Genomic DNA, 110,177 nt, shown 5'->3' with positions numbered 1-110,177 from the left:
GCGCAGCCGCAGGTGCGACTCCAGATAGGTTCTCAGGGGGGCCAGGGTGTCGAACACGGCTATTCGGGGTGAAGGGTGGGTCCGGAATCGCGCAGATGGAAAAGCGCCTCGGAAGAAGTCGCCGCGGCGTCGGAGGCCCGCTTCTTCCTTCGCGCCGGGGAAAGGAGGACGTCCTTGTTCACCTCAAAGTGCATGTAATTCTCCGGCGTGACGCACTCGACCCGCTCCACGCGGGTCCGCACCACGGCGCTGCCCCGGTCCTCCCCGCCGCTGCGCAGGAAGTAGGCGTGCTTCTTGTCCCGCACGCGGTTCCACATCTCGCGGATCGATTTTTCGTCCTCCAGCACGTCGGCCCGGCCGATCAGGTTCACCACCATGCTCAGGTCCTGGTTGAAGAACATCCAGCTGACCTGGGGATTGGCGCGGAGCTGCGTCACCTTCCGGCTGGCGGGGGAGGTCAGGGTGTAGAGGTAGGGGAAATCCTCGCAGGAGAGGCTGGCCATCCAGCGCATGCGGGGAAACCCCTTTTCGTCGACGGTGGCCAGGATGCCCGGGTGGGCGCCGCTGACCAGCGTCCGCAGGACGCGGAAGAGGTCCTCGCTTTCCTCGATCTTGTAAGGGACCGGATTGAAGAAACCGCTCGATTTTTTGTTCATGGTTTTTGGCTCGTTCTCCTGGCCCTAACATCGCCCATTCGCGGGCTTTCGGCTTCCCCTCGATTGGCAAAAACATGACGTCTTTTGCGCCTTTTCCCCGGAGGGCCGTTGCGGCAGCTTGCCTTCCGAAGATGTATCGAGGCCGCATCGCCCCCACCCCCACCGGCCGCCTGCACCTGGGCCACGCCGCCACCTTCCACGCCGCCTGGCGGCGGGCCCGGGAGCGGCGGGGACAGGTGGTCCTGCGCATCGAGGACCTGGACCCGCAGCGGTGCCGGCCCGAGTTTTCCAAAGGGATGATCGAGGACCTCCGGTGGCTGGGCCTGGACTGGGACGAGGGTCCCGTCCACCAAAGCGCGCGCCGCCCCCTTTTCCTGGACGCCTGGCGCCGCCTGCGGGACGGAGGCTGGATCTACCCGTGCGCCCGCTCCCGCCGGGACGTGGCGGAGGCCGCCCTGGCCCCGCACGAGGAGGAGCCGATCTACCCGCCCGCCTGGCGCGCCGCGCCGGAGGAGGCCCTCTCCTGGGCGGAACCGCGCGGCGTCAACTGGCGCTTCCGCGTGCCGGACGGGGAAACCCTTTCCTTCCCGGACGGCGCCCGGGGCGAGGTGCGGCGGACGGCGGGCGCCGACTTCGGCGACTTCCTGGTGTGGAACCGGGACGACGTGCCCGCGTACGAGCTGGCCGTCGTCGTCGACGATCTGGCCATGGACATCACGGAAGTGGTGCGGGGCGAGGACCTGCTGACCTCCACCTGCCGCCAGCTCCTCCTCTACCGCGCCCTGGGCGGCGCGCCGCCCGCCTTCTACCACTGCCCGCTGGTGCGGGACGCCGAGGGGAGGCGCCTTTCCAAGCGCGGCGGCGCGCTGGAACTGCGCGCGCTGCGGGAGGCGGGAAAAACGGCGGAAGAGGTCCTGCGGGAAGCGGCCGCGGGACTCTATATCTCCAGCTCGGCGAACTCTTCCTTCTCGATCGCCTCTTCCTTGGGCGGCTCCAATTCGCGGAAGCGCTCGGCATTGTAGCCGCGCTCCGGGTGGGGCGGCTTGTTGGAAAGGGGATTGTGAAAGCCCATGAGGTAGATCGTCACCTCGATCTGGCCCTCGCGGGCCTGGTCGATCGTCGTGCGCGGGGACATCCCCATCACCACGTTGCGGACGACGTAGACATGCCCCTTCACCGGCCAATGAAGGTAAAACTGGCGCAGACCCAGGGTGTCGCTGTCGTCGACGCAGATGACTTTGGAACCGACTCGCATAGCTTCCGGCACTGTCGCAGCTTTAGCGCCGTTCTGCAATCGACTCTTGGGGGAGAACGCCTTCCGACTCTTTTGCCGCCCCGCCTCGACAGGGGATGCCCCTTTTTTTAAGCTGAAGAGGTCATGCGAGGCGAAGTCATCTACCTGTACGCGTTCGACGTCGCCAACGAGATCCTGACGCCGCGCGTGCAGGAGATCCTTTCGGAAAAGCCCTTCCCCTTCGAAATCCGGATGGACCGGACCCTGCCGAAGGACATGCCCCTCTACAAGCCGCTGGCGATCGAGCCCCACCTCGTCACGACCCATCTCTATGGCGCGCCGGTACGCCTCCTTATCCGCATTTACGACGTCGGCGTGGTCACGGTCATGATGCGCGTCGCCTTCGAGGCGGACACCCTGGGCGACCTGATGCGTTTCCACAACCCGCGCATGGAAAACGGCGGCACCCTGGACGGGCTGGCCGTCGAATTTTGCAAGAAGGTCTGCGACAGCCTGCGGGACTCGGTCGTCGGCCCCACGGGATTCGCCCTGCCGCCGGAAGCCTACACCGTTTTCTGCATCAACGACCTGGACGGCGGCAAGGACGCCAACGAATGGCTGACCGGCCAGCGGAGCGAGGTGGCCGGTCTCCTCACGGAGACCGCCACCGACAAGCTGAGCGAGGCGCAGATCAACGAGGTCCTCCGCGTCCAGCGCTCCTTCGAGAAGAGCGACCTGGCCGTCATCGACTGGGACGCCGCGCTGGTCGTCGACCTCTCCGGCTACATCGACGACGTCCTCTACGCCCTGGAGCTGGCCAACCTCCAGCTGGAAGAGTTCCGCATCATGGACCAGCGCCTGGACAAATACCTGGACCGCGCCTACGAGGACCTGGAGAAGCGGGGCTGGGCCATCTTCGGCACCGCCAACAAGACCCTGCGGCACCTGCGCAGCTTCCGCGTCGACGTGGCGAAGCTGACCGACCAGATCACCCACATCACCAAATTCTTCGGCGACTGGCACCTGGCCCGCATCTACCTGGGCGCGCGGGAGCGCTTCTACCTGGAACAGTGGCGCACCAGCGTGGAGCAGCGCCTGGCCCAGCTGGACAAGCTCTACAGCGTCGTCCACGCGGAGGTGAACGAGAAGCGGATGCTCTGGCTGGAAGTCATCATCGTCATCTTCTTCGCCCTCGACCTCCTCATCATGCTTTGGGGCAAGCGCTAGAAAATTAGCGCAGGATATCCAACCGCATCAGGCGACTTTGCTCAAAGCGAAACACTGGTATCCATATGCGTTTCGCTTCGGATCATTTCGCTCAAACTGCTTTCTCAATAGTGACTTAAAATTTGGGCTCTCGTTTTTTCACCGCCCTAAACAAAAACTGCCTTGAAATAAAATCCACCGCCTTCCGCCATTTCGTTCTAGGACTCCTCACTTGAGGCACCATCAAGCACTTAAGGATATCCTGAACATATATGTGGTGATATCCTCCAAAACCATCAACCAGAACAAAATATATCCATCGGCCAAAGTGATGGGACGGATTACCAGGATCCGTTTGGTTTTTTATTAAACCTTCAACGGTTAAGGGATAAAACTTAATAGTATTCCCAGCATTAAGGCATACTGGAAAAACATCCTTAGCCACCCCATAAGCAGCAGCAGTCGGATCCGTATCACCCATATGATACAATCCATTTTTCGCGATTGCTTTAAATGCGGTTAAGGTGATCGGTCGAAATCCAATATTACTTACTTTAACTTCTACTTGGTTGAATTCTTTTTCCCCATTTACCCGCTGAATTACTCTGCAAAATGTAAACCGCAACCGCGGCCTTTCTCTCCAGGATCTCCAGGCCGATCCAAAAAATGAAAAGATTGAAATAGCCGTTGCCGCCATCGAGAGCATTAATGATAAATTGGTTTTATTCACAACCCTTTTTCCTACGAAAAACGTGGTCCCGGGCGGAGTCGAACCGCCGGCCTAGGCTTTAGGAAAGCCCCGCTCTATCCATCTGAGCTACGGGACCGCAGAACCCCGCCACTCTCGCAAAAACGGACGGACGGTCGAGCCTTGAAAGAGGCCGCCGAAACGGCCATTCTTTCCCGCAGATGCCCTTCCCCGTCGATAAACCGGCGGCCGATCCCGAGGTGGAAGCCTTTCTCGACTTCCTGCGGACCCAAAAGAGCTATTCCCCCTACACGGAGCGGAACTACCGCCAGGCCCTGGCGGAGTTCTCCCGCGGCGCGGCCCTTTCCTCCTGGTGGGCGGCCCAGCCCGCCGACTTCCGCGCCTATCTCTACCGGCTGGCGCGCGACGGCAAGCACAAGCCCTCCAGCATCCGCCTGCGCTTCGCCGCCCTGCGGGCCTTTTACAACTGGGCCGTCCGCACCCGCCGCGGCGGCCTGACCGAAAGCCCGGTGAAGGCCGCCGCCCTCAAGCTGCCCCGGCTGCCCCGCCGCCTGCCCACCTTCCTGAGCGGGGAGCAGGTGGCCGCCCTTCTGGACGCACCCCGGCAAAAGTGGGAGGCGCGCGGCAAGGAGAAGAGCGCCGGCCGCCCCTGGCGGGAGTGGCACTACCGGCGGGACCGGGCCTGGCTGGAGACGCTCTACGGCGGCGGGCTGCGCATCGGCGAATTGACCGGGCTGGAACGCGCCGATTACGACCGGGCGCGCGGCATCGTCCGCGTGCTGGGCAAGGGGAGGAAGGAGCGCCTCTGCCCGATCGGCGACGCAGCCGCCGCGGCCATCGACAACTACCTGGAACTCTGCCCGCACGCGGGGCCGCGCCTCTTCGTCTCCGGGACGGGCGCCGCGCTCACCCCGCGCTTCGTCCAGCTGGCGCTCAAGGACTACCTCCTGCGCGCGAGCCTCGACCCGAAGCTGACTCCCCACAAGCTGCGCCACAGCTTCGCCACGCATCTCCTGGACGCCGGGGCCGACCTGCGCAGCGTGCAGGAGCTGCTGGGCCACGCGCAGGTCACCACCACGCAGATCTACACCGGCGTCTCCACGGAACGGCTGAAGAAGGTCTACCGGAAAGCTCATCCCCGGGCGTAATTTTTACTGACGCCTCTCCACCCAGCCGTTACGTTTCCCCTGCTTGGCCCCTTCCGCCGCCAATCCCCCCCGGCCCGACCTGCGCCTAGCTTGCCTAAGCGGCCGCGGCGCGTCTCTTCTTCCCTCCGGGCTGTTCGAGGTCCTGCGCGCCCTCAAGCGCCACTATCAGACGCGGGCCTTCCCGTTTTTTTTCGTTCCCTCCTCGCCGGACGACGCGGATGAAAACTTTCCCGACTGCGCTTTCCTCCATTATCAGCCCCAGCCGGAAGCGGACCTGGCGGCGCAGGCCACCCGCTGGCTGGAGGCGTACGGGCCGGAGATCGTCGTCGCCACCGACGCCTTTTCCCTGAAGGCCTCGCTGGCCGCCGCTCCCCGCCCCGCCGCCATTCTCTATTATCCCGCGGGCGGGGAGGAAACGGCCCCCTCCGGCGTGCTGCGCTGCCCGAAAAACCCCGCCGGCCTCGCAGAACTTTTCCCCCGCCTGCCGTCCCCGCCGCCCGCCCGGGAAAAACCCCAGCTCATCTACTGCGATCCCACCTTGTACGACGAGAAGGGCCACTATTGGAAATACGCCCGGAACGTCTTCAGCGGGCTGCGGGCCGCCGGCGCGTCCGTCACCGCGGTGACGAACCGCATGCTCTCCGTCCCCCTCGCCGAGGCGGACCTGATCCTGCCCCTCTTTTGGGTCGACGCCTGGTGCAACACGACCTCCCTTCCCGGCCACCCGGGCCATCCCCAGGCGATCGAGCTTTGCCAAGCCCACCTGGAACTGGCGCTGCAAGCCGCCCAGGCAGGCCCGGGAGACCACGTTTTCCTCCCCCCGCTGCAGGACAAGCTCTTCGTCGGCATGGCGACGAAGGTCCGGGAGCTGGCCGCCCGCTTCCCCGTCACCTGGCACTTCCTTCTTTGGGATCCCTTGACGGTGGAAAGTCTGGGCCGCCTGGGAGCGATCAAAGCCCTGCGCCTCTCCATCCCACAGGAGCGGCTGCGCTTCTACGCGGACACCGCCGAGTTCTGCCGCAGCCACGAGCAGCTCACGCGCACCCCCTTCGCCCTTCTGCCCGTTCCCATCGAGCCTTCCGCCGCGGACTTCAAGATTTCCCCCATCCGGGACGGCCGCCTGCGCGTGAGCTTCCTGGGCAATGCCCGGGACGAAAAGGGCTTCCTCCTTCTCCCCTCCCTCGTGGCGGCCTGCCGCGACTTGGTGGAGGCGGGCCTCCTGGAATTCCACATCCAGCTCTACCAGCTGAATTTCCACCCCATCATGGTGGAAGCCGCCCGGCAGCTGCGGGAGCTGGGCCGCCAGGGACTGGCCGTCCTGGTGGAGGGAACCCTCGACGCCAACGAATACGCCCGCATGGTCGACGAGGCCGACGTGCTCCTCTGCCTCTACAACCCGAATCAATACAAAGAGCGCAGCTCGATGATCTTCTTCGAGGGCACCTGCTCGGAAAAGGCGGTCCTCATCGCCCGCGGCTGCGCGGTGGCCAATCTCCTGCCCTCCGGCTGCCCGTGGGTTTGCGGCACCCTTGGCGAGGCCGTGGAGGCGCTGCGCACCCTCTGCCGCGACCATGAGGAGGGGGGCCGCCGCTGGGCCCGGCAAGTCGGCCCGGCCTTCCGCGCGGAGCACAATGGCCGCCGCTTCGCCGAAATCCTCCTTTCTCCCCGCCCGTGAACATCCACCTTTTCTCCTCCTGCCCCCGGGCCCTCTGGATCTTCCACTCCCTTACCTGGCCTGGGAAGGAAGCCTATGCGCGGAAATGGGGACACCAAGCCGCCTTCTACGTTCATCCGGAAAACATGGCCCAGACCTGGGACCGCCTGCGCGTCTGGCAGGAGGCCCTGGCGGCGATGCCGGAGGGGGACTGGCTCTGGCATCTCGGCCCAGGCTGCTTCATCGCCACGCCGGACGTCGACATCCGCTCCCTCGGCCCCTTCAGCGGGGACATGGTCGTCGGCGGCGACGGCGGCGGCTTCGGCCTCGATTCCTTCCTCCTACGCAACACGCCGGAAACCCGCCTGTTCCTGGAGCGGGCGGCCAAGCTCCGTTCCCTCCTGGGCTCGGAGGAGGAAGCCCTGGTCATCCTTTTGACCGCGGAGCTGATCCGGCTGGAGGTCAGGCCCCGGCGCCAATTCGCCTCCCTTTACGATCCCACATCCCCCGCCCCTCCGGAAACCGCCTACCAGCCGGGGGACCTGGTGGCGCAGATTCCCGGCTGGCACGCCAGCCACCTCCTGCTGCTGCAAAAACTCACCGCCCCCGCCCGGAAAGCCGCGCCGCCGCAGCAGGGCCCGGAACACTGCACCTATTGCGTCCAGGCCCTGGGGGACAACATGGCCCACGTCCACTTCCTGCGGAAACTGGCGCAGCGCCACCCGGAACGCCGCTTCGTCCACCAGGCCCAGGCCCATTACCTGCCCCAGCTCCAGGAAATGGCGGAGGATCTGCCGAACCTCTCGCTGGAACCGATGCGCCGCGTCGAGGCGGGCGCCGTGGACGGATGGAAGAACACGGAACGCCACTGGGAAACCCACCCCCTCCGGGACCAATACGCCGCCTTCTTCATCGACTTCTTCCGCCATCTGGCGGGCCGCATGGGGCTGGAAAGCCCCATCGAAAAGCCGGAAGACCTCCTCTTCGACTATCCCGCCCTGCAAAAACCGACGCCGCTCGACGCGCCCTTCGACTTCCTCGTCGTCAATTCGACCCCCTTGAGCGGCCAGCTTTCCGACGCCTCCGGGATGGACGCCCTCATCGCGGAGCTGGCGGCGCGGTATAAAGTCGTCGTCACGCAGCCCACCCCGGTCCCCGGCGTCGTCTGCACCCAGGACCACGGCCTTTCCGTCTCCGGCATCGGGCGGCTCTCCACCCTCTGCAAACACATCGTCATGATCAGCACCGGCTCCAGCTGGGGCACGTTTAATGTGTGGAATATCGACTCGATTGCGTTTAGAGTAATCCTGATCGATCGAGAACAGATCGGCTTATCCAAAAACACGGTGCAGGCCGCCACGATATCCGCCGCCAGGCTTCTCCTGCAGGAGAAAGGACTGTTATGACCTATCGGGAAGCCCTTACCCACTCCATGGAAGAGATGGCGCGCGATCCGGCCACCTGCTTCATCGGCTACGGCGTCAAATACGGGGGGAAGGCCGCCGGCACCCTCAAGAACGTCCCGGACAGCCAGCTCATCGAAACCCCCGTGGCGGAAAACCTCATGGTCGGCGCCGCCATCGGCATGGCCCTGAAGGGGCGCAAACCGGTCGTCTTCATCGAGCGCTTCGACTTCATCCTCAACGCCGCCGACGCCATCGTAAACCATCTGGACAAGATCCACGCCATCTCCCAGGGGGAATTCTCCCCCAACATCATCCTGCGCGTGGTCACCGGCAACCGGAGCAAGCCCCTCTTCACCGGAGAGACCCACGTGCAGGACTTTTCCGAGGCCTTCCGCAGCATGGTCGCCTTCCCCGTGCACGCCCTGCGCTCCGCCGAAGAGGTGAGCGGCCGGTATCAGACCGCATTTTCCGGCCTAAATAAGCACTCCAGCATGCTAATCGAATATAAGGACCTCATTTAGGCCTCTCCTCCTTCTCCGATGAGACAAAACAAATACAGCGACCTGAAGATCGTTCAGTTCCCGGAGAAGATCCAAAGCTTCCACGACGGCGTCATCACCGCGCCCATCTACGTCCGCATCAAGCCCATCAACCGGTGCAACCAGGACTGCCACTTCTGCTGCTACGCCCAGAGCTGGCGGAAAACCTCCTCCGAGACGGACGAGATCAACCACATCGTCTCGGACATGCACACGGACATGAACGAGTCCGACACCATGCCCACGGCCAAGGCCCTGGAGCTCATCGACGACCTCAAGGAAATGGGCGTGCGCGCCGTCACCTTCTCCGGCGGCGGGGAACCCCTGCTGCACAAGGACATCGTCACCATCATGGAGCGGGTGGTCGAATACGGGATCGACCTCTCCATCATCACCAACGGGCAGCTCCTGCGCGGCGACCGCGCCGCCGTCCTGGCCAAGGCCAAATGGGTCCGCGTCAGCATGGACTACACCAACGCCGAGCAGATGATCCTCTCCCGCCGCGTCGGGGAAAAGGCCTTCACCGACACGATGGAGAACCTCAAAACCTTCTCCGCCCTCAAAGGGGAGAGCTGCGACCTGGGCATCAACTACATCGTCCACAAGGCCAATTACGAGGGGCTGGTCCCCTTCGCCACCCTGCTGAAGGAGTCCGGCGTGGAAAACGTCCGCTTCTCCCCCATGTGGATCCCCAACTTCGTCGAATACCACACCCCCATCAAGGCCCGCGTGGAGGAGCAGCTCCGGGAAGCCCAGAGCCTGGTGGACGAGCGCTTCAGCATCAATTCCACCTACGAGCTGAATTCCTCCACCAAGAGCATCCACCGCAAGTACACCAAGTGCCTCTTCATGCAGACCGTCCCGGTGGTGGGGGCGGACCAGGTCGTCTACGCCTGCCACAACAAGGCCTACGACAAGACCGGCGCCATCGGCCACATCCGCGACAAGCGTTTCAAGGAGCTCTGGTTCAGCGACGAGGCCAAGCACGTCTTTGAGACCCTCAATCCGCAGAAAGTCTGCCGCCACGAGTGCGCCAACGACAACAAGAACCTGATCTTCCACAACCTGGCCTCCATGCACGCCGACAACTTCGTATGAACCACATGACGGCCGAAGAACTGATCGCCTTCGAGGCCCACATCCAGCAGCTGTGGGAAACGGGCGAGCTGCCCTTCCTGGTCCATCTCTGCGGCGGCAACGAAAAGGAGCTCATCTCCATCTTCAGCGAGGTGAAGGAGGGCGACTGGATCTTCTCCTCCCACCGCGCCCACTACCACTACCTGCTGGCCGGCGGCCCGCCGGAGCGGCTCGAAACCCTCATCCGCAACGGCCGCTCCATGTTCGTCTTCGACAAGAAGCGCCACTTCCTCTCCTCCTCCGTCCTGGGCGGCACCTGCGGCATCGCCGCCGGGGTGGCCTGGCAGCTGAAGGAGGAGGGCTCCTCCAACCGCGTCTGGTGCTTCCTGGGCGACGGCGCCGAGGAGGAAGGCCACTTCTACGAGTCGGTCCTCTTCGTGGAGGGGAACGAGCTGCCCTGCACCTTCGTCGTGGAAGACAACGACCGCAGCGTCGACACCGAAAAATCCAAGCGCCGCGGCAAAGCCCAGATCGCCTGGCCCTCCTGCGTCCGCCGCTACCACTACATCTCCACCTGGCCGCACGCCGGATCGGGCTGCAAGCACCAGATCGTCTTCAAGGAAGATATCGTCAAAAGGCTCCTGGAGCCGGTTGAGATCAGCGCGAAGTAAGCATGGCCAACCACTTCTTCGATGTCGGGGCCAACGTAGGCCAGACCTTCGACGACTTTCTTCTTAACCACCCGCAATTCGACGGCTGGGATATCTGGTGCTTCGAGCCGTCTCCCCGCCATGTGCCCGCTCTCATCGAGAAAGCGCGCGCTCTTACCTCCCGCTACCGGATCCATATCTGCCCCTTCGGGCTCCGGGGCCGGAGCGGCCCCCAGACCTTTTTCCAGAAGGACGACGAACGGGGGGATTCCTTCGAGTCCTATCTCGCCAGCGATCATGAGACGGTCAATCTCGACACAGGCTACCTTCTCCACTCCGCCGCGTATGAGGCGGGTCAATTTATCCTGCAACATACCGCCCCGGATGACAAAATCTGGCTCAAGCTCGATTGCGAGGGCTCCGAGTTCGACCTCCTCTCCACCTTGATCGGCAACACCGAGGCGCTAGCCCGCGTTGACCAGATTCTCGTCGAGTGGCACACCATCCAGTCGATCGCCCCCATCCGCAATATCCGGGAGCTTCACCTGATGTATCTTTCGATCGGCAAACGGTTGGAGCGGTGGGCATTCTAGAACGGGCCGCTCCTCCTCCCCGCGCGCACTTCTCTCTCGCCCACGGTCCTCTGCCTACCTAGAGTCGGCGTTTCCCCATGAACGTCCTTTGGCAGATCGGCTACAACGTCCTCTTCGTGGTGGGATTCCTCCTCTCCTGGCCCTATTTCACCTACCGGCTGCGGAAGCGGGGCCACCTTTGGCGGGACTTCGGCACCCGGCTGGGCCTTTTCGGCAAGAAGCTGCGGCGGAAGCTGGCCCCAGGCGTCGACCTTTGGATCCACGCCGTCAGCGTGGGGGAGGTCATGCTGGCCTCCGTCCTCCTGCGCCAGATGCGGGAGGAGAACCCCGGCCTGCGCGTCGTCATCTCCACCACCACCCAGACCGGCCAGCGCCTGGCCAAAAAGCTGGAGGACGAGCGCACCACCGTCATCTACAACCCGACCGACTTTTACTGGGGCGTCCGCCACGCCTTCCACGTCATCCGGCCGAAGGTCCTCGTCCTGGTCGAGGCGGAAATCTGGCCCAACTACATCTGGCAGGCCCGCCGCCGGAATATCCCCATCTGCATCCTCAACACCCGCCTCTCCCCCCGCACGGAAGCCCGCTACCGGAAGCTGCGCTGGTTCTGCCGTCCCGTCCTGAGGCTGGTGAATCTCGTCTTCGCCCAGCACCCCTCGGACATCGAGCGGCTCGTCGCCGCCGGATTCGCCCCGGAGGCGATCTTCCCCGTGGGCAGCCTCAAATATGAGGTGGCCGACCTGCCGGAAGGCGACGGCACCTCCGTCGACGCCTGGTGGAGCCGCCTGGGCTGGGGGCCTGAGAACCTCATCTTCCTGGGCGGCAGCACCCACAACGGAGAGGAAGAGATCCTGGCCCGCATCTACCGCGAGCTAAAGCCGGAGTTCCCCCACCTGCGCCTGGTCCTGGCCCCCCGCCACGCCGAGCGGGGCGGGCAGGTGGCGGACATCTGCCAGAGCCTGGGCCTGAACTGGGCCCGCCGCAGCGCCGTGGCGGAGGAAACCATGCCTGTCAATTCCCCGGACGTCCTCATCCTCGACTCGACGGGGGAGCTGCGCGCCGCCTACCGGAAGGCCGACATCGTCTTCATCGGCAAGAGCCTCCGCTCCAAGGGCGGGCAGAACTTCATCGAGGCGGCCCGCGTCGGCGTCCCCGTCCTGGTGGGGCCCAACATGCAGAACTTCGCCCATCTGACCGTCGAATTCCTCACCCGGGACGGCATCGTCCAGGTCCTCGACGAATTCGAGCTGGCCCAGCGCCTGCGCGAGCTGCTCTCCTCCGCCGCGCGGCGGCAGGAGCTGGGACGCCAGGCGCAGGAGATCTTTTCCAGCAACCTGGGGGCGGGCCGCACCTCCGCACGGATCATCGCGGGATGCCTGGCCCATAGCCGGGCGTAGGCCCAAGGCTTAAGGCTTGCGCCGCCCGGCCTCCGCGCCATCCTGGCGGGGACATGGAACCCTACCCCGATTCCCCCGTCTTCCTGGACGAGCCCTCCTCCCTCCGCACCCCCGTCCTCTGGGCCATCGCGGCCATTCTCTTCGTGGCGGTGATCACCGGCGCCGTCCTTCTTTGGCGCAACACGGCCACCGACCAGAAGACGGCCCAATTCCTGAACGCCGCCGCCGCCGCGCCGGACAACGCCGCCCGCCTGGCCCTGACGAAGTCCCACCTCTCCGTCCCCGCCTCCGCGCCGGAGCTGCTCGCCCTGGGCGGCAGCTTCCTGAAGGCGGGCAAGCTCGACCAGGCCGAGCAGGCCTTCACCCTCTTCATCCAAAACTTCCCGCGCCACCCCCTCATCGCCGGGGCGCAGCTGGGCCTGGCCCAGGTTCTGGCCGCGCAGGGAAAGGCGGACGACGCGATCCCGCTCCTGCAGACCATCGCCGCCTCCCATGAAACGGGCGCGGAGGGATTCCAGCCCGCCGCCCTGCTGGCTCTGGCCGAACTGCGGCAGGCGAAGAAAGATCTCCCCGGCAGCCGCCAGGCACTGGAGGAACTGATCGCCAAGTATCCGGGCAGCGCCTTCACCGCTCCGGCCCAGGCCCTGCTGGGATCCGTCGCCAACTAAGCCCAGCCGGCTTTGGCGCTTTAGCGCAACAAGCCGCCGGAGGCGGGCTCCGGGGAAAGGTATTCGCCCACCGGCGGGCGGAGGAAGGCCTGCACGGCGGGCTCGTCCAGCTTCTCGGACGTGATGGCCACGCCCAGGATCGTGTTCCGCATCAGGACCTGCTTGCCGGAAAGGCTGTCCGCCAAAACTTCCACGGCGCGGTTGCCGATCTCAAACGGCGTCTCCGCGACGATGCCCGCGATTTCCCCCTGCCGCAGGGCGTCGATGAAAGCGCGCCGCTGGCCGCAGACGACGAGCGGCACGCGCAGGCCCGCCTGCTGGAGCGCGTCGCGCGTCGCGTCATAGGCATCCGGATCGGTGACCAGGACGCCGGCCACCCGCGCGCCCTGGCGGCGCAGAATGCCCTCGACCGCCTTCGGCGCCACGACGGGCAGGGCCGCCCCGTAATCGCCGGAGAAGACCGGCTGTACGTTGGGATAGCTGAAGAGGCCCTGGATGAAGCCCTTCTCCAGCTGGGAAACGGAAAAGGAAGCTGCGGGATCGCCGACGATGAGGACGCCGCCCCGTTCCCGCATCAGCTTGCAGAGCAGGTTGGCGGCGGCCTGGCCCGCCTGGTAGTGGTTGGAGCCGACGTAGGCGGTGATAAGGGGGGAGGAAAGCGGCGTCTCGACGACGACGACGGGAATGCCCGACTGGGCTGTCCCCTCGATGGCGGCGCGGAGCTTCTCCGGATCGCGCGGGGAGACGATGAGGCCGTCCGGGCGCGGGGAGGCGGCGGCCGCCGCCTGCACCGCCGCCGCCTGGGCGGCGGCATCGGCCCCCGCCGGAGGGGCCCATTCCAGAACGATGTCGACCGGCGTCTTCGCCTGGCCGAGCGTCCGCACGGCCTTGAGCATGCCGGCGTGGAGCGCGTCGGCCTCCTCGCCGCCGGCCGCATCGGGCAGGACCAGGAAGTGGAGCGTCTTGGCCGTGGCGCCGCCCGCCGCGGCGGCCCAGCAGAGCGCAAGGCAAAGGAGACGGGAAAGGCGCATAAAAGAGGTCTATTCCCGGGTGACGGTGAAGGTGCCGAAGGTGGCCTGGAACTCACCCCGCCAGGGGATGCGGCGGGCGTCGTCCCCCAGCCAAACAGTGGCCCACTCTTCCTTGTTCTTCTTGGGATCGGGATCGATCGGGCGCATGTGGAGGACGTGGCAGGAGACGGGGGGCGCGTCGTCGTTCATGGGATTGTCGATCTTCTCCTTCCCCTTCCGCACCACCTCGATCTGCAGGACCTTCTTCCCGTAGTAAACCGGGATGAAGCGGCGCTCCGGACCCTGCGACCAATCGATCTGGCGCAGGTGGTAGAAAAGGGATTGCGCGTCGTCGAGCCCCTCGCCCTTGAAGGAGAAGGATTCGGCGCTCTTTTTCAGGAGATCCCGGTAGACGGCCTGATGGGCGGCGTAGTCGACGTCGGTCACCCGGTGGCGCAGGTGCCTCCCCTCGCTGCGATCTTCCTCATAGCGCACGGACCGCCAGGGGGCGGAAGGGGAGGCCTCCTCCGCGCGGGAGTCGACGTTGTCCCGGATCGGGTGGACCGCCTCGATCGGGCCTCGGGAGCGGAGGTCGAGGTGGAGGGCCCAGAGGGCCCCGTCTTTCCGGGCCGCGAACTCGGCGTGGGCGACGGGGAGCAAGCCCCAGCCGATGCGGTAGGAGAGCTTTTCCCCGTCCTGCCAGGGAATGCCGGCATGGGCGGCGAGGACCAGGATGGCCCACACGCACCAGACCGCGCCGAGCCTTTTTAGCCTCTTCAACTGGCCAGGGCCTTGGCCGCGCCGAGGTCGAAGGCGTCGTGGGCGGCCTGGGTGCCCCGGCCTCCCTCCGTCTCGTCGATGACCACGGAGATTTTGATTTCGCTGGTGGAGATCATCTGCACGTTGATCCCCGCGCCGGAAAGGGCCCGGAAGAGGGCGGCGGCGATGCCGCTGTGGGAGCGCATGCCGATGCCGACCACGGAAAGCTTGGCGATCCCCTCCTTCGACTTGAAGCTGCTGGCGCCGACTTCCCGCACCAGGGGCTCGACGACGCGCTGCGCCTTCGGCAGGTCGTCCTTGTTCAGGGTGAAGGTGATGTCCGTCGTGCCCTGGGCGGAGATGTTCTGCACGATCATGTCGATGTTGATCTGCGCCTCGGCCAGAGCGGTGAAGAGGCGGGCGGCGGCGCCGGGGCGGTCGGGCACGTCGGTGATGGTCACCTTCGCCTGGCTTTTCTCCAGGCTGACGCCGCGGACGACGACCTGCTCCATCGATTTGGTTTCTTCTTTCACGAGGGTTCCTGCGTTTTCATTGAAGCTGGAGCGCACCTCGAAGAGAACCTTAAATTTCTTCGCGAACTCGACGGAGCGCGCCTGCATCACCTTGGAGCCCAGGGCGGCCATCTCCAGCATCTCGTCGTAGGCGATCTCCTCGATCTTCACCGCGCCGGGAACGATGCGCGGATCGGCGGTGTAGACGCCGTCGACGTCGGTGTAGATCTGGCAAAGGTCGGCCTTCAGGGCGGCGGCCAGGGCGATGGCGGTGAGGTCGGACCCGCCGCGCCCCAGGGTGGTGATGTGCCCCTCCTGGTCCTGGCCCTGGAAGCCGGCGACGATGACGACCTTCCCCTGCGCGAGGAACTCGTGGACGCGCTTCGGCGTGATGTTGGCGATCTTCGCCTTCGTGTGGCGCCCGTCGGTGACGATGCCCGCCTGCGCGCCGGTCAGGGAGACGGCGGGAATGTCGAGGGCGTGGAGGGCCATGGCCGCCAGGGCGATGGTGGTCTGCTCCCCGGTGGCCAGGAGCATGTCCAGCTCCCGCTCGGCCGGTTCCTGGCAGACGTCGCGGGCCAGCTTGAGCAGGTTATCGGTGACGCCGGACATGGCGGAGACGACGACGACGATCTTGTGCCCCTGGCGGTGCCAGCGGGAGACGCGCTCCGCCACGGCCTTGATCCGCTCCGGGTTGGCGACGGAGGTACCGCCGTATTTTTGGACGATGAGGGACATGAATTAAGGGAAACGGACCGTCACCAGCTCGGCCTCCTCGGAGGCCTCGACCTGGTAAGCAGGATGGTCGGCGGTGACCAGCCAGCCCTGGCCGGCGCGGAAAGTCCGCCCTTCCTGGGTGACCGAACCGCGCGCGACGAAATGGTAATGGAAGCTCTCCCCGCCCGGCTGAAAGTCGCGAAACTCCCCCGGCCAGAGGAAGACGCGGCCCACCTTGAAGTAGGCGCAGGTGACGACGTTTTCCCCGTGCGGCTGGGCAAAGAAGGGTTCCGGATCGTCGATCCAGGCGGAGGCCAGGGCCTGCTCCTTGTGCAGTTCGCGCGGCTTGCCGGAGGCATCGACGCGGCCCCAGTCGTCCAGCCGGTAGGTGGTGTCCGAGTTCTGCTGGATCTCCAGGATGACGTTCCCCGCCCCGATGGCGTGGACCCGGCCGGAGGGGAGGAACATCGCCTCGCCCGGCGCCGTCGGGAGCTGGTGGAGGGACTCGGCCAGCTGGGGCGTGCCGACGGAGGCCCGCAGGCTTTCCGCCGTCACTCCTTTCCTGAACCCGGCGTAGATCTTCGCCTCCGGCTCCGTGTGGAGGAAATACCACATCTCCGTCTTCGGCTCGCCGCCCAGGGCGGCGGCCTTCTCGGCGGGCGGGTGGACCTGGACACTCAGGGTTTCCCGGCAGTCGAGCAGCTTGACGAGGATCGGAAAGCGCGGCGCGTCCGGCGCGCGGCGGCCGAAAGCCTCGACGCGGCGCTTCGCCCAGAGATCGTGCAGCGTCCCTTCTTCCCCTTCCAGGGGGCTCTCGATATTGGGCCGGTCGACCAGTTCCCAGCTTTCGCCGATCTGCTTTCCTTCCGGCAGCGCGCGGCCGTAGAGTTGGCCGAGGGCCTGCCCGCCCCAGATGCGCTCCTGGTAGAAAGGGCCGAAGGTATGGACGCTCACCCCGGCTTTTTACGCGCCCGGCGTGGGAGAGGCAATCGGAAGATTGCAGCCCCCTCCGGCCGCTGCTATGCCCGGGAGATGCACTTCCCCCGACTGGTCGTGGCGGCCTTTCTCCTGCTCCTCTCCGCCTGGCCCGCCCAGGCCAAGGTCCCCACCTGGAAATGCACCCTTTCCGGCGGGAATTACGAGGTGGCCCTTCCCTACATCACCTCCGTCAGCACCCAGCAATACATCGTCGACGGCGGCGGCCATATCACGGAGCTGACCATCGACACCCTGGGGAATACCCAGGCCCGCTTCTATTGCATGCAGACCGGCGCCCAGGCCGCGGCGGCCGCCGGCGCGGGCGGCGCGGCGCAAAGCCTCCTGGAGGAAGCCCAGCAACGGGTCCAGGACGCCACCGACCACGTCACCTCCGTGATGGGCGGGCCGCCCGCCGCGCAGACGGCGAATACCACGGTCATGAAAACGTATCCGACGACGACCCACGCCCACACCGTCGAATACCGGCTGGAAACCCCCGCCGAGGTCGACGCCCTCTTCCAGAGCGTGAAGAACGCGTGGGAAAACGGGACGACGACGACCTACACGCCGACCACGACCGGCGGCGCCGCCACCGGCCAATAAATCTAGTGTATTAAACGGCGGAAGAGATCGACCGCCGATTCGACACCCTGCTTGACCTTCTGCTCCACCGCCTGGCGGACCGCCGTGGTCAGGCGCGGGCTCAGGTCCTCAGTCGGCTGATCGAGCGTCCCGCCGACATGGACCGGCGCCCAGAAATAGAGGCCGCGCGATTCGGTGAAGACCTGGCTTTGCGCTCCGGGCAGCGCGGACAGGGTCGATGCGGGCAGCCCCAGCTGCACCTGCCCGTCCAGCGCGTTCCCGGCGGAAAAGCTGCAGGAAATGGCCCCCTCCGCCCGGGCCAGCCCTTCCGACTCGATTTCCAAGTCCTTGACGTCGGCCTGTCCCGGCACCAGCGCATAGTCGAAGGAAAAGGCGCGGAACTTGAGCGTCCGGTAGGCCGCCGTGCGGGTGAAGGCGGCGAATTGGTCGAGAATCGGCAATCCCTCCAGCCGCGCCTCCTCCAGATGGGCCTGTCCCTCCAACCGCCACGGCCCGTCGCCCAGCCGGGGCGAGGTGAAGCGCCAGAAGGAAAAGAGATTCCCATAAAAGCGGGCGCGCCAATCGGGCGGCAAAAACGGCGTCACCGGCACGCCGGAAACTTCCCCGCGCAGGTCGACGTCGGAGGCGTCGCCGATCCCCGCCTCACCGGAAAGGGACAGGGTCCCCTGCCCCGGGTTTTTCAGCGCCGCTTCCGTCAAGTAAAGCCGCCCGGGGCGGATGCGGAGGGAAACCTTCTGCACTTCCTGCACGGGCAGCGCGGCCAGGGCCAGGGTGCCCTTTTTCCCGTCGACACGCCATCCCTCCTCCTCGTGCCGCACCTCGACCGCCACGTCGGAGGCGGAGCCGCCCCCGGCCAGCTCGGCGGGCCACGCCACCGTCACGGAGTGGAATTGGAGGCGGTCGACCTGGAACTTGGAGGGAAGCAGCGAACGGCCCGCCGATTCCGGCAAAGGGACTTCCGCCGGCGTGACCGCTTTCCCCGCGTCGGCCTTTTTGAGGGAAAGGTGGAGGCGGCCCACCTCGATCTCGTCGACCTTCCAGACGCCGCGAAAGGCGGCGGCCAGGCTCAGGCCCGCGCGGATATCCTGGACCAGGAGCCGGTCCACGGCCGAGCCCGGCCCGCCCGCCGCCGAGAAGGAGGGGCTGTAGAGGGAAAAGCCCGACCAACGCAGCCCCTCGAACCGCCCCTCCACGCCCAGGGCGCGGGAGGCGGCCTGGGAGACGCGCTCGCGAAAATCGGAGCTGCCCAGATAGCGGTTGATCCAGACATAGCCAGCCGCCACGGCCAGCGCGGCCACGGCCATCACGGCCGCCAGGGAGAGGAAGACGAGGCGCGCGGTCTTGTTCATGAGGCGGCGGGCGGGGCCAGCACCGGCGCGTCGCTGGGCCGGAAGAGGCGGTCCCAGAAACTCAGCCACGGCGGGCGGAAGTAACCGCTGCGGTACTCGGCGTAGCGGGAAAGGATCGTGTCGACATAGCGGCGCGTCGCCTTGTAGGTGATGCGCGGCTCCATCGCGCCCGCGTCGAGCGGCTTGGCCGGATCGACCCAGCGCAGCACGTTGCTGCGGCCCGCGTTGTACTCCGCCAGGGCGAAGGCCTCCGGCCGGTCCGCTCCGTTCCAATGGTGGAGCATGCGGGCGAAGTACCAGGAGCCGATGGCGATGTTCACAGCCGGTTCATACAAGAGATCGGGATCGATGGGGGAGAGGCGGTGGATCTGCGCCCATTCCGCCGCCACCCCGGGGGTGACCTGCATGAGGCCGCGCTCCTCTTTCAGGCCCCGCGCGCGGGGGTCGAAGCGGCTCTCCCGCCAGATGATCGCCCGGACCAGGAGAGGGTCGACCCCCAGCCGCGCGGCGATGGGGACGATGATCGGGTCGTAACGGCGCTGCAGCGCCACGGCCTTCCGCTGCCAAAGCCAGGCCGCCGCCCCCAGGAGGAGGACCGCCGCCGCCAGGACGAGGAGGATCTGTTGCCGCCGCACGCGCATTGCCGAAAAAGGTACCCCCACGCCCGGGGGCTACGCAAGACTGAGGGGATCGACGTCGATCGACATCTGCACCTCGTCCGGCCAGGCGGGCTCGTCCAGCAGAGGGCGGAGGGCCCGGGCCGCCGCGGCGGCCTTCTCCACGAGCAAAAGGAGGTGGAAGCGGAAACGGTCGTCCACCCGGGCCACGGGCGCCGGGGCGATCTCCCCGCCCTCCAGCGGCGTGACGGCGGAGACCAGGGAGACGATCCGCTTGGCCACCTGCTCGGCGACGAAGCGGGTCTTCTCCTCGCTCCGGCCCCGCCAGCGGACCAGAATGGCGCGGCGGAAGGGGGGGAAATTGAGCTGGCGGCGGAAGTCGAGCTCCTGCTCGGCAAAGCCGTCATAGTCGTGGTGGCGGGCGTATTGGATCGCCGGGTGGAAGGGGGTGCGCGTCTGGATGAAGACCTCCCCCTTCCGGTCCCCGCGTCCGGCACGGCCCGCCACCTGCATGAGCTGGTGGAAGACCCGCTCCCCGGCGCGGAAGTCGGGGATCTGCAGCGCCCCGTCCACGCCGATGACGCCGACGCAGGTGACGCCGGGGAAGTCGAGCCCCTTGGCGATCATCTGCGTGCCGACGAGGATATCGATCTCCCGCCGCGCGAAGGCGGCCAGGGCCTGGTAGGGCGCCTCCTTCCCGCGCAGCGTGTCCGAATCGAGCCGCTGGAGCCGGGCGGCGGGGAAGGCCTGGGAGACGGCCTCCTCCACCTTCTGCGTCCCCTGCCCGCTGTAGCGGTAGCCGGGAGAGCGGCATTGCGGGCAGACGGAGGGAATCGGCGCGACCCCGTCGCACAGGTGGCAGCGGAGGCGCTGGTCGCTCCGGTGGTAGGTCATGGCCACGCTGCAGCGGGGGCAGTTTTCAACGTGGCCGCACTCGGGGCATTGCAGGGCGGTGGAGTGGCCGCGCCGGTTGAGATAGAGGAGGACCTGCTCCCCCTTTTCCAGCCGCGCGGTGACCGCCTCCCGCAGGCGGGGGGAAAGGAGCGGCGCCGCGGCGGGGGCTCCTTCCTGACGGCGGGCCTGCCGAAGGTCGACGACGTGGACGGTGGGCATCGGCCGATCCGCCGCGCGGGAGGCCAGCTTCACCAGCCGGTATTTGCCGGTCTGGGCGTTGTGGAATGACTCGAGGGAGGGCGTGGCCGAGCCGAGGATGACCGCCGCCCCTTCCAGGTGGCCGCGCAGAACGGCCAGGTCCCGCCCGTGGTAGTAGGGGGCCTCCTCCTGCTTGTAGGAGGGCTCGTGCTCCTCGTCGACGACGATGAGGCCGACATTCTCCAGCGGGGCGAAGACGGCGGAGCGAGCCCCGATGACGATCCGCGCCCGGCCGGAGCGGATCCGTTCCCACTGGTCCCGCCGCTCTCCCCGGGAGAGGCGGCTGTGCAGCGCGGCGACGCCGACGGGACGGCCGAAGAAACGGGCCCGGAAACGGTCGATCACCTGCGGGGTCAGCGCGATCTCCGGCACGATGAGCAGGGCGCTCTTCCCCGCGTCGAGGACGGAGGCGATGGCCCGCAGGTAGACCTCCGTCTTTCCGCTGCCGGTGACGCCGTGGAGGAGGATGGGCCGCCGCTTCTCCGGCGGATGGGCGCGCTCCTCCTCCACCGCGGCCAGGGCGGCCTGCTGCGCCGCGTTGAGGTCGTGCGGGGGGTGGGGCTGGATGGGCAGGTCGGCCAGGGGGTCGCGCTCCCGCGCGGCGGGGGCGATGACGGCCAGGGAGCGGTCGTGCAGGCCCTGCCAGACGGCGCGGCCAAAACCCGCCGCCATCAATTCCGCCAGCCAGCCGCCCTCCTGCTCCCGCAGGTAGCGCCAGGCTTCCAGCTGCCGCTTGGCCTTGCCCAGGACGCGGACGGCTTCCTCCTCCGTGACTCCCTCCCGGGGAGCGACCCAGAGACGCGTGAGGGCGGAAGTTTCCTTCCGCACCGGCTCCGGCAGGACGCAGCGGAGCGCCAGCGCCAAGGGGGCGCAATAATAGTCGGCCAGCCAGCGGGCCAGGGCGAAGAGGGAGGGCGGCACCACCGGCTCCTTCCCCACCAGGGAAATGATAGAGCGGAGCCGGTCGAAGCCGCTCTCCTTCATCGACTCGATGACGATGCCCGTCGTCTCCGACCGCCGCAAGGGGATGCGGACCTTCATGCCGGGGACGACGGCGGCGCGGAGCGTCTCCGGCACGGCGTAGTCGTAAGCCCGGTCGTATTCGTCCTCCGGGACGATGCGGGCGTAAGGGAATTCCATGGGCGTTCCCACGATAGAGGCGGCCGGGCCGCTTGAAAACCCCTTCCGGCGGTGGGTAGTCTGGCGGCCCGCCATGGACGCCCCCACGATCATCGCCCTAGCCACCCCGCCCGGCGCGGGAGCCCTGGCGCTCCTGCGCCTCTCCGGGCCGGAGGCGACCGCCCTGACCGACCGCCTCCTGCGCCGCCCCGTCTCCTGGGAGCCCCGGCGGCTCTGGCACCGGGAACTGCACGACGGGGAAATCCTCCTGGACGACGTGGTCCTTTCCTACTGGCGCGGCCCCCGCTCCTACACGGGAGAGGACGTCGTCGAAATATCCTGCCACGGCAACCCCTTCCTGGTCCGGCGCGTCCTGGACGCCTACCTGCGCCTGGGCGCCAAGCCCGCCGGGCCGGGGGAATTCACCCAGCGGGCCTTCCTCAACGGGAAGGTCGACCTGACCCAGGCGGAGGCCGTGGCCGACCTCATCGCCGCCGCGACCGACCGGGAGATCGCCGGGGCGCAGGCCCTCCAGGCCGGACGGCTGGGCGCGATGCTCCAGGAAGCCCGCGCCGCCCTCATCGACCTTTTGGCCAACCTGGAGGCCTACATCGACTTTCCCGACGAGGACATCTCCCCGGAAACCGGCTCGGCCTTCGCCGCCCGCGTCGAGGCGCTGCGCGCCGCCGTGGCCCGCCTTTTGGAAACCGCCCCCCTGGGCCGCATCCTGCGGGAAGGCATCGTCACCGCCATCGTGGGAAGGCCGAACGTCGGCAAATCGAGCCTCTTCAACGCCCTCCTGCGGGAGGACCGGGCCATCGTCTCCCCCCAGCCGGGCACGACCCGCGACGTCCTGGAAACGGAAACCCGCGTCGGCCCCTGGCGGCTGCGGCTCCTGGACACCGCGGGCCGCCGCGCGACCGACGACCCCATCGAGGCCGAGGGCGTCCGCCGCGCCGCCGCCGCCGCGGAACGGGCCGACCTGGTGATCCACCTCGTCGAGGCCTCTTCCCCCGCGCCGGAGGACTACGCCCCCGCGCCCGGCCAGCGGGTCCTCCGCATCGCGGCAAAGGCCGACCTGGGCGTCGCCCCGGAAAACGCCGCCCTGCCCCGCCTCTCCCTCCGCACCGGCGAAGGGCTCGACACCCTGCCCGGCTGGATCGAGGCGGCCCTCGTCGCCGACGGGCGGCCCCTTTCCTCCCTGGACGGGATCACCGTCAACGGACGCCAGGAAGCCGCCCTGCGCGCCGCCGAGGCGGCCCTCTCCCGCGCCCACGCGGGCCTCCTGGCCCACGACGCGCCGGAACTGACCAGCCTGGCCCTGCGCGAGGCGCTGCGCGCCGCCGGGGAAGTCGTCGGCGTGGCCACCGACGAGGAGATCCTCGACGCCCTTTTCCTCAAATTCTGCATCGGCAAATGAGCCTTTATAAAACCTGCCTCCGCCCCCTCCTCTTCCGCCTTCCGCCGGAAGCCGTCCACCACGCCGCCCTCCGCCTCCTCTCCAGCCCGGCCGCCCGCCTGCTGGGCGGGGGCGCCTACCCCGGCCCGGAGCGGAAACTCTGGGGCCTGACCTTCCCCAATCCCCTGGGCCTGGCCGCCGGTTTCGACAAGAACGGCGTGGCCCTGGACGGATGGGAGGCCCTCGGCTTCGGCTTCATGGAACTGGGCACCGTCACCCCCCTGCCCCAGCCAGGCAACCCGAAGCCCCGCATCTTCCGCCTCCCCGGCCACGGCGGCCTTATCAACCGGATGGGCTTCCCCAACGAAGGGGCCGCCGCCCTGGCCGACCGGCTCCGCGCGCGGAAAGAAACGGGCCGCTGGCCCTCCGTCCCCGTGGGCATCAACCTGGGCAAAGGAAAGGCGACGCCGCTGGAGGAAGCCCCCGCCGACTACCTGGCCTGCTTCCGCGCCCTGCGGGAGCTGGGGGACTACTTCGTCGTCAACGTCAGCTCCCCCAACACGCCCGACCTGCGCCGCCTCCAGGACGGCGCCGCCCTGGCCCGCATCCTCGACGCCCTCCAGGCGGAGAACGCCCAAGGAACGCCGAAGCCGATTCTGGTCAAAATCGCCCCCGACCTGACGGACGAGGCGCTGGCCGAGGCCGTCGCCGTCCTGCGCCAGCACGGCGGCGCGGGTATCGTGGCGACGAACACCACCCTGGACAAAAGCGCCGTGCCGCTGAAGGAAGCGGGCGGCCTGAGCGGCGCGCCGCTGCGCCGCCGCAGCACGGAGGTGATCCGCTTCCTGGCCCGGGAAACGGGCGGGGCGCTCCCCATCATCGGCGCGGGCGGCATCTTCACCGCGCAGGACGCCCGGGAAAAGCTGGAGGCGGGAGCCAGCCTGCTGCAGGCCTACACCGGCCTGATCTACGAGGGGCCCGGCTTCGTCCGCGCCGTCTGCGCGGGGCTCCGGGGCTAAGGCTGGGAAGGCTGGGCCACCGGGAAAAGGCCCAACAGGCTGGCGGGCTCGCCGCGCTCCTCCTGGAGCACCCCATTGTAATAGAGACGGAAGATGTAGCCGTAGTAATGCTGCGCCGAACTGCCGGCGGGACGGTCGTAGGCGGCCCGCAGGGTCTCGACGCGGCCGTGTTCCCAACTCGCCCGGGAGTTGGTGAAGGCCACCTGGAGGCGCGCGTTGGTCGGCACGACGATCCCTTCCCGCGTCTGGTCGTAGAAATAGAATTTGATGCTTACCTTGCCCGGGTCGATCGCCATCGCCCCGGAGAGGGGCGCGATGGGAAGGCTCAGAGAAAATCCGGTGCCGTCGATCGGCACCCGCTCCGTAGGCCCGACGCGGAACGTGATGCCCCCCGGCGCGGCGGGAACCGGAACCGCAGGAGGCACCGGAATAGCCGCCAGCCGGTCCTTCGCGATGACGCCCAGGGCTCCGGCCTCGTCGCCAAGGGAGATGAGCCCCTTCCAGGCGTTGGCCGCCTCCTGCCAATTCTTTTCAGCTTCCGCCAGCTCCGCCTTCGCGCGGAACGTTTCCGGGAAACGGGGGTTGAGGCTCTCCGCTTCCAGGAGGGCGGCGTGGGCCAGCTCGTAACGGCCCTGATCCATGTTGAGCCGGACCTGCCGCAGGTCGGCGGCGATCCGTTCCGCCGGATCGGCGGGCACGGGGATGCGGGCGGGCCCCAGCTTCGGCTGGAGGGCGGCGGGCGCGGGGGGCGCAGCCGGGGCCGGGGGAGGCACGGAGACGCCCACCTGGAGGGGCGTGGCCTGCGGCGCCAGGAGCTGCGGGGAATTCGTGTCGATATCGACCCGGTGGCGCAGCCAGAAGACGGAGACGACCGCCGCCAAGGGGATCAGGGCCGCCCCCAGGGAGAGATAGACGGCCAGGACGTAGGTCTTCGGCCGGACGCGGCGGCGCATGCGGCGGGAGGCGAGATCGGAGGTGTTTTCGGAAAATTCAGGAAGGGCCACGAACGGCTCCCATGGTCTCACAGCCGCCCCCGCCGGGCAAGCGGGGAGGTCTATTTGGCGGCGGCAGGAACGGGCGGGTTCTTAGCGCCTAAAAAGGGATTGGCCACCAGCTTCTTATAGTCGTCTTCGGAAAGGACGAAAGCATACGGCGCCCCCTCGATTTGCATGGCATAACCGCCCTCCACTTTGCCTCCGACCAACAACGTGAAGGGCGCGGCATCCTTAACCTCCGCCGCGGGCTGCACAATGGCCTTGGCCGGCTTTGACAAACCGTAGGAGGCCTGGGCCGGCCCCAGCCAGCGAACCGCATGCAGATGCCCCAGGAGCGCCCATTTTCCCGCGGCGGCGCCGGCATCAATAATCGCCCCGGGACGGTCGCAAGTGTAGAGCCCGTTCGTTCGTGCGATCCGCAGGACCGACCCATTAGCCCCCATAAGCGTGATGCTGCCGATCTGATCGGCGCTCAATGGGCTGACGTTTGTATCCAGCCACGTCCAGGGCTGGCCGGGCCATTTCTCCCGAAAGGAGGGATCGAGGCCGTAGATGAAGGGCAGCGCGGCGTTCTTGGCGTAGAGCACGGGCTTACCGTTCGGACCCTTGCCGATTTTGCCCAGGAGCAGGGTGACCGGGGCGGGAGCGGGCGCGGGTGCCTCCTTCTTGGCGTCCGGGGACGTTTTGGCCTTTTCTCCGGACTGATCGGGAGCTTCCGGCTTCGCCACGGCGAGGGTGACGGTCAGCGTGGCCGAGGGATGGTCGAGGCCGTAGGCCTTCAGATCGCTGGTAGTGTCGCTAACGAACTGGGCCGCCTCCAGCGCGGCGAGATCGTCAACCAGGCCCAAGAGCGCCGCCCGGTCGACCGGCAGATCCTTGCCGCCCGCGGCGGCGGGGGCGGCCAGCCACTTGTCCCCTTCCTTGCGGGCGGAGAAGGCGGCGGGCTTGGCCGGATCGAAGGACTGCTCCGCGCGGATCGCGGCGGCCTCGGCCGGATGGAAGGGGAGGACGCGGCGGTCGCGCGTGGCGGGCAGGTCCGCTGCCAGACGCTCCACATCCTGCCGGGCCAGGGTGAAGACCGTCTTTTCGTCGAGCCGCTTCGCGTAGACCTGCGGGGTATCGCTCTTCATCTGGCCGGGGACGGGCTGGCCGATAAGGAGAATGGAGGGATTCTTGGACGCCTCCTCCTTCACCCAGAATTGGGCGGCGGGGGTGTTCAGGCCGTAGGGGCTCAGATCGGCGGCGTCGTCGCTGATGAACTGCTGGACGCGCAGGCTGCCCAGGTCCCCCAGCCAATGGAGGACCCGCTGCGTGTCGGCGGCGGCGCTCAGGGGCTTTTCCAGCTTCCACGCGCCGTCCTGGCGGCCCAGGGCGTATTCCGGCGCGGCGCCCGCCTGGCGCAGGCCCAGCTGGCGGACCTGGGCGGGATCGAGCCGCAGGGCCTGGCGGCTGCGCAGGTCGGCCAGCTTGCGGTCGATACCGTCGCGGGCGGCGGAGGAGATGAGGATGACAGGAGAGTCGGCACTATTGGAGGCGCGGGCGTAGAGCATCTCGCTCACCGCCGTCTTGCGGCCGATCCGCAGCACCTTGGAGAAGCCGGGGCCGGAGAACTCGACGACGACGTTGCCCGGCACCAGCTCCCATCCTTCCAAGGTTTTGGTCCCGCCGGGGATCTTGGCCAGGGGAATGGTGCGGCGGGCGCCGAGGAACTGCAGCTCGTTGAGCACGCCCTCCACCGCGCCCGGATCGGCGGCGGTGACGATGGGGGCGGTGATCGTCCAGGCGCCGCCCTTCTTTTCGAGGGTCAGGAGCCCTTCCGGATCGGTGATCTTCACCGAATTGATCTGATCGGCCTTGGCGTCGTAGAAGACCTGGATGCGCGCCCGCTCCGCCTCCTCCGTGCCGCGATGGTGGCGGTCCAGGAAAAGATAGGCCGCCATCCCCAGGACGACGAGGGCCAGGACAAGGGTGGAACGAAAGTTCCTCATGGGCATTTTAAAGGTGGGCCTAACGGCGGCGGGAGAACCAGACGGCCGTCCCGGTGAGGAAGGCCAAACCGGGCGCCAACGCCAAAGCCAGGACGATGATGGTCGACTTCTGCAGCGGGCTGACGTTGAGGCCGAATTCCTGGGCCGCCTTCGGCGAGATGCCGATGGCCAGGTTCTTCTGCAGCTCCCAGTTGAGGAGGGAGAGGAAGAAATCGAGGCCGGTCATATCCAGCTTTCCGTTGGTGAGGAAGGTGGAGCCGCCGACAACCACCAAGCGGGAACCGACGAGCTTGGCGCCGTCCCCGGGGATCTCCCCGCCGTCGTAGGCCACGGCCAGAATGAGCGGGCCGGGGATGTCGGCGCCGGGATTGAACTGGGGATTGGGGTCTTCCAGATTGGTCTCCCCCCAAAAGCCCGCCGGAGTCTTCACCAAGGCGGTGGCCTTGGAGACGTTGGGGCTGGCGGGGTCTTTCAACAGGGCCAGGGAACGGGCGTTGTCCATCTTCAGGTTCATCCCCTTGAGGAGGCGGACGGCGGGATGGTCGGCGTATTCGGTGCCGATGGCGGTGTTGAGGAGGTAACGCTTGCCCGCCATGTTCAGCGCGCCCAGCACGCGGGTGTCCTGCAGGACGATGCCGTATTGCTGCGCCACCGGCTCCAGGCCGGTGACGGCCTGCGGGTCCTGAAAGAGGATGACCTTCCCCTTGTCCGCCAGGTAGGTAGCGATGGCCTGAACCTCGTTGGCCGTCAGCGGGCTGCGCGGACCGGCGATGACGAGGGCGTCGGCGTCCTTCGGGATCGCCCCCTCGTGCGCCAGGTTGAGCGGGGCGGCGGTGAGGTTGTCCCGCTCGATGTAGATCTTCAAGCCGCCGATGCCGACGGGGTTGGTCGTGTCGGCCAGGTCGCGCTCCCCGTGGCCGGTGAGGAAGTAGACCTTCGCCGTCTTCCCCTCCACCAAGGCCTGGATGGCGGCGGTGAATTGGGCTTCGCCCTTGAAGGCCTTCAACTCGCCCGCCTCGCCGGTGAAAGGATTGGGCTGGCTGTATTCGGCCAGGGAGGAGTCATTGATGACCTTGTGGCGGTCCTTGTACTCGATGACGATGACGTTTTCCTGCTTCGGATCGAGGTTGTACTTCCGGATCAGTTCCTCGGCCCGCGGGATGTCGACGCCCGCGTCGATGAACTCCAGCTTGATCTTGCTGCCGCCCTTGTAGCGGTATTCGCGCAGGAGATTCTCGATTTCCGAACGGAGGCCGGAATTGGCCATGAGGGTGGTGATTTCCACCTCGTCCGGGAGGTTCTTGAGGATTTTGACCGTCTTGTCCGAGAGCTTGTAGTAACTGCCCTTGGAGAAATCGTGCCGGACATAGTAGCGGAAGCCGACGTAGTTGGCCATGGCCAGCACGGCCAGCGCCAGGACGATGGTCAGGAGGCTGTTGAGGCCAAGCTGGGAGCGCTGGGCCTTGGCGAAGGTGGGATTGCTCATGGACGAAAAATCACGAACGGAGGCGGCGCGCCTCCAGGATCCGCTCGGTCAGGAAGAGGAAGAAGGCGGTGCCGCTCAGGTAAAGGACGACGGGCCGCGTGTCGAAGATGCCCCGGGAGAACGTGTCCATGTGGGAGAGGGAGGAGAGGTAGCTGACGACCTGCCGCGCCCCTTCGCTCAAGCCCAGGTAGGCCAGGAAGTTAATGCAGAAGATGGCGAAGATGAGCGCGAAGCCCAGGATGGCGGCGATAATCTGGTTCTTCGTCAGGGAGGAGGCGAAGAGACAGATGGAGATGAAGAAAACGCCCAGGAGGAAGACCATCAAGAAAGGCAGCACGACCATGCCCCAGGTCAGGTCGAACTTCTGGTCGCTGAAGGTATAGACGTAGGCCACGTTCAGCGCCACCGGGATCCAGAGCAGGACGAAGAAGGTGACCAGGGAGACGAACTTGGAGAGGACCACCTCCCACTCCCGCACGGGAGCGGTGAGGAGCATCTCGATGGTGCCCATCTTATATTCCTCCGAGAAGGAGCGCATGGAGATGAGCGGCGCCTCCACCATGATGGTGAACCAGAAAACGAAGGCGTTCAGGCAGGCGTAGAGGATCGAGTAACCCCGCATGTTCTGATAGATCATGAGGGCCAGGAAAACGGCGAAGCCCGCGCCCTGGATGAGGGCCGCGCCGGTCATCACCACGTAGGCGATGGGGGAGAGGAAGATGCTGCGCAGCTCCCGCTTGTAGAGGGTCCAGAAATTCATAAGCCTAGTCTTGGGTCAGTTCGACGAAGATTTCCTCCAGGCTCGCCTTGCTCCGGCGCATCTCGCGCAGGGACCAGCCGCGGTGGCGGATGACGTCGTAGAGCGCCTCCCGCACGTCGGCGCCCGCCTTGGGGAACGCCTTCACGGCCAGCCAGCCGCCTTCCTGCTCCTCGATCACCTCCACCTCCTCCACGTCGCGGGCCTGGGAGAAGTGCTGGAGGGCGTCCTCCCGCGAGGCGCGGACCTCCACCACCACCGCCGCGCCACCGCGCACCAGGCGGGTCAGGTTGGCGGGCGTGTCGGAGGCCTCGATCTTGCCGCGGTTGAGGATCAGGACGCGGCTGCAGGTCGCCTCCACCTCGCTGAGGATGTGGGTGGAAAGAAGGATGGTGTGGTGCTGGCCCAGCTCCCGGATCAGATCGCGCACGGAGCGGATCTGGTGGGGGTCGAGGCCGATGGTCGGCTCGTCCAGGATGAGAAGATCGGGATTGTGGACGATCGCGTCGGCCAGGCCGACGCGCTGGCGGAAGCCCTTGGAGAGGGTGCCGATGATCTTGTGCTGGGCGTCCTGCAGGTGGCAGAGGCGCTTCACGTGCTCCACCCGGTCCCGGACCTGGCGGCCCGGCACGCCCTTGAGGCGCGCGCGGAAACGGAGAAACTCGTCCACCCGCATGTCCGTGTAGAGCGGGACATTCTCCGGCATGTAGCCGACCCGGCGGCGCACCTCCAGAGACTCGGTCACCACGTCGTACCCGGCCACGCGGATGTGCCCGTCGGTGGGGGGGAGGTAGCCCGCCAGCACCTTCATGGTCGTGCTTTTCCCGGCGCCGTTCGGTCCGAGGAAACCGACGATTTCCCCTTTGTCGACCCGGAAGGAGATGTCCCGCACGGCTTTGAAGCCGGCATAGGTTTTGGAGAAATGTTCGACTTCGATCATACCTGGGTCAGGTATGAAAAAATCCTTTTGCGCCGATGTCAAGTTTATCGCACCCTCGTCCCCCCGCATGAAGATCTACGCCATCGCGAACCAGAAAGGCGGCGTCGGCAAGACGACGACCACGATCAGCCTGGCCGCCGCCTTGGCGGAGGCGGGCCATCGCACCCTTCTCATCGACCTGGACCCGCAGGCCAACGCGACCAGCGGCGTGGGCCTGGAGCCGAACGAGCGCGGGAGCCTCTACCCCGTCTTCCTGGGGGAACGCCGCCTTTCCGAGCAGATCGTGCCCACGGCCTACCCGAACCTGGACGTCGTGCCGTGCGAGATCGATCTGGCCGGCAGCGAGATCGAGATCTCCCGCCGGGAAAACCCCCTGACCGCCCTGCGCGAGGCCTTCCAGGCCTTCCGCGAGGAGCCCGGCGCGCCCGCCGCGCGCTACGAATTCGCCTTCATCGACTGCCCCCCTTCCCTGGGCATCCTCATGACGAACGCCCTGGCCGCCGCCGACGCGCTCCTCGTCCCCCTGCAGTGCGAATACTTCGCCCTGGAGGGCCTGAGCAAGATCCTCAACCTCGTGGAACAGATCGGCGCCATCCATCCCGCGCTCAAGCCGCAGGTCGCGGGCGTCATCATGACGATGTACGACGCGCGCACGCGCCTCTCCCAGCAGGTCGTCGACGACGTGCGGCAGAACGTCGCCGCCCTCGCCTTCCAGACGATCATTCCTCGCACCGTCCGGCTGGCCGAAGCCCCCAGCCACGGCCAGCCGATCCTGAAGTACGATTCCTCCAGCATCGGCGCGCAAAGCTACCGGCGGCTGGCCCAGGAATTCCTGGAGCGGCAGGGTTTGGCCTAGCCTGCGTGGACGCCCTCGGCGAATTCCTCCACCATCTTCTCGTTGAAGGCGGGCAGGTCCTTCGGTGAGCGGCTGGTGACCAGTCCCTGGTCGACCACCACCTCCTCGTCCACCCATTCCGCCCCGGCGTTTTCCAGGTCGGTCCGGATGGAGGGATAGGACGTCAGCCGGCGGTCCATCACCACATCGGCCTCAATGAGGAGCTGCGGCCCGTGGCAAATCGCGGCCACCGGCTTCCCCTCGTCAAAGAAGTCGCGGACAAAGGAGACGGCGTCCTCCTCCATGCGCAGCGTGTCGGGATTCATCACCCCGCCGGGCAGGAGCAGCCCGTCGAAATCGCCGCTCTGCGCCTGTTCCAGCGCCAAATCGACCGGCACACGGATACCCCACGCGTCGTGGTTCCAGGCCTTCACCTCTTCCCTGCAGGGGGAGACGATCTTAATCTCCGCGCCCGCTTCCTGGAGGGCCTCGACTGGCTTTTCGTATTCGCTCTGTTCAAAGCCGTCCGCGATGAGGACGGCGATGACCTTGCCTTGAAGGGAATTGGGCATGTTCATTCCTGATGAGGATCAGGGGCCATGCCATGCCCCCACAGATCGGACTTAAGTAATTGAATGCCAGATGGTTTTGAAAACGGACATCTTGGAAAATACCGCCCCTCTTCCCGCACTTTGCAGGATCGGCACGGCGGGGCTATTGCGGACTGCCCACCGGAAGCGCCCGCTGCACCGGCTCCGCCCGGGGAGCGACCGGCGTGGCGGCGCGGACCGGTTCCACGGGCTGCGCCGCCTCGACCGGCTCCGCGCCCCCGACAGGCTGGGCCCGCTCCACCGGCTCGGCGGGCTCGACGGCCGCGGCAGCCGCTTCCCCGGCGGAAGGCGGGGGCGCCACCAGCTGGGCGCGGGGCGGCGGAGTCGCCTCCGCGGCGGAGACGGAAATAGTCTCGTCGCCGCCCGTGGAGGGCGCGGCGGGGGCCGTAAAACGGTGATACTGGTCCCGGAGCCAGGTGAAGATGCGCGGCTCCGGCACGTCCGGTCCGGCGGCGACCGGCTGGGCCGGAACGGAAGTGGCCACCGCCCGAGCGCGCGCCGCCTTCTCCGCTCCGGGAGCCTCCTCCCCCACGGCGGTGGCGGGGAGGACCCGGTCGGCGGGCGCGCCGCCGATCGCCAGCAGCGGCCCCCCGGCGTCCCGCTGCTCGGCGCGGAGATATTCGGCCCGGCCGTTCGGCACCTGCTCCGAGCCGAAGAACGTGTCCCGCGTGGTGTAGGTCTGCACCAGGGCCACGCCCGGCGGCGGCTCAAACGTGCCGGGCGGGTAATAGGTCTGCGCCTGCGCCATGATCCGGCCCCAGAGCGGCACGGAAAGGCGGGAGGCGTAGCCGCCGGGCAGAATCTGCACCGGCGTGTCGAAGCCGATCCACAACCCCGCCGTCACCGCCGTCGTGTAGCCGACGAACCAGCTGTCCTTGTAATCGTTCGTGGTGCCGGTCTTGCCGCCCACCGCCCCCTGCACGCCCGCGGCGCGGACGCCGCGGCCCGTCCCCTCGTCCACGACGCCCTGGAGCAGGTCGTTCACCTGGAAGGCGACCTGCGGGGAAAGGACCCGCTGCTCGGAAGGGACATGCTCGTAAAGGACGCGCCCCTCCGGGTCAAGGATTCGCCGGATGAGGTAGGGCTTCTTCTTGATGCCGTAATTGGGAAAGATGGAGAACGCCGCCGCGACCTGGAGCGGCGTGACGGAACAGGCCCCCAGCGCGGAGGAGGGATACGGCGGGATCGTCACCCCCGTGGCGCGGCGGAAAAGGTCGGCGAAATTCTCCAAGCCCCCCGCCACCGCCGTACGAACGGAGGCAAAATTATCGCTCGTCTCCAGCGCCTGGCGGACCGGGATGAAGTCGGGCGGGTTGGCCGGGTCCGGATTGAGGCCCGCCGTGGCCCAGTCCGGACGCCGCAGGTCGAAGTGGCTGCGGTCGACCTGCGTCATGCCGCCGATGTTCAGCACGTTAAAGGCATTGGCGTAGACGAAGGGCTTCACCGTGGAGCCGATCTGCCGCCAGGCCGCCAGCGCGCGGTCGAAGTGGCTCTCGTCGTAATTGCGGCTCCCCACCAGGGCCAGGATGCCTCCGTCCCGGTTGTCGAGGGCGACGAAGGCGCCCTGGAGATACGGCGCCCCCTCCCGCCCCGCCTGGATCGCCCGCGCGCGGGTCAGGTGGCGGTAGTCGGACTCCGCCTCGATCTGCTCCAGCTGCCGCTCCACCTCCGCCTCCGCCTCCCGCTGGAAGCCGAGGTCAATCGTCGTCTCGATGCGCAAGCCGCCCCGGCTCAGGAGGCCCGGGCTCAGGAGGTCCTGCGCCTCCCGCCAGGCGGCGGCCCCGGCGTGGGAGCCGACGGAGGGCTCCAGCGGACGCAGGGCCAGCGGCTCCTCCTCCGCCGCGCGGCGCTCCGCCTCCGTGATGTAGCCGTGGTCCTCCATGCGGCGCAGCGCGCGGGCGCGGGCCGCCTTCGCCTTGGCCGGATTATGCCAGGGGGAGAAGGAATTGGGGCCGGAAATGATCCCGGCCAGCATCGCCGCCTCGGAAAGGGTGAGGTCCTTCGGCGCCTTCCCGAAGTAGGCTTCCGAGGCGGAGCCGACGCCGTAGAGCCGCCCGCCGAAGAAGATCCGGTTCATGTAGAACGTGAGGATCTGCTCCTTCGTGTAAACGCTCTCCAAACGCAGGGCCAGGAAGATCTCCTTCAGCTTCCGCCCATAGGTGCGCTGGGACATGTGGGCGGAATTGCGCGCCAGCTGCTGGGTGATGGTGCTGGCGCCGGAGGAGACGTGGCCGTGGAACAGGTTCCCCGCCGCCGCGCGGCCCATGGAGATGGGATCGACGCCGACGTGGCGGTAAAACCGCTGATCCTCCGTGGCGACGATCGCATCCTTGAGGTAATGGGAGACCTGGTCCCCGCTGACGATCACCCGGTTCTCCTGGAAAATCCGCTGCAGGGGATGGCCGTTCCGGTCGTAGATCACCGTGGTCAGCGGCATGTGGCTCACCTTCTTCAGGTTGAAGCAGAGCGCCCAGCCCGCCGAGTAGACCAGCCAAAGAAAGACCGCCCCCGCGACGAGCGAAAAGAGGATCCCCAGGGCGATCCAGAAGGAATGAAGCAGCGACGGTCTCAAAACGCGGTTACGGTACTCTACTTCTGGCCGGGCACAAAGAGGACTTTCCCTTTCTTCCCCTCCCGCGCCGCATGGGCCAGCGCCTCCCGGTATTGCGGAAAAGCGTAGCGCGCCTCCACCCGGGCGCGCAGGACCCCCCCGGCGAAAAGCCCCGCCAGCTCCCCCTCCATGGCGGCGACGCGGACCGGATCGGCCTTCGTCCGCCAGCGGCTGACCCAGAAGCCGTGAAAGGCGATGTTCTCGAAGATGAGGGCCCGGTTGGAAAGCTTCACCGGCTGGCGGCCCATCGCCCCGTAGGTGACGTGGGCGGCGTCGGGCGCCAGCACCTTGGCCAGGAGGGCCGCGCTCTCCCCGCCCACCGCGTTGAGCGCCAGCACCGGCCGCGCCCCGCCGGTTTCCCGCAGGAGGGACTCCGCATCGGCCGCCGCCGTCACCGCGTCCGCCCCGGCGGCTTTTAAGGGGGCGACGTCTCCCTCCCGCCGGACCAGGTTCAGCGTCCGCCAACCGTAGTGTCGGGCCAGGGCGATGACATGGGCCCCCACGTCGGAAGTCGCCGCGTTCTGGACCACCCAGTCCCCGGGCTGGAGCCGGGCAAATTCATGAAGGAGGCCCCAAGCCGTCGCCGGGTTCACCTGGAAAAGAGCCGCCTGCTCCGCCGTCAGGCCGGGCGGGAACGGGACAACCTCCTCCGCAGGCACCACGGCTTCCTCCCGCCAGTAGCCGCCCCCGCGCAGCCGGACCAGGTCCCCCGGCTTCACCGATTCGACGTCAGAGCCCGTCTCGACGACCCGGGCCGCCCCCTCCACGCCGCCCACGGCGGGCAGCGGCGGGCGGGTGCCGTACGTCCCCTCGATCCGGTTCAGGTCGGCCGGATTGATGGGGCTGGCCTCGATCCGGACGCGGACTTGGCCCGCCCCCAGCGGCCCGGAGGAGGTCTCCCTCCAGGAAAGGACTTCCGCAGGGGGGCCAAAGGCCTCAAAAGCGAGCGCGTGGGGCATCGGCCCCCCATTTTCCCGACCCGCCCGCGCCTTGTCGAGGGCCGAACGAGCCGCTACCCTTTGGGAATGTACCTCCTGGACCAGCTACCCTCCGAATGGGACCTGGGCGACGCGCCGTCCTACCGGCGCGACCAGGTGGCCCGCTGGGTCTTTGAGCGCCGCGCGACCGACTTTGCCGCCATGAGCGACCTGCCGGAGTCCCTTCGCGCCCAGCTGGCGGGCACGTACGACCTGCACCCCCTCTCCGAGGCGCGCCGACAAGGCTCCGGCGACACCACGCGGAAATTTCTCTGGAAACTGGCCAAGGGAGACTTCGTCGAAAGCGTCCTGATCCCCGCCAACGTCAACCTCTTCGGCGAGCGCTCCCACCGGCAGACCCTCTGCGTCTCCAGCCAGGTGGGCTGCGCCTACGGATGCAAATTCTGCGCCAGCGGCCTGGACGGCTGGAAGCGGAACCTCTCCCCGGCGGAGATCGTCGCCCAGGTCGTGGAGGCGGAGCGCGTGGCGGGCAGCCGCATCCAGAACCTCGTCTTCATGGGCATGGGGGAGCCTCTGGCCAATTACGACAACCTCCTGCGCGCGGTGGAGATCCTCAACTCCCCCTGGGGACTGAACATCGGAGCGCGCCACATCACCATCTCCACCAGCGGCCTGGTGCCGCAGATCCACAAGCTGGCGGAGCAGCCCCGCCAGCTCCGGCTGGCCATCTCCCTCCACGGCGCCACCGACGCCGTGCGCGGCCAAATCATGCCGGTGAACAAGAAATACCCCCTGGCGGAGCTCATCGACGCCTGCGCCGCCTACCAGCGGAAGAAGGGGCAGATCATCACCTTCGAATACATCCTCATCGAGGGGATCAACGACGCGCCGGAACAGGCGCGGGAACTGGCCCGCCTCTCCCGCCGCGTCCGGGCGAAGGTGAACCTCATCCCCTACAACACCGTGGAGGGGCTCCCCTGGAAACGCCCGTCGGACGCCGTCATCCGCGCCTTCGCCGACCAGCTCAAGGGGGCGGGCTGCACCGCCACCGTGCGGCACGAAAAGGGGCACGACATCGACGCCGCCTGCGGCCAGCTCCGCCTGCGGGAACTGAAGGCGTGACGCCCCTGCCCGCCCGGGCCCTCGCCGCCCTGCGCTGGATCGTCCCGCTCCTGCGGGAGGAGGCCGTCCCCTTCACCATCACCGGGGGGCTGGCCGCCCGCCTCCACGGGGCCACCCGCCCTCTGGCCGACATCGACCTGAACGTCCCCAACGAGGCCTTGGCCCGCCTGGCGCCGCGCCTCCGGGAATGGACCGTCAGCGGCCCCGCCCGGTACGCGGACGAAACCTGGGACCTGGATCTCCTCACCCTGCGCCGGGACGGCCAGGACATCGACCTGAGCGGCGCCGCCTACCGGCTCCTCGACCGCGCCACGGGCCGCTGGCTCGAGCTGGAGGCCGATTTGAACGACTGGGACGCCTTCCCTCTGGAAGGCCTGGAGCTGCCGGTGGAAAAGAAGGCCGCGCTCATCGCCTACAAGGAAAAGGCCGCGCGGGAGGTCGACTTGGCCGACCTGCGGGAGCTGCGCGCTACGGCTTGATCTGCGCTTCCAGCTGGGAGATCTGGTCGCGGAGGTTGGCCGCCTCCTCGTACTTCTCCTCGGAAATGGCGCGCTGGAGGTCCTTGCGCAAGTCGCGCATCCGCGTGGCGTAGATCTGCTGCTGCGCCAGCCGGGGCGGCACCTTCCCCTTGTGGACGGTGCCCTTGTGCATGTCCTTGAGGATGGAGGAAAGCCCCTCGCCGAAGGTCAGGTAGCAGACGGCGCAGCCGAGGCGGCCGGTCTTCTTGAAATCGGGCTGGGTGAAGCCGCACTGCGGGCAGACCAGCTCCGCCGGGCTGCCGCCCTTCATCTCCTCCGCCGCACCGAGGCCCAGGAGCATGTCGGCCAGGGAAAAGCCGGCCGGATCGGCCACGCCCTTCTCCTTGGCGCACTTCTCGCACAGGTCGATCTTCTGCATCTTTCCCCCCACGATCTGGGTCAGATGGACAGTGGCGGCGTTATTGCAGAATTGGCACTTCATGGGCGTAAACCCCCCTCATCCGGAGGGTTATGTCACTCCGAATATATTGGCACGCCCACGACTCGGGTCAACTCATGGAAGCGGCGCGTCAGGTCGGCCGTCACGGGGCCGGGGCGGCCCTCGCTGATGATCCGGCCGTCGATGTCGATGACGGGGACCACCTCCGCGGCGGTGCCGGTCAGGAACAGCTCGTCGGCGACGAAGAGGTCGTAACGGGTCAGCATCGTCTCCCGGACTTCCAAACCGGCCTCCTTGGCCAGGCGGATGACGGAGCCGCGGGTCAGGCCGCCCAGCGCCCCGGCGTGGATCGGCGGAGTGAAGACGACGCCCTTCTTCACGGCAAAGACGTTGTCTCCGGAACACTCGGCCACGTAACCCTCCCCGTTGAGGAGGATCGCCTCCTGGGCGCCGGCCTGCTGGCACTCCACCTTGGCCATGATGTTATTCAGGTAATTGAGGGACTTGATCGCCGGGCTGAGGGCGGCGGGGGAGACCCGCTGGCTGGGCACCGTGACGACCTTCAAGCCCTTCTCGTAGAACTCCTTCGGATAGAGCTGGATCGTGTCGGCGATGATGATGAGGGAGGCGACCGGACACTTGTCCGGGGAGAGGCCCAGGTTGCCAATGCCGCGGGTGACCACCAGGCGGATGTAGCCCTCCTTCAGGTTATTCTGGCGGCAGGTTTCCAGGGTGGCCTCCTTGATCTCGGCCAGGGACAGCGGGAGCTTCAGGAGAATCGCCTTCGCCGAATCGGCCAGGCGGTCGAGGTGCTCGTCCAAAAGGAAGACGCGGCCGTGGTAAATGCGAATGCCTTCAAAGACGCCGTCACCGTAAAGGAGGCCGTGGTCGAAAACCGAGATTTTCGCGTCCGCCTGATCGTAGAACTTGCCGTCGATGAAGACCTTCATAGGGGGTCCATTCCTACCGGCCCGCGCCGGAAAAGCTAGGCTGAATTAGGCTTTTTGGGCGTTCCCCTGGAAGACGCGGCGGATGATCTCCTCGATGGGAACTTCCTCGATCGTCACGTCGTCCGGGGAGAGCTGGGAAAGGAGCCGCTGGGTGACGGCGATCATCTCCCCGCGCGGCACGCGCAGGCGGATCGCGTCGTCCTCCCGCTCCAGGACCTCCCCCGCCTCCGCGAACGGGAACGCGGGCAGCCCTCGATCCCAGCGCAGAGTCAAAATCTTGTGAGAGGCAAACCGGTCGGTAATCGCCTCCAGCGGCCCGTCGAAGAAGAGCTTCCCGTGATCGATAATCACCACCCGCTCGCACAGCTCCTCGATGTCCCGCATGTAGTGGGAGGTCAGAAGCGTGGTGATCTTCCGCTTCCGGGCATATTCCCGGAGGAACTCCCGCACCTTCTTATGGGAAACAACATCGAGGCCGATCGTCGGCTCGTCCAGGAAAAGCACCTCCGGCCGGTGAAGGAGCGCCGCGATCAGCTCAAACTTCATCCGCTCCCCCAGGGAAAGCTCCCGGACCATGACGCGGAGCTTGTCCCGCACCTCCAGCCACTCCGTCAGCTCATCGAGCGTCCGCTGCGCCTCCGCCCGGTCGATGCCGTAGATGGCGCGGTTCAGCTCCAGCGATTCGGAGGCGGGCAGGTCCCACCACAGCTGGTTCTTCTGCCCCATCACCAGGGCAAAACGGCGGCGGAAGGCGTCCTTCCGCTCCCAGGGGCGGAAGCCCATCACCCGGGCGTCGCCGGAAGTCGGGTAAAGGAGGCCGGAAAGCATCTTCAGCGTCGTCGTCTTCCCCGCCCCATTGGGGCCCAGGAAGCCCACCAATTCCCCCGGCTGGACACGGAACGTGATGCCGGACGCGGCGGCCGTTTCCTCATATTTCCGCCGCCAGAGGCCCCGGAGGGCCCCCCGCATGCCCGGCTCTTTTACATAAGTCCTGTAAACCTTTGTCAGGCCTTGAACGTCAATGATCGGTTCCATGCGCCCAGTTATCCTAATGGCTAGCGTCCCGGTGGCAATTCCTGGCACATCTTATGCTGATTTCCTTTCATGCCGGCGCAGCCTGTCCCCTCCGCTCCTCCGCAGGCACAGCTCCCCTCCCTGAGTGAGCCCGCCCCGGCGGCCTCGTTGAAAGGCATCCCGCCGGTCGTCTTCTTGGGCGAAAACCACATGGAAAATCGCCGTGGAGACGAAACGCAGATTCTAAAAGCCTACAAGGAGAAATACGGCCGAAATGCCAGCCCGCTCCTGGCCGTGGAACTGCCCAACCAATTCCAGGCCTCCTTCAACACCTACGTCAAATCGGCGCGGACCCCGCAGGACGAGGAAAAGTTCTGGATGTCGGCCGTCGCCTCCGTCAATCCCGCCATCACCCCGGAAAAGGCCAAGGGCCTGGCGGACAACTACTATATGGCTCCCGGCCGGGGCGAGGAAACGCGCGGCCTGATCCAGGTGGCCACCCAGGCCGTCGACCAGGGGTACCGGGTGGCCTTGGTCGATCAATACATGCCGCGGGACATGGCCACCGGCCTGCACGGCCTGGAAACGCGGAATTCCATCATGAGCGGCCGCATCGCCCAGCTGGCGGGGCAATCCCCCACCGGCGGCGTGATCGTCATCGACGGGGCCGCCCACAACCAGGCCGACGTCGGCGTGGCCACCCTGCCCCAGCTCCTGGCCAAAAAGGGCTTCTCCAACCAGGTCTCCCTCAACCTGACCAATGAAGACATGGCCGGCGAAATCCCCGTCGCCAATCCCAAGGAGGCCATGGCCGCCATCGACAAGCAGGCCCTCGCCTCCGCTCCCTTCCAGCGCTCCAGCCAGACCGTGGCCCAGGGAGAACAAACCCAGCGCACCCTTGCCGCCCCCATCGTAAGCCGCTGATTTTTGCGCTTCGGGGAAGGTGTGTTAAATTCATTTATGGAAACAACCAACCAAGGCACCCACGTCGACAAAGAGAAGCTTTACCGCGACATCCAGGAGGTCATCCGGGACGCGGAAGCCCTCATCCATGAAACCGCCGGCGATCTGAGCGAAAAAGCCCGCGCCACCCGCGAACGCCTCACCGCCCGCATCACCGAAGCCCGCGCCCAACTGCGTGAATGGAACGGCGTCCTCAAGGAAAAGGCAATCGCCGGGGCCAAGCAGGCCGACCAGACGATCCGCGCCCATCCTTACGAATCGATCGCCATCTCCTTCGGCGTCGGCCTCCTCGCCGGCCTGCTGATCAGCCGCAAGTAAGGTCCGCGGCCTTCCCTTGTGAATACCCTTCAAGAGCCCCCCCTGGAGGAAGGGGACACCTCCGCCGCGCCCAAGTTCCTGGCCTCCATCCGGAAAATGGGACGCCTGGCGCTGCAGAGCGTCCACGTCCGCGTGGAGCTTTTCTCGCTCGAACTGCGGGAAGAGAGCCTGCGGGCGGTCAAGGCCGTCATCCTGGCTTCCGCCTCCATCCTTCTAGGCGCGGTCACCCTCCTATTGGCCACCTTCACCCTCATCTTCGCCGTCTGGGACGATCCGGCGGCGCGGCTGCGGATGCTGTGGGCCTTGAGCGGCTTCTATCTGGGCGTCACGGCCTTGGTCGGTTTCCTCACGTGGCGCTTCGTCCATTACGCCAAGCCGCCCTTCGCCGACACCCTGCGGGAGTTTGAAAAAGACCGCAGTTGGATCGAGGGAAAGAACGCCAACCCGCAGGAGCCGTCATGAAGAATTCCCGCAGCCTTCCGGAACGGAAACAGATCCTCATCGCGCAGAGCGCGGCGCTCCGCCAGGAATTCTCCCACACCGTCGACGAGATCGAGGACAGCGTGCGCGGCGCCCTCGGCTGGATCGAGCACGGCGTGGAAACCGGCCAGAAGCTGAAGAAAAGCGGCACCTGGCTGGCCGTGGCCGGCGGCCTCATCCTGGGCTGGCGCCTGCTGCGCGGGAAGAAGACCGCCTCCGTGGCCGCCACGGCGGTGAAGACCTCCCTTTTGGGCTCCCTCCTCGGCGGCGGTTTCCGCGCCGCGGGCTGGGTCGGCACCGCGGTGAAGCTCTGGAAAAACTGGAGCGCCGTGCGGGAGCATTTGCAACCGGACGAGGCGCACCGCCACGAGAGCGTGACGCCCCGCTTCAAGACCTAGCCGTCCCCCTCTTTCCTCCCGTACGATTCAAGGGGAGCCCCCGTAAGGAGGCTCCCCTTTTTGGCGTTCCAAAAAACAGGACGGGCTAGATCAGGCCCAGCTGCATGCGGCCCAGCTCGCTGATCATCCCCTGGCTCCAGGGCGGGCTCCAGACCAGCTCCACGTTGGCGTCGCCGACGCCGGGAACGCCCAGGATCTTCTCCCGCGCGTCTCCCGCGATGACGGGGCCCATGCCGCAGCCGGGGGCGGTCAGCGTCATCTTCACGTCGACGCGGTATTTGCCCTCCTGGCCTTCCAAGGCGGAAACCTTGCAGTCGTAGACAAGACCCAGATCGACGATGTTCACCGGGATTTCCGGGTCGAAGACCAGCTTGAGCTGGTCGAAAATCTTCGCCTCGTCCGGCGGCGCGCCGTCGCCGGAATCCTCCGGCTGGGCGGCGGCCTCCTTGCCCAGCGCGTCGGCGTCGCGGGAATCGACGCGGACCAGGTAGGCGTTGGCGTAGAGGACGGTGTAGGAGCCGCCCAGGGACTGGGTGATGGTGACCTGGGAGCCCTCCGGCATCTCGATCGGGTCGCCGCTGGGGATCTTCACGCCGCGGGCGGCGCGGCGCAGGGAGACGGTCTCTTCGCTGCTCATAAGAAGGCTAGGCGGTCGCGCGGGCGAATTTCTCCTCCAACAGGCGGTGCAGGGAGGCGGAGAGCTCCGGATCGTTCAGGCGCTCCAGCACCTCGTCAAAGAAACCGAGGACGAAGAGGTGGCGGGCCACCGGCGTGGGGATGCCGCGCTGCGCCATGTAAAAGAGCTCCTCCGGGCTGATCTGCCCGGCGGTGGCGCCGTGGGTACAGCGGACCTCGTTCGCCTCGATCTCCAAGCCGGGCAGGGAGCTGGCCTGCGCCGTGGGGGAAAGGAGGAGGTTGCGGTTGCTCTGGTAGGCGTCCGTCTGCTGCGCGCCGGGGTCGACGCGGATCATGCCCGCGAAGATGGTGTGCGCCGTATCGGCCAAGGCGTTCTTGTAGAGAAGGTCGCTCGTCGTATTCGGCGCGGCGTGCTCCTGGTAGGTGCGCTGGTCGAATTCCTGCGTCCCGTGGGCGGCCGTCAGGGAGAACATCTCGCTGCGCGCGCCGGAACCCATCATGCGGCTCCGGTTCTCCATGCGGGCGTAGTGGGAACCCAGGTTCAGGTGGAGGCTGGCGGCGTGCCCGTCCTTCTCCACCGTGGTGGAGCCAAGCTGGAGGGAAACGGCCTTCTCGTCCCAGTTCTGCACGGCGACGTGGCGGACGCGCGCCCCCGCCCCGGCATAGACGTCGCCCGCGACGCAGGCGAAGCCACCCCGCGCGCCGGTCGTGGAGGCGTAGGTGACCTCCAGGGAGACCTGGGCGTTGTCCTCCGCGATGATGAGGGTGTGCGGGAAGACGGCGGCCTCCGCGTCGGCCAGCCAGAAGGAGGCCTGGAGGGGCGCCTTCACCTCGACCCCGGCGGGGACGTAGAGGAGGATGCCGGCGCGGCAGAAGGCGCGGTGGAGCGCCTCGAAGCGGCGCGCCCCCAGGCCGGTTTCCCGGGCCATGAAATATTTCTTGAGGAGGGCGGACGCCTTGGCGTCGCGCAGGGCCTCGGCCAGCGGCAGGAAGACGACGCCCTGGGCGGCCAGCTCTTTGGAGATCGGCTCGTGGACCAAGAGGGTATCGTTGGCGTAGCAGACACGGCCCGCCGGGGCCTTCCCGTAGAGGGAGCCGCCGGCCTTCTCGATCTCGGCACGGGCCGCGGCGCTCACCGGGAGGGCGGCACGGAAACCTTCCGTGGCCACGCGGGCCAGGTCGGTGAAGCGCCAGCCCTCTTCCTTGCGGTGGGGGGCGGGGAGCTTTTCATAGCGGCCCCAGGCCTCTTCCTGGGCGGCGCGCCACCAAGCTGGCGCGGAGGCGGCGGCGTCGGCCTGGGGAAGGCGGTCGAGGGGCAGGCCCGGCGCGGCGGACGCGGCGGGGCTTTCAAGGGTGGTCGAAGAAGACATGGGTTGGGGAAAGAAACGAAGGGTTAGCCGACGGAGCCTTCCATCTCCAGGTCGATGAGGCGCTTAAGCTCCACGCTGTATTCGAGCGGGAACTGGCGCACCAGGTCGTTGACGAAGCCGTTGACGGAGAGGCTCATCGCCGCCGCCTCGGAAAGGCCGCGCTGCTGCATGTAGAAGATCTGCTCGGCGCTGACCTTGCTCACGCTGGCCTCGTGCTGGACGGAGTTGCGGTTGCCCTGCACCTCGATGGCGGGGTAGGTGTCCGTGCGGGAGTTGGTATTGATGAGCAGCGCGTCGCACTCCGTGTTGTTCTTGCACCCGGAGAGGTGGCTGGGGATCTCCACCAGGCCGCGGTAGGTGGCCCGGCCCGCGCCCACGCTGATGCTCTTGGAGACGATCGTGCTGGTCGTCTCGTCGGCCTCGTGGACCATCTTGGCGCCGGTGTCCTGGTGCTGGCCGTCGTTGGCCAGGGCGATGCTGACGACCTCGCCGCGGGCGCGGCGGCCCTTCATGACCACGCCGGGATACTTCATGGTCAGGCGGGAGCCGATGTTGCAGTCGATCCACTTCACCTCGGCGTCCTCGTAGGCGAAGCCGCGCTTGGTGACCAGGTTGAAGACGTTGGGCGCCCAGTTCTGGACGGTGATGTACTGGATCTTGGCCCCCTTGAGGGCGACCAGCTCCACCACCGCGCTGTGCAGGGTGGCGGTATCGAACTTCGGGGCGGTGCAGCCCTCCATGTAGGTCACCTCCGCGCCCTCGTCGGCGATGATGAGGGTCCGCTCGAACTGGCCGAAGTTCTGCGCGTTGATGCGGAAGTAGGCCTGGAGCGGGTGGGAAACCTTCACCCCGGGCGGCACGTAGATGAAGCTGCCGCCGGAGAAGACGGCGCTGTTCAGGGCGGAAAACTTGTTGTCGCCGCTGGGGATGACCTTGCCGAACCACTTGCGGAAAATCTCCGGGTGCTTGTGCAGGCCTTCCGTGCTGCCGACGAAGATGACGCCCTGCTCGCCGACGGCCGCCTTGATGTTGGAGTAGGCCGCCTCGCTGTCGAACTGGGCCTCTACGCCCGCCAGGAACTTGCGCTCCTGCTCGGGGATGCCCAGGCGCTCGAAGGTGCGCTTGATGTCGTCCGGCACCTCTTCCCAGGTGCGCTTCGGCTGCTGGCCCTGGGAAAGGTAGTAGCGGATCTTGTCGAACTCGATCGCTTCCAGATCCTTCGTCGCCCAGTTGGTGGGCATGGGGCGGTCGCTGAAGATCTTCAGCGCGCGCTTGCGGAAGTCCCGGATCCAATCCGGATCCTTCTTCACGTCGCAGATGTAGTCGACCGTCTTCTCGGAAAGGCCCACGCCCGCGTCGTAGGCGTATTCCATCTCATAATGGAAATCGCCCGCGCTGCGGTCGATATCGATCGCCATTTCCGGCTTCTCTTCGACGGGAGGGATGCTCATACGGTTGCGAGTTCCTCGGCCTGTTTGACGCCGTATTGGGCCAGGATCTTGTCGTAGCCTTCCTTTTCCAGGCGCAGGGCCAGATCCTTGTCCCCGGTGTGGATGATCCGGCCCGCGGCCAGGATGTGGACCTTGTCCGGCACGATGTAGTCGAGCAGGCGCTGGTAGTGGGTGATGACCAGGATGCCGCGCTCCGCGCCACGCAGGGTGTTCACCCCGTTGGCGACGATGCGCAGGGCGTCGATGTCCAGGCCGGAATCGGTCTCGTCCAGCACGGCGTAGCGGGGCTCGAGCATCGCCATCTGGAGAATCTCGTTCCGCTTCTTCTCGCCGCCGGAGAAGCCCTCGTTGACATAGCGGGAGGTGAACTCCCGCTTCATCTCCAGGGCGTCCATCTTCTTGTAGAGAGTCTGGTAAAACGCGGGGGCGTCCAGCTCCTCCCCTTCCGGAAGGCGGGCCTGGAGAGCGGCGCGCAGGAAGTTGGCGATGGTGACGCCGGTGATTTCGCTCGGATACTGGAAGGCCATGAAGAGGCCCTTGCGCGCGCGCTCGTCGGGCTCCATCTCCAGGATGTTCTCGCCGTCCAGGATGACCTCGCCGCCGGTCACGGTATAATCGGGATGGCCGCTCATCACCTTGGCCAGAGTGCTCTTGCCGGAGCCGTTCGGCCCCATGATGGCATGCACCTCACCGGTGGGGATCTCCAGGTTCAGTCCGCGGAGGATCTCCTTTTCTCCGATCTTGGCGTGCAAATCTTTAATAATGAGACTCATAAATTTGAAGCGGGCCATCCTACCCCAACGCCATCCCCAGCGCAAACAAACAGTATTGCGCCGGTCGTCCCCCAGGGGCAGGATGACCCCGTTTCCCTTGAACGGAGCGTAGCTCAGCCTGGTAGAGCGCTAGCTTTGGGAGCTAGATGTCGCAGGTTCAAATCCTGTCGCTCCGAAGGGCAATTCTTTCCCCCTTACGGCGGCAATTCACGCCGGAAAGAATTTTTTTCCGCCCCCTTTAATTTCACAACTCGTTCTTTAAAAGCTTCTTACGAAAGATTCGTCCCCTTGGCACATGCGCTGCTGAAAGAAGTCATGCGGCCCACTAGCTCCTTCTCGGTTTCCTACACCTCCAGTACGGACGGCGCCTCCCTCCCCTTCCTGCAACAGCTGATCGAGCTGGAACAGGCCCTGGAGGTCGAGGACCTCGACGCCGCCCGGGAAATCTGCGCCCAACTTCAAGAGCAATCCCTGGCCCCCCGCCTCTATCAGGACATCGAAATGCGGGACGCGGGCAAGGTCACCGGCGTCGCCACCCTGACGCGCAGCAGCCGCTAGAGAGATCGCCGGGACATGGGGGTGCTCCTGAGCCAGGCAGCCGTCGCCGCCGCTCTCCAACGCAAAGCCGAGTGGGACGCCCAGGGGGTAAAGACCCCCCTGAAGGCCAGCTTCCTGACCATCGACCGTCAGCCCGAATACATCCACGCCACGCTCAAAAGCTTCCTGGAACAAGACCCCCTGGCCGCCTTGCTCCTGCCGGTGAATCTGATCGTCGGCACCACCCACGCCGACTACGTCCGCCCTTACGAAGAAATGGGCCTGGCCCGCATCTTTGCCGCCTCCGAGCAGGAAGCCCGGATCATGGAGATCTTCCCCGTGCCGGACGACCGCCGGGTACACTACAAGACCGTCTTCAACTACTGGCGCAGCCTCTTCCTGGGGCTGGCGGCGGAAGACAAACTCCTCCTCTTCGAGGACGACGTAAGCTTCACCTCCAACTGGCTGCAAAAATTCACCGTCCTGGCCAAAGGCGCCCACGGCATCAAGCCGGACGACTTCGTCTTAAGCCTCTACTCCCCCCTGCAGATCGAGCCCGGCCCCCCGGGCTTCATCGAAATGGAGGCCGTCAATTTCTACGGCGCCCAAGGCATCTACTACCCCCCGCAAGTCCGCCGAAAAATCGCCTCCTACGTGGAGGCAAACGGCGTCCGCCTTTACACCAAAGCCAACGACCTCCTCCTCCGGGACTACTGCGTCACCCGCGAATGCCCGCTGGCCGTCCTGCGCCCCTCCCTCATCCAGCATGAAGGAATGATCACCACCGGCCTCTCCCCCCACCCCACCAAGGGACACCGGGCCCCCAGCTTCATTCCCTAAGGAAACAGCCGAAAGACCGCGTAAGGCGCCGTGCGGGCACTCTTGCCGCCGTTGAAACGCGGCATGTTCTCAACCTGGGAACAGGTGAAGTAAAGACTTCCGTCCGGCCCCGTGGCGAAGGTGTCCGGCCACAGAAACCGCGGATCGCGGCAGACCTCCTGCACAGCCTCACCCGGCACCACACTGCGGATCACACCATCTTCCAGGCAGGAGAGATAGATCCGGCCGTCCTTCCCCAACCCCAGCCCGTCGACCGGCCCCGTGTCAGCCACCGCCCTCACCTGCGCAGCCAACTCCGCGGGCTTGAGCGCCGGGTCGCGCAGCGCCGCCGTCGGCACGCTGTAAAGCGTCCGGCCCGTCAATGCGTGGTAATAGAGCATCGCCTTGTCCGCGCTCAGCTCGATCCCGTCAGAAGCGATCCGGGGCGACTTTCCGTCCGGCCCCCTCAAAACCTTGCCATTCACCTGAAGGGCAAAACCCTCCTCCGGCTGCGTCGAGGGGTGATCCTGAAGCACGCGGCGCGCGCCGCCCTTTTCCAAATCGACAACCAGAACGCCGCCCAGTCCGGAATCGCTTAGGTAAGCCACCTTCCGGGCCGTGTCGATCCGCACGTCATTGATATAGCTCTTCGGCGGCGCCGCCTCCCCACTGAAGACAATCACCTTCTTCGCCCGGCCCGTCGCCAGATCGACGCCGACCAGCTTCGCCTGGCCCGGCACCACCCCCGCCAGCCCGGGCGAGCCCGTATCCAAAATCCACAGCATATCCTGATCGTCGCAAACCACACTCTGCACGCAGAAAAAGGCGTTGGTCGACGGGACACCCGCCGCCGCGCTGCCCGGACCGTCCTGGTCCCACTCCAGCGGGAAAGGCTTGAGCACGCCGCCCGGAAGCACCTCCGCCACGGAGAGATGCTTGAACTCCTCCCAATGGGGAAAGCTGACGAAAAGGCGGCCCGTCCTCGAAACCGTCACCCCCGTCACCTGCCGGTCCGGGAACTGGGCGGCCACTTCCAAATGCGCAGCCTGCGCCAACGGCGCCAGGAGAAGAAAGAAACAGAGAATACGGACCATGCTTCCTTACTTAGACCAAAATGGGGTTTGCTCAACTGCGAAGGGCCGTATCCTACCCCCGCGTGAAAGGCCTCAAACTTCCACTCCAGGCCTACCTGGATCCCGACCCCGTGGCCCAGGCCCGCTTCTTCCTGGGAAAGCAGGTCGTCGTCCAGGGACCGGAGGGCCGCTGCGCCGCCCTCATCACGGAAACGGAAGCCTACGGCGGCGCCCCGGACAAAGCCTGCCACGGCTACAACCACCGCCGCACCCCACGGACCGAACCCCTCTTCGCCCCCGGCGGCATCGCCTACGTCTACCTCTGCTACGGCCTCCACAACATGCTCAACTTCGTCACCGGCCCGCAAGGAGAACCCATGGCCGTCCTCATCCGCGCCGTGCGCGTCGTCGAAGGCCGCGATCTGGCCGCCCGGCGCCGTCCCGGCATCCCCGAATCCCGGTGGGCCGCCGGCCCCGGCATGGTCTGCCAGGCCCTGGGCATCGAACGGGCCGACAACCGCGCCCCTTTGACCGGCGCCCGCCTCTGGGTGGAAGACATCGGCCTCCTGCCCATGAAAAAAGAAATCGCCGCCGGACCACGCATCGGCGTCGCCTACGCCGCGGAATGGGCGGCCAAACCCTGGCGGTTTATATGGCAGCCGCCGGAAGCCGCGCTAAAATAATCCGCATGGACCCGCTGCGCTCCCTCCAGGAAACGCTGGAAACCTACCTGGCCGCCATCGGCGCGCAAAAACAGCCGGAACCACCACCGCTCCTTCCCTCCATGCGGGCGCTCGAAGCGTGGGAAAAGCAATGGGCTTCCCAAGCCGATCCCATGCTCCGCCACTACCTCCAGCGCCGCAGCTACGCCAAAGCGCTGGCCCTCCTCAAGGGAGAGGAAGCCGAAGGCCACTCCTAAACAAAAAAGCCGCCCCGGTTTACCCGGGACGGCTTTTTGAGAGGGGCAATCCCCGGGACTACTTCTTCGGCTCAGGGCCGCGCACCGTGATGCGGAAATCTTCCTGGATCTTCTTGGCCGCGGCATCGCTCGGCGCCAGAGAGACAATGCCTCGCGCCAGCTGATCAAGCTTCTGGGAAACCAGAGCCGCCTGCCGCAGCTGGTTCTGCACCTCAGGGAGAGTCAGCTGCTTCTGGCCGTCGGCCAAGCGGTTCCGCTGCCCGAAGAGGTTGATGAATTCCAGCGTGTTGGTGAAGAGCAGCGTGGCCAGGAGAATAGCCAGGGGAATCTGCCAGCTAAAGCAGTCCATCCAGGCGCACTCGCCGCCGGCGCAGCAGGAAGTCTTCGTTTCGGTAGGGACGGGAGGAATCGTGTCGCTCATATTCAGATAAAATTAGGAGTTAGTGACGGAAAGCTGGAGGCGCTTGAGCAAATCCTTCAGCGGCTGGTCCGTGGCCGCGGCGGAATTGACGCGCTCGACAAGGGCGCCCAGGGCCTGCCGGTTAGAGGGCAGGCTCTGCAGCACCTGCTGCGCGGAGGTCAGCTGGCCGGCCACGCTCGCATTATGGCGGCCCAGGCCAATGTTGGTCAGGACGAGGATGGCCACCAAGGCGGCCGCTATGGTCAATGAGAAGTTAAAAACACGCATGAAGTCTGGAATACCTACTTCATTTGCAGGCAATAGCAACAAAAAATAATACCCAGCAAGCAACGGCGCCGGAGGCTGCCTGAGCCCACCCCAGACAATAAAAAACCCCCGCCCGGACTTTCGCCCAGGCGGGGGATAAAACTGGCAACAACCTACTCTCGCACAACCTATAGAAGCACTACCATCGGCGATGACGCGTTTAACTTCCGTGTTCGGGATGGGAACGGGTGGAGCCACGTCTCTAAGTCACCAGAGGGCTAACTGAATGGCATTCCTGCCATCCGTCAGAATCTCTGGCGGCTCTTGTTACCTTCGTTTTAAAAAGAACAACTACGTTCTCTGAAAACTACAGGCAAAGCGAAAAAGAACATTATTTCCTGCTGAATACCAAAATAAAGCCAATCAGATAATTAGTATCGCTCCGCTAAACACATTACTGTGCGTACACGCGCGACCTATCAACGAGGTGGTCTACCTCGATCTTAATGGGGAGATCTCATCTTGGGATAGGCTTGGCGCTTAGATGCTTTCAGCGCTTATCCTTTCCGAGCATAGCTACCCGGCGCTGCGACTGACGTCACAACCGGAACACCAGAGGCTCGTCATTCCCGGTCCTCTCGTACTAAGGAATGAACCCCTCAAATCTCCTGCGCCCACAGTGGATAAGGACCGAACTGTCTCACGACGTTCTGAACCCAGCTCGCGTACCGCTTTAACCGGCGAACAGCCGGACCCTTGGGACCTTCTCCAGCCCCAGGATGCGATGAGCCGACATCGAGGTGCCAAACCGCGCCGTCGCTATGAACGCTTGGGCGCGATCAGCCTGTTATCCCCGGCGTACCTTTTGTCCGTTGAGCGATGGCAATTCCACTTTCTACCACCGGATCACTTGGTCCTACTTTCGTATCTGCTCGACTTGTTGGTCTCGCAGTTAAGCTCCCTTCTACCCATGTGCTCGGCGCATGATTACCAACCATGCTGAGGGAACCTTCGAACTCCTCCGTTACTCTTTTGGAGGAAACCGCCCCAGTCAAACTGACCCGCTGCCATTGTCCCCCCGCCCGATTCAGGGCAATAGGGGTTAGAATTCTCATGAAGAAAAGGTGGTGTTTCATTGTCGGCTCCATGATCCCCGCAAGGATCACTTCAAAGCCTTCCACTTACGCTAAGTATTCCACATAAAAATCCAGTAACAGCTTACAGTAAAGGTGCACGGGGTCTTTCCGTCCTACTGCAGGAAGGCGGCATCTTCACCGCCATTACAACTTCGCTGAGCTCCTCTTTGAGACAGTCGTCAACTCGTTACACGATTCGTGCAGGTCGGAACTTACCCGACAAGGAATTTCGCTACCTTAGGACCGTTATAGTTACGGCCGACATTCACTGGGACTTGGGCTCAAAGCTTCGCCTTGCGGCTAACCTCTTACCGTAATCTTCCAGCATTGGTCACGTGTCACTCCCTATACGTCGTCTTGCGACTTGGCAGAGAGCTGTGTTTTTGTTAAACAGTCGGTTGACGCGATTAACTGCGGCCCCCTTTCGAGGGCACCCCTTCTTCCTAAGTTACGGGGTTAATTTGCCGAGTTCCTTAAAGAGGTTTCACTCACGCGCCTTAGTCTATTCGACCCACCCACCTGTGTCGGTTTACGGTACGGGCACCTTAGTATACATAGGAGCTTTTCTTGGCACATGCTTTAATGAATCCCCTCAGGATTGCTCCCTTGGGTCACCTTGCGGCACAAGGACATTCAACACCTCGCTCATCTCCGCACATGCGTCCCTCCTACTTAAATGTCGGTGGCGCTGGAATATTAAACCAGCTTGACATCGCCTACGCCTTACGGCCTCGACTTAGTTCCCGGCTAACCCTGGGAGGACGAACCTTCCCCAGGAAACCTTGGGTTTACGGCGGACAGGAATTCAACCTGTCTTATCGCTACTCATGTCTGCATCCTCACTTCTAAGCGCTCCACAGTTGGTTTCCCTCCTGCTTCACAGCCCTTAGAACGCTCCCCTACCATGCGCCAGGATCGAAATCCTGGCGTATCCGTAGCTTCGGTATAGTGCTTAATCGCCAATCATTTTCGGCGCTAAGTTTCTCGATGAGTCAGCTATTACGCACTGTTTAAATGATGGCTGCCTCTAAGCCAACATCCTCACTGTTTTAGAAACTTAACATCCTTTCCACTTAGCACTATTTGGGCACCTTAGCTGACGATCTGGATTGTTTTCCTCTCGACAACGAAGCTTATCCCTCGCTGTCTGACTCCCGTGTTTCACCCTGCGCTATTCGGAGTTTGATTGGATTCGGTATCCGGGTGTGGACCCTAGTCCATCCAGTGCTCTACCCGCGCAAGTCAGCACACGAGGCTAGCCCTCAAGCTATTTCGGGGAGAACCAGCTATCAGGGGGTTTGATTAGTCTTTCGCTCCTACACACAGTTCATCACAGAAGTTTTCAACCTTCACGTGTTCGGCCCTTCATTTCCGGTTAAGGAAACTTCAGCCTGACCATGCGTAGATCACCTCCCCTTCGGGTCTACTGCCAGCGGCTATGGTCGCCCATTTCGGACTCGCTTTCGCTTCGCCTTCACTCCAAAGGAGCTTTGACTCGCCACGGACAGTAACTCGCAGACTCATTAAGCAAAAGGCACGCTATCACCCTTGCGGGCTCTAACACCTTGTAAGCACATAATTGCAGGTTCTATTTCACTCCGCTCACAGCGGTTCTTTTCACCTTTCCCTCACGGTACTGGTTCACTATCGGTCGCTGACTTGTATTTAGCCTTATGCCGTGGTCGGCACAGATTCACACGAAGTTTCACGTGCATCGTGTTACTCAGGGTACCTCTAGGTATGGTCGTGTTTTCGATTAAAGGCCTCTCACCTTCTATGGGGCGACTTTCCATCCGCTTCATCTAACACAACCAAGTCCACGTTGAGGCCCTACAACCCCCAGGAGCAAGCTCCCAGGTTTGGGCTTTTCCGCTTTCGCTCGCCACTACTTACGGAATCATTGTCATTTTCTATTCCTCTGCTTACTGAGATGTTTCACTTCAGCAGGTGTCGCATGACCGGAGCTATGAATTCACTCCAGCATAGCCCGACATAACTCGGGCTGGGTTACCCCATTCAGAAATCCCCGGATCAAAGTGTGCTTACCACTCCCCGAGGCTTATCGCAGTTTGCCACGTCTTTCATAGCCATTCAGCGCCAAGGCATTCATTATGTGCTCTTAGTAGCTTTTTAATTTGGTTCTCGGATCCGATCTGACCGTTGCCGATCAAACCGGACTCTCGCATTCAGCAAAAAAGTTGTAATTCTTTTCCGCGTTACCTGTAGTTTTCAAAGAACGCTGCCCCGTCTTATTGACGGTGCAAATCGTTGCCGTATCGGGAATCGAGACGAGATAGAATGGTGGGCCTGACTGGACTCGAACCAGTGACCCTGCGCTTATCAAGCGCATGCTCTAACCAACTGAGCTACAGGCCCTGGAAGCTTTTTGTCAGGGAGACTACCTTGCCGTGGAGGCAAGGGGATTCGAACCCCTGACCTATAGCTTGCAAAGCTACCGCTCTACCAACTGAGCTATGCCCCCGTAGGTGACTGTTTGGCCAGGATTCTAAACCAGCAAAGTAAAAGACACAAAACTGAATTGTGCGGAACATCAAGTACCTGAGCCCTTTCGAGCTCTAGGTTTTAACGGCATAACCAAAGGTTGCCCTTTGGCGTTAGCCGTCGACCTTGTCGTTCAACCTAGCTTCATGCAGTCCCGAAGGACCGAAGAAGTAGGGATCGACATACTCCTTAGAAAGGAGGTGATCCAGCCGCAGGTTCCCCTACGGCTACCTTGTTACGACTTCATCCCAATCACCGACCATACCTTAGGCGGAAACCGACTTCGGGTACAATAGGCTTTCATGATGTGACGGGCGGTGTGTACAAGGCCCGGGAACGTATTCACGGCGCCGTAGCTGATGCGCCATTACTAGCGATTCCAACTTCATGGAGGCGAGTTGCAGCCTCCAATCCGAACTGGGCCCAGTTTTGGGGATTCGCTCCACCTTGCGGTATTGCTTCCTTCTGTACTGGGCATTGTAGTACGTGTGCAGCCCTGGCCGTAAGGGCCATACTGACTTGACGTCATCCCCACCTTCCTCCCCGTTAAACAGGGCAGTCTGACCAGAGATCCTTTCGGCAACAGGTCATAGGGGTTGCGCTCGTTGCGGGACTTAACCCAACATCTCACGACACGAGCTGACGACAGCCATGCAGCACCTGTGCAATTCGGTCTTGCGACCCAGCGACTTTCATCGCCTGAACAATGCATGTCAAGGCCAGGTAAGGTTCTTCGCGTTGCATCGAATTAAGCCACATACTCCACCGCTTGTGCGGGCCCCCGTCAATTTCTTTGAGTTTTAATCTTGCGACCGTACTCCTCAGGCGGTGCGTTTAACGAGTTATCTACGGCACCAACGGGGTCGAATCCGCTAGCGCCTAACGCACACCGTTTACGGCCAGGACTACTGGGGTATCTAATCCCATTTGCTCCCCTGGCTTTCGTGTTTCAGAGTCAGGAATCTTCCAGGAAACCGCTTTCGCCACCGGCGTTCCTCTTGATATCTACGCATTTCACCGCTACACCAAGAATTCCGTTTCCCCCTCCGATCCTCTAGCTAGGCAGTATCGAATGCAGTTCCACTGTTAAGCAGTGGGATTTCACACCTGACTTACCTAGCCTCCTACACACCCTTTACGCCCAGTGAATCCGAACAACGCTCGGGACCTCTGTATTACCGCGGCTGCTGGCACAGAGTTAGCCGTCCCTTCCTCCCTGCATACTATCAGACTTGGGCGGTATTAATGCCCAAGCTTTGCTCTGCAGTGACAGGAGTTTACAATCCGAAAACCTTCATCCTCCACGCGGCGTCGCTCCATCAGGGTTGCCCCCATTGTGAAAAATTCTCGACTGCTGCCACCCGTAGGTGTCTGGACCGTGTCTCAGTTCCAGTGTGGCTGGTCGTCCTCTCAGACCAGCTACCCGTCATAGCCTTGGTGAGCCATTACCTCACCAACTAGCTGATAGGCCGCGGGCTCCTCGAAAAGCGTCAGGCCTTGCGGTCCCCGACTTTGAAGTTGCCTTCACATGGGGTATTACCCCGCCTTTCGGCGGGCTATCCCCCACTTTCCGATAGATTCCCACGTGTTACGCACCCTTTCGCCACTCAACTTTTTTAGTATTGCTACCAAAAAAGTCGCGTTCGACTTGCATGTCTTATCCACGCCGCCAGCGTTCGTTCTGAGCCAGAATCAAACTCTCCGTAAATAAACGGTTGCTTTGAGCGAACCCAAAGAAACCGAGTTTAAGCGTGAGCTTGAACTGACCTTCACTTGCCAATTGGAACGAGTCCAATTGTCGTTTGGTCATAAAACGTCAACCAGCGATTGCTCGCTGATTAACGAGTGTTAATACTCTTAAGAACTTGACGTTCCGCACAATTCAATTTTGTGCTTTCCGTCTTTGCTGTCTCATCTATCTCGAAATCTTTCGCTCGGTTTTATCAACCGGCGACCGATTCCCAATATTGCCAAAGAACGATCGGCTTCACTTCGGAAACCGAAAATTGTTTTATCCTCACGTTGGCTAGGCCTCCGTGGGAGCCGTGTATCATGCGTACCTTTTTCTAAGTGTCTAGCACCAATTTCGATTTTTTTCGATTTGGCGCTTTCGAACTTTCGAAAGCATCGCGCCGATATCGCGGCGAACAGAACAAGCGGGACGAGGAACATATAAAAACCACCGCAAAGGGCAATGGTTTTTTTGCAGGTTTTTCCGTACAAACTCGCTTTCCGTTGATGGAAAGGGAGATGCGGGACGAAAAAATTCGGCTTATTCGGCGTCTTCGTCGCCGGTGAAGCTCACTTTTTCGAAGCGGCGCACCTGCCGGGCGTGCGCGTCGTAGCTGAAAAGCTCCGCAAAACGGCCCCAATTGAGGATCGTTTTCCAGAGGATGCGCGGTTTTTCGTGCGGGAAAATGGCTCCAAGCCGCTCCACCACTTGATCTTCGTCGATCACCTTCTCCGGCGACGCGTCGATGAGGCGCAGCACCAGCTCGAAGATCTTCACTTTGCGGATCTGTTCCTGCAGGAGGTCCGTCTTCTCCTGCGTGTCGAGCGCGTTGAAGCGTTTACCGAGGGCGGTGAGCACGACGTCATGGCCCGGGGTGTCGACGAAGCCCAGTAATTCCGCGGCTTTGACGACGACGAGGGTGGCGCCGAAGTCTTTGCCGATCTGGCAGGAGAGGTCGTAGATGTCTTCGGGCACGTCGCCCAGGAGGGTGAGCAGGCCCTGCACTTCGGAGAGGAGCGCGCGCGGCAGCGGGCTGACGGGGACGATGTGCGGCGCGGCCTTTTCCTCCGTGGCGGCGTCGGGCGATTCCGGCGTGACGGCGACGGAGACGGTGGTGACGGGCCCGTCCGGCAGGATGGTCTGGGTGAGGATGCCGTGGACTTGGTCGACGAGCTGTTTGAAAGGCGCGCTGTCCGGGTCGCGCGGATAGGGCAGCGGGTTTTCGACGACGGTCTGAATCCGCCCGGGATGGGAGGCCAGGACGACGATGCGGCGCGCCATGAGGACGGCTTCCTGGATGTTGTGGGTGACCAGGACCATGCTGTTGAGGCTGAGGTCGGGATCGGTCCACAGGCGCAGCAGCTCGGTGCGGAGGGTTTCCGTGGTGAGGACGTCCAGGGCGCTGAAGGGCTCGTCCAGACAGAGGATTTCCGGCTGGGCGACGATGGCGCGGGCGAAGCCGACGCGCTGTTTCATGCCGCCGGAAAGCTCCTTCGGCAGGGAATCGGCGTAGCCCTGGAGGCCGACGAGGTCGATGATGTGCTCGAGCCGCTCGAACTGCTCGCGCTCTTCCAGGCCCAGCTTGTGCAGGCCCAGGAGGATGTTTTGGCTGACGGTGAGCCAGGGGAAGAGGGCGAAGTTCTGGAAGACCATGGCCACGCCGGGGTTGATGCCGTGGAGGCGCTCGTCCTTGAAGCGGACCTCCCCTTCCGTCGGGTGGATGAGGCCGGTGAGGATGCGCAGGAGGGTCGACTTGCCGCAACCGGAGGGGCCCAGGAGGGCGACCATGTCGTTCCGCTCGATGGTGAGGCTGACGTCTTGCAGCGCCAGGTCGGTGGTCTGGCCGCCGAAGCGGTGGGTGATGCCGCGCAGTTCGGCCAGGTGGGGTGCGGAAGCCATATTAGAAGGTTCTAGTTGAGGATGCGGCAGCGGGACTCGGCCATCTGCTGAAGGGGTTTCCACAGGAAACGGTTGAGGCCCACGACGACGAGGGCCATGAGGATGACGGAGGCGGCCAGGACGGGGTAGTCGCCCCGGTCGGTGGCCTCGCTGATGATGGAGCCCAGGCCCAGGGTGGTGTGGGCGCCGCTGTTCACGTATTCGGAAACGATGCTGGCGTTCCACGCGCCGCCGGCGGCGGTGATCCAGCCGGTGACCAGGGCGGGGAAGATGGCGGGCAGGTAGAAGTTCTTCCAGCGCGCCCAGCCTTTCAGGCCCAGGACCCGTCCGCAGGCGTGGAGATCGGCCGGGATGGCGGCGGCGCCGGAGATGACGTTGAAGAAGATGTACCACTGGGTCCCCATGAGCATGAGGATGACCGCCCCCCAACTGAGGGACCCGTGGATGAGAAAAAGGAGGGTGAGGATGGTGTTGAAGACCATGGGCGACGGGAAGGAGGCCGCGACCTGGATGATGGGCTGGAAGATCCGCTGGAGCCGGGGCCGCATGCCGATGTAGACGCCGACGGGGACGGTCCACAGGGTGCCCAGGGCCAGCGCGCTGAAGACGCGCGCGGCGGTCAGCCCGGTGCCGCCCAGGATGGTGAGCCACTCCCGCCAGTGGAGCATGAGAACCAGGCGGCAGATTTTCCACGCGCCGTAAAGGGCCAGCCCGCCCAGGACGGCCAGAAAGAGCCGGTAGAAGAAGCGGCTCGAGCGGGAGGGAGGCGCCTCCACGCCGACGACCGGCGCGGCGCTGTCCAGGCCCAGGCGGCTCTGGAGTTCCTTAATGCGGGGACGCTGGAGGAACTCGATGAAGTCGCGGATCAGCGTGGAGCGGACGAGGATGTCGAGGAACCAGGAGTGGTCGGCCGGGCCGTTCTGCACGTCCTCCAGCTTGAAGCGCTGGGTCCAGACGACCAGAGGACGGAAGAGCAGCTGATCGAGGACGACGATCATGAGCATCATCGCCACGATGGCGCCGATCTGCGCCCACCCGTTCCCCTCCTGCTGGGCCACGCTCATATAGGAGCCGAGGCCCGGGAGGCGGAAATCCTTGTTCCCCAGGGTGAAGGCTTCCGTGATGGTGAGGAAGAACCAGCCCCCCGCCATCGACATCATGCTGTTGAAGACCAGGCCGTTGGCGGCCAGGGGCAGCTCCACGCCCCAGAGGAACTGGCGGGTGGAGAGCCCGGTGAGCCGCGCCACGGCGACGAAGTCCTGCGGCACGCTCTTTAAGGAATAGTAGAAGCTGAAGGTCATGTTCCACACCTGGCCGGTGAAGAACATGAGGACGCAGGCCAGCTCCAGGCCGAAGTTGGAATGGGGAAAGAGGCCGACGAGCGCCAGGACCAAGCCCGGCAGGAAGCCGAGGACGGGGATGCTCTGCAAAATGTCCAGGGCGGGGATGAGGATCTTCTCCGCCTTGGCGTCATACGCCGCCCAACGGGCGTAGATGAAGGTGAAGAGGAGGGAGAAGGCGTAGGCGACCAGGCCGCGCGAGAGGGTGTAGAGGGTGTATTGCGGCAGCCGCCAGAAGCTCAGGTCCATGTCGACCTTCGCCCTCAGCGGCGCGCGCCACTCGTGCGCCACGTCGATGGTGCCGAAGAGGAGCGCGCCCACGCCCAAGAGGACCAGGAGGTTGATCCAGATAGAACCCCGGAAAAGGGAGACCGCCGCGCCGAGGGCAAAGCGCGGGTTGAAAGAACTTAAGGTCGACGCCGCCGTGGTAAAGGAGCCGAAGGGGTTGAAAACGCCGAGGAAGCCGGGCGGCGCCGGCTCCTGCCCCTCCTTTTCATGCGCGTGGGGATCAATGGCCATCGTTCAAAGGAAACGCCAACGCCATTATGCCCACATCGGTCAACCCCGCACGGCGCGGCGGGGGCGGGCGGCAGGCGCCTGCGGCCGGCGCGGCGCCCGGGCCGGCACGGGAGCCGGGACGCGGCGGGCGCGCAGCGGCTTCGGCAGGGCGGGGACGGGGACCGCGTCGGCCTCCGCCACGCGGGGACGGGCGGCGGTAAAGTCGCTGAAGGTGATGGGGCCGGTCCAGCCGCGCTGCCAGTGGACGGCGCCCAGCTGGAAGCCGGACTGCGGGAAGCTGGCGGGCATGTCGACCATGCACAGCTCCTTGAAGCCGAAGCCGTTTTCCCGGACGTCCCGTACCCGGGCCTTCGTCCAGGCGTGGTTCACCGTCATGAGGAAGACGATGTCGTCGGCCACCTGCATGCCGTGGAGCAGGAATTCCCGGATGCGGCTCCAGGGAGGATTAGTGAAGACCCAATCGACCCGCTCCGTCCAATCGAGAAAGTCGCGCCCCTCCAAAATTTCACACCAGGGGGAGCCGGGGGGCAGCAAATCGTAAATGTGCCCTTCTCCCCGGCAGGGTTCCAGGACGCGGCCTGCGGGACGGAAGTGGTCGACCAAAAGCTTGGCCAGGGGCCGGGGGGTTTGGACCACGTCATTGCTGACGTAATCCCGATTGGGCTGAAAGCGCATGAATAAGCAGCCTCCCATTTTTTACGTAAAAGTACAGAAAAAAGAAAGGGGGCCCAGCCCCTGAAGGCCGGACCCCCTTTCGAGGATTGTTTTAGGGAAGGGCGCGGGATTTGTTGAAACCCCCCAGCTTCGCGAAATCCCGCGTCCCCTCGCCTAAATGGTGCGACGGTTGCCGACCACGACGCAGGCCACGCCCGCGACGACCGCTACGGCGCCCGCCAGCGGCGGGATCCAAACGTAGTGGCTCCGGTTGGCATCGGCATGGATCGGGCCCAAGTCGAGGACCCGCTCCTTCTTCGTGTAGCTGAAGCCCTGGTACACCAGCGCCACGATGCCGGCTCCGATCAGCAACACACCCGTCAGAAATAGTGCCTTCATGATTCGTTCTCCTTCTTTTGGTTGGTCCTTACTTTCCAGGAAACCCCTGGCTTCCTTGATTGGAATTTAGCCGCCGCCGTGCCAAGCCGCGTTTATATTGCACAACCTTCTTTAAATCAGCCGCTTGCAAATTTAGCCCCTCCGCCGCTTCCATCCCCTTTTTCATGCAGAATGCCGGAAAGAAGGGGGGCCCCATCGAAAAATTGCACTCCCGGCGGGAGCGATTATGGTTCTGCCCATGTCCGCTTTCCATGACGCCCTGACCCGCTGGGCCGAATCGTACGCCCTGGAACACCAACGGAATTCTTCCCTGCGCCGCGGCGCGGAGGCCGATGGCCGCTTTGAGGCGCTCCCCGCGCTGGACGCGGCGGAGAAAGCGGCGGGCAGCCGCTTCGACACGGAGGCCGCGCGGCTGGGCAAGGAATTCAAGCTGGAACCGGCGGCATTTGCCGAGGCGCTGCGCGCCGTGCCGGAAGGCGCGGGACACGTTTTGGCGGCCCGCTTCACCCGCGCGCATTCCCGATAGCGCGCGCCCTTTTGCGCCTTCTTTCTTTTTAGAAGGCGTGAGAGAAAGCGAAAATCAGCAAGGCCTGGAAGGCCAAGGCGTAGAGGATCAGGCGGCCCATGTCGCCCGTCTGAGGACGATTGCGGCCATGATGATTCCGACGCGGACCATATTGCGGCGTCACGATATAGGGGGAAGGAAGCGTGGCGTTCATGCCATGGGAATAGCCGCAGCCGTGCCAGCCACCCCATTTTAGATCACAAGTCACTGAAACCATGCGGGTTATGATAATTTCCAATTTTTCACGTTTTTCCCGTGATTCAGGCGCTTTGCAAAGTTTCGGCCCGAATCGCCGGGACATTTTGCAAAGACCCATCAATCCATTTGCATATTATGATATACAAATAAATGCTTGCCGCATCCCTGTGGCGGCCTATTGAGATTAGGGCGATGACCACGCACATTCTGGGCTATCCCCGCATCGGGGAAAAACGCGAACTGAAGACGGCCAGCGAGGCCTTCTGGAAGGGGAAGATTTCCGAGGCCGAGCTGCAGCAGACCGCCGAGCGCCTGCGCGCCGCGCACTGGCACGCCCAGAAGCAGGCCGGGATCGACTACGTCGCCTGCAACGACTTCAGCTTTTACGACCAGGTGCTCGACACCCTCTGCCTCGTCGGCGCGGTGCCCGCTCGCTTCCACTGGGAGGGGAAGGGCGACGTCGACCTGACGACTTACTTCCGCATGGCCCGCGGCATCCTGGCCGCCGAGAAGGCCTGCGACTGCGGCCACGACCACGGCCCGTCCGAGGGCGTTCCCGCCCTGGAAATGACGAAGTGGTTCGACACGAATTACCACTACCTGGTGCCGGAGCTGGGCCCGGACACCGCCTTCCGCCTGGCCTCCCGCAAGCCCTTCAACGAATTCGCCGAGGCCAAGGCCCTGGGCCTCCGCGCCAAGCCGGTCATCCTGGGCCCCGTCACCTTCCTCTCCCTGGCGAAGGCGACCGCGCCTGGCTTCGACCGCTTCAGCCTGCTGGAGAAGATCCTCCCCGTCTATGAGGAGACGCTGAGGAAGCTCTCCGCCGCGGGCGCCGAGTGGGTCCAGCTCGACGAGCCGGTCTTCGCCCTCGACCTGAGCGCCGCCCAGCGCGCCGCGCTGGAAAAGGCCTACGCCCGCCTGGCCGCCGCCGCGCCGGGGCTGAAGATCCTTTTGGCCACCTACTTCGGCCCGCTCCAGGACAACCGGGATCTCTTCCTCTCCCTGCCCGTGGCCGGCTACCACATCGACGCCGTGCGCGGCGCGGAGGAAGCGGCCGCCGTCGCGGGCCGCGTGCCGGAGGGGAAGGTCCTCTCCGTCGGCGTCATCGACGGGCGCAACATCTGGAAGGCCGACCTGGTCCCCGCCCTGGCCCTGCTCAACGGCGTGGCCGAGCGGCTCGGAACGGAACGGCTCTGGGTGGCCCCCAGCTGTTCCCTCCTCCACGCGCCCGTCTCCCTGCGCGCGGAGCAGAAGATCGACCCGGAACTCAAGGGCTGGCTCGCCTTCGCGGAGGAGAAATTGGCGGAAGTCCGCCTCCTGGCCGACGCGCTGGCGGGCAAGGACGTCTCCGCGCCCCTGCGGGAAAACGCCGCCGCGCTGGAAGCCCGCCGCCAGAGCCCGAAGATCCACCGCGCCGACGTGGCCGCCCGCGCCGCCGCCGTCACACCCCAGGACTTCAGCCGCCAGTCCCCCTTCCCCCAGCGGCAGGCCCGGCAGCACGAGCACCTGAAACTCCCGGCCTTCCCCACCACCACCATCGGCTCCTTCCCGCAGACAGCGGAAGTCCGCGCCGCCCGCGCCAAGTGGAAGAAGGGCGAGCTTTCCAACGAGGCCTACGAGAAGTTCCTCAAGGACGAGATCGCCAAGACCGTCCGCCTCCAGGAGGAGCTGGACATCGACATGCCCGTGCACGGGGAATTCGAGCGGAACGACATGGTCGAATACTTCGGCGAGCAGCTGGAGGGCTACGCCTTCACCGAGAACGGCTGGGTCCAGAGCTACGGCTCCCGCTGCGTGAAGCCGCCCATCCTCTTCGGCGACGTCGCGCGCCGCGCCCCCATGACCGTCAGCTGGTCCCAATACGCCCAATCCCTCACCAAGCGCCCCATGAAGGGGATGCTTACCGGCCCCATCACCATGCTGCAGTGGAGCTTCGTCCGGGACGACCAGCCCCGCCGCCTCTCCGCCACCCACCTGGCGCTGGCGCTGCGGGACGAAGTCTGCGACCTGGAGAAGGCCGGCCTGGCCGCCATCCAGATCGACGAGCCCGCCCTGCGCGAGGGCCTGCCCCTGCGCCGCGGGGAATGGGAGGAATACCTGGGCTGGGCCGTGGACCTCTTCCGCCTCTCCGCCGGCGGAGTGAAGGACGAGACGCAGATCCACACCCACATGTGCTACGGGGAGTTCAACGACATCCTCCCCTCCATCGCCCGCCTGGACGCCGACGTCATCTCCATCGAGGCCAGCCGCTCCGGCATGGAGCTGCTGCGCGGCTTCGCCGACTTTAAATACCCGAACGAGATCGGGCCGGGCGTCTGGGACATCCACTCCCCGCGCGTCCCCTCCCAAAAGGAGATGGAGGACCTGCTCCGCAAGGCGCTGGCCGTCATCCCGCGCCGCAACCTCTGGGCCAACCCGGACTGCGGCCTGAAGACGCGCGGCTGGGAGGAGGTCGTCGCCTCCCTGCGCAACCTCGTCGCCGCGGCCAAGGCGCTGCGGGAAGAGAATTGACCCGGCGGACGCGGGGCCTGATTGCCATCAACGTGGGGGCGCTGCTCTTCGGCAGCGCCGCCCTCTACGGTAAGCTGGCCGCCTCCCCCGTCTGGATCGTCGCCGCGCGGGCCGCCTGCGCGGCGGCGACGCTGGGGCTCATCGCCCGCGCGCGGCGGGAGCACTCCCTGCCGCCCCCGCCGCTGCGCGCCCGCACGGCGGCGACGGGCGCGGCGCTGGCCCTGCATTGGGTCTCCTTCTTCGCCGCCGTGCAGGAAGCGGGAGTGGCCGTGGCCACTCTCACCTTCGCCGTCTTTCCCCTCTTCACCGTCCTGATCGAAAGCCGGGCGCAGCGCCGCCGCCCGCGCGGGGCGGAGCTGGCCGCCGGAGCGGCGATCGTCGCCGCCGTCGCCCTCCTGGTCGACCCGCGCGGCCACGGCGGCCGCCTCGGCGGCGCGTTCTGCGGGCTCTTTTCCGCGCTGGCCTTCGCGTGGTTCAGCCACTCCAGCAAGCGGCTGGGGGAAGCGCTCTCCCCCCTCCGGGTTTCTTTGTGGGTCAACGCGGCCGTCACCCTTCTTTTGGTGCCGTTCCTTTTCTTTTCCCGGCCCGTTCCTTCCGGTCCGGCGGCGTGGCTTTGCCTGGCCTTCCTGGGGATCGTCGGCACGGCGCTGATGCACCAGCTCTATTTCTACGCGCTTAACCGGCTCTCCGCCGCGACGTGCGGCGGCTTCGTGGCCCTGGAGCCGGTCTACGCCATCCTGCTGGCGGCTCTCTTTTTCGGAGAACCGGTAACCGGCTGGGTGGCGGTGAGCGCGGCCCTGATCGTGGGGGCTTCTTTCGCCCTTCTCCGGCTGGAGGGGGCACCCGCTCTGGAATGATATAAAACAGACGTAAACCCGCCCATTTATACGCTTAAGTTGCAATTTAAGCGTTAAACATTATCCTGCCGACTCCTTTGTCGCCGGATTATGTCGCGGGCATTGCTGCGGAACTTGGTGCTGGGCGTTACGTTCCCCTGGGCGGGAACAGGATGGGCCGCGCCGCCGCCTCTCCCCGCCCCGGCTTCCGCCCACTGGCAGCAAGCCCAAGAACTGATCCGGAAGGGCTACGGAGGACGCCTTCCCGCCGGGATGCCGCATGATGGCGATCTGGACCTGGACATCGGCCTTTGGCTCACGGTGAGCCCGGGAGCGGCCGGGACGCCGACGGGGGAAACGTTGAGCCACGCGGCACCGCTTTTCGCGCCGATGCCCACCCTTTTGAGCCCCAGCTATCTGGCGTTCCAGAATTCCCAGTTCCGCACGCCCATCCAGGTCCGGGTCAACGCCCAGAGCAGCCGCTCCTTGGCCACCTACGGGACGGAGATGGGCATGCTCCATCACGAGGGGACGCACGCGATCGACGAGGTGAAGAAATCGGTCCGCCGGATCATCGACCCCGCCGCCGCCCCCACCGACCTTCTCCAGGAACCGGCCGTCGGCTTCGGGCCCGTGCTGGGCCGGATGCTGGCGGAGGGCGACCCCGGCCGCGCCGCGCGGATGAGGACAGATCTGGAGGCCGTCCAGCGGAAGCTGCGGCCGGAGTCGTCCCTTTCTTCCTATCCCCTCCTGGCGACGGAGCGGCTGGCCTACCTGAGCGAGGCGTTCGCCGGGGCGATCCGCCTCCACGCGTGGAAGCGGCTGCCGGAAAACCGGGTGGAGCTGTACGCGGCCGCCTACAATCTCTTCCGCCGCGTCGATCTTGACCCAAAGGAGCGGGATCCGCTCAGCGCCGCGCTGCGGACGCCGGAGGGCCGGGAGGCGCTGCGGCGGTTCCCCGCCTACAATCCCGCCCCCAACGGCCTGGGCCACGCGGTCTTCCACGTCCAGCAGGGCCTGGACCAGCTGACGGAGGCGGAAAAACGGCGCTACTACGCCGAGGTGCTGCCGGAGGATTACGGCGACGTGTTGGAGGAGGTCTACGGGGACCCGCAGGGCCGGGCAAAGCTGGGGCTGGAAACGCGGCCCAATTACGGCATCGCCTTCGCCTATCACGTGATCGCCCGCCGCTACCAGGAGGCCGATTCCTGGGACACGGCCCATTACGGGCGGCTGGCGGAAAAGGTGGAGCCGGAGGTCTTCCTCAACGTCCTGCGGGTGGCGATCCAAAACGGGAACGTGGCGGCGCAGCGGGCTCTCTACGCGACGTTCGACCGGCGCTTCGGCAAAAGAACCGATGCCCAGCGGGAGGCCATGCTCCGGGAAACCGCCGCCGCGCGGGAGGCCGCCAAGGATACCCGGCCGAACATGGCCCTGACGGCCTCCGACCTGGCCGATTATTTCTCCCGGGTGGACCTCTCCCTGGGTTTCCTGGAACGGGCGGAGAGGCCCCTCTTTGCCAAAGGGCCGCCCCCGGGCCGTCCCGGCAACGCCCCTTTCCTCGCCCCCTCCCCGGCGGTTACCCGGGAAGGACGCTAAATCCCCCTTGCCATCGGGCGGGGGAGGACGGCATGATCCCCGTCCCTTCTCCTGGCTGGGTAGCTCAGTTGGTAGAGCAGCGGACTGAAAATCCGCGTGTCACCGGTTCGATCCCGGTCCCAGCCACCACTTTTTCTCAGAGCCTGTCATGAAGCTCGTCGTCGCCATCACCGGGGCCTCCGGCTCCCTCTACGCGCAGCGGCTCCTGGAATGCCTGGCCGCCGGCCCCCACCATGTCGATGTGGTGACGAGCCTACACGCGGAGGAAGTCGCCGCCGCGGAGACCGGCGCCCTTTCCATCCCCGCCCAGTTCCAGGTCTACCAGGACCGGACGATGCAGGTCCCCTTCGTCTCCGGTTCGGCCAAATACGACGCCATGGTTGTCATCCCCTGCTCCATGGGGACGATCGGCCGGATCGCCCACGGCTACTCGGACAGCACGATCACCCGCGCGGCCGATGTTTTTCTTAAAGAAAAGCGCCCGCTCCTCCTGGTCCCCCGGGAGATGCCGTGGAACCTCCTCCAGGCGCGGAACGTGGTCAGCCTCCTGGAGGCCGGGGCCACCGTGCTGCCCGCCTCCCCCTCTTTCTACGGCAAGCCGGAGACGGTGCGCGACGTGGTCGACACCGTCGTCGCCCGCGTGCTGGACCATCTCAAGATCGACCACGAACTGGGCCGCCGCTGGAAGGAGCCCGCCCCGAAGGAATAATCCCCATGCTCAAAAAAATCCGCCCCGCCCTCAAGTTCATCAAATTCAGCCACACCGTCTTCGCCCTCCCCTTTGCCCTCATCTCCATGCTGACGGCGGCGCGCGGGCTGCCCGGCGGGCGCGTCCTGGCGCTCATCCTGGTCTGCATGGTCGGCGCGCGCACGGCGGCGATGGCCTTTAACCGGATCGTGGACTGGGAGTTCGACAAGAAAAACCCCCGCACCGCCTACCGCCACCAGCTCCTCTCCCGGCGGGACGCCCTCCTCCTCTGCGGGGCCAACCTGGGGATCTTCCTCATCGCCGCGGCGGCGATCAATAAGCTCTGCCTGTTCCTGGCGCCGCTGGCCATCCTGCTCATCCTGGGCTACTCGCTGACGAAGCGCTTCACCTCCTTCAGCCACGCCTTCCTGGGGCTGGCGCTGGCCGCCGCGCCGATGGGCGCGTGGGCCGCCGTGCGCGGGGAGCTCTGGTCCCCCGCGCCGTGGCTCCTGGCCGCCGGGGTGCTGTGCTGGGTCTTCGGCTTCGATTTGATCTACGCGACGATGGACGCCGAGTTCGACCGCGCGCACGGCCTTCACTCCTTCCCCGCGCGCTTCGGCATCGGGGCGGCCATCCGGCTGGCCGCCGGGCTGCAGACGATCGCCTGGCTTTGCTTTCTATTCTTCGGCGTCCTGGGCGGGCTGGGGAAGGTCTACCTGGCGGGGCTGGTCCTGGTCGCCTTCGCCCTGGGGGCGGAGCTTTGGCTCTGCCGGACGAGCGACATGAAGCGGATCAACTGGGCCTTCTTCCAGGCCAATGCGATCGTCAGCGTCGTCCTTCTGGCCAGCGCGGCGCTCGAATTCTGGGTTTAGGGTCGACGCAGGAAGCTCCCGCTCATAATTTGAGCAAATACGGGAGAGAGGGAGTCTAATTTCCCATCGGGGCTTTCCTCCGCTAAGTTACAACCATGCCATTGGAGTCTCTTTTCCACCGCGCGGGCCTGGGCCCCATCGCGGAGAAGGTCCACGCCGGGGAGCGTCTCTCCGACGCCGACGCGCTGGCGCTCTACGCCTGCGAGGACCTGAACCTCGTCGGCCTCCTGGCCAACCACGTCCGGGAAAAGAAGAACGGCAACGTCACCAGCTACATTCTCAACCGCTACCTCAACTACTCCAACGTCTGCCTCCTGAGCTGCCAGTTCTGCGCCTTTTACCGGCGCGCCGGGCAGGAAGGGGCCTTCGCCTACTCCGTCGAGGAGCTGGTGGAGAAGGCCAAGAAGGCCCAGGCCGAGGGGCTCACCGAAATTCACAGCGTCGGCGGCCTCCACCCGAAGCTCCCCTTTTCCTACTACACCGACCTGCTGCGCGGGATCCGGGAGGCTTGCCCCGGGCTGCGGCTGAAGATGTTCACCGCCGTGGAGATCCGCCACCTGGCGGAGCGGATCGCCAAGAAGCCGATCCGGGAAACCCTGGAAATCCTGCGGGAAGCGGGCCTCGACTCCCTCACCGGCGGCGGGGCGGAAATCTTCGACCAAGGGATCCGGGACCAAATTTGCCGGGGAAAGGAAACGGCGGAGGAGTGGCTGGAAGTCCACCGCACCTGGCACCAAATGGGGCAAAAGAGCACCTGCACGATGCTCTACGGCCACATCGAGACCCCGGCCCACCGCGTCGACCACCTGCGCCGCCTCCGGGAGTTGCAGGAGGAGACGGGCGGCTTCACCGCCATCGTCCCCTACGCCTACGAGCCGGAGAACAACAAGATGAAGCCCCAGCCCCGCGTCGGCGGGCGGGAGGAGCTGCGGAACATCGCCGTCACGCGCCTCTACCTGGACAACTTCGACCACATCACCTCCTACTGGATCAGCATGACGCTGCCCCTGGCGCAGATCGCCCAGAGCTTCGGCGCGGACGACCTCCACGGCACCATCCAGGAGGAACTCATTTTCCACATGGCGGGGGCCAAGACCCCGCAGGAACAGACCGTCGCCCGCCTGGAGCGGGCGATCCGGGAAGCCGGGCGCGTTCCGGCGCAACGCGATACGTTCTACCGTCCCGTCCCGGCGGTTGCTAAGGAATTGCAAACGTGCTAGTTAACTAAGTTCCCCCCCCCTACTCTCATGCCTCCTACTCCCTCTCCCCGCCGCCGCCCCGCGCGCCGCCGCCGTCCCGTGAACCAGGAAGATCCGGAAAACCGGCCGCCGCAGCCGGAATCCGGCTGGAAGGGCATGGGCCTCCTCATCCTGGTGATGGCGGCCATCGGCATCTTTTTCTACATCAGCAGCGCCAGCGGCCTCCGCACCTCCCAGATGGACGAGCTGACGATGCCCAAGTTCAAGAATGCCGTCCGCGAGCACCGGGTGGAGAACGTCACCTTCTACCGGGAGGCCACCGGCCAGACCTACCTGGAAGGCCGCTACAAGCACGCGAAGAGCGCCACCGACGCGACCGTGGTCGCCAGCGGCTACCACACCAATGTCGACCTGGAATGGGAAAAGAACCTCAGCCAGTTCCTGGCGGAAAACGGCTTCCAAGACGTGGAGACCCGCACGGTGAACAGCTACTGGAGCCAGACCCTCGTCAGCTTCCTGCCGTTCCTCCTCTTCGTCGTTCTGATCTACTTCGTCTTCCGCCAGCAGCTGCGCATGGCGGGCAAGTCGGCCTTCAGCTTCGGCAAGAGCCGCGCCCGCATGCTCTCCCGCGACCGCAACCGCATCATGTTCAAGGACGTGGCGGGGGTGGAGGAGGCCAAGGAAGAGGTGCAGGAAATCGTCGAGTTCCTCAAGGACCCCAAGCGCTTCCAGAAACTCGGCGGCCGCATCCCGAAAGGCGTCCTCATGGTCGGCCCTCCGGGAACGGGCAAGACCATGCTGGCCAAGGCCATCGCGGGCGAGGCCGACGTCCCCTTCTTCAGCATCAGCGGCTCCGACTTCGTGGAAATGTTCGTCGGCGTCGGCGCCAGCCGCGTGCGCGACATGTTCGAGCAGGGCAAGAAGCACGCCCCCTGCATCATCTTCATCGACGAAATCGACGCCGTGGGCCGCAGCCGCGGCACCGGCATGGGCGGCGGCCATGACGAGCGGGAGCAGACCCTCAACGCCCTCCTGGTGGAGATGGACGGCATCGAGTCCCAGGAAGGCATCATCATGGTGGCGGCGACGAACCGGAAGGACGTCCTGGACCCGGCGCTGCTGCGGCCCGGCCGCTTCGACCGCGAGGTGCGCGTGAACCTGCCGGACATCAAGGGCCGGGAGCAGATCCTCAGCGTCCACGTGCAGAAGGTGAAGATCGACCCCAAGGCCGACCTCCACTCCCTGGCCCGCGGCACCCCCGGCTTCTCCGGCGCGGAACTGGCCAACCTCATCAACGAGGCGGCCCTCATCGCGGCCAAGAGCAACAAAGAATTCATCACCCAGCCCGACCTGGAAGAGGCGCGCGACAAGGTGCGCTGGGGCCGCGAGCGCCGCAGCCTGGCCATGAGCGAGGAGGAGAAGAAGGTGACCGCCTACCACGAGGCCGGCCACGCCATCCTGAACATCCTTCTGGAGCACACCGATCCCCTGCACAAGGTGACCATCATCCCGCGCGGCCCCGCGCTGGGCGTCACCATGATGCTGCCGGAAAAGGACAAATACAGCACCCGCAAGCACGAGCTGATCGACGATCTCTGCGTCCTCATGGGCGGCCGCGTGGCGGAAGAGATCTTCCTGGGGGACATCACCAGCGGCGCCGCCGGGGACATCCACATGGCCACCTGGAACGCCCGCAAGATGGTCTGCGAATGGGGCATGAGCGAGAAGCTGGGCATGGTCCGCTACGGGGACGACTCCAACATGGTCTTCCTGGGCCGCGAGCTGGGCCACTCCCGCGGCTACAGCGAGAGCACCGCGCAGGAAATCGACCAGGAGGTCCTCCACTTCATCAACAGCGCCTACAACAAGGCCAAGGACCTCATCCTCAAGCACCGCACGGAGATCGAGGCGCTGGCCGCCGCGCTCCTGGAATACGAAACGCTGGACGGCGCCCAGGTGGAGGAAATCATCCGCACGGGCAAGATGACCAACCCGCCGCCGAAGAATATCGAGCCGCCGGTCCTTCCCACCCCGTCCGAGACGCTGCCTCCCAACCCGAAGCCCGCCGACGACAAGGACGACGGCGGCATGCTGCCCGGCCTGCAGGGCGCGCCCGCCGGGGCGTAGGGGCCAATTCCTGCCAAACGAAAAAGGGGCGCGCCCGGCTGGGCGCGCCCCTTTTTTTCGTTACCGGGAAGCTAGGCTTCCCGGCCTTCCTTGGCGGATGTGATCGAGCGTTGCACTCCCTCCGGGCTTTTCGAGGGGATCATGTAAGGCATGCCGTGGAGGACGGCGTAGATGCTTTGCGCCGCCTCGACCGATTCGGCAGGGCTGATCCCGGGGTGCCCATCCATGTACGCGTTCAAAATCTTGGTGGCGCTGACGGCGGGGCCGACGGTTTCCTTGTTCTTCCAGGCTTCCTGGAAAAGCGCCGCCACCTTCTCGCTATTCTCCCCCGCTCCCTGGATGAGGGAGAAAACGACGCCGGTCAGCGAGGCGTTCTTCGCCTTAGCCTCTTCCGGAACGCCTTGCGGGTAATATGTTTCGACGAGGGAACGCATGACGGCAAAGGTCGTGTCGAGCTGCTTCATTCCGGGGGTAAAAGGGATCGGGTCTTGGGCCATAATTCTAATTCGGCTTTCGCCGCCCCCTAAAAAGCAGTTCCAGTAGAATTACCTACCGCTCTCCCAACGCGTTACGCGCCTTGGCAAGTTCCCGCCGCTGGGCGGAAGTGACTTCCGGAAAATGGAGGTTGAGACCGCGCATCGCCTCGATGACGGCGGCGGCGACGGCCAGCCGGGCGAACCATTTGTGGTCGGCCGGAATGACGAACCAAGGGGCGTGCGGCGCGGCGGTGGCGCGGATCGCCTCCTCATAGGCCTTCTGGTAGGCATCCCAGTAGCCGCGCTCGCTCAGGTCGGCGGCGGAGAATTTCCAGTTCTTCTCCGGCTCCTCAAGGCGGGAGAGGAAGCGCTTCTTCTGCTCTTTCTTGGAGAGGTGGAGGAAAAATTTAAGGATCACGGTGCCGTTCCGGGCCAGGTGGCGCTCATGGGCGGCGATGTCCTCCAGGCGCTCCTTCCAGATGCGGGGGGTGACCAGGCGCGCCGGCAGCTTTTCGTTTTCCAAAAGCTTCGGGTGGACGCGGGCGATGAGGACTTCCTCGTAATAGCTCCGGTTGAAGATGCCGATGCGGCCGCGCTCCGGCAGGGCCAGGGTGGTACGCCAGAGGTAGTCGTGGGCCAGCTCGGCGGGATTGGGCGCCTTGAAGGAGGTGACCTGGCAGCCCTGCGGGTTGACGCCCGACATGACGTGCTTGATGGTCCCGTCCTTCCCCGCCGCGTCCATGGCCTGGAAGATGAGGAGGAGGGCGGCGCGGTCCTGCGCGTAGAGCCGCTCCTGCATGGAGGACAGGAGGGAGACGCTCTCCTTGAGAAGAAGGTGGCCGGCCTCTTTTTTGACGTCCCCGTGGCAGGCCGGGTCGCGGTCCTTCAGCCGGAAGCCCGCGCCGGAGACCACGCGGAAACGGCGGGCCAGCGCGGCGATTTCCGGCGGGACCGGCTTCATGGCGGGCTACTTTTTGGCGGGCTTGCCGGAGAGCTTCTTGAACTCGGCGGCGGAAAGGCCCAGCAGCTCGGCGGCGGCTTCCTCGTCCCCGCGGGACTCGACCAGCGCTCGGCGGGCCAGCTCTTGCTCGAAGCGGGAGAGGGACAGGCGGTCGTCGCGCCGGGCCAGGGCCAGGAACTGGGACATGACGGGCTCGAACAGCTCGGCCGGGTCGGCCGTGGTGGTGACGGCGACGCGGTTGCCCGCGGCGGCGACCCACTCCGGCAGGTGGACGACCTGGATGGAGGAGGCGTTGGCGAAGACCATGGCGCGCTGGATGACGTTCTCCAGCTCGCGGACGTTGCCCGGCCAGGAGTAGGCCTGGAGGCATTCCATGGCCTCCGGGGTGACGTGGACGGGGCCGCCCGCGTGCTTCTGCCGGTGCTTGTGCAGGAAGAAGTTCACCAGGAGCGGGATGTCGCTGGGGCGCTCCGCCAGCCGGGGCAGGTGGAGGTTCACCACGTTGAGGCGGTAGTAAAGGTCCTCGCGGAATTCCTTGTTTTTCACCGCCTCCGCCAGGTTCTTGTTCGTGGCGGCGATGATGCGGACGTCGGTCTTGATCGGCTCGTTGTTGCCCAGGCGGTTGAACTCGCCCTCCTGGAGGACGCGCAGCAGCTTCGTCTGGGTGCCCACGGGCATGTCGCCGATTTCGTCCAGGAAGATGGTGCCGCCGTCGCCCAGCTCGAACTTGCCGATGCGCTGGGCCATCGCGCCGGTGAAGGCGCCGCGCTCATGGCCGAAAAGCTCGCTCTCCAGGAGGTTCTCCGGGATGGCGACGCAGTTGATGGGAATGAAGAGCCGGTTGTTGCGCGGGCTGTTCTGGAAGATGGAGCGGGCCACGACTTCCTTGCCCGTGCCGCTTTCGCCCGTGATGAGGACGGTGGCGTTGGTGGGGGCCACCTGGCCGATGGTCTTGTAGACGCGCTGCATGGCCGCCGCGTTGCCCACGATGGGGTGGGTGTCCATCGGCGAGGGCTTCGGCTGGATGGGGGCGTTATCCGTCTTGATGGCGCGGGCGGCTTCCAGCGCGCGGCCCAGGAGTTCCTTGAGCTGCGGGATGTCGAAGGGCTTGAGGATGTAATCGTAGGCGCCCAGCTTCATCGCCTCGATGGCGGTCTGGGAAGTGCCGTAGGCGGTCATCATGACGACGACCTGCTGGGTGCTGATCTGGCGGATCTGCTTGAGGGTGTCCAGGCCGTTCTGGGCGCCCATGCGGATGTCCATGACGACGACGTCGGCGGGGCGCTGCTTGAGGATCTTCAGCCCCTCGTCGCCCGACTCGGCGCTGAGGACGGTGACCGTGTCGGAAGCCAGAAGGCGCTCGAAGGAATAGTGGACGTCCTTCTCGTCGTCGATCACCAGGATGACGGAGGGAACCGCCGGCGCGGGGGCGGCGGCGGGCGTTTCGGGAGAGGAGGCGGCCTTTTTACTCATAAATTAGGGGCGGCCCGCGGCGCGGGCGAAGGGCGGCAGCGCCTCCATAAGGCGGCCGAAGTGCTCGGGATCGACCTGCTGCTGGCCGTCGCTCCAGGCCTCGGCGGGGTTGGGGTGGACCTCGATGAGGAGGCCGTCGGCGCCGAGGGCGGCCGCGCCCTTGCACAGCTCCACGACCAGGTCGGCCCGGCCGCAGCCCTGGCTGGGGTCGATGATGATCGGCAGGTGGGACTCCTTCTTCACGATGGGGATCGTGCTCAGGTCGAGGGTGTTGCGGGTGTAGGTCTCGAAGGTGCGGATGCCGCGCTCGCAGAGGATGACGTTGGGGTTTCCCGCGGCCAGGACGTACTCGGCGGCCAGGAGCCATTCCTCGATCCGCATGGAGAGGCCGCGCTTGAGGAGGATGGGCAGGCCGGTCTTGGCCGCGGCGGTCAGGAGGGCGAAGTTCTGCGCGTTGCGCGCGCCGATCTGGAGGATGTCGGCGTAGCGGGCGACCAGCTCGACGTCCTTTTCCGCGAGAACCTCCGTGATGACGCCGAGGTCGAACTCGTCGCGGGCGGCGGCCAGCATCTTGAGACCTTCCTCGCCCAGGCCCTGGAACTCGTAGGGGGAGGTGCGGGGCTTAAAGGCGCCGCCGCGCAGGAAGACGGCGCCGCGCTCCTTCACCGCGCGGGCGGTGGTGAAGAGCTGCTCCCGGCTCTCCACGGAACAAGGACCGGCCATGACGCAGAATTTCTCGCCGCCGCCGATGCGGACGCCGCGGGAGACGACGACGGTGTCCGCCGGATGGGCTTCCCGGCTGACGAGCTTGTAGCGCTTCTGGACGCGCAGGACGTTTTCCACCTGCGGCAGGGCGGTGAGGGTCTCCAGGGAATGGCCCTTCCGCTCGTCGCCCAGGGCGGCGACGATGGTTTGGCAGCGCCCTTGGATGACCCGGGCCTCGTAGCCCAGTTTCTCGACTTCCGCCACGACGGCGGCGATGGCTTCCTGGGGCAGTTCCGGCTTGAGGACGACGATCATAGGGGCAGGCCCGGAAGCCTAGCCTCCCGCTCTCTCTCCCGCAAAGAGGAAACTACGCCTGGATGACCAGGCGGCGGCGGCGGAAGGTAGGCTGGTCGAGGTTCTCGCCCTTGTGGATCGTCTCGAAGCTGTTCTCGAAGCGGCCGCTGTTGGCCGCCTCGAAGGGAAGCTCCTCCTGTTTCACGGCCTTGGAGCCGCGGCGGACCTTGGCGGGGCGGGCCAGGTCGGCCACGGGAACGGGGACGGCCTTGCGCTTCGGCTCGGGCTCCGGCGCGGCGGCGGCCAACTCGGGTTCCGGCAGGACCTCGGCCTCGACCGGGGCGGCTTCGTCGACCAATTCAAGCTGCTCCTCGACGGCGGAGGCGTGCAGGGGCTTCGGAACGGGCGCGAGCACGTCGCTGTCGAGCGGCAGGACGACTTCCTGGATGAGGGCCTGCGGGGCGGCTTCCTCTTCGGACAGGGCCGCTTCCTCGATTTCCCGCGCGCGGGTGGCGGCCAGGACGAGGGTGAGGGAGAGGCGCCCCTCGAACCGCTCCGCGGTGCGGGTGCCCAGGGAGACGGCGATGTGAGCGGGCAGCCGCGCCTCGATGGCCTTGGAGACGGCCTGGAGCTGGCTGACGGAGAAGTCGGCCCCGCCGACGAGGCAGGCCAGGCAGCGGTCGGCCTCCTCCCACGCGCCGCCGGAGGCGACGAGGGGGCCGGAGAGGGCGCGCTCGACAAGGGAGAGGGCGTCGTCGTGCGGCTCGGAATCGGCGCGGCCGATCCAGCAGTTTTCCGGGCGGGCGGCGCCTTCCAGGCGGCCGAAGAGGCCGCGCAGGTCGGCGAAGGTCAGGGGGTTGAAGCCGCCCGCGGCCAGGATCTGGGCGACCGACTCGACGCCCTGGGCCAGGGAAAGGTTCATGCCGTGCAGGCCGCGGCGGATATTGTCCGGCGCGTCGGGCCAGGCCTCCGCCCGGTCGTTGGAGAAGGAGAGGACGGCGTCCGCATGGGCGCGCAGGACGGAGAGGGCCTCCTGGGCGGCGGCGCGGCGGGCGTCCGACTCGAAGGAGAAGGGCTGCGTGGCGACGACGATGACGCGGCCGCCGCGCGGGCGGTTGCGGAAGGCCTGGGCGACTTCCATGGCCAGGGTGGTGCCGGTGCCGCCGCCGAGCCCGGCGACGATCACGAGCTGGTCGACGACGGAGAGGCGGTCCAGGAGGCTCTCCCGCTCCAGCTTCCAGACGGCGCGGGCGCGGGCGCGGTCCCCGAAGCTGCCGAGGCCGCGCAGGAGGGGCTTGCCCAGGAGGCGCTTCTCCGCGACCACCGATCCGTCCACGATCGCCTGGTCGGCGTCGATGGCCATCAGCTCGAAGCCGGAGGCCTTGGCGCCGCCGCGCATCACGATCTGGTCGAGGATCTGGATTCCCGCCTGGCCGATGCCCAGGAGGAGGCCCCGGCCGCCGTCTTCGGCCAAGGGGGAACCGCCTTCGGAAAAGTCGTCGCGCATAAAGTTGATCATGGGGGGAGTGGTGGTGAAGAAGATGAGGACTGGGGACTTAGAAGAGGCCGAGGGCGGCCAGGGCCTTGCCGACTTTCTGGCGCATGCGGCCCCACGCGCCGGGGGACGGGATTTCCTCCTCCACGACGCGGGCGTAGTGGAGCAGGCCCAGGACGGTGGAAAGTTCCGGCCGGGAGGCGTAGCCCTGGTCCCCTTCCAGCGGGCAGCCGCCGGCGAGGTTCACGGGGCAGGAGAAGATCTCCGAGGCCAGCTCGATGAGGCCGCGCACCTGGGCCGCCCCGCCGGTGAAGTGGATGGAGCCGGCGAAGTCGGGCCAGAAGGGCTGGGCCTCCAAGTCGTCCCGGATGATCTGGAGCAGCTCCGCCTGGCGGGCCTGCATGATGGTGAGGACGGCCTGGCGGCGGACGGCGCGCTCCTCGAAGCTGTAGCTGCCGGGGATGACGACGCTGCCGCCCAGGTCGCCGTCCATCGATTCCTCGTGGACGGAGCCGTGTTCGCGCTTGAGCTGCTCCGCCTTGACGAAGGGCAGCTTGAGGCCGGCGACGAGGTCGTTGGTCAGGTGGTCGCCGCCCACGCCCAGGACGCCGCTGTGGACGACGGAGCCGTTTTGGTAGACGAGGTAGTCGGTGACGCCCGCGCCGCAGTTGATGACGACGGCGCCTTCCTGCTTCTCTTCCGGGGTGAGGACGGCCTGGGCGGTGGCGTAGATGCTCAGGGCGTAGTTGCGCACGTCGACGGAGAGTTCCCGCACGCAGCGGATGGTGGTTTGGAGGCGGGTGTTGATCCCGGAGACCAGGTGGTATTCCGCCTGCAGCCGCTTGGAGGAGAGGCCGACGGGGTTTTCCGTCACGGAACCGTCGTCCAGGCGGTAGTGCTGGATGAGGTCGTGGATGAGGGCGTAACCGCTGTGCAGGGGCTGCTGGCGGGCCATGGAGGCCAGCTCCTCCAAGTGCTCGGGCATGATCTCGTGCCCCTCGGTGGCGATGTAGGTGGTCAGCTGCGCGTTGGCGGAGCGGATGTGGGCGCCAGAAATGGCCAGGTAGACCTCGTTGATGGTGACGTCGGTCTTCTCTTCCGCGTCGTTGATCGCGTCGTGCACGCATTTCTGGGCGATCTCGAAATCGATAATCTCACACTTCCGCACCTGGTGGGACTGGCTCTCGCCCACGCCCAGGATGACCAGGGAGCCGTCCTCCCGGAGTTCCGCCACGGCGGCGACCACCTTGCTGCTGCCCACCTCCAGGGCGACGACGATGTTGCGATCTTTTTTCCAGAACATAGTTCTTAGGGGTTTTTGGGGTTTGGTGTGGTTGGAGAAGAAAGGGGTTAGTTGCGGAAACGGACGGGGACGTTGCGGTCGGGCGTCAGGTCGACCAGCGCCACGCGCCGCTGCCGCGCCTGGGCGAAGCGGATGATCTGCTGGAGCCGTTCCATCTGCTGGGACAAGTTGTCCAGGCGGAAGAGGATCTGCGCGCCGTCCCGCGTCATGAGGGAGACGGCCAGCGGGTGGGAGAGGTCGAGCCAGGCGACGTCGAAGTCGGCCCGCAAGGGGGTCAGCTCCAGCTGCTTGAGGACGCCCAAGGCGGCCTGGACTTCCGGCTGGTCGAAGCGCTGGCCGGATTCCACGTCGACGAAGGGGCCGCCGACGATTTCCGGCAGGCCGCGCAGGGACTCGTTGGCCTGGGGCTTCACGGCCACGCCGTCCCGGTCCAGGTAGAAGACTTCCCGCATGTTCAGGTCGGTACGCTGGGAGACGATGCGGGCCAGGGGCTGGCGCTCCGTGACCTCCACGCGGATGGTGTCCGGCAGGATGCGCTGCACGCGGGCCTGGGCGATGTAGGGGAGGTTGTCGACGTTCTGCTCCACTTCCTTCAGGTCGACGGCCATCAGGTTTTGGCCGATCTGGAGGCGCGTGGCCTGCACGACCTGCTTGCGCTGCGCGCCGCCCTTTGCGTCGACGACGATCTGGCGCAGGGCGTAGTGGGGATTCTCGTAGAGGGCGCGGCGCAGGAAGCCCTCCACCACGTAGTGGGTGCCCAGGCCGACGGCGGTGAGGCTCAGGCCCAGGAGGAGGACGGCCACGCCGTACTTGGCCAGCGTTTGGCGCGAGGGGCGCTTGCCCGTCGTGGCAAAGAGGATGTGGGCCTGCGAGGTGCGGGGGCGGTTGATGCGGCGGCGGACGGACATGGCTTTAGACGGTTGCGGGGAAGCGCTGAAGCGAGAGGAGGAGGATCCGCTCGCAGAGTTCCGGGAAAGGGATCCCGGCGGCGGCCGCCGCCTTCGGCAGGAGGCTGGTGGCGGTCATGCCGGGGATGGTGTTCACCTCCAGGACGTAGGGATTGGAGTCGGCGTCGAGCATGATGTCGACGCGGGAGTAGACCTCGCAGCCCAGGGCGCGGTGGGCGCGCAGGGAGATTTCCTGCACGCGGCGGGTCAGCTCGGCGTCGAGCGGGGCGGGGCAAAGGTAGTCGGTCTTCCCGGCGGTGTATTTGTTCGTGTAGTCGTAGAAGCCTTCCTTCGGCGCGATCTCGACGATGGGCAGGGCCTCGCCGCCCAGGATGGAGACGGTCAGCTCCCGGCCTTTGATGTAGCGCTCGACGACGGCGCGCTCCCCCAGCTCGAAGGCCTTGTCCAGCGCGGGCGCCAGTTCCTTTTCCTCGAAGACGAAGCTCATGCCGAGGGAGGAACCCTCGCAGTAGGGCTTCACGACCAGGGGCGGCTGGAGGGCGGGGGCCGGATCGCCCCTGCCGACGGTGACGCCTTCCGGCGTGGGGATTCTCTCCCGGCGGAAGGCCTCCTTGCTGGCCTCCTTGTCGATGGCCAGGCGGCTGGCGGCGACGCCGGAGCCGCTGTAGGGGAAGCCGTGCTTTTCCAGGTAGGCCTGGACCTCGCCGTCCTCGCCGAAGGCGCCGTGCAGGGAAATGAAGACGAACTCGACGCCCGCGGGCAGGGTGAAGTCGCGGCCGGCCACGTCGATCTCGTCGACGGTGTAGCCGCGCTCGCGCAGGGCGGCGGCGCAGGCGGCGCCGGTGCGCAGGGAGACCTCGCGCTCGGCGGAGGGGCCGCCCTTGAGGACGGCGACGTGGGAGGGCTTGGCGCTCATTATTCCTCGTCCCCCAGGATGATGACCTCGGGCTCCAAATCGATGCCGCGCGCTTCCTTCACGCGCTGCTGCACCATTTTCATCAATTCGCGGATCTCCATGGCCGATGCGCCCCCATCATTCACAATAAAATTTGCATGTACATCGGAAACTCGCGCTTTTCCGAAATTTAAGTTTTTAAGGCCGGACTCATCAATAATCCGCCCGGCCGAGCCCTCCGCGGGGTTCTTGAAAATGCAGCCTGCGGACGGCGCGGCGGGCTGGCTGGTCCACCGCTTTTTGCTGAAGGTTTTCAGCTCCTCGTCAATCTTCGCGGGCTCCGTGGGCGTGCCGCGCAGGCGCGCGGAGAGGGCGATGTGGTCTTCCAAGAGCGGCACGCTGCGGTAGCGCACCTCCAGCTCGTGCCGGTCGTACGTCTTCACGCGGCCCTCGCGATCGACGACGCGCAGCTGCTCGACGACTTCCATCGTCCATCCGTGCATGGCCCCGGCGTTCATGCGCAGCGCGCCGCCTAGGTTGCCGGGGATCCCCTCCATGAAGGAGATGCCGCCCAGGCCCTTTTTCTTGGCTGCGGCGACGATGGCGCGCAGGGGCGCTCCCGCCCCGGCGGTGATCTGCTCTCCCTCGATCTCGATGCGGGAGAAGTAGGGGTTGCCCAGGTAGATGGAGAGCCCGGCGATGCCGCCGTCCCGCACCAGCAGGTTGGTGCCGCGCCCGATGAGGGTGACGGGCACGCCGTGGCGGTGGGCGTGGCGCAGGCCGGCGATGAGGTCTTCCTCGCTCGCGGGCTCGAACCAGAACTGCGCGGGGCCGCCGACGCGGATGGAGGTGTGCTTGCGCATCGGCTCCTGGCGCAGGAGCTTGCTCTCCGAACTCAATTGGGAGCGAAGCCCTTCATACCAGGCCAGCTCCTCGGCCAGGGCGGTGGCCGTCTCATGGATGTCGCCGGCGCCGAGGGTCAGGACCAGGTCTCCCGGCTCGATCTCCTGGGCGACGCGGCGGCGCAGGCGGCGGAGGCTCTCCTCATAGACGACGGAGGGGTGCCCGGCGGCCTGCACGGCCTCCGCGAGGGCCTGGCCGGAGACGCCCTCGATGGGCGCCTCGCTGGCGGCGTAGATGCCGGTGAGGAAGACCTTGTCCGCTTCCTGGAAGGCGGTGGCGAACTCGTCCTTGAGGGATTGGGTGCGCGTGTAGCGGTGGGGCTGGAAGAGGGCGACGATCCGCTTCCACCCGCCGGAGCGCGCCGCCGCCAGGGTGGCGCGGATCTCGGTGGGGTGGTGGGCGTAGTCGTCGACGACCATGAAGTTCTCGCTGCGGTATTTGGTCTCGAAGCGGCGGCTGGCGCCGCGGAACTCGCCCAGGGCGCGGGCGATGGCCTCCCGGCCCAGGCCCAGCTCCGTGGCCATGGCGATGACGGCCAGGGCGTTGCTGACGTTCTGGGAGCCGGGGATGGGCAGGTGGAAGCGGCCCAGCAGCTCACCCTCCCGCAGCACCTCGAACTCGGAGGAGAAGTCGCGGCTGACCAGGTTGACCGCGCGGTAGTGGGCCCCCTCTCCCAGCCCGTAGCCGATGGCGCGGGGGCGCTGGGAGCAGAGGAGGGCGGTGTTCTGGTCGTCGGCGCAGTAGATGACGGCGCCGGAGGTCTGGTCGAGGAAGCGGGAGAAGGTTTCCAGGATCGCCTTGATGTCGCCGTAGTGGTCGAGGTGCTCTTCCTCGATGTTGAGAAGGATGGCGTGGGCGGGGTGGAAGAAAGTCAAGGTGCCGTCGCTCTCGTCCCCCTCGATGACGATCTCCGCGCCCTCGTCCCACACGGCGCTGGCGCCCAGGACGGGCACCTCCGCGCCGACGTAGTGGCTGGGGCGGCGGCCCGCCTCGCGCAGGACGTGGGCCAGGAGGCTGGTGGTGGTCGTCTTTCCGTGCATGCCGGCTACGACGACGGCCTCTTTCCCGGGGCGGCGGGCCAGGACGGCCAGGACCTCCGCGCGGCGGGCGGTGGGGATGCCGAGCTTCCCGGCCTCGATCCGCTCCGCGTTCCCATCCCCGATGGCGGAGGAGTGGACGACCAAGTCGCAGCCCTGGACCCACTCCCCGCGGTGGCCTTCCTGGAAGGAAAGGCCCAGGGGGACGAGCTTTTCCAGGAGCGTGGAGCCGCGCAGGTCGGAGCCGGAGACGCGAAAGCCGTTGGCCAACAGGAGACGCGCCAGGGCGCTCATGCCGCTGCCGCCCACGCCGATCAGGTGGATGCGGGCGCCGGGCTGGGACAGGATGGACTCGATCTTTTCGCTCACCGCAACTCTCCTTTTTGGATTCCGTTCAGGACCGCCTCCGCCACGCGTCCGGCCGCGTCCGGCACCGCCAGGGCGCGGGCCGCGCGGGCCATTTCCTGGAGGCGGTGCTCCTCCCCCAGGACCCCGCGCACCGCGGCGTCGAAGGCCTGGGGAGTCAGGTCCTCCTGGCGGAAAAGGGAGGCCGCGCCGGCCTGCGTGAAGATCCGGGCGTTGGCGGTCTGGTGGTCCTCCGCCGCGGTGGGGAGCGGGACCAGGAGGCTGGGCAGGCCGTAGTGGGCCAGCTCGGTCAAGGTCGACGCGCCGGAGCGGCCCACGGCCAGGTCGGCCAGGCTGTAGATTTCCGCCATCTGCGCGGAGAAGGGGCGGACGTGGGCCAGGGCCTCGATGTCCTGGTAGGCGCGGGCGGTTTCCTCCGCGTCGGCCGCGCCGGAAAGGTGGATGAATTGCCAGGCGGCCAGCCGGTCTTTCCAGAGGGGGAGCGTCCGGCAGACGAGGCGGTTGAGCGCCCGCGCGCCCTGGCTGCCGCCGGCGACCAGCAGCGTCCGGCGGGAGGGATCGAGGCCCAGGGCGGAGGCGGCCTCCGCGCGGGGCACCTCCCGCAGCGCCCCGCGCACCGGCGTGCCGGTCACGGAGCAGCGGGCCGGGGAAAGCGCCGCCGCGCAGGCGCCGAAGCCGACCAGGACGCGGTCGACCCGCCGGGCGAAGAGGCGGGTGACGCGGCCGGGGACGGCGTTCGACTCGTGCAGGAAGGCGGGGATTTTCCGCCGTCCGGCGATCCAGAGGGGAGCGGCGCCGGTAAATCCGCCCATGCTCAGGACGGCGTCCGGGGCGTAGTCCTGGAAGAGGCGGCGGCAGGCGGAGGCGCTCCGCCAAAGCTTCAGGAAAAAGCCGGGCAGGCGGGGCCCCAAGCCGGGCCAGCCAACGGCGGGCAGGGCGCGGGAGGCGAATTCTCCCCGCCCCTCCAGGGCGGTGCGGTCGATCTCCTTTTCGGAGACCAGGAGGAGCGCCTCGTGCCCGCGGCGGCGGAGAGCCTCCGCCACGGCAAGGCCGGGAAAGAGATGCCCCCCGGTCCCCCCGCAGGCGATCGCGACGCGCATAGGTTCTAGATTCTCACCGTGGCCCCTTGGCCGCGGCCCTGGGGGAGGATGGTTTCGACCGGCTCGGGATCCTCGCAGACGCCTTGGCGCTGGAGGTTGAAAAGCATCCCGACGCATAAGAAACAGAAAAGGAGGTTCGACCCGCCGTAGCTGATGAACGGCAGGGGCAGGCCCTTGTTCGGCAGGAGGGCGGTGACGACGCAGAGGTTGACCATGGCCTGCACGGCCATGAGGGAGGTCAGCCCCGCGCCCAGGAGGACGCCGGTGGGATCGGGCGCGTGGAGGGTGATCCACCCGCCGCAAAGCAGGATGACGAGGAAGGCGAGGACCACCGCCAGGGAGACCCAGAGGCCCATTTCTTCCCCGACGATGGGGAAGATGAAGTCGGTGGGGGCTTCCGGCAGGTAGTACATTTTCTGCCGGCTGTTGCCCAGGCCCAGGCCGGTGGGCCCGCCGGAGCCCAGGGCGATGAGGGCCTGGTAGACCTGGTAGCCTTTCCCCGCCTTGCTCTCCTCCGGGTGGAGAAAGGCCAAGAGGCGGGCGCGGCGCTCCGGCATGGCCAGCGCCATGGCAAAGAGGCCGCCGAAGCCAAGGAGCGGCACGGGCAAAAGATAGCGTTTCGGCGTCCCCGCGACGAAGAGGAGGACGGTGAGCGCGGTGCAGAGGAGGGCGGCGCTGCCCAGGTCGCGCGAGACGACGAGGACCAGGACCAGACCCACCGTGACGGCGAAGGGGACCAAGACCCCCTTCCACAGGAGGCGGCGCTGGTAGCGCCCCAGCCAGGAAGCGGTGAAGAGGACCAGGGCCCACTTCACCACTTCCGACGGCTGGAGGGTCATGCCCCCGACGCTGATCCAGCGCCAGGAGCCGTTGACCTTCTTCCCCAGGTGGGGCACGAAGACCAGGAGCAGGAGGAAGGCGGCGCCGGCCAGAATCCAGCCGGAACGCCGCACGAACCAATGGTAGTCGACGCGGGAAACCACCGCGCAGGCTATTCCTCCCAGGATCATCCAGGCTCCCTGCTTCTGCAGAGCCCCGTAGATGGCCCCCGATCCCTCCGCGGCCAGTTTGCCGCTGATGCTCAGGAGCATCACGATGCCCAGGACCATCAGGCTCAAGACCGTGACGAGCAGGACGTAGCCGACCTGACGCTGGATGGTGCTGGGGTTCATCGGAGGGGGGAGGCTCTTACCGGATTACTTGTTGGCCGCGAGGCTGGAGGCCGACTGGCGGCTGGGGGCCGTGGCGGCGGGCATCACGTGCGTGGAGGATTGCGCGGTGGCGGAGTGGCCCGGGATGACCAGGACGGCGCCGACCTTCAGCTTGCGCGGATCGCTCAGCTTGTTGGCCGCCATGAGGGCGGAGGGGGAGACGCGGAAGGTCCGGGCAATCCGGGCCAGGGTGTCTCCTTTGACGACCTTGTAGCTCTTGCCCGCGGTCGCGGTGGCGGCGGGAGCCGCGGCGGCCACGGCGGTGCCGGCGGCGGAAGCGGCGGTGCCCTTCACGGCCAGCTTCTGGCCGACGCGCAGGGCGTTCCCCTTGAGGCCGTTGAGGGCCTTCACCTGGGCGACGGTCATGCCGTGGGCCTGGGCGACGCGGTGAAGGGTGTCCCCCTTCTTCACGACGTAGGTGGCGGCGGGAGCGGCGGCCTTGGCCGGAGCGGCGGCCTTGGCCGGAGCGGCGGCGACCGCCGGCTTGGCCGGGGCGATCGGAGCCGGGACGGGAGCGGCGGGCGCCGTGGCTTCCGCCAGCGCGGGGGCGGGCGGCAGGGCCGGAGCGGGATCGGCGGCGGCCGGGGCGGCGGGAGCGGTCACCGAGGGAGTCGGGATCGGCGCGGCGGCGACGGCGTTGCTGTCGATCGTGGGCGCGCCGTCCTTGGAGGCTTCCGGCGTACCGGCGGCGGCCAGGCCCGCGGCGGTCGGCTTGTCGATCGTGGCGCCGTCCGGGGCGGCCGCCTCGGGGGTCGTCCCCTCGGCGCCGGTCGTCGTGGCGACGTCAGTCGAGCCCTTGAAGAAGTGGTAGGCGCTGATGCTGCCGATCACCAGGACGTGCAGGGCGAGCACGGCGATGAAAACGGTGACCAGCTTGAGGCCGCCGGTGCCTTCGGACGCGCCCGATTCGACGAGGCCGTCGGACTTGGAGGCGGGCACCTCGTTGCGGAGGCGGAACCGGCCTTTCCGGGCCGCCAGGTTTTTGAACAGGTTCTTCATGTGGTTTCCTTTTGGATTTTGGGTTGGGTTGTTTTGGTTCGGTTTGACTAACGGAGTTTCAAGCTGGAGAGGGCCAGAAGGCCGCAGAGCAGGCTAATGATCCAGAACCGGATGGTGACCTGGGACTCGGCCCAGCCCTTCAGCTCGAAATGGTGGTGGAGCGGCGCCATGGCGAAGATCCGCTTGCCGGTCAGCTTGAAGGAAGCGACCTGGAGGATGACGGAGAGCGCCTCGACGACGAAGATCCCCCCGGCGATGACCAGGAGGAATTCCTGCGCCACGCAGATGGAGACGACGCCGATGGCCCCGCCGATGGCCAGGGAGCCGGTATCCCCCATGAAGACGCGGGCGGGGTGGCAGTTGAACCACAGGAAGCCGAGGCACGCCCCGATGAGCGCCGCGCAGAAGATGGAAAGCTCCCCCGCGTTGCGGATGTGGGAGACGAAGAGATATTGCGCCAGGTCTAGGTTGCCCGCGATGTAGGCGAAGACGGCGAAGACGAGCGCCACGGTCAGCGTGCAGCCGGTGGCCAGGCCGTCGAGGCCGTCGGTCAAGTTCACGGCGTTGGAGGAGCCGGTGACGACGAGGGAGAAGAAGAAGAGCGCCGCCCAGAAGCCGAGGTGAAGGAAGGTCAGGCCGCGGGTGAAGGGGATGTCGACGCGGGCGATCCGGTCGGCGTAGAGGGGATCGGAAAGGAGGACGCCGCCGACCACCAGCGCGGTGCCGACCTGGGCGACGATCTTCAGCCGCCCAGGGAGGCCCGCCGACTTTTTCTTGGAGACCTTCAAGTAGTCGTCCAGGAAGCCGACGCCGCCCAGGAAGACCATCGCGCCGAGGGCGAGCCAGACGAGGTTGGCCGCCTTAAAGTCGACCCATAGGAGGGAGCTGACCGCCACGGAGAAGATGATGAGGAGGCCGCCCATGGTGGGCGTCCCCTTCTTGCCCTGGTGAAGGGCGGCCAGGTCGCGCACCTCTTCCTTGCCGCGCAGGGGCTGGCCCATCTTCAGCCGGGTGAGGGCCCGGATGAGGGCGGGGGCGATGATCCAGGTGAAGATCAGCGCGGTAAGGGTGGCCGCCGCGGCACGGAAGGTGATGTAGCGGAAGACGTTGAACCCGCCGAAGTAGCCGCTGAGGTAGTGGAGGTAGTAAAGCATCTCGTGGGTCTAGTGAGAAAGGGTGGGGGCCTGGCCGAGAGCCGCCGCGACGGCCTCCAGCTTCATGAAACGGGAGCCTTTGATGAGGACGGTGTCGTCCTCCCGGGCCAGGGCGGGGAGCGCGGCGGCGGCCTCCGCCGTCGTGGCGAAGCGGCGGATTTCCTTTAGGCCGCCCTCGCGGGCGCCCGCCTCCAGCTCGGCGGCGTGCGGGCCGACGACGACCAGCAGGTCCGGCGCGGCCTGGGCCGCCGCCGCGCCGACGCGCCGGTGGAGGGCCGGGGCCTCCGCGCCCAGCTCTCCCATGGAGCCGAGGACCGCCACGCGGCGGCCCGGGGCGGGGAATTCCCGGAGGGAGGCCAGGGCCGCCTCCATCGACTCGGGGTTGGCGTTGTAGGAATCGTCGATGAGCCAGCCTTCCCCGCGCGGGCGGACTTCCATCCGGCCTCCGGCGAGGCGGACGGAGGAAAGGCCGGAGGCGATCTCCTCCACGGAAAGGCCCGCCTCCGCGCCGACGGCGGCGGCCAGGAGGGCGTTGCCGATCATGACGCGGCTGTGGACGGGCAGGAGGACCTGCGCGGCTCCCGACGGGCCGCACAGGCGAAAGGCGACGCCCTGCGGGGTGAAGCGGACGTCCTCCGCGCGCCAGGCGGCATCGGCGGCGGAGCCGGTCCAGACGATGCGGCAGCGGGCGCGCGCGCCGTGGCGGCGCAGGAGGGGGTCGTCCCCGTTGAGGATGGCCGCGCCGTCTTCCGGCAGGGCGGCGACGAGGTCGGTCTTCTCCTCCGCGATGGCCTCCCGGCTGCCGAGGTGCTCGATGTGGGCGGAGCCGACTCCGGTGACGACGGCGATGGAGGGGGCGGCCATGGCGGCCAGGGGGGCGATCTCCCCGCGGTGGTTCATCCCCATCTCGACAACGGCGTAGTCGGTCTCCGGCTCGATGCGCAGGAGGGTGAGCGGGACGCCCAGGTGGTTGTTCAGGTTCCCCTGGGTGGCGGCGACGCGGAAGCGGACGCCCAGGACGGCGGCGATCATCTCCTTGGTGCTCGTCTTGCCGCTGCTGCCGGTGACGGCGACGACGCGGGCGGCCCGGGCCTGCCGGTAGGAGACGGCGCAGCGCTGCAGGGCGGCAACGGTGTCCGAAACGGCGACCAGGCCGAAGCGGGGCGGCACGTCCGGCAGGGTGGCGCGGGCGCGGGAGACGATGCCCGCCACGGCGCCCTGCGCGGCGGCGGCGGCCAGGTAGTCATGCCCGTCGAAGCGGTCGCCGACGAGGGCGACGAAGCCGTCCCCGGGGCGGACGGTGCGGCTGTCCGTGTGGAGGCGGGCGACGGGCAGGGTCCCCTCCCCCTGGAGGATCGCCCCGTCCATCATGGCGGCCAAATCGCGGAGAAGGATCGGCTCCATATAATTAGGCGAGGATCTCCCCGACCACGTCGCGGTCGCTGAAGGGGTGGTGGACGCCGGCGATTTCCTGGGTCGACTCATGGCCCTTGCCCGCGATGCAGACGAGGTCGTCCGGGCCCGCTTCCGCGATGGCGCGGGCGATGGCCTCCCGGCGGTCGGCGATCCAGGCGGCCGGGGCCTCGGCGGGGACGCCCGCGCGCATGTCGGCGAAGATCTGCTCCTGGCTTTCGCCGCGCGGGTTGTCGGAGGTGAAGTAGACGCGGTCGGCCAGCTCGACGGCGGCGGCGGCCATGCGGGGGCGCTTGGTCCGGTCGCGGCTGCCCCCGCAGCCGAGGACGACGGCGAGGCGCTTCGGCCGCAATTGGCGCAGGGTGGCCAGGGCCTTGCGGACGGCGTCTTCCGTGTGGGCGTAGTCGACGACGACGGAGGGCTGCCCTTCCTTCCCGAAGCGTTCCAGACGGCCCGGCACGGCGGGCAGGCTTTCCAGGCGGGCGGCCAGCTCCTCCACCGGGCGGCCCAGGGCCAGGCAGGCGCCGAGCGCGCCGAGGACGTTGGCAACGTTGAAGTCCCCCAAGAGCGGCATGCGGACAGGGAGGCGAAGCTCCTTCCAAACCAGCTCGAACTCGGTGCCGCGCGGGGTGGTGCGGACGTTCTCGGCACGGAGCGGCGCGGCGGCGGCGCCGGAGGGGCTGAAGGCGATGACCTCGCCCGCCAGCTCCCCGGCCAGGCGGCGGCCGTAGGGGTCGTCCAGGTTGACGACGGCGGCGCGGGACTGGGAGAAGAGGAGCCGCTTGGCCTCGAAGTAGGCCTCCATCGTCGGGTGGTAGTCGAGGTGGTCGGGCGTCAGGTTGGTGAAGACGGCGGCGGCGAACCCGATCCCGGCCACGCGGCCTTGGTCGAGGGCGTGGGAGGAGACCTCCATGACGGCGGCGCGGCAGCCGGCGGCGACCATCTTGGCCAGCATTTCCTGGAGGTCTGAGCCCTCCGGGGTGGTGCGGGAGGCGGGGAGCGTCTCCGCGCCGGTCTGGTAGTGGACCGTGCCCAGGAGGCCGATTTTCCCGCCCAGGAGGTGCTGGACGACGAAGGCGGTGGTGGTCTTCCCGTTTGTGCCGGTGACGCCGACCATTTCCAGCTTGGCGGCGGGGTTGCCGTAATAGCGGCCCGCCAGGAGGGCCAGGGCGCGGCGGGCGTCCGGGACGCGGACGAAGGCGGCGTTCTCCGGCCGTTCCAATTCCCGCTCCAGGACGACGGCGGCGGCGCCCCGGCGGCAGGCGTCGGGGACGAACTGGTGGCCGTCGAAACCGGCGCCCTTCCAGGCGAAGAAGATGTCGCCCGCCTCGACGCGGCGGGAGTCGTAGCGGAGGGCGGAGAGGGGCCGGTCGACGGGGCCCTCGACGCGGGCCTCGGGCAGGACGGGGAGGAGGTCGCCCAGGGTCATGCTAGAAGCTCCCCCGCTTGGCCACGGGCCCCGCCATCTGGGCCGGGGCGCTCTGCGGCGCCAGGTTGAGAATGTCGGCGATCTGCGCGCCCATCTCGGAAAAGGCGGGCGCGGCGACCTGCCCGCCGAAGTAGTTGCGGGTCCGGGGCTCGTCGACCATGACGAGGAGGACGAACTGCGGGTCTTCCTCCGGCACGTAACCGATGAAGGAGGCCAGGTATTTGTCCGAGGAGTAGGAGCCGTGGATGAATTTCTGCGCGGTGCCGGTCTTGCCCGCCACGGTGAGGCCGGGGATGGCGGCCTTCACGGCGGTGCCGTCCTCGACGACGCCCGCCAGGGCGTGGGAGACCTGCACGGCGGTCTCCGGCCGGATGACGCGCTGGACGACCTGCGGGGGGAAATACTTGATGACGCGGCCCTGCCCGTCGGTGATCTCCTGGATGAGGCGGGGGCGGACGAGGCTGCCGCGGTTGGCGATGACCGACATGGCGGTGGCCATCTGCAGCGGCGTGGCGGCGACTTCCTGCCCCATGGGCACGCGGGTGGGTGAGAGCTTCGACCAGGCGGAGACGGGGCGCAGGACGCCCATGGCCTCCCCCTGGTGCGGGAGAAGGCCGGTCTGCTCGCCGAAGCCGAAACGGCGGGCGTAGTCGTAGAGGCGGTTTTCCCCCAGCTCCAGGCCGATCTTGGCAAAGCCGATGTTGCTGGAACGGGCCAGGACCTGGGCGACGGTAAGGGTGCCGCTGGGCTCGGCGTCGTGCAGCCAGTGGTCGGCGTAGAAGAAGCTGCCGTTTTCGCAGAAGATCTGGGAGTCGAGGTGGAAGAGCCCCTCGTTGAGGGCGGCGGAGAGGGTGACGATCTTGAAGGTGGAGCCAGGCTCGAACATGTCGGTCATGCAGCGGTTGCGGAAGGCCGCCATGGGGACGCCGGAACGGTGGTTGGGGTCGAAGGTGGGGCGGTTGGCCAGGCCGAGGATCTCGCCCGTCTTCGGCCGCATGCAGATGGCGTAGACGCCGGCGGGGTGGTATTTCTCCACCAGCTTGTCCAGGCCGTCCTCCAGGACGTGCTGGACGGCCATGTCGAGGGTGAGGACGACGTTGTAGCCATCGACCGGCTGCTGGTCGCGCCCGCGGTAGCCCGCGATTTCCCGGCCGCGCGGGTCTTTCTCGATCCACTGCTCCCCGGGGATGCCGCGCAGGAAGGCGTCGCCCGTGTTCTCCACGCCGGAGACGCCCTTTTCCTCCCCGCCGAGGTAGCCGATCAGGTGGCTGGCGTGGGAGCCGTTCGGGTAGGTGCGCAGGTAGTGCTCCTCGATGGTGAGGAAGGCCTGGGGCTTGAGGCGGGCCTTGTCCCAGGCGGCGCACTTGCGGCGCTGGAAGTCCTTGAGAGAGGAGACCTGCTCGTCGGTGACGTCGCGGGCCAGGAGCTGGTAGCGGTTCTCCGGCTTGAAGATCTTGGAGAGGCTGCCCGGGGCGGCGCCCAGGAGGTGCTCCATCTCCGGCAGGGTTTGGCCGGGCTGGAGGAGGTTGCGCCCGTCGACGCGCACGTCGTGCAGCACCTGCGTCTCCGCCAGGATCTGGCCCTGGCTGTCCAGGATCATGCCGCGGCGGGCGGGAAGCTCCACGCGGTCGCAGTGGTTCTCCATGGCCAGCAGGCGGTAGTGCTCATGCTCCGCCAGCTGGATCTGGACGAGGCGGTAGGAGATGAGGGTGAACCCGAACGACAGGAACACGAAGACCCACAGGGCTCGGTTCCGCAGCATCATGGGGCCACTCCGCCGACGCGGGGCACCGTGGTGCTGGCCATGCCGAAGCTCTCCATGCGGACGATCTCCAGCTGGCCGATGTTGACCAGGCCGCTGCGCAGGCCCAGCCGCTGCTGGAGGGCCTGGAAGGAGGTGATGCGCGCCAGGTTGCATTGGAGCTGCTGGTTGCGCTTCTGCCAGGAATCGAGCTCGACCTCCCGGTCGTGGACCTCGGCCGCCAGGCGCAGGACCTTGTTCTTCAGCACGACGTAGCTGCCCAGGAGGGCGCAGGCCAAAACGAGGATGGCGATCCAGCGGGTTACCGCCGCCCAGTGCAGGGTGTGGGTGGTGCGGACGCGGTTGCGGCTCATGCGGGGAGCCCTCCCTTCTTCCACGCCACGCGGAGGCGGGCGCTGCGGGCGCGCGGGTTTTCGGAAAGCTCGGCCTCGTCCGGGAGGGCGCGCTCGACACGGGAAAAGACGTGGCCGGGATTCGGCTTCGGCACGGGGTCGAAGGCGGGGGTGGGCAGGTGGACGCGCGCGCCCTCCCGCATGAAGTGCTTCACCACGCGGTCCTCGCCGGAATGGAAGCTGATGACGGCCAGGACGCCGCCGGGGCGGAGGATTTCCGTGGCGGTGGGCAAAGCCTTTTCCAGGGCCTCCGGCTCGCGGTTGACCCGCATGCGAAGGGCCTGGAAGACTTGGGTGGCCGGATGGATGCGGCCGTGGCGGCGGCGCGGGAGCGCGTCGGCGACGACTTCCGCCAGGTCGGCGGTGGTGGCGATGGGGCGGTCGAAGCGGCGGGTGATGATGGCGCGGGCGATGCGGCGGGCGTCGCTCTTCGGCTCGTCGCCCAGGGTCATGAAGAGCTCGACCAGCTCCTCCTCCTCGAGGCGGCCGACGAGCTTGGCCGCGGTCTCCTCCTGCCGCTGGTCCATGCGCATGTCGAGCGGGGCCTCGTGGCGGAAGCTGAAGCCGCGCGCGGGATCGTCAAGCTGGGGGGAGGAGACGCCGAGGTCCAGGAGGACCCCGTCGACCTCGTCCCAGCCGATCTCGGCGGCGCGGGCGGCCAGGTCGCGGAAATCGCTATGCGCCGCCTTCATTTGCGAGGGAAAGGAGTCCTGCAGCCGGGAGGCCGCCGCCATTGCCGCCGCGTCCCGGTCCAAAGCCAGCACCAGGCAGCCCCGCTCCAGGAGCGCCCGCGTGTGCCCGCCGCGCCCGAAGGTGCCGTCCACCCAGCGGGAGCCGGGCGCCGGCTTGGCCAGATCCAGGAAGGCGGCCAACAGAACGGGAAGGTGCGAAGGGGAGGGCATCGGTGCGGCGCATGGTTGGTGCGGGAACGCGGGGTTAGAGGCCGAGGGCTTCGGCCGCGTCCTCCAGGGTGGTGATCCGCGGCTCGAAGCGCTGGAGCGCCTCGGGGCTTTGGATCGTGAAATGGTCGAGGCAGCCGATGAGGGCGGCTTCCTTCTTGAGCCCGGCCTGGCGGCGGAGCCTCTCCTTGACGGTGATGCGGCCGTTCGGGTCGAGCGTGGCGGCCTGGGCCAGGCGGGCGAGGGCCTCTACGTGGAGGCGCTGGGGATCGCCCAGCTTCAGACCCTGGCTCTGCACGGTCTTCTGCAGCCGGGAGAGCCACGACTCCGGGTAGACCTTGATGCCGCCCTCGCGCGAGGGGAAGAGGAAGAGCCGGCTTTCAAAGGGCGCGCCGCGCCATTCCGACGGAATGGTGAGCCGCCCCTTCTCGTCGAAGGCGTGCTCGAAGGCATCAGTGTAGCTGGCGCGCAGCTCGGGTTCCATGGTCTCTCTTTTGTATGGGCCAGACTGCTCTTTTTACAGCCTTAATTACCCACTTTAGCCCATTTCTACCCACTTCCCTCCCGGACAGTCAAGGTTATTACATCAGAAATCGCTACCCATGAGCTGTTTGAGCGCGAAAAAACTTTTTTTACGTCTTTTTTCGAGAAACCCGCTTCTTAGCCTCTTTTTTGGCCTTTTCAGGTCCTTTTGAGCCCCGCTTCGCCTTGAGGTAGGCGGCGCGCCGTTCCGGGGTCCAAAATTCGAGGTCGGTGGTCTGGGAAAGGAGGGCGTCGAGCTCGCCGAGGTCGATCAGCCACTTGTAGGGGGTGGGCCGCTCGACGGTCTTCAGGAAATCGGCGACGATGTAGTTGTGAATCGTCTGCACGGAGATGCCCTTGGCCTTGCTCGCGTAGGAAATGGGCACCATCTGCCGCGGACGGCGGGGGACCAGCTTGTATTCCCCGCCGCCGATGGCCAGGCACTCGTACTGGGAAAAATTGAAACGCGCGCCGGGATCGCGGCCGGGCACCCCCGCGGAGCGGAGGGCCCAGGCCGGCGAGCGGGACGAAAGAAGAAGATGGAATTTCATAATTTGCACTGCATATTCAAAAAATGAAAAAGAGTCAACCCTCTCCCGCCGATTTCATCGACCGCGCGCTGCGCCTCACCGGCCTGGACCTGGCGGGGCTGGCGGCGGAACTCGGCCTGCGCGAGGCGACGCTCTACAAGGCGCGCGGCGGCCACATCCCCCTCTCCTCCCGCGCGCGGCGGGCGCTGGAGCTGCTCCTGGCGGGCCGCGCCCCCGCCGCCGGCGCGCTGCGCTCCGCCGCCTCCGGGCGCTCCGCCGACGCGGAGGTGGCCGCCCTTTCCGAGCGGCTCCACTTCCTGCGCCGCCACGCCACCGCGGACGAGTGGCGCATCCTTTCGGAGACGGTGGAGGCCTTCCACCGCCGCGCCGCCGCGCGGAAGTAGCCGGAAAATAGCGCGTTGACCCGCGCTTCGGCGCGCGCGGTTTCCCCCATCAAGGACCGCGCGGGCCCGATCGGATACGGTCGGGCCCCATGATTCTAAAGCCCCTCGCCCACTCCGCCGCCGCCATGGCGGCCCTGGCCCTCCTGGCTTCCTGCCTGGTCGGCTGCGCCAACACCACCACCACGAAGGTCTACCGCGACGCCAAGGGCGCGTGGGTCGTCGAGTCCCCCAAGGACATCGAGGCGCAGGGCATCGACCTCTCCACCGCGCAGGGCACCCGGCTGAAGGTGGACAAATACGAGAGCCACCCCAACGCGGCCGTCACCGCCGCCCAGGGCGCGCGGGAGGCCTCCGACGTCGACGCCGCCTCCACCCTCGTCGGCGCGGCGGTTTCCGCCGCCGTCCGCGGCCAGATGCAGACGACGACCACGGCGGCCCACTAGGCCCCGCGCGCAAGTTCCCCCCACGGCATCCCCCCAATGCCCCGCACCCGCTTCTATCTTTTCATCAACGGCATCCTCACCGTCCCGGACGGCCGGACCGGCTGGACCGACCGCGCCGTGACGTGGACCGAATCCCACTTCAACCAGCTGGCGGAGAAGTACGAATACTTCTGCGGCGCGCTGACCCGGCGGCTCTTCCAATGGCTGCGCGTGAAGCGGTGCGTGGAGCTGCTGCGCCACTACTCCGGGCATGACCTGGTCCTCGTCGGCCACTCCAACGGGGCCGACATCGTCTGCCGCATCCTCAAGGAATACCCGGAGATCGAGGTGGCGGAGATCCACCTCGTCGCCGCCGCGGCCGACGCCGACTTCCAGGTCAACGGGCTGAACATGGCCCTCCTCACCGGCAGGCTGGGCCGCGCCACCCTCTACGGCAGCCACCGGGACGGCGCGCTGCGGTTGGCGCAAGTGAGCGAGGCCTTTTCCTTCCTGGGCCTGGGCTACGGCGCCCTGGGCCGCACCGGCCCGCGCAACGTCGACGAGCGCATCGGCGACCGCGTCGTACAGGTCTGGCGGGACGACTTCGACCACTCCACCTGGTTCAGCCCCGCGCAGTTCGCCGCGACGATGGACCTCATCGTCCAACCCTCCCGCGCATGATCACCACCGCCTCCCAGCTTCCCCCTCCGCCACCTCCCAGCGACGCGACGCTCCTGGCCAAACTGGCCGACGTGGCGGAGGGGGAACTAGGCGTCGCCGAGCGCCCTCCCGGCAGCAACCGCGGCCCGCGCGTGGAGACGTACCAGGCCGTCTGCCACCTGGCCGATTCCGAGCCGACCGGCTGGCCCTGGTGCGCCGCCTTCGTCTGCTGGTGCGTGAAGCAGTTCGTCTCCTTCCATCCCGGCTTCCTTGCCGCCGCGATCGAGGCGAACCCGCCCCGGGAAGCCTCCGTCTACGGGCTGGAGGACTGGGGACGCCGGATCGGGCTCCACTTCTCCGACGATCCGCACCGCCCCTTCACGCCGCAGCGCGGGGACCTGGTATTCTACCGCTTTTCCCACGTGGAGATCGTCCGCCGCGTCCTGCCGGACCATTTCGAGACGGTCGGCGGCAACACGAACGCCACCGACGCGACGGGGCGCGGCGGGGAGGTGGCCGTCCGCACCCGCAGCTTCCAGCTGGCCCGCTGCTTCGCCCGGCTGACGCCGCGAGCGCCGCAGCTTTCCACCCCCCTCTCCGTCGTCACCCGATGAAACGGCCCACCCATCTCCGCGCCCGCCTTTTCGACCTGGCCTACGCCTCCCGCCCCCTCTGGAAGAGCTCCTCCTGGTTCCTGCACGAGCTGCGCTACGAGGGCTACGAGACAACCTCCCTGGAGGTCGAGTCGGAGCTGGCCTACCTCCTGGGCAAGGGGCACCTGGAAATGAGCTTCAACCTGAGCAACCAGAAGTCCTTCCGCCTGACCGCCAGCGGCATCGACGCGCACGAAAGGGGGCAGTCGTGAGGGGCGCTGGCAGCCGCATCGGCCGCCTCCCCCGCGAGCTGCGGGACGCGGTGAACCAGATGATCGCCGAGGCGCTTCCCGCCGAGGAGATCGCCAGCCGCCTGCACGCCCTGGGGCGGAAGGAGGTCACCAAGGCCAACGTGGAGAGCTGGCGTCAAAGCGGCTACCTCGACCACCTGGAGCAGGTGGAGCGGCTCAACGAGATCCGCCTCCGCAGCGAGGCGAGCGTGGAGATGGTCAAGGCCATCGCCCGCAACGGCAAGGTCCCCATCACGGAGGCCAACGACATCCTCCTGGCCTCCCTCATCTCCCAGGCGCTGGAAAGCTTCGACCCGGAGATGCTGAAGGAAGCCCTCCTGGAAAGCCCCAGGCGCTTCTTCAACCTGGCCTCCGCCGTCACCGGCCAGGCCGCCGAGCGGGTGAAGCGGGAGCGGCTGGAGCTGGAATTCGAGAAATTCCGCGAGCTGGCCTCCCTGCGCCGTCAGAAGCTGGAGGCCTCCCTCCAGGAAGCCTCCCGCAGCGGCGGCATCACGCCGGAGACGCTGGCCAAAATCCAGGAGCAGCTGAGCCTCCTATGAGCTTCTTCCTCCCCTACCAGGCCGCGTGGATCCGGGACAACTCCCGCATCAAGATCATGGAGAAGAGCCGCCAGATCGGCATGTCGTGGGCGGCCGCCTACCGCGCCGTCTCCACCACCGCCTGCCAGGGCGCGCGCTTCGACACCTGGATCAGCAGCCGGGACGAGACGCAGGCCAAGCTCTTCGGCGAGGACTGCGCCCGCTTCGCCCGCGTGCTGAACCAGGCCGCGCGGGACATGGCCGTGGAGGTCGTCGACCGGAAGGAAAAGGTCACCGCCCACGTCCTGCCGCTGGCCAACGGCCGGGCCATCTGCTCCATGAGCAGCAACCCCAACGCCCAGGCGGGGAAGCGCGGCGCCCGCGTGCTGGACGAGTTCGCCCTCCACCCCGACCCGCGCCAGCTCTACGCCATCGCCTACCCGGGCATCATGTGGGGCGGCACCCTGGAGATCCTCAGCACCCACCGGGGCTCGGCCAACTTCTTCAACCAGCTGGTCCACGAGGCCAAGCACCTGGGCAACCCGAAGCAGGTCAGCCTCCACACCGTCTCCATCGAAACCGCCGTGGCGCAGGGCCTCCTCTCCCGGCTCAAGAAAAAGTGGCCGCAGGACGACCCGCGCCAACAGCTCGACGACGACGGCTTCCTGCAAAGCCTGCGCAACCAGTGCCCGGACGAGGAAACCTGGCAGCAGGAATTCCTCTGCCAGCCCGCCGACGACCAGGGCGCATTCCTTTCCTACGACCTCATCGCCGGCTGCGAGACGCCGGAGGGCGAGGCCTGGCGGACCGACCTGCGCGCGGCGGCCGGCCCCCTCTACGTCGGCGTCGACCTGGGCCGGGAGCACGACCTGACGGTCCTTTGGGTCGTCGAGGACCTGGCCCCCCTCCGCGTCACGCGGCGGATCGAGGTGCTGGATCGCCAGACCTTCGCCGCGCAGGAGGCCGCGCTCGACGCCCTCCTCTCCAACCCAAAGGTGCGCCGCTGCTGCATCGACCAGACCGGCCTGGGCCGCCAATTCGCGGAGCGGGCCGCCGCCCGCTACGGCGCGCACCGCGTGGAGGGGGTCTCCTTCACCGCCGGGACGAAGGAAGAGATGGCCTATCCCGTCCGCGCCGCCTTCGAGCAGAAGACCCTCCGCATCCCCGCCGACAAGGCCGTGCGCGCCGACCTGCGCGCCATCCGCCGGGAAACCGGCGCGGGGGGCCGCAGCCGCTTCGCCGCCGACCGCGGCCCCGGCGGCCACGCCGACCGCTTTTGGGCGCTGGCCCTCGCCCTCCACGCCGCCCGTCCCGTCCAAACCACCGCCTACACCGGAGCCCTCCTTTAATATGAAAAACCTTCGCACCCTCCTGGGCCGCCTCCTTCCGCAGGCGACCGTCCGCGCCTCCTTTCCCTGGAACACCTTCGCCTCCTCCCTGGCCACCACGGAGCCGCGCCTATGCGATCCCTACCGGAACAGCGCCTTCGTCCAGGCGGCGATCCGCACCATCGCTCAGCCGATCAGCGCCGTGCCGCTCCGCTTCTACCAGGCGCGCGGACGGCGGGAGACCCTCCTTTCCCACGGCCCGCTGGTCGACTTCTGGGCCCGCCCCGCCGGGGACCACATGGACTTCCAGGACTTCATCGAGGCGACGGTCGGCTGGCTCCTCCTGCAGGGCGAGGCGTTCTGGGTCGGCGACGACACGTGGCTCCTGCAGACTGCCACGGAACGCCGCCCCCTCTTCCTGGCCCGGCCCGACCGGATGCGCCCTATCCTGGACAACGGCCAGCTCCAGGGCTGGGAGTGGACCGACGCGAACGGCACCGCCCACGCGCTGGTGCCGGACCAGGTGGCCCACCTCAAGTTCTGGAACCCCTACGATCCCGTCCGCGGCCTGGCGCCCTACCTCTCCGCCGCGCTGGCGGCGGAGGCCGACTGGCTCGGCTCCCGCTTCGTCCGCACGCTCATGCAGAACAACGGCGACCTGGGCCAGTTCCTCATCGCCAAGGGAGCCCCGCCGACCGACGAGCAGCGGGAGCAGATCATCCGCGCCCTGCGGGAAAAGAAAGAGCTGTCCCAACGCGGCGTCTATAAGCCGATGTTCCTCACCGGCGACATCGCGGTGGAGAACCCCCAGGTACAGGCGGCCGACGCCAGCCTGGTGGCCACCCGGCAGCTCCTGCGGGACGAGATCGCCATCGCCTTCGGCATCCCGCCCAGCCGCTTCCACGTGAAGCAGAGCTACTCCATCGGCTCCGCCAGCGACCGCTTCCTCCTCATCGAGGAAACCTGCATGCCGCTCTCCATCAAGATCGCCGGGGCGGTGGAGCGCCTCTCGGAGCGCGTCGCCGCCTGGCGGCCCGCCGGGGGCCGGATCCACGCCGCCTTCGACTGGAACGAGCACAGCACCATGCAGGCCGCCCGCCGGGAGCGCTTCGCCGTCCTGGACAAGCTCTGGAACAAGGGCGTCCCCCTGCGGACGTGCAGCGAGGTCCTCGACCTGGGGCTGCCCGCCGTCCCGGGCGACCACGTCGGCTACCTCCCCGCCGGGCTTTCCCCCGTCGACGCCCCCGCCGAGGCCCCGGAGGAGGAGGCAGACCCCTCCCCCGCCTGGGCCCGGATCGAGTCCGCCCTCCGCCGCCGCAACCCCAACCCCCGCGCCTAACTCCATGACCGCCCCCCTCCGCCGCCAGATCGTCTCCCAGACCCGCGTCCTCGACGCCCAGCAGGGCCTCGTCGAATACGTCGCCAGCGACCAGACCCTCGACTCCTACCAGGAGGTCGTCCTGGCCGCCGGGTGGAAGTTCTCCCTCTTCGGGAAGAACGCCCCCTTCGTCGACAGCCACGACTACTCCTCCATCGAGCGCCTGCTGGGCCGCGTCGTCGATTTCCGCGTGGAGGGAGACAAGCTGGTCGAGACCGTCCAGTGGGCCCACGACGTGCCGGAGAACGCCCTGGCCCGCCTGGGCTGGAAGATGACCCTGGCCGGACACCTGCGGGCCGTCTCCGTCGGCTTCGTCCCGCGCCGCACCCTCTCCAAGTTCGACGCCGACCCGCGCCCCTACCAGGAGCAGGTCCGCCGCCTGGGCATGGCGGAGCGCCCGCCCGTCCGCATCTACGCGGAGCAGGAGCAGATCGAGCTTTCCGCCTGCCTCATCGGCGCCAATCCCAACGCCCTGGCCCGCGCCCACGCCGCCGGTGTCCTGACCGACGGGGACCTGGAGTCCGTCGGCATCGGGGAGGAGGACGCCGCCTTCCTCCACCAGGCCTGCGCCCTCTTGGAGCGGGCGGAAGAGCCCCACGCCTCCCGCTTCCGCGCGGGCCTGGCCGCCCGGCTGCGGGAACAGATGCGGCGGCACCCCCTTTTCCGTGAAACCGGCCCCGGGCCGGCCGCGGAGAATCCGAAGCGGCCGGTCCGGCAGTCCGCGCGCCGGGAGTTCCTGCGCGCCCTGCGGGCCACCCTGCGAACCTAAACCCAAAAAAAACCAGAACCCAGACCCACAATGAAATCCCACCAAAACGACCTGGCCGCGCGCGACGAGGCCGAGTTCCAGTCCGAAGTCCTGCGGGGCGTCTCCGCCCTCATGGACGACATGGGCCGCCTCTCCGGCGAGACCCGCTCCGCCATGGAGGAGCTGACCCAGGTGAAGAACCAGGTGCAGTCCCTCGACCAGACCCTGGCCGCCCTCAAGAAGGTGCAGGTCAGCCTCCAGCACGAGCAGCGCATGGCCCACGGCGACCCGCGCCAGCGCATCCTGGGCAGCGAGGAAAAGCGCGCCGCCTTCTCCGCCGCCGTCCGCAACGCGTGCAAGGTGCCCGTCACCGCCCGCGACCTGGGCGAGACCAGCTCCCCCGGCAGCACCCTGGTCAACCCCGCGCTGGCCAAGGAAATCTACGACACCCTGGAGCGCTACGGCGCCTGGAGCACCCTGGGCGTCCGGCGCCTGGGAACCCAGGTGACCAAGTTCCCCGTGAAGACCGCCCGCGCCAACGCCGGCTTCGTCCTCACGGAGGGCTCGGCCATCCCGGCGGACACCGCCACCGCGGGCTCCTCCGTCTCCCTGACCGTGCAGGTCATCGGCGCGCTCATCTCCGTCTCCCGCCAGCTCCTGGAGGACTCCTCCTTCGACCTGACGGCCGACGTGATGGACGACTTCATCGAGGCCTTCAACCTGCGCCTGGACCACGCGGCCTTCGCGGGCACCGGGGCCAACGACTCCGCCAACGGCGGCATGACCGGCATCTTCGCCGCCGCCACCACGGCCACGGCGGCCACCGGCCACACCTCCGTCAGCGCGCTGACCCTGGACGACTTCATCAACGTCCTGACGACCGTCGACCCCGGCGTGCTCGACCGGCGCTGCGCCTGGTGGATCCACCCGCAGGTCCTGGCCCGCATGGTCGGCGTGAAGGACGCCAACGGCCGCTCGGTCTTCCTCACCTCCACGGAAGCCCCGACGCCCAGCGGCATCGGCTCCATCCTGGGCTATCCCGTAAACCTGGTCCACGCCGCGCCGTATGACAACACGGCGGGCGCGAAGGTCGCCGTCTTCGGCGATCCCCAGGCGGCAGTCGTCGGCGTGCGGAGCGACTTCAGCTTCGAGGCCTCCGACGAGTTCCTCTGGAACACCTACCAACGGAGCTTCCGCGGCATCGGCCGCGCCGGCGTGGCGATCCGCAAGGCCTCCGGCCTGGCCGCCCTCACCCTGGCCGCCAGCTAAAGCCAACCCGGGAAGGGGTCCGACCCCCCTTCCCACCCCCTTTCCCCCATGAACGCCGGATTTTCCAACCTCGCCACCCTCAAGGCGCGCCTCCTGCCGCCGCAGAGCCTTTCCCAGACCGACTGCGACGGGCGGATCGCCGCCATCGGCCAGGGCGTCGCCCGCTGGTTCGAGAAGCTTTGCGACCGCCGCTTCGCCCGCGCGGAGGGCGACGCCTACCTCTGCCGGGCCGACCGCACCTACGTCGTCCTCCCTCGATACCCCGTTGAGGCGGTGAGCGCCGTCGACAACCTGGCCACCGGCGGCACCCTCTGGAGCCCGGCCACGGCCACCTACCTCCTCTACCCGGAGAGCGGCCTCCTCGACTTCGCCGAGGCCCTGGGCAGCCCCGCCGCGCAGCTGCGCGTCACCTACACCGGCGGCTACTGGTGGGACCAGACGGAGGACGGCACCGGCACGATGCCCGCAGGGGCCGCCCCCCTGCCCGCCGACCTGCTCCAGGCCTGGCTCGACCAATGCGCCTTCCTCTTCGAACGGGAGACGCGGCTGGGATTGGAAAAAATCACCGGCTCCGGCGGCAGCTTCACCCTGGAACCGACCCACCTCCTGCCGCACGTGACCGCCGTGCTGCAGGGCTACCGCCGCCAGGCCCTGACATGAACCCGACCTCCCAGACCAGCCAGGCGGAGGCGATCCTCGCCGCCGTCCTCGACCGCTTCGCCGCCCAGGTCGCCCCCGGCGGCACGCCCGGCCCCGCCGCGCCCCTGTCCGGGGTGAGCGTCGGCCCCTACCTCGGCCTCGTCCAGGGACGGAAGCTGCCCTGGCTCACCGTCGACCTGATCGGCGCGGCCCGGCGCCGCGTCACCGCCGACGACGGCCAGGTGGAGACCCGCGCCACCCTCGACCTGACGCTGGCCGACGCCGCCCACGGCGGCCACGCCGCGCTGGCGCTGGCCTACCGCTGGGCGGCCTGGCTGGAGAGCGTCCTCGTTCCGGAAGGGGAAGCCGTCCCCCTCGACGGCCTTGTCGACTGGATCGAGCCCGACGCCGTCGCCGTCCACGCGGGCGGCGCGGGCTTCGCCGACTTCTCCGTCCAGGCCCGCTTCATCCTCCGCTACCGCACGCCGCTGGGCGCGCCCTTCACCACCTAATCCCCATGCCGATCCACAACTACCGACCGATCAAGGACGTCACCTACACCCCGCCGGGCGGCAGCGCCCTGCCGCTGACCGGCATCCTCTCCATGAGCGTGACCGAAACCAGCGACAACCTGGTGGAGGCGACCGACGGCTACGCCCACGCGAACAACGCCGTCCCCCGCGCCCGCACCACCCAGGTCACGCTCCGCTCCCGCGATCTGGCCGCGCTCCGCGCCATCGACCGCGCGGCCCAGGGCGGCGTCCTGCGCTACACCCTCATCGGCCTGGGCGGGGCGGCCGACATTCTGGAACAGGTGGGCCAGTGCCACAGCCGCGGCGTCCGCGCCTCCGCCACCGCGCCCCAGCCCTACACCTGCGAGGTGACCTTCGACTGCGTGACCGACCAGGACTACGCCGTAGGCACCCAGGAATAGCCATGACCCGCCTCCCCCTCGACCCCCGCCACGCCATCGACGTGCCCAGCCTCGGCTTCGGCCCCCGCTGGCGGCGCGCCCGCTTCCTTTTGGGCGAGCTGACGCGCGTCCGCCGCCTCGGCTTCGACCCGGCCACCCCGGCGGAGCGGGCCCTTCACCGCCTGGGCCTTTGGAAGGGGCCCGTCCGGCGGCTGGAGCAGGAGAACCGCCTGTGGCGCGCCCTTTTCACCGAGTGCCAGGGCCGGATCGGCTACGAACGGCGGCGCTGCCGGGAACTGCTGGACGGCCCCGTCACCTACGCCCACCGGCACGAATACGAGCAGGTCCTCCTCTACGGCGAGGCGCCGCACGACCACCGGGGGCTAAAAAAAAACTCCGCACGCCCTTCGCGGCGGAAAAAGAAAGGCTCCTCCTGGCGCAGCAGCTGGAGCGCCTGCGCCTCCTGGATTGCGGGATTCTTCCGCAGGGAGAGATCACGGAAGCCGACCGCCGCGCCGCCCTCTGCGGAGACGCCCGCCGGCTGCGCGCCCTCGTCCGCTTTCTGGATCAGGCGCTCGCGGTCACCGATGAGGAAACCGCCCGCCAAATGTATTCCCACCTCTACTAACCCCCAGCCATGAAATCCCCCCTCCCCGCACCCAACTTCGCCCCCTGGACCGACGCCGCGCCGCCCGCCGCCTCCCCCGCCGACGCGGGCGGGAGCGACGCCCTCCTGCGCGCCGCCGAGGAGCTGGCCGAGGCCGCCGCCCGGCTGGCGGAGACGGCCCCCGCCTCCTCCGCCGCGGACGGCGCCGCCGCCGCGCCCGTCCCGCTCTCCCTCCAAATCACCGTCACCGACGGGACGGGCAACTCCCTCCCCTTCACCACGCCGGACGGCCCCGACCTCTCCCTCTTCTCATGATCCTGCGCGAACACTACGCCGAACGGCGCACCGGGGGCGAAGACGGCAGCCTCCTGGAACTGGTCTACACCGCCACCCTCCTGCCCCAGACGGAAACCCTGGCCGCCCTCCTGCGGGCGGAGGGGGCCCTCTTCACTGTCACCACCCCGCTGGGCGCGGTCTATCCGCTCCTGCGGAAAGACTCGATCCTGATGGAGGGCGCCCCGGGCCCCGCCGGGCACGTCACCGCCCGGATCCGCTACGTCCAGCGGCCGGAGGACACCCTTTCCGGCACGGCGGGCGTCGAGGTCCATCCCGCCCCCGTGGCGGTGCCGCCCTACCCGGCCGTCAGCCCCGCGCCGATCGGCCTGCCATTGCAAAGCCATCACTGGACGCTGCGGGTCAGCGATCCCTTTTCCTCCCCCCGGACGGAACTGCGTTGCACCGGCCTGTGCGACGGCCAGGACGCGACCCTGGCGGTCCTGCGCCAGGGCCTCGGCTCCGCCTTCGGCAGCGTCGCCACGCCCCAGTTCGGCGTTCTATCCAACCTCGTAAAAGAAGAGGCCCGCTTCGAGCCCCAGGGCACCGGCGGCGCGGCCCGCGCCACCCTTACCTGGCGCGGGCAGGCCGCGGCCTCCTCCTCCTTTCCCCTGGCGGAAATCCGCCAAACCACCGGCGCGCGGCCCGGCTCCTGCACCGTCACCGTGACGCGGCGCGGCAGCCCGCCCGTCCTCTCCCAGGGACTCGGCGATCCCTTCTCCTTCGAGGGGATCTTCACCGGGCGCGTCTGCAACATCGACCGGCACGCCAGCTCCGGCGGCCTCTACTCCGCCAGCCTCACCGCGCTCGACGCCCGCTGGGAGATGGCGGGGGCGATCGTCGGCTCCCCGCCGCCGAGCGGCGACGGCAGCGCCTCCGCCAGCGCCGCCGCGCGCGGCTATGAGTGGGTGTTCAACCGGGGCGGCCAGCCGGACAAGGCCCCCGGCGCGCCCCAGTTCCAGGACGGAACCGACGCGGCGTTCTGGACCTTCGGCGACATCCTGGACCTCCTCTGCCGCGCCTACCTTCCGGCCTCCGTTTCCGCCCCCGCATGGGGCGGCCTGGCCCACGCCTCCAACGTGCCGGGAGAGGTCGACCTGCGGGGCCGGGACCTGGCGACGGCGCTGGACGGCCTCCTGGCGCAGATGGGCTACACCTGGACGCTGCGTTACGGCGGCGGCAGCGCCACGCTCCATCCCTTCAACGCGGCGGACGGGACCATTTCCGCCCCCGCCGGCCCGGCCTCCGCCAACGCGCTGGCCGCGCCGATCGCCTCCCAGTCGGAAACGATCCAGGACGCCTACGACGAGACCGAGGCTCTCAGCGGTCCCGCCGCCTGCCAGTGCGGCTTCTCCAGCGCCCCCTCCGGCCCCTTCAGCGCGCTGCCCGCGCTGATCCTGCGGGAATCGCTCGACGCGGACTCCGCCTACGAATACCGGCCCGACTTCTCTTCCATCAGCGGACTCTTCCCCTTCCTTTCCGACCGTCCGGGCCGGGGATATCCCCTGCGGGCGGAGCTGGCCAGCCGCCTGGGGGACGAAAGCCCCGCGGCCTCCTACGCCCCGCCGCGCGTCAGCGGGACGAGCGGGTCCTCCCTCCTGGGCCTGGCGCTGCCGGCCTATTTCTGGGCCACCTGGGACGACCTCCAGGGGGAGTGGCGGCGCGTCCTGGGCGGCGTCGAGCTGCGGCGGCACCCGGCCGCCGTCCTCGTGCGGCGCAAGATCGTCGTCTACGCCTCCGGGGCGACGCGCCAGCGGCCGAAGGCGGAGCAGGTCGAGCCCCTGGCCCATAGCGGCTTCCAGATCGCGGGCACGCTGGCCTTCACGACCGACTACCGCCTCAGCTCCGTGGCCTCCGGCGGCGGGGCGGCGCTCTCCCGGCGGCGGGTGGTGACCCACCGGCGGATCGTTCCCGCCTACGCCGCCTCCTGGATCGGCGAGAGCTTCGACCCGGACGACCTCAACGGCTACGCAGTCCACGGCTCCCTGGTGACCCTGGTCGACGCGCAGGCGCAGCTCGACGCCCTGGCCGACGCCGCCCAGGCCGGCCAAACGGCGGAGCGGGCCCAGAGCGAGGCGCGCCTGGGCTACTGGCCCGGCGCCGACGCCGTGGGGAAGACCCTGGCCCTCGACGGCTCCTTCTTCACCGGGCCGCAGGGAATCGTCACGGAGGCGGTCTTCCGCCGGGGCGCCGCGCAGACCTGCCTCCTGCGGGCCACCAACCAGCCCCTTTCCGACGCCCAGCGCCGGATGGAGCCCGTGGCCGCCGCGCGCCGCCAGTTCCTCAGCCAGCTCTCCCCCTCATGAACTTCTCCGCCCATCTGACCCGCCTCGCGCAGGGCACGCGCGACCAGCTTGCCGACCTTCAGGACGCCCCGCCCCCGCCGCAGGAGCGGATCCACAGCCACGCCTTTCCGCCCTACGTGACGACCCAGGCCTACGACACCGGCCAGGCCACGGAAGGGTCCTGGATGCTGGGCCGGGGGGAGGAAGGGCAGCTTAATGAGGACAAGGCCTGCCTGCTGCAGAACTACTGGCTGCGCGTCGACCGCGACGCCACCCAGGGCCAGGCCCTTTTTGCCGGGACGCTGGAAGGACGCCTCGACCTGCGGATGAACGGGGAGGACGCCGTCCTCTACTGCCGGACGCTCGACACGGCGGCGGGGACCGAGTTCGTCACCCAGCTCGACTTCCTCCACGCCTCCTTCCTCATCCAAAAGGGGACGGACGAGAGCCGCCTGCAGTCCTTCCAGGTCAGCCTGGAGGACCCGAGCCAATACCTCCTCTCCCTGGCGCGGGACGAGTTCATCTACTGGAACGTGACCCTGGAGGGGGACAACTCCACCCTGGCTCTCTCCCAGAACGAGACGACCGGCATCGTCATGACCGACGCGACGAGCCTGACCTCCATGCAGCTGCGCAACACCGGCGCGGGGGCGAAGGTCAGCCTGCAGGGGGAGGCGGCGATCGACATCGCCACGGCCGACATCGGCGGCAACGACTGCCGCTTCCACGAGTGGACGAAGGACGGCCAGCCCGCCAGCCCGCCGCTCTACGTCCTTTCCAGCCAGGCCGCCGACCTCAGCGCGCTGCCCTGCATCTTCGAATGGGTGAAGGAGGAGAACTTCCTGGGCATCGGCACGAACGCCGACTGCACGGCGCTGCAAAGCCTCAAGGTCGAGATGGCCTACGGCTTCAACCTGGAGGCGGGAGACACGACCAGCCACCTGCAGCTCGACGGCGGCTCCGGCTATTTCCGCGTGGCCGTGTCCCCGGACGAGAACGTCTCCGCCGTTTGGCAGATGGGCAGCGCCTTCGTCAACGTGGGCCTGGGCACCTCCGCCGACGGCATCACGATCGACTACGGCACGGGGCTGACCGTGGCGCTCCAGTCCGGCCCGCCCAGCACCTTCGGCGACGGCCACCACGCCATCCAATTCCGGGAGATCGACGTCTGCGACAACGGGACGCCGAAGAAAATGGTCGTCCTAGCCAGCGCCCCCTACGACGCTTCATGAAAATCCACCTCCTCCGCCTGACCGAGAAGAACCTGGCCCTCCTGCACCGCCTGCTGGGCCGCGCCGACCTGAAGGGGCACGAGGTGCCCGACTTCGTCCAGCTCCTCCAGGAACTGCGCCCCGTGGCCGACGAGGCTACTTCAAAATCTGAGCGAGGGTGACCTTCCCGTCGTAAAGCGCCTTGCCGACGATGGCGCCGTAGGGCGGCTTGGGCATGGCGCGCAGGGCGGCGATGTGCTCCGCCGCGCCGATGCCGCCGGAGGCGATGACCGGGATGGAGACCGCCTCCAGCATCTCGCCCAGGGCCCGGTAGTTGGGCCCGGTGAACATGCCGTCGGTGGCGATGTCCGTGTAAATGATGAGTCCGGCGCCGGCCCCTTCCAGCTCCCGCGCCAGGTCCAGGGCGCGGCGGGTCGACTTTTCCGTCCATCCCTTCACGGCGACGAAGCCGTCCTTGGCATCGATCCCGACGGCGATCTTCTCCCCGCCGAAGCGGGCGACGAGACGCCGGACGAAATCGAGGTCCTCGCACGCGCGGGTGCCCAGGATGACGCGGGCGACGCCGGATTCCAGGGCGCGGGCCACCGTTTCCTCCTCCCGCATGCCGCCGCCCAATTGGACGGGGATCGAAAGCTCCCGCGCGATGGCGGCGACGACGTCCAGGTGGCGCGGCACGCCGGAAAAGGCGCCGTCCAGGTCGACGACGTGGAGGGCCTCCGCACCCTCCTCCCGCCATTGGCGGGCGAAGGCGACGGGGTCGGCGCCGTAGACGGTGCGGGCCTCCCGGCGGCCCTGTTCCAGGCGGACGACCTGGCCTTCCAAAAGGTCGATGGCGGGGAAGATGATCACGAGGCGAGGGCGGTGAAGTTTTTCAGCAGGCGCAGGCCGGCGGCCTGGCTCTTTTCCGGGTGGAACTGGGTGGCGAAGAGCCGCCCGCGCCCGACGGCGCTGGCGAACGGCCCGCCGTAGTCGGTCGTCATGGCGACGAGGCCTTCGTCGGCGGGTTGCGGGTAGTAGCTGTGGACGAAGTAGACGTGCTCCCCGTCGGCAACGCCCTCCGTGACGGGGCCGGGACGGACGACGGTGACCGCGTTCCAGCCCATCTGGGGGACTTTCAAGGGAAAGCCCGCGCCCTTTTGCGGAAAGCGGACGACTTTCCCGGCATAGACGCCGAGGCCCTCCGCGCCGGGGGCCTCCTCGCTGCTCTCGAAGAGCATCTGGTAGCCCAGGCAGATGCCGAAGAAGGGCCGGTCGGCGGCGATCCACTCCCGGATGGGCTCCCAGAGGCCGGTGGCGCGCAGGTTGCGCACGCAGTCGCCGAAGGCGCCGACACCGGGCAGGACCAGGCCGCCGAGGCCCTCCAGGCCTTCCGGCCCGGTGACGAAGCGCGTTTGCGCGCCGACGGACTGGAGCGCCTTTTCGACGCTCCGCAGGTTGCCCATGCCGTAGTCGACGACGCCGATCATTTCGTGAGGCTCCCCTTGGTGCTCGGCACGCCGCGCACGCGGCCGTCCCGCCGCAGGGCCACGTCGAGCGCCTTGGCCAGGCCCTTGAAAACCCCCTCGATCAGGTGGTGGACCTCCGCCGTCTCCAGCACCTCGACGTGGAGGGTGAGGCCCGCGTGCTGGGCCAGGCCGCGGAGGAACTCCTCCGTCAGCTGGGCGGGGAAATCGCCCGCGCGGAGGCGGATCAAGGGGACCCCCTTAGGCACCTTGAAGCGGACGAAGGGCCGTCCGCTGAAGTCGAGGGCGACGCGGACGAGCGTCTCGTCCATCGGCAGGAGGAAAAAGCCGTAGCGGGCGATCCCGGCGCGGTCGCCCAGGGCCTTGCTGATCGCCTGGCCCAGCGCGATGCCGGTGTCCTCCACCGTGTGATGGAAATCGACCTCCAGGTCCCCCTTCACCTTCAGGTCGAGGTCGAAGAGGGCGTGCTTCGAAAGAAGGGTGAGCATGTGGTCGAAGAACGGGATGCCGGTGGCGATCTTCGACTTGCCCGTGCCGTCCAGGTTCAGGGTCAGGCGGATATCGGTTTCGGCGGTCTTCCGCTGGAGGGTGGCGCGGCGGGATTTCATGGGAAATGCCATATATAGATGCCGCCAGAAGGGGAAACCACCCGTTTTTTGGGGCATTGCCATTCCCGTTAGCCGAATTACTCTGTTAAAGATGGACCCGCTTTCCGACCTTACCGTCAGCGACCATGCCCTGCTTAAGGGGTTCCAGATCTCGACCAAAGAGCTGGGCACGCCCTATCCGGACCCCCTGGTGGCCCTCGACCTCTCCGCCGAGGACAACGTCTTTCTAAAGGACCTGCGGGTCCTGCCCCCCGCCTATGAACGGGGCGGCGGCCTTTGCTCCCATCTCATCCCCGCCGGCCCCTCTCCCAGCCACCGGGCTCCGGAGCGCCCCCCCTTCACCCCGGCCGACCGGGACGCGCTGGGGGCGTGGTTCGAGTCCCAGCCGTGGTTCCGCGCCGCCCACGCGCCGCGGCAGGAACAGGTAAAAAGCGAGCCCCTGCTCCAAAAATAGCCGAATCATCCCTATGACTCCGAAGCAGCTCTTCTCCACCCGCGCCGACCAGCCGCCCGTCCATCCCCGCTTCAATCCGAAGGACATGCGGGACGCCCGCACGGCCCGCGTCGTCGACGCCCAGACGGGCGAGGCCAAGCTCGTCGCCCTGAAGCTCACTCCCCAACGCACCCGCTAATATCCCATGCAAGACGCCCAACACATGCTCCTGACCCGCTGGTCGGAGGAATACGTCCCCCTTTACCTGAAGGACGTGAAAGCCGCCGAGGCGACGATCCCCGACCTGGCCGTCCTGCGGACGAAGGGCGTCTCCGACCGCGAGATCGTCACCGTCTTTTCCAAGGGGAAAACCTTCAACACGCTCCCCTTCGGCGAGCGGCGCGACCTGCTGGACACCCTTTCCGCGCAGCTGGAAGCGGCCAAGGCGGCCGGCCGTTCCGTCCCCGCCGACGGCCTCTTCCCCCTGCGGGACGCCCAGCGCTCCGGCCGCACCACGCTGAACGCGGGCGGCGAGGGCCAGCACACGCTGGGCCACTAACTTCCTACGCCTGCCGGATCTCCGCCGAGCGGGCGTGGGCTTCCAGCCCCTCCAGCCGCGCCAGAGTGGCGATGGCCGGGGCGGCCTTGCGGATCGCGCGCGCGTCGTAGGCCACGTGGCTCACCCGCTTGAAAAACTGGTCGACGGTCAGCCCCGCGAACGATTTCCCCGCCCCGCCCGTGGGCAGCACGTGGCTGGGCCCGGCCAGGTAATCCCCCGCCGCCACCGGCGAGAACGCCCCCAGGAAGACCGCGCCCGCCGTACGGAGTTGCGCGGCCACTTTGACCGGCTCCTTCACGAAGAGGGCGACGTGCTCCGGCGCGTAGCGCTCGCACAGCTCGACGGCCTGCGCCAGGGTCCGCGTCTGGACAAGGCGCGCCTGCTTGGCCAGGACCTCCGCCAGGAAGGGCTGCCGCGGTAGGGAAGGAAGCTGCCGGGCGATCTCCTTTTCCACCGCCCGCAGGACGGCGGCGCTGGGCGTGAGGAGGACGATCTGGCTGCCCGGCCCGTGCTCCGCCTGGGCCAAAAGGTCGGCGGCGATCCAATCGGCCCGCGCCCCCGCCTCCGCGATGACGGCGATTTCACTGGGCCCGGGTAAAAGATCGATGGCGACCGCCCCGACGACCTGGCGCTTCGCCTCGACGACGTAGGCGTTGCCGGGGCCAAAGATCTTTTCCACCCGGCGGATCGATTTGGTGCCGTAGGCCAGGGCGGCGATGGCCTGGGCCCCG

The 110,177-nt window shown here is 67.0% G+C and carries 112 protein-coding genes, 5 tRNA genes and 3 rRNA genes (2 of these 120 cut by a window edge); 56 read left to right on the top strand and 64 right to left on the bottom strand.

Going from position 1 to position 110,177, the window contains the following annotated elements:
- Positions 1-57: the 5' end (the start) of a cytidylate kinase-like family protein gene (locus tag PW734_06680; GenBank protein ID MDE1170875.1), read on the bottom strand. It extends 624 nt beyond the left edge of the window; the window shows 57 of its 681 coding nt (coding positions 1-57); its start codon is at positions 55-57; its stop codon lies beyond the left edge, outside the window.
- A gap of 2 nt (positions 58-59) precedes the next feature.
- On the bottom strand, positions 60-656 hold the full coding sequence (locus PW734_06675; protein MDE1170874.1) for a pyridoxamine 5'-phosphate oxidase family protein: 597 nt from the start codon (positions 654-656) through the stop codon (positions 60-62).
- A 131-nt stretch (positions 657-787) separates the two neighbouring features.
- Between PW734_06675 and gluQRS the strand changes: the two genes are divergently transcribed.
- Positions 788-1,678 (top strand): tRNA glutamyl-Q(34) synthetase GluQRS, encoded by an 891-nt coding sequence (gluQRS, locus tag PW734_06670; protein MDE1170873.1) that lies wholly within the window; start codon positions 788-790, stop codon positions 1,676-1,678.
- On the opposite strand, the gene PW734_06665 is transcribed toward gluQRS, so the two are convergent.
- Entirely contained in the window at positions 1,594-1,911 is a 318-nt protein-coding gene (locus PW734_06665) for a hypothetical protein (GenBank protein MDE1170872.1), read from the bottom strand. The genes gluQRS and PW734_06665 overlap by 85 nt on opposite strands.
- 123 nt (positions 1,912-2,034) lie before the next feature.
- On the opposite strand from PW734_06665, the gene PW734_06660 reads away from it, so the two are divergent.
- A complete protein-coding gene (locus PW734_06660; protein MDE1170871.1) occupies positions 2,035-3,117 on the top strand; it encodes a hypothetical protein in 1,083 nt (360 codons plus the stop codon).
- A 115-nt stretch (positions 3,118-3,232) separates the two neighbouring features.
- Here the strand turns inward: PW734_06660 and PW734_06655 are convergent, their stop codons facing one another.
- Complete coding sequence (locus PW734_06655; protein ID MDE1170870.1) at positions 3,233-3,826, bottom strand: hypothetical protein; 594 nt, start codon at positions 3,824-3,826, stop codon at positions 3,233-3,235.
- A 23-nt stretch (positions 3,827-3,849) separates the two neighbouring features.
- Positions 3,850-3,923, bottom strand: a tRNA-Arg gene (locus tag PW734_06650).
- Between the two features lie 82 nt (positions 3,924-4,005).
- On the opposite strand from PW734_06650, the gene PW734_06645 reads away from it, so the two are divergent.
- The 9 genes from PW734_06645 to PW734_06605 all read left to right on the top strand — a co-directional run bounded on the left by PW734_06645 (position 4,006) and on the right by PW734_06605 (position 12,937).
- Positions 4,006-4,953 (top strand): tyrosine recombinase XerC, encoded by a 948-nt coding sequence (locus PW734_06645; protein MDE1170869.1) that lies wholly within the window; start codon positions 4,006-4,008, stop codon positions 4,951-4,953.
- Positions 4,954-4,996: 43 nt separating this feature from the next.
- Positions 4,997-6,628, top strand: a complete 1,632-nt coding sequence (locus tag PW734_06640) for a hypothetical protein (GenBank protein ID MDE1170868.1) — start codon at positions 4,997-4,999, stop codon at positions 6,626-6,628.
- A complete protein-coding gene (locus PW734_06635; protein MDE1170867.1) occupies positions 6,625-8,013 on the top strand; it encodes a hypothetical protein in 1,389 nt (462 codons plus the stop codon). The genes PW734_06640 and PW734_06635 overlap by 4 nt, the downstream gene beginning before the upstream one ends.
- Complete coding sequence (locus PW734_06630; protein ID MDE1170866.1) at positions 8,010-8,534, top strand: hypothetical protein; 525 nt, start codon at positions 8,010-8,012, stop codon at positions 8,532-8,534. The genes PW734_06635 and PW734_06630 overlap by 4 nt, the downstream gene beginning before the upstream one ends.
- 18 nt (positions 8,535-8,552) lie before the next feature.
- Complete coding sequence (locus PW734_06625) at positions 8,553-9,650, top strand: radical SAM protein (protein ID MDE1170865.1); 1,098 nt, start codon at positions 8,553-8,555, stop codon at positions 9,648-9,650.
- A complete protein-coding gene (locus tag PW734_06620) occupies positions 9,647-10,300 on the top strand; it encodes a thiamine pyrophosphate-dependent enzyme (protein ID MDE1170864.1) in 654 nt (217 codons plus the stop codon). The genes PW734_06625 and PW734_06620 overlap by 4 nt, the downstream gene beginning before the upstream one ends.
- A gap of 2 nt (positions 10,301-10,302) precedes the next feature.
- Positions 10,303-10,872 carry an FkbM family methyltransferase gene (locus tag PW734_06615; protein MDE1170863.1) on the top strand — a complete coding sequence of 190 codons (570 nt, stop codon included), beginning with the start codon at positions 10,303-10,305 and terminating at the stop codon, positions 10,870-10,872.
- Between the two features lie 77 nt (positions 10,873-10,949).
- A complete protein-coding gene (locus PW734_06610; protein MDE1170862.1) occupies positions 10,950-12,269 on the top strand; it encodes a glycosyltransferase N-terminal domain-containing protein in 1,320 nt (439 codons plus the stop codon).
- Between the two features lie 53 nt (positions 12,270-12,322).
- On the top strand, positions 12,323-12,937 hold the full coding sequence (locus tag PW734_06605) for a tetratricopeptide repeat protein (protein MDE1170861.1): 615 nt from the start codon (positions 12,323-12,325) through the stop codon (positions 12,935-12,937).
- Between the two features lie 20 nt (positions 12,938-12,957).
- Here the strand turns inward: PW734_06605 and PW734_06600 are convergent, their stop codons facing one another.
- From PW734_06600 to PW734_06585, 4 genes are read right to left on the bottom strand one after another with little or no spacing between them, the layout of a single operon-like run.
- A complete protein-coding gene (locus PW734_06600) occupies positions 12,958-13,968 on the bottom strand; it encodes a substrate-binding domain-containing protein (GenBank protein MDE1170860.1) in 1,011 nt (336 codons plus the stop codon).
- A gap of 9 nt (positions 13,969-13,977) precedes the next feature.
- Positions 13,978-14,691, bottom strand: a complete 714-nt coding sequence (locus PW734_06595; GenBank protein MDE1170859.1) for a DUF3108 domain-containing protein — start codon at positions 14,689-14,691, stop codon at positions 13,978-13,980.
- 32 nt (positions 14,692-14,723) lie between these two features.
- Positions 14,724-15,956: an aspartate kinase gene (locus tag PW734_06590; GenBank protein ID MDE1170858.1), complete on the bottom strand. Its 1,233-nt coding sequence runs from the start codon at positions 15,954-15,956 to the stop codon at positions 14,724-14,726.
- 3 nt (positions 15,957-15,959) lie between these two features.
- On the bottom strand, positions 15,960-16,889 hold the full coding sequence (locus PW734_06585; GenBank protein ID MDE1170857.1) for a class I mannose-6-phosphate isomerase: 930 nt from the start codon (positions 16,887-16,889) through the stop codon (positions 15,960-15,962).
- A 78-nt stretch (positions 16,890-16,967) separates the two neighbouring features.
- On the opposite strand from PW734_06585, the gene PW734_06580 reads away from it, so the two are divergent.
- A complete protein-coding gene (locus tag PW734_06580) occupies positions 16,968-17,516 on the top strand; it encodes a hypothetical protein (GenBank protein ID MDE1170856.1) in 549 nt (182 codons plus the stop codon).
- A gap of 2 nt (positions 17,517-17,518) precedes the next feature.
- On the opposite strand, the gene PW734_06575 is transcribed toward PW734_06580, so the two are convergent.
- From PW734_06575 to priA, 3 genes are read right to left on the bottom strand one after another with little or no spacing between them, the layout of a single operon-like run.
- Positions 17,519-18,865 (bottom strand): hypothetical protein, encoded by a 1,347-nt coding sequence (locus tag PW734_06575; GenBank protein MDE1170855.1) that lies wholly within the window; start codon positions 18,863-18,865, stop codon positions 17,519-17,521.
- Positions 18,862-19,500: a lytic transglycosylase domain-containing protein gene (locus PW734_06570; protein ID MDE1170854.1), complete on the bottom strand. Its 639-nt coding sequence runs from the start codon at positions 19,498-19,500 to the stop codon at positions 18,862-18,864. Before PW734_06570 ends, PW734_06575 begins: the two co-directional genes overlap by 4 nt.
- Before the next feature lie 36 nt (positions 19,501-19,536).
- Positions 19,537-21,774, bottom strand: a complete 2,238-nt coding sequence (gene priA, locus PW734_06565; GenBank protein MDE1170853.1) for a primosomal protein N' — start codon at positions 21,772-21,774, stop codon at positions 19,537-19,539.
- Positions 21,775-21,847: 73 nt separating this feature from the next.
- Between priA and mnmE the strand changes: the two genes are divergently transcribed.
- The gene (mnmE, locus tag PW734_06560; protein MDE1170852.1) at positions 21,848-23,173 is read left to right on the top strand and encodes a tRNA uridine-5-carboxymethylaminomethyl(34) synthesis GTPase MnmE; all 1,326 of its coding nucleotides are present in this window, start codon (positions 21,848-21,850) and stop codon (positions 23,171-23,173) included.
- Positions 23,170-24,171, top strand: a complete 1,002-nt coding sequence (locus tag PW734_06555; GenBank protein MDE1170851.1) for a quinone-dependent dihydroorotate dehydrogenase — start codon at positions 23,170-23,172, stop codon at positions 24,169-24,171. Before mnmE ends, PW734_06555 begins: the two co-directional genes overlap by 4 nt.
- On the opposite strand, the gene PW734_06550 is transcribed toward PW734_06555, so the two are convergent.
- From PW734_06550 to PW734_06530, 5 genes are read right to left on the bottom strand one after another with little or no spacing between them, the layout of a single operon-like run.
- The gene (locus PW734_06550; GenBank protein ID MDE1170850.1) at positions 24,168-25,175 is read right to left on the bottom strand and encodes a hypothetical protein; all 1,008 of its coding nucleotides are present in this window, start codon (positions 25,173-25,175) and stop codon (positions 24,168-24,170) included. The two genes, PW734_06555 and PW734_06550, sit on opposite strands and share 4 nt — an antisense overlap.
- A 50-nt stretch (positions 25,176-25,225) precedes the next feature.
- A complete protein-coding gene (locus tag PW734_06545) occupies positions 25,226-27,154 on the bottom strand; it encodes a DUF4340 domain-containing protein (GenBank protein ID MDE1170849.1) in 1,929 nt (642 codons plus the stop codon).
- A gap of 19 nt (positions 27,155-27,173) precedes the next feature.
- Positions 27,174-28,640: a GldG family protein gene (locus tag PW734_06540; protein MDE1170848.1), complete on the bottom strand. Its 1,467-nt coding sequence runs from the start codon at positions 28,638-28,640 to the stop codon at positions 27,174-27,176.
- Positions 28,641-28,650: 10 nt separating this feature from the next.
- Complete coding sequence (locus PW734_06535) at positions 28,651-29,400, bottom strand: ABC transporter permease subunit (GenBank protein ID MDE1170847.1); 750 nt, start codon at positions 29,398-29,400, stop codon at positions 28,651-28,653.
- Positions 29,401-29,404: 4 nt separating this feature from the next.
- Positions 29,405-30,337 (bottom strand): ATP-binding cassette domain-containing protein, encoded by a 933-nt coding sequence (locus tag PW734_06530; GenBank protein MDE1170846.1) that lies wholly within the window; start codon positions 30,335-30,337, stop codon positions 29,405-29,407.
- Positions 30,338-30,404: 67 nt separating this feature from the next.
- Between PW734_06530 and PW734_06525 the strand changes: the two genes are divergently transcribed.
- The gene (locus tag PW734_06525; protein ID MDE1170845.1) at positions 30,405-31,193 is read left to right on the top strand and encodes a ParA family protein; all 789 of its coding nucleotides are present in this window, start codon (positions 30,405-30,407) and stop codon (positions 31,191-31,193) included.
- On the opposite strand, the gene PW734_06520 is transcribed toward PW734_06525, so the two are convergent.
- The 3 genes from PW734_06520 to PW734_06510 all read right to left on the bottom strand — a co-directional run bounded on the left by PW734_06520 (position 31,190) and on the right by PW734_06510 (position 35,353).
- The gene (locus tag PW734_06520) at positions 31,190-31,744 is read right to left on the bottom strand and encodes a type 1 glutamine amidotransferase (protein ID MDE1170844.1); all 555 of its coding nucleotides are present in this window, start codon (positions 31,742-31,744) and stop codon (positions 31,190-31,192) included. The two genes, PW734_06525 and PW734_06520, sit on opposite strands and share 4 nt — an antisense overlap.
- Positions 31,745-31,886: 142 nt before the next feature.
- Positions 31,887-34,355, bottom strand: coding sequence for a transglycosylase domain-containing protein (locus PW734_06515; GenBank protein ID MDE1170843.1), 2,469 nt, complete (start codon positions 34,353-34,355; stop codon positions 31,887-31,889).
- Between the two features lie 17 nt (positions 34,356-34,372).
- Positions 34,373-35,353: a 2-enoyl thioester reductase domain-containing protein gene (locus PW734_06510; protein MDE1170842.1), complete on the bottom strand. Its 981-nt coding sequence runs from the start codon at positions 35,351-35,353 to the stop codon at positions 34,373-34,375.
- A gap of 66 nt (positions 35,354-35,419) precedes the next feature.
- Between PW734_06510 and rlmN the strand changes: the two genes are divergently transcribed.
- A complete protein-coding gene (rlmN, locus tag PW734_06505) occupies positions 35,420-36,454 on the top strand; it encodes a 23S rRNA (adenine(2503)-C(2))-methyltransferase RlmN (protein MDE1170841.1) in 1,035 nt (344 codons plus the stop codon).
- Positions 36,451-36,933 carry a hypothetical protein gene (locus PW734_06500; protein ID MDE1170840.1) on the top strand — a complete coding sequence of 161 codons (483 nt, stop codon included), beginning with the start codon at positions 36,451-36,453 and terminating at the stop codon, positions 36,931-36,933. Before rlmN ends, PW734_06500 begins: the two co-directional genes overlap by 4 nt.
- On the opposite strand, the gene PW734_06495 is transcribed toward PW734_06500, so the two are convergent.
- The 3 genes from PW734_06495 to PW734_06485 are packed head-to-tail and all read right to left on the bottom strand — an operon-like array spanning position 36,923 to position 39,291.
- Positions 36,923-37,414 carry a UvrB/UvrC motif-containing protein gene (locus tag PW734_06495; protein ID MDE1170839.1) on the bottom strand — a complete coding sequence of 164 codons (492 nt, stop codon included), beginning with the start codon at positions 37,412-37,414 and terminating at the stop codon, positions 36,923-36,925. The genes PW734_06500 and PW734_06495 overlap by 11 nt on opposite strands.
- A 32-nt stretch (positions 37,415-37,446) precedes the next feature.
- On the bottom strand, positions 37,447-38,322 hold the full coding sequence (ilvE, locus tag PW734_06490; protein MDE1170838.1) for a branched-chain-amino-acid transaminase: 876 nt from the start codon (positions 38,320-38,322) through the stop codon (positions 37,447-37,449).
- A 45-nt stretch (positions 38,323-38,367) separates the two neighbouring features.
- Positions 38,368-39,291, bottom strand: a complete 924-nt coding sequence (locus PW734_06485) for an ATP-binding cassette domain-containing protein (protein MDE1170837.1) — start codon at positions 39,289-39,291, stop codon at positions 38,368-38,370.
- A 135-nt stretch (positions 39,292-39,426) separates the two neighbouring features.
- On the opposite strand from PW734_06485, the gene PW734_06480 reads away from it, so the two are divergent.
- Genes PW734_06480 through PW734_06465 form a run of 4 tightly spaced genes read left to right on the top strand, consistent with a single transcriptional unit; the run spans position 39,427 to position 41,495 of the window.
- Positions 39,427-40,260, top strand: a complete 834-nt coding sequence (locus PW734_06480) for a hypothetical protein (GenBank protein MDE1170836.1) — start codon at positions 39,427-39,429, stop codon at positions 40,258-40,260.
- 36 nt (positions 40,261-40,296) lie between these two features.
- Positions 40,297-40,617, top strand: a complete 321-nt coding sequence (locus PW734_06475; protein MDE1170835.1) for a DUF883 family protein — start codon at positions 40,297-40,299, stop codon at positions 40,615-40,617.
- A gap of 18 nt (positions 40,618-40,635) precedes the next feature.
- Positions 40,636-41,079 (top strand): phage holin family protein, encoded by a 444-nt coding sequence (locus PW734_06470; protein MDE1170834.1) that lies wholly within the window; start codon positions 40,636-40,638, stop codon positions 41,077-41,079.
- A complete protein-coding gene (locus PW734_06465) occupies positions 41,076-41,495 on the top strand; it encodes a hypothetical protein (protein ID MDE1170833.1) in 420 nt (139 codons plus the stop codon). Before PW734_06470 ends, PW734_06465 begins: the two co-directional genes overlap by 4 nt.
- Positions 41,496-41,580: 85 nt before the next feature.
- On the opposite strand, the gene sufT is transcribed toward PW734_06465, so the two are convergent.
- Genes sufT through sufC form a run of 4 tightly spaced genes read right to left on the bottom strand, consistent with a single transcriptional unit; the run spans position 41,581 to position 45,725 of the window.
- A complete protein-coding gene (sufT, locus tag PW734_06460; protein ID MDE1170832.1) occupies positions 41,581-42,132 on the bottom strand; it encodes a putative Fe-S cluster assembly protein SufT in 552 nt (183 codons plus the stop codon).
- Positions 42,133-42,139: 7 nt separating this feature from the next.
- The gene (gene sufD / locus PW734_06455; protein ID MDE1170831.1) at positions 42,140-43,501 is read right to left on the bottom strand and encodes a Fe-S cluster assembly protein SufD; all 1,362 of its coding nucleotides are present in this window, start codon (positions 43,499-43,501) and stop codon (positions 42,140-42,142) included.
- 23 nt (positions 43,502-43,524) lie between these two features.
- Positions 43,525-44,919, bottom strand: a complete 1,395-nt coding sequence (gene sufB, locus PW734_06450) for a Fe-S cluster assembly protein SufB (protein ID MDE1170830.1) — start codon at positions 44,917-44,919, stop codon at positions 43,525-43,527.
- A gap of 29 nt (positions 44,920-44,948) precedes the next feature.
- Positions 44,949-45,725 carry a Fe-S cluster assembly ATPase SufC gene (sufC, locus tag PW734_06445; GenBank protein ID MDE1170829.1) on the bottom strand — a complete coding sequence of 259 codons (777 nt, stop codon included), beginning with the start codon at positions 45,723-45,725 and terminating at the stop codon, positions 44,949-44,951.
- A gap of 102 nt (positions 45,726-45,827) precedes the next feature.
- Here sufC and PW734_06440 point away from each other — a divergent pair.
- From PW734_06440 to PW734_06430, 3 genes are all read left to right on the top strand, one after another.
- Positions 45,828-45,901: transfer RNA gene (locus PW734_06440), tRNA-Pro, on the top strand.
- 139 nt (positions 45,902-46,040) lie between these two features.
- Complete coding sequence (locus PW734_06435; protein ID MDE1170828.1) at positions 46,041-46,283, top strand: hypothetical protein; 243 nt, start codon at positions 46,041-46,043, stop codon at positions 46,281-46,283.
- A 15-nt stretch (positions 46,284-46,298) separates the two neighbouring features.
- The gene (locus PW734_06430; GenBank protein MDE1170827.1) at positions 46,299-47,102 is read left to right on the top strand and encodes a hypothetical protein; all 804 of its coding nucleotides are present in this window, start codon (positions 46,299-46,301) and stop codon (positions 47,100-47,102) included.
- On the opposite strand, the gene PW734_06425 is transcribed toward PW734_06430, so the two are convergent.
- Positions 47,099-48,175, bottom strand: coding sequence for an L-dopachrome tautomerase-related protein (locus PW734_06425; GenBank protein MDE1170826.1), 1,077 nt, complete (start codon positions 48,173-48,175; stop codon positions 47,099-47,101). The two genes, PW734_06430 and PW734_06425, sit on opposite strands and share 4 nt — an antisense overlap.
- A gap of 62 nt (positions 48,176-48,237) precedes the next feature.
- Here PW734_06425 and PW734_06420 point away from each other — a divergent pair, with 62 nt between their 5' ends.
- Together PW734_06420 and PW734_06415 are read left to right on the top strand one after the other, a co-directional pair.
- Complete coding sequence (locus PW734_06420) at positions 48,238-48,837, top strand: DNA-3-methyladenine glycosylase (protein MDE1170825.1); 600 nt, start codon at positions 48,238-48,240, stop codon at positions 48,835-48,837.
- 5 nt (positions 48,838-48,842) lie between these two features.
- Positions 48,843-49,073, top strand: coding sequence for a hypothetical protein (locus PW734_06415; protein MDE1170824.1), 231 nt, complete (start codon positions 48,843-48,845; stop codon positions 49,071-49,073).
- Positions 49,074-49,131: 58 nt separating this feature from the next.
- Here PW734_06415 and PW734_06410 read toward each other — a convergent pair whose 3' ends face one another.
- The 11 genes from PW734_06410 to PW734_06360 form a co-directional block, all read right to left on the bottom strand.
- Entirely contained in the window at positions 49,132-49,494 is a 363-nt protein-coding gene (locus PW734_06410; GenBank protein ID MDE1170823.1) for a hypothetical protein, read from the bottom strand.
- Positions 49,495-49,506: 12 nt separating this feature from the next.
- The gene (locus PW734_06405; GenBank protein MDE1170822.1) at positions 49,507-49,761 is read right to left on the bottom strand and encodes a hypothetical protein; all 255 of its coding nucleotides are present in this window, start codon (positions 49,759-49,761) and stop codon (positions 49,507-49,509) included.
- Positions 49,762-49,900: 139 nt separating this feature from the next.
- A 5S ribosomal RNA gene (gene rrf, locus PW734_06400) occupies positions 49,901-50,015 on the bottom strand.
- A gap of 135 nt (positions 50,016-50,150) precedes the next feature.
- Positions 50,151-53,009: ribosomal RNA gene (locus PW734_06395) — 23S ribosomal RNA — on the bottom strand.
- Positions 53,010-53,175: 166 nt separating this feature from the next.
- A tRNA-Ile gene (locus PW734_06390) sits at positions 53,176-53,252 on the bottom strand.
- 33 nt (positions 53,253-53,285) lie between these two features.
- Positions 53,286-53,358, bottom strand: a tRNA-Ala gene (locus PW734_06385).
- Between the two features lie 213 nt (positions 53,359-53,571).
- A 16S ribosomal RNA gene (locus PW734_06380) occupies positions 53,572-55,086 on the bottom strand.
- Together the 16S, 23S and 5S rRNA genes with 2 tRNA genes alongside form the textbook arrangement of a ribosomal RNA operon.
- A 564-nt stretch (positions 55,087-55,650) precedes the next feature.
- On the bottom strand, positions 55,651-57,009 hold the full coding sequence (locus PW734_06375) for a nitrate/sulfonate/bicarbonate ABC transporter ATP-binding protein (protein MDE1170821.1): 1,359 nt from the start codon (positions 57,007-57,009) through the stop codon (positions 55,651-55,653).
- Between the two features lie 11 nt (positions 57,010-57,020).
- Positions 57,021-58,868 (bottom strand): ABC transporter permease subunit, encoded by a 1,848-nt coding sequence (locus PW734_06370; protein MDE1170820.1) that lies wholly within the window; start codon positions 58,866-58,868, stop codon positions 57,021-57,023.
- A gap of 39 nt (positions 58,869-58,907) precedes the next feature.
- A complete protein-coding gene (locus tag PW734_06365; GenBank protein MDE1170819.1) occupies positions 58,908-59,543 on the bottom strand; it encodes a hypothetical protein in 636 nt (211 codons plus the stop codon).
- A 153-nt stretch (positions 59,544-59,696) separates the two neighbouring features.
- A complete protein-coding gene (locus PW734_06360; GenBank protein ID MDE1170818.1) occupies positions 59,697-59,921 on the bottom strand; it encodes a hypothetical protein in 225 nt (74 codons plus the stop codon).
- 238 nt (positions 59,922-60,159) lie between these two features.
- Between PW734_06360 and PW734_06355 the strand changes: the two genes are divergently transcribed.
- The gene (locus PW734_06355; protein ID MDE1170817.1) at positions 60,160-60,447 is read left to right on the top strand and encodes a hypothetical protein; all 288 of its coding nucleotides are present in this window, start codon (positions 60,160-60,162) and stop codon (positions 60,445-60,447) included.
- Positions 60,448-60,475: 28 nt separating this feature from the next.
- Here PW734_06355 and PW734_06350 read toward each other — a convergent pair whose 3' ends face one another.
- Positions 60,476-60,787, bottom strand: coding sequence for a hypothetical protein (locus PW734_06350; protein ID MDE1170816.1), 312 nt, complete (start codon positions 60,785-60,787; stop codon positions 60,476-60,478).
- An 89-nt stretch (positions 60,788-60,876) separates the two neighbouring features.
- Between PW734_06350 and metE the strand changes: the two genes are divergently transcribed.
- The 8 genes from metE to ftsH all read left to right on the top strand — a co-directional run bounded on the left by metE (position 60,877) and on the right by ftsH (position 70,516).
- Entirely contained in the window at positions 60,877-63,195 is a 2,319-nt protein-coding gene (gene metE, locus PW734_06345; protein ID MDE1170815.1) for a 5-methyltetrahydropteroyltriglutamate--homocysteine S-methyltransferase, read from the top strand.
- A complete protein-coding gene (locus tag PW734_06340; GenBank protein MDE1170814.1) occupies positions 63,192-64,052 on the top strand; it encodes a DMT family transporter in 861 nt (286 codons plus the stop codon). Before metE ends, PW734_06340 begins: the two co-directional genes overlap by 4 nt.
- Positions 64,053-64,142: 90 nt before the next feature.
- The gene (locus tag PW734_06335) at positions 64,143-65,630 is read left to right on the top strand and encodes a hypothetical protein (protein MDE1170813.1); all 1,488 of its coding nucleotides are present in this window, start codon (positions 64,143-64,145) and stop codon (positions 65,628-65,630) included.
- Positions 65,631-65,683: 53 nt separating this feature from the next.
- Positions 65,684-65,759: transfer RNA gene (locus PW734_06330), tRNA-Phe, on the top strand.
- Between the two features lie 19 nt (positions 65,760-65,778).
- On the top strand, positions 65,779-66,339 hold the full coding sequence (locus PW734_06325) for a UbiX family flavin prenyltransferase (GenBank protein ID MDE1170812.1): 561 nt from the start codon (positions 65,779-65,781) through the stop codon (positions 66,337-66,339).
- A gap of 5 nt (positions 66,340-66,344) precedes the next feature.
- The gene (gene ubiA / locus PW734_06320; GenBank protein MDE1170811.1) at positions 66,345-67,190 is read left to right on the top strand and encodes a putative 4-hydroxybenzoate polyprenyltransferase; all 846 of its coding nucleotides are present in this window, start codon (positions 66,345-66,347) and stop codon (positions 67,188-67,190) included.
- 95 nt (positions 67,191-67,285) lie between these two features.
- Positions 67,286-68,410, top strand: coding sequence for an aminofutalosine synthase MqnE (mqnE, locus tag PW734_06315; GenBank protein MDE1170810.1), 1,125 nt, complete (start codon positions 67,286-67,288; stop codon positions 68,408-68,410).
- Positions 68,411-68,437: 27 nt separating this feature from the next.
- Positions 68,438-70,516 (top strand): ATP-dependent zinc metalloprotease FtsH, encoded by a 2,079-nt coding sequence (gene ftsH / locus PW734_06310; protein ID MDE1170809.1) that lies wholly within the window; start codon positions 68,438-68,440, stop codon positions 70,514-70,516.
- A 71-nt stretch (positions 70,517-70,587) separates the two neighbouring features.
- Here the strand turns inward: ftsH and PW734_06305 are convergent, their stop codons facing one another.
- From PW734_06305 to PW734_06210, 20 genes are all read right to left on the bottom strand, one after another.
- Positions 70,588-70,980: a hypothetical protein gene (locus PW734_06305; GenBank protein MDE1170808.1), complete on the bottom strand. Its 393-nt coding sequence runs from the start codon at positions 70,978-70,980 to the stop codon at positions 70,588-70,590.
- 85 nt (positions 70,981-71,065) lie between these two features.
- The gene (locus PW734_06300) at positions 71,066-71,953 is read right to left on the bottom strand and encodes a polyphosphate kinase 2 family protein (GenBank protein ID MDE1170807.1); all 888 of its coding nucleotides are present in this window, start codon (positions 71,951-71,953) and stop codon (positions 71,066-71,068) included.
- A gap of 6 nt (positions 71,954-71,959) precedes the next feature.
- Positions 71,960-73,426 (bottom strand): sigma-54 dependent transcriptional regulator, encoded by a 1,467-nt coding sequence (locus PW734_06295; protein MDE1170806.1) that lies wholly within the window; start codon positions 73,424-73,426, stop codon positions 71,960-71,962.
- 3 nt (positions 73,427-73,429) lie between these two features.
- Positions 73,430-74,446 carry a 3-deoxy-7-phosphoheptulonate synthase gene (gene aroF / locus PW734_06290; GenBank protein MDE1170805.1) on the bottom strand — a complete coding sequence of 339 codons (1,017 nt, stop codon included), beginning with the start codon at positions 74,444-74,446 and terminating at the stop codon, positions 73,430-73,432.
- A 52-nt stretch (positions 74,447-74,498) separates the two neighbouring features.
- Positions 74,499-75,944: a hypothetical protein gene (locus tag PW734_06285; protein ID MDE1170804.1), complete on the bottom strand. Its 1,446-nt coding sequence runs from the start codon at positions 75,942-75,944 to the stop codon at positions 74,499-74,501.
- 37 nt (positions 75,945-75,981) lie between these two features.
- Positions 75,982-77,223, bottom strand: coding sequence for a cell division protein FtsA (ftsA, locus tag PW734_06280; GenBank protein ID MDE1170803.1), 1,242 nt, complete (start codon positions 77,221-77,223; stop codon positions 75,982-75,984).
- Between the two features lie 47 nt (positions 77,224-77,270).
- On the bottom strand, positions 77,271-78,131 hold the full coding sequence (locus PW734_06275; protein MDE1170802.1) for an FtsQ-type POTRA domain-containing protein: 861 nt from the start codon (positions 78,129-78,131) through the stop codon (positions 77,271-77,273).
- A 4-nt stretch (positions 78,132-78,135) separates the two neighbouring features.
- Positions 78,136-79,047, bottom strand: coding sequence for a D-alanine--D-alanine ligase (locus PW734_06270; GenBank protein MDE1170801.1), 912 nt, complete (start codon positions 79,045-79,047; stop codon positions 78,136-78,138).
- The gene (murC, locus tag PW734_06265) at positions 79,047-81,335 is read right to left on the bottom strand and encodes a UDP-N-acetylmuramate--L-alanine ligase (GenBank protein MDE1170800.1); all 2,289 of its coding nucleotides are present in this window, start codon (positions 81,333-81,335) and stop codon (positions 79,047-79,049) included. Before murC ends, PW734_06270 begins: the two co-directional genes overlap by 1 nt.
- Positions 81,332-82,432, bottom strand: a complete 1,101-nt coding sequence (murG, locus tag PW734_06260) for an undecaprenyldiphospho-muramoylpentapeptide beta-N-acetylglucosaminyltransferase (GenBank protein MDE1170799.1) — start codon at positions 82,430-82,432, stop codon at positions 81,332-81,334. Before murG ends, murC begins: the two co-directional genes overlap by 4 nt.
- A gap of 5 nt (positions 82,433-82,437) precedes the next feature.
- Positions 82,438-83,604: a putative peptidoglycan glycosyltransferase FtsW gene (locus tag PW734_06255; protein MDE1170798.1), complete on the bottom strand. Its 1,167-nt coding sequence runs from the start codon at positions 83,602-83,604 to the stop codon at positions 82,438-82,440.
- 24 nt (positions 83,605-83,628) lie between these two features.
- Positions 83,629-84,642 (bottom strand): LysM peptidoglycan-binding domain-containing protein, encoded by a 1,014-nt coding sequence (locus tag PW734_06250; protein MDE1170797.1) that lies wholly within the window; start codon positions 84,640-84,642, stop codon positions 83,629-83,631.
- 47 nt (positions 84,643-84,689) lie between these two features.
- Positions 84,690-85,796 carry a phospho-N-acetylmuramoyl-pentapeptide-transferase gene (mraY, locus tag PW734_06245; GenBank protein ID MDE1170796.1) on the bottom strand — a complete coding sequence of 369 codons (1,107 nt, stop codon included), beginning with the start codon at positions 85,794-85,796 and terminating at the stop codon, positions 84,690-84,692.
- 9 nt (positions 85,797-85,805) lie between these two features.
- The gene (locus tag PW734_06240) at positions 85,806-87,200 is read right to left on the bottom strand and encodes a UDP-N-acetylmuramoyl-tripeptide--D-alanyl-D-alanine ligase (protein ID MDE1170795.1); all 1,395 of its coding nucleotides are present in this window, start codon (positions 87,198-87,200) and stop codon (positions 85,806-85,808) included.
- A gap of 4 nt (positions 87,201-87,204) precedes the next feature.
- Positions 87,205-88,638: a UDP-N-acetylmuramoyl-L-alanyl-D-glutamate--2,6-diaminopimelate ligase gene (locus PW734_06235; protein MDE1170794.1), complete on the bottom strand. Its 1,434-nt coding sequence runs from the start codon at positions 88,636-88,638 to the stop codon at positions 87,205-87,207.
- A gap of 1 nt (position 88,639) precedes the next feature.
- The gene (locus PW734_06230) at positions 88,640-90,403 is read right to left on the bottom strand and encodes a penicillin-binding protein 2 (GenBank protein MDE1170793.1); all 1,764 of its coding nucleotides are present in this window, start codon (positions 90,401-90,403) and stop codon (positions 88,640-88,642) included.
- Positions 90,400-90,753 carry a hypothetical protein gene (locus tag PW734_06225; GenBank protein MDE1170792.1) on the bottom strand — a complete coding sequence of 118 codons (354 nt, stop codon included), beginning with the start codon at positions 90,751-90,753 and terminating at the stop codon, positions 90,400-90,402. Before PW734_06225 ends, PW734_06230 begins: the two co-directional genes overlap by 4 nt.
- A complete protein-coding gene (rsmH, locus tag PW734_06220; protein ID MDE1170791.1) occupies positions 90,750-91,694 on the bottom strand; it encodes a 16S rRNA (cytosine(1402)-N(4))-methyltransferase RsmH in 945 nt (314 codons plus the stop codon). The genes PW734_06225 and rsmH overlap by 4 nt, the downstream gene beginning before the upstream one ends.
- Before the next feature lie 34 nt (positions 91,695-91,728).
- Positions 91,729-92,175, bottom strand: a complete 447-nt coding sequence (locus PW734_06215) for a division/cell wall cluster transcriptional repressor MraZ (protein ID MDE1170790.1) — start codon at positions 92,173-92,175, stop codon at positions 91,729-91,731.
- Between the two features lie 148 nt (positions 92,176-92,323).
- Positions 92,324-92,764, bottom strand: a complete 441-nt coding sequence (locus tag PW734_06210) for a hypothetical protein (GenBank protein MDE1170789.1) — start codon at positions 92,762-92,764, stop codon at positions 92,324-92,326.
- Between the two features lie 23 nt (positions 92,765-92,787).
- On the opposite strand from PW734_06210, the gene PW734_06205 reads away from it, so the two are divergent.
- The 18 genes from PW734_06205 to PW734_06120 all read left to right on the top strand — a co-directional run bounded on the left by PW734_06205 (position 92,788) and on the right by PW734_06120 (position 106,544).
- Positions 92,788-93,147 (top strand): hypothetical protein, encoded by a 360-nt coding sequence (locus PW734_06205; protein MDE1170788.1) that lies wholly within the window; start codon positions 92,788-92,790, stop codon positions 93,145-93,147.
- An 89-nt stretch (positions 93,148-93,236) separates the two neighbouring features.
- Entirely contained in the window at positions 93,237-93,590 is a 354-nt protein-coding gene (locus PW734_06200) for a hypothetical protein (GenBank protein ID MDE1170787.1), read from the top strand.
- Between the two features lie 36 nt (positions 93,591-93,626).
- On the top strand, positions 93,627-94,250 hold the full coding sequence (locus tag PW734_06195) for an alpha/beta hydrolase (protein MDE1170786.1): 624 nt from the start codon (positions 93,627-93,629) through the stop codon (positions 94,248-94,250).
- A complete protein-coding gene (locus tag PW734_06190) occupies positions 94,247-94,843 on the top strand; it encodes a CHAP domain-containing protein (protein MDE1170785.1) in 597 nt (198 codons plus the stop codon). The genes PW734_06195 and PW734_06190 overlap by 4 nt, the downstream gene beginning before the upstream one ends.
- Positions 94,840-95,094 carry a hypothetical protein gene (locus PW734_06185; GenBank protein ID MDE1170784.1) on the top strand — a complete coding sequence of 85 codons (255 nt, stop codon included), beginning with the start codon at positions 94,840-94,842 and terminating at the stop codon, positions 95,092-95,094. Before PW734_06190 ends, PW734_06185 begins: the two co-directional genes overlap by 4 nt.
- The gene (locus tag PW734_06180) at positions 95,091-95,672 is read left to right on the top strand and encodes a DUF3486 family protein (GenBank protein MDE1170783.1); all 582 of its coding nucleotides are present in this window, start codon (positions 95,091-95,093) and stop codon (positions 95,670-95,672) included. Before PW734_06185 ends, PW734_06180 begins: the two co-directional genes overlap by 4 nt.
- On the top strand, positions 95,669-97,000 hold the full coding sequence (locus PW734_06175) for a terminase family protein (GenBank protein MDE1170782.1): 1,332 nt from the start codon (positions 95,669-95,671) through the stop codon (positions 96,998-97,000). Before PW734_06180 ends, PW734_06175 begins: the two co-directional genes overlap by 4 nt.
- A gap of 1 nt (position 97,001) precedes the next feature.
- Positions 97,002-98,318: a phage portal protein gene (locus tag PW734_06170; protein MDE1170781.1), complete on the top strand. Its 1,317-nt coding sequence runs from the start codon at positions 97,002-97,004 to the stop codon at positions 98,316-98,318.
- Between the two features lie 4 nt (positions 98,319-98,322).
- The gene (locus PW734_06165; protein ID MDE1170780.1) at positions 98,323-99,126 is read left to right on the top strand and encodes a hypothetical protein; all 804 of its coding nucleotides are present in this window, start codon (positions 98,323-98,325) and stop codon (positions 99,124-99,126) included.
- A 30-nt stretch (positions 99,127-99,156) separates the two neighbouring features.
- Positions 99,157-100,374 (top strand): phage major capsid protein, encoded by a 1,218-nt coding sequence (locus tag PW734_06160; protein MDE1170779.1) that lies wholly within the window; start codon positions 99,157-99,159, stop codon positions 100,372-100,374.
- A gap of 48 nt (positions 100,375-100,422) precedes the next feature.
- Positions 100,423-101,034: a hypothetical protein gene (locus PW734_06155; GenBank protein ID MDE1170778.1), complete on the top strand. Its 612-nt coding sequence runs from the start codon at positions 100,423-100,425 to the stop codon at positions 101,032-101,034.
- Positions 101,031-101,525 carry a hypothetical protein gene (locus PW734_06150; protein MDE1170777.1) on the top strand — a complete coding sequence of 165 codons (495 nt, stop codon included), beginning with the start codon at positions 101,031-101,033 and terminating at the stop codon, positions 101,523-101,525. The genes PW734_06155 and PW734_06150 overlap by 4 nt, the downstream gene beginning before the upstream one ends.
- 5 nt (positions 101,526-101,530) lie before the next feature.
- On the top strand, positions 101,531-101,947 hold the full coding sequence (locus PW734_06145) for a hypothetical protein (GenBank protein MDE1170776.1): 417 nt from the start codon (positions 101,531-101,533) through the stop codon (positions 101,945-101,947).
- A gap of 2 nt (positions 101,948-101,949) precedes the next feature.
- Complete coding sequence (locus PW734_06140; GenBank protein ID MDE1170775.1) at positions 101,950-102,567, top strand: hypothetical protein; 618 nt, start codon at positions 101,950-101,952, stop codon at positions 102,565-102,567.
- Complete coding sequence (locus PW734_06135; protein ID MDE1170774.1) at positions 102,564-102,848, top strand: hypothetical protein; 285 nt, start codon at positions 102,564-102,566, stop codon at positions 102,846-102,848. Before PW734_06140 ends, PW734_06135 begins: the two co-directional genes overlap by 4 nt.
- On the top strand, positions 102,845-105,172 hold the full coding sequence (locus PW734_06130) for a hypothetical protein (protein MDE1170773.1): 2,328 nt from the start codon (positions 102,845-102,847) through the stop codon (positions 105,170-105,172). Before PW734_06135 ends, PW734_06130 begins: the two co-directional genes overlap by 4 nt.
- Positions 105,169-106,383, top strand: coding sequence for a hypothetical protein (locus tag PW734_06125; protein ID MDE1170772.1), 1,215 nt, complete (start codon positions 105,169-105,171; stop codon positions 106,381-106,383). The genes PW734_06130 and PW734_06125 overlap by 4 nt, the downstream gene beginning before the upstream one ends.
- Positions 106,380-106,544: a hypothetical protein gene (locus PW734_06120; protein ID MDE1170771.1), complete on the top strand. Its 165-nt coding sequence runs from the start codon at positions 106,380-106,382 to the stop codon at positions 106,542-106,544. Before PW734_06125 ends, PW734_06120 begins: the two co-directional genes overlap by 4 nt.
- Here the strand turns inward: PW734_06120 and hisA are convergent.
- From hisA to hisB, 3 genes are read right to left on the bottom strand one after another with little or no spacing between them, the layout of a single operon-like run.
- Positions 106,519-107,232, bottom strand: a complete 714-nt coding sequence (gene hisA / locus PW734_06115) for a 1-(5-phosphoribosyl)-5-[(5-phosphoribosylamino)methylideneamino]imidazole-4-carboxamide isomerase (GenBank protein MDE1170770.1) — start codon at positions 107,230-107,232, stop codon at positions 106,519-106,521. The genes PW734_06120 and hisA overlap by 26 nt on opposite strands.
- Positions 107,229-107,849: an imidazole glycerol phosphate synthase subunit HisH gene (gene hisH / locus PW734_06110; protein ID MDE1170769.1), complete on the bottom strand. Its 621-nt coding sequence runs from the start codon at positions 107,847-107,849 to the stop codon at positions 107,229-107,231. Before hisH ends, hisA begins: the two co-directional genes overlap by 4 nt.
- Complete coding sequence (hisB, locus tag PW734_06105) at positions 107,846-108,454, bottom strand: imidazoleglycerol-phosphate dehydratase HisB (protein ID MDE1170768.1); 609 nt, start codon at positions 108,452-108,454, stop codon at positions 107,846-107,848. Before hisB ends, hisH begins: the two co-directional genes overlap by 4 nt.
- A gap of 91 nt (positions 108,455-108,545) precedes the next feature.
- Between hisB and PW734_06100 the strand changes: the two genes are divergently transcribed.
- Genes PW734_06100 through PW734_06090 form a run of 3 tightly spaced genes read left to right on the top strand, consistent with a single transcriptional unit; the run spans position 108,546 to position 109,446 of the window.
- Positions 108,546-108,908: a hypothetical protein gene (locus PW734_06100; GenBank protein ID MDE1170767.1), complete on the top strand. Its 363-nt coding sequence runs from the start codon at positions 108,546-108,548 to the stop codon at positions 108,906-108,908.
- Positions 108,909-108,921: 13 nt separating this feature from the next.
- Entirely contained in the window at positions 108,922-109,086 is a 165-nt protein-coding gene (locus tag PW734_06095) for a hypothetical protein (GenBank protein MDE1170766.1), read from the top strand.
- Between the two features lie 6 nt (positions 109,087-109,092).
- Entirely contained in the window at positions 109,093-109,446 is a 354-nt protein-coding gene (locus PW734_06090; protein MDE1170765.1) for a hypothetical protein, read from the top strand.
- Positions 109,447-109,450: 4 nt separating this feature from the next.
- Here the strand turns inward: PW734_06090 and hisD are convergent, their stop codons facing one another.
- Positions 109,451-110,177: the 3' portion of a histidinol dehydrogenase gene (hisD, locus tag PW734_06085; protein ID MDE1170764.1), read on the bottom strand. 530 nt of this gene lie beyond the right edge of the window; the window shows 727 of its 1,257 coding nt (coding positions 531-1,257); the start codon falls outside the window, past its right edge — the gene reads right to left on this strand; the stop codon is at positions 109,451-109,453.

It is taken from the genome of Verrucomicrobium sp. (assembly GCA_028283855.1).
Lineage (GTDB): Bacteria > Verrucomicrobiota > Verrucomicrobiia > Methylacidiphilales > GAS474 > GAS474.
This window is presented reverse-complemented; position numbering and strand designations above follow the sequence as displayed.

Coding starts and splice junctions, on each gene's coding strand:
- PW734_06675 (MDE1170874.1), bottom strand. CDS start 656: ATGAACAAAAAATCGAGCGGTTTCTTCAATCCGGTCCCTTACAAGATC.
- gluQRS (MDE1170873.1), top strand. CDS start 788: ATGTATCGAGGCCGCATCGCCCCCACCCCCACCGGCCGCCTGCACCTG.
- PW734_06665 (MDE1170872.1), bottom strand. CDS start 1,911: ATGCGAGTCGGTTCCAAAGTCATCTGCGTCGACGACAGCGACACCCTG.
- PW734_06660 (MDE1170871.1), top strand. CDS start 2,035: ATGCGAGGCGAAGTCATCTACCTGTACGCGTTCGACGTCGCCAACGAG.
- PW734_06645 (MDE1170869.1), top strand. CDS start 4,006: ATGCCCTTCCCCGTCGATAAACCGGCGGCCGATCCCGAGGTGGAAGCC.
- PW734_06630 (MDE1170866.1), top strand. CDS start 8,010: ATGACCTATCGGGAAGCCCTTACCCACTCCATGGAAGAGATGGCGCGC.
- PW734_06625 (MDE1170865.1), top strand. CDS start 8,553: ATGAGACAAAACAAATACAGCGACCTGAAGATCGTTCAGTTCCCGGAG.
- PW734_06620 (MDE1170864.1), top strand. CDS start 9,647: ATGAACCACATGACGGCCGAAGAACTGATCGCCTTCGAGGCCCACATC.
- PW734_06615 (MDE1170863.1), top strand. CDS start 10,303: ATGGCCAACCACTTCTTCGATGTCGGGGCCAACGTAGGCCAGACCTTC.
- PW734_06610 (MDE1170862.1), top strand. CDS start 10,950: ATGAACGTCCTTTGGCAGATCGGCTACAACGTCCTCTTCGTGGTGGGA.
- PW734_06605 (MDE1170861.1), top strand. CDS start 12,323: ATGGAACCCTACCCCGATTCCCCCGTCTTCCTGGACGAGCCCTCCTCC.
- PW734_06600 (MDE1170860.1), bottom strand. CDS start 13,968: ATGCGCCTTTCCCGTCTCCTTTGCCTTGCGCTCTGCTGGGCCGCCGCG.
- PW734_06590 (MDE1170858.1), bottom strand. CDS start 15,956: ATGTCCCTCATCGTCCAAAAATACGGCGGTACCTCCGTCGCCAACCCG.
- PW734_06580 (MDE1170856.1), top strand. CDS start 16,968: ATGCACTTCCCCCGACTGGTCGTGGCGGCCTTTCTCCTGCTCCTCTCC.
- PW734_06575 (MDE1170855.1), bottom strand. CDS start 18,865: ATGAACAAGACCGCGCGCCTCGTCTTCCTCTCCCTGGCGGCCGTGATG.
- priA (MDE1170853.1), bottom strand. CDS start 21,774: ATGGAATTCCCTTACGCCCGCATCGTCCCGGAGGACGAATACGACCGG.
- mnmE (MDE1170852.1), top strand. CDS start 21,848: ATGGACGCCCCCACGATCATCGCCCTAGCCACCCCGCCCGGCGCGGGA.
- PW734_06555 (MDE1170851.1), top strand. CDS start 23,170: ATGAGCCTTTATAAAACCTGCCTCCGCCCCCTCCTCTTCCGCCTTCCG.
- PW734_06545 (MDE1170849.1), bottom strand. CDS start 27,154: ATGAGGAACTTTCGTTCCACCCTTGTCCTGGCCCTCGTCGTCCTGGGG.
- PW734_06540 (MDE1170848.1), bottom strand. CDS start 28,640: ATGAGCAATCCCACCTTCGCCAAGGCCCAGCGCTCCCAGCTTGGCCTC.
- PW734_06535 (MDE1170847.1), bottom strand. CDS start 29,400: ATGAATTTCTGGACCCTCTACAAGCGGGAGCTGCGCAGCATCTTCCTC.
- PW734_06530 (MDE1170846.1), bottom strand. CDS start 30,337: ATGATCGAAGTCGAACATTTCTCCAAAACCTATGCCGGCTTCAAAGCC.
- PW734_06525 (MDE1170845.1), top strand. CDS start 30,405: ATGAAGATCTACGCCATCGCGAACCAGAAAGGCGGCGTCGGCAAGACG.
- PW734_06520 (MDE1170844.1), bottom strand. CDS start 31,744: ATGCCCAATTCCCTTCAAGGCAAGGTCATCGCCGTCCTCATCGCGGAC.
- PW734_06510 (MDE1170842.1), bottom strand. CDS start 35,353: ATGCCCCACGCGCTCGCTTTTGAGGCCTTTGGCCCCCCTGCGGAAGTC.
- rlmN (MDE1170841.1), top strand. CDS start 35,420: ATGTACCTCCTGGACCAGCTACCCTCCGAATGGGACCTGGGCGACGCG.
- PW734_06495 (MDE1170839.1), bottom strand. CDS start 37,414: ATGAAGTGCCAATTCTGCAATAACGCCGCCACTGTCCATCTGACCCAG.
- ilvE (MDE1170838.1), bottom strand. CDS start 38,322: ATGAAGGTCTTCATCGACGGCAAGTTCTACGATCAGGCGGACGCGAAA.
- PW734_06485 (MDE1170837.1), bottom strand. CDS start 39,291: ATGCGGGGGGCCCTCCGGGGCCTCTGGCGGCGGAAATATGAGGAAACG.
- PW734_06480 (MDE1170836.1), top strand. CDS start 39,427: ATGCCGGCGCAGCCTGTCCCCTCCGCTCCTCCGCAGGCACAGCTCCCC.
- PW734_06475 (MDE1170835.1), top strand. CDS start 40,297: ATGGAAACAACCAACCAAGGCACCCACGTCGACAAAGAGAAGCTTTAC.
- PW734_06465 (MDE1170833.1), top strand. CDS start 41,076: ATGAAGAATTCCCGCAGCCTTCCGGAACGGAAACAGATCCTCATCGCG.
- sufT (MDE1170832.1), bottom strand. CDS start 42,132: ATGAGCAGCGAAGAGACCGTCTCCCTGCGCCGCGCCGCCCGCGGCGTG.
- sufD (MDE1170831.1), bottom strand. CDS start 43,501: ATGTCTTCTTCGACCACCCTTGAAAGCCCCGCCGCGTCCGCCGCGCCG.
- sufB (MDE1170830.1), bottom strand. CDS start 44,919: ATGGCGATCGATATCGACCGCAGCGCGGGCGATTTCCATTATGAGATG.
- sufC (MDE1170829.1), bottom strand. CDS start 45,725: ATGAGTCTCATTATTAAAGATTTGCACGCCAAGATCGGAGAAAAGGAG.
- PW734_06435 (MDE1170828.1), top strand. CDS start 46,041: ATGCGGCCCACTAGCTCCTTCTCGGTTTCCTACACCTCCAGTACGGAC.
- PW734_06430 (MDE1170827.1), top strand. CDS start 46,299: ATGGGGGTGCTCCTGAGCCAGGCAGCCGTCGCCGCCGCTCTCCAACGC.
- PW734_06425 (MDE1170826.1), bottom strand. CDS start 48,175: ATGGTCCGTATTCTCTGTTTCTTTCTTCTCCTGGCGCCGTTGGCGCAG.
- PW734_06415 (MDE1170824.1), top strand. CDS start 48,843: ATGGACCCGCTGCGCTCCCTCCAGGAAACGCTGGAAACCTACCTGGCC.
- PW734_06410 (MDE1170823.1), bottom strand. CDS start 49,494: ATGAGCGACACGATTCCTCCCGTCCCTACCGAAACGAAGACTTCCTGC.
- PW734_06405 (MDE1170822.1), bottom strand. CDS start 49,761: ATGCGTGTTTTTAACTTCTCATTGACCATAGCGGCCGCCTTGGTGGCC.
- PW734_06375 (MDE1170821.1), bottom strand. CDS start 57,009: ATGGCTTCCGCACCCCACCTGGCCGAACTGCGCGGCATCACCCACCGC.
- PW734_06370 (MDE1170820.1), bottom strand. CDS start 58,868: ATGGCCATTGATCCCCACGCGCATGAAAAGGAGGGGCAGGAGCCGGCG.
- PW734_06365 (MDE1170819.1), bottom strand. CDS start 59,543: ATGCGCTTTCAGCCCAATCGGGATTACGTCAGCAATGACGTGGTCCAA.
- PW734_06360 (MDE1170818.1), bottom strand. CDS start 59,921: ATGAAGGCACTATTTCTGACGGGTGTGTTGCTGATCGGAGCCGGCATC.
- PW734_06355 (MDE1170817.1), top strand. CDS start 60,160: ATGTCCGCTTTCCATGACGCCCTGACCCGCTGGGCCGAATCGTACGCC.
- PW734_06350 (MDE1170816.1), bottom strand. CDS start 60,787: ATGTCCCGGCGATTCGGGCCGAAACTTTGCAAAGCGCCTGAATCACGG.
- metE (MDE1170815.1), top strand. CDS start 60,877: ATGACCACGCACATTCTGGGCTATCCCCGCATCGGGGAAAAACGCGAA.
- PW734_06335 (MDE1170813.1), top strand. CDS start 64,143: ATGTCGCGGGCATTGCTGCGGAACTTGGTGCTGGGCGTTACGTTCCCC.
- PW734_06325 (MDE1170812.1), top strand. CDS start 65,779: ATGAAGCTCGTCGTCGCCATCACCGGGGCCTCCGGCTCCCTCTACGCG.
- ubiA (MDE1170811.1), top strand. CDS start 66,345: ATGCTCAAAAAAATCCGCCCCGCCCTCAAGTTCATCAAATTCAGCCAC.
- mqnE (MDE1170810.1), top strand. CDS start 67,286: ATGCCATTGGAGTCTCTTTTCCACCGCGCGGGCCTGGGCCCCATCGCG.
- ftsH (MDE1170809.1), top strand. CDS start 68,438: ATGCCTCCTACTCCCTCTCCCCGCCGCCGCCCCGCGCGCCGCCGCCGT.
- PW734_06305 (MDE1170808.1), bottom strand. CDS start 70,980: ATGAAGCAGCTCGACACGACCTTTGCCGTCATGCGTTCCCTCGTCGAA.
- PW734_06300 (MDE1170807.1), bottom strand. CDS start 71,953: ATGAAGCCGGTCCCGCCGGAAATCGCCGCGCTGGCCCGCCGTTTCCGC.
- PW734_06295 (MDE1170806.1), bottom strand. CDS start 73,426: ATGAGTAAAAAGGCCGCCTCCTCTCCCGAAACGCCCGCCGCCGCCCCC.
- aroF (MDE1170805.1), bottom strand. CDS start 74,446: ATGATCGTCGTCCTCAAGCCGGAACTGCCCCAGGAAGCCATCGCCGCC.
- PW734_06285 (MDE1170804.1), bottom strand. CDS start 75,944: ATGATCAACTTTATGCGCGACGACTTTTCCGAAGGCGGTTCCCCCTTG.
- ftsA (MDE1170803.1), bottom strand. CDS start 77,223: ATGTTCTGGAAAAAAGATCGCAACATCGTCGTCGCCCTGGAGGTGGGC.
- PW734_06275 (MDE1170802.1), bottom strand. CDS start 78,131: ATGTCCGTCCGCCGCCGCATCAACCGCCCCCGCACCTCGCAGGCCCAC.
- PW734_06270 (MDE1170801.1), bottom strand. CDS start 79,047: ATGAGCGCCAAGCCCTCCCACGTCGCCGTCCTCAAGGGCGGCCCCTCC.
- murG (MDE1170799.1), bottom strand. CDS start 82,432: ATGCGCGTCGCGATCGCCTGCGGGGGGACCGGGGGGCATCTCTTTCCC.
- PW734_06255 (MDE1170798.1), bottom strand. CDS start 83,604: ATGAACCCCAGCACCATCCAGCGTCAGGTCGGCTACGTCCTGCTCGTC.
- PW734_06250 (MDE1170797.1), bottom strand. CDS start 84,642: ATGAAGAACCTGTTCAAAAACCTGGCGGCCCGGAAAGGCCGGTTCCGC.
- mraY (MDE1170796.1), bottom strand. CDS start 85,796: ATGCTTTACTACCTCCACTACCTCAGCGGCTACTTCGGCGGGTTCAAC.
- PW734_06240 (MDE1170795.1), bottom strand. CDS start 87,200: ATGGAGCCGATCCTTCTCCGCGATTTGGCCGCCATGATGGACGGGGCG.
- PW734_06235 (MDE1170794.1), bottom strand. CDS start 88,638: ATGACCCTGGGCGACCTCCTCCCCGTCCTGCCCGAGGCCCGCGTCGAG.
- PW734_06230 (MDE1170793.1), bottom strand. CDS start 90,403: ATGATGCTGCGGAACCGAGCCCTGTGGGTCTTCGTGTTCCTGTCGTTC.
- PW734_06225 (MDE1170792.1), bottom strand. CDS start 90,753: ATGAGCCGCAACCGCGTCCGCACCACCCACACCCTGCACTGGGCGGCG.
- rsmH (MDE1170791.1), bottom strand. CDS start 91,694: ATGCCCTCCCCTTCGCACCTTCCCGTTCTGTTGGCCGCCTTCCTGGAT.
- PW734_06215 (MDE1170790.1), bottom strand. CDS start 92,175: ATGGAACCCGAGCTGCGCGCCAGCTACACTGATGCCTTCGAGCACGCC.
- PW734_06210 (MDE1170789.1), bottom strand. CDS start 92,764: ATGAAATTCCATCTTCTTCTTTCGTCCCGCTCGCCGGCCTGGGCCCTC.
- PW734_06205 (MDE1170788.1), top strand. CDS start 92,788: ATGAAAAAGAGTCAACCCTCTCCCGCCGATTTCATCGACCGCGCGCTG.
- PW734_06200 (MDE1170787.1), top strand. CDS start 93,237: ATGATTCTAAAGCCCCTCGCCCACTCCGCCGCCGCCATGGCGGCCCTG.
- PW734_06195 (MDE1170786.1), top strand. CDS start 93,627: ATGCCCCGCACCCGCTTCTATCTTTTCATCAACGGCATCCTCACCGTC.
- PW734_06190 (MDE1170785.1), top strand. CDS start 94,247: ATGATCACCACCGCCTCCCAGCTTCCCCCTCCGCCACCTCCCAGCGAC.
- PW734_06185 (MDE1170784.1), top strand. CDS start 94,840: ATGAAACGGCCCACCCATCTCCGCGCCCGCCTTTTCGACCTGGCCTAC.
- PW734_06175 (MDE1170782.1), top strand. CDS start 95,669: ATGAGCTTCTTCCTCCCCTACCAGGCCGCGTGGATCCGGGACAACTCC.
- PW734_06170 (MDE1170781.1), top strand. CDS start 97,002: ATGAAAAACCTTCGCACCCTCCTGGGCCGCCTCCTTCCGCAGGCGACC.
- PW734_06165 (MDE1170780.1), top strand. CDS start 98,323: ATGACCGCCCCCCTCCGCCGCCAGATCGTCTCCCAGACCCGCGTCCTC.
- PW734_06160 (MDE1170779.1), top strand. CDS start 99,157: ATGAAATCCCACCAAAACGACCTGGCCGCGCGCGACGAGGCCGAGTTC.
- PW734_06155 (MDE1170778.1), top strand. CDS start 100,423: ATGAACGCCGGATTTTCCAACCTCGCCACCCTCAAGGCGCGCCTCCTG.
- PW734_06150 (MDE1170777.1), top strand. CDS start 101,031: ATGAACCCGACCTCCCAGACCAGCCAGGCGGAGGCGATCCTCGCCGCC.
- PW734_06145 (MDE1170776.1), top strand. CDS start 101,531: ATGCCGATCCACAACTACCGACCGATCAAGGACGTCACCTACACCCCG.
- PW734_06140 (MDE1170775.1), top strand. CDS start 101,950: ATGACCCGCCTCCCCCTCGACCCCCGCCACGCCATCGACGTGCCCAGC.
- PW734_06135 (MDE1170774.1), top strand. CDS start 102,564: ATGAAATCCCCCCTCCCCGCACCCAACTTCGCCCCCTGGACCGACGCC.
- PW734_06130 (MDE1170773.1), top strand. CDS start 102,845: ATGATCCTGCGCGAACACTACGCCGAACGGCGCACCGGGGGCGAAGAC.
- PW734_06125 (MDE1170772.1), top strand. CDS start 105,169: ATGAACTTCTCCGCCCATCTGACCCGCCTCGCGCAGGGCACGCGCGAC.
- PW734_06120 (MDE1170771.1), top strand. CDS start 106,380: ATGAAAATCCACCTCCTCCGCCTGACCGAGAAGAACCTGGCCCTCCTG.
- hisH (MDE1170769.1), bottom strand. CDS start 107,849: ATGATCGGCGTCGTCGACTACGGCATGGGCAACCTGCGGAGCGTCGAA.
- hisB (MDE1170768.1), bottom strand. CDS start 108,454: ATGAAATCCCGCCGCGCCACCCTCCAGCGGAAGACCGCCGAAACCGAT.
- PW734_06100 (MDE1170767.1), top strand. CDS start 108,546: ATGGACCCGCTTTCCGACCTTACCGTCAGCGACCATGCCCTGCTTAAG.
- PW734_06095 (MDE1170766.1), top strand. CDS start 108,922: ATGACTCCGAAGCAGCTCTTCTCCACCCGCGCCGACCAGCCGCCCGTC.
- PW734_06090 (MDE1170765.1), top strand. CDS start 109,093: ATGCAAGACGCCCAACACATGCTCCTGACCCGCTGGTCGGAGGAATAC.